Below are 115,343 nucleotides of genomic sequence, written 5' to 3'. Positions count from 1 at the left end.
GGGCATTTTTGCACAAAAATGAAATGCTGAAAATATCTAAAATATTGATAATCTTATAAATAAATCAAACATGAGTAACTTTTTAGCAGGGATAAAAAAGATAGAATATGCTTTTCCCGATCAGATACAGATAGGACATAGTGAAAGACTAACTCAGGGCGTTTTTATCTCTGTAGCCGGAACATTTTCTCCCATATGTATAGAAGGCCTGGCATCTGTAGAATATGAAACGAAAAAGGTGAGTGATCAGAATATATATACAACCAAGCTTATTTTCAGAGCCGGCAATCAAGAGGTATATCCTTACAGTCTTGAAAGTATTATTCTAAATAAAAATATTGTTTACCTGTTGACGGATATAATGAATTATCAATACCTGCTAGGTATTAATAAGGCTCCCTTTCCGGCAGCTACCGTGAAACATACGAATCCAGGAAACGCTACCGAGGCTCATATATCCGAATATGAAATCACATATATAAATATATTTAGTATACTCGATATAATATGTTTACAGAAAACGAACTGAAATTATTAAGAGACTTCTATTATTTAACTTACTACAAAGACTTTAGAGTATATTTTGAACAATTATCACTTTCTGATATTGAGTTTTTATACAATCTAAGGCAATATAATCCTATAAACTACAAGTAGCGACAAATGAATTTATAGAAGCAACAAGAAGTACAGGTATCGAAACTCTGATAAAACTATCAGCCGGATTTAAAGAACTCGCATACGCAGCTAAAAACATAGCTGTCAGCAGAAAAGATATATATAAAATGTATGAATTTATGAAAAATAAACGCAAATAACAGTCTTTTTTCCTGCTATATATTATCCGTAAAGTTGCATTGTGAAATAATCTCAATGTAACTTTTTTTATATGGCATACGCAATAGACATCGACGGATACATAGGTGACTGGACGGGTTCGAAAAAAGCCATCAAAAACATATTGGCTAATTACAAAGGTAAACCTGTAACGGCTCGTGTAAATTCATTAGGTGGTGATGTAAACCATGCCCTTGACATTTCGGCTCAGTTTGAAGAACATGGAAACATCACTGTCGACCTGTTTTCATTCAACGCCTCGGCTGCTACCGTACTGACTCTCGGAGCAAACAAAGTAAGAGCACATGTGGACTCGCTGTATCTGATTCATAAAGCTATGAGTTGGGTCGACGAATGGGGATATATGAATGAGGACGATATCCAGGCAGTGATCGACCAGCTGACCAAGGAGAAAAAGGAAAATGAAAAAGTAACCTTAGTTATAGCTCGTAAGTATGCTAACAAATCGGGTAAGAGTATTACAGAAATACTAAACCTGATGAAAGAGCAAACATGGCTAACTTCTCAGGAGGCTAAAGAATGGGGATTTGTTGATGAAGTATTTGGAAAGCATGAATCCACCAAACTCAATTCGGTTGAAATGAAAGCCCGTTTCAACACAATAGGCTTACCTATTCCTGAAAGATTTAACGAGAAAGATGATTCCATCTTTCAGCTTATAAAAGATGGTTTTGCCGATCTGAAAAACGCTATCCTGCCAAAAGATAATCAAACAGATAATAACCCTCAAAACCCTATTATTAATATGAGAAAGGAATTTACTCATATCAATACTATTCTGAATAAAGAAGGTGTTGAAGAAATCGACAAAAAGGTAAACCTTTCTGTTGATGATGTGGAAAAGATCAATTCTGCCATCGAAACAGCTAATAAGGCTAAAAACGATGCAGAAGCTTTGGTAACAACCAAAGAAAATAAAATAGCAGAACTCGAAACCGAGGTGAAAAACCTAAAAGGTTCTGCCGGAGACACAACCAATCCGGTAAATTCTAAAACCGACAATGACAGTGAAGGCACTGGTGATGAACACACCGAGTTTCTGAATGCAGCAATATCAGCTCGCAAAATGTATGATAATCTTCCTGATTAATTCTAATTCTTTTTATATATGGCAACTAAAATTACAGTAAGCCCCGAAGACCTGGCTAAATCGGCTCAGAAGTTCCGTAAAGAACTCCTGATGATGCCTATTATAGCACTCGAAAGATCGACTCAGCACATGACTGTTCGGTACGGTATTCAGGGTAAAGAAACCGTTGGTGAATTATCCGGTGGTGCGGAACTAGGACCTTACAATGCAGACAGGGAAGATGCCGACGATGTAAAGATCGTAGGTCGTACTCTCGAAACATTCTTTGGTAATGTTGTGAAGAAATTTGACCCAAACCAAGTTATTGGCTCTATATACGGCAGCATGGTAAATAGTGGTGAAGCTTTGAAAGGGGTTCCCATCGCATATCAGGTTGTTGCGTATGTGATAAAGCAGATTTCTAAAAACATGAATAAATCTTTATTCACCGCATCTAGAGTTGACACCGGAACCACAACATTAGAGTTGTTCAATGGTTTTGATACCATAGCAACGACAGAAATTGCAGCCGGTACTATATCTGCTGCAAAAAATAACCTGTTTGCTTTCGGTACGCCTCTTGATGTCACCAATTCAGTAGATGGGCTGAAAACACTTTACAATAGTTCTACTGATGAATTGCAGGATGAAGAAAAGGTAAAAATGTTTATCCCACGTAACATTTATAACTTCTATCTGGAAGATTATAAAGCCACCACAAATGCCACTCCTTATAATACCGAGTATAAAAAGACTTTTCTCGAAGGGTCAGACAATAGATGTGAATTAGTTCCTCTTGCTTCGAAGAAAGGTTCTCAATATATCCAATTAACCACACAGTCTAATATGTTGGTTGGTTGTGACCAATGGGGGAATAAGGAATTAATTAATGTAGACCGCTTTTCGGCTTTCTACCTTACTCTGTCTGCAGCTATGTTTTTCGGAACACAATATGAAAGTATTTCGCCCGAAAGATTGATGATTGGTAAACTTGCTTAAATATTAAACCATGGCAACAAAATGCGATACAGCTACAAGCCCGACATCATTAGAATGGTGTGACGGGCAAATAAATACTCCTGGTATCAGGAGTGAAGTATTTTTCACACCCCGGCGTAATATTTTAGCATGGCCCACGCTTCCCAGTACACTTGCTGCCGGCGAAACAATGGGTAAAATGGCTACCTATCAGGGTAACTTTGCCCTGGCAGCTGAGACCGTTTGGAATCGTATGGATATTATTATCAGCCGGTCACCTGTAACCAGTGAATCACAGGGTACAAAACCCTCTAAAACATACCTTAATCAGGCTACTATTGTTGTTCCGAATACTGATCAGGATGCCGCCGGATTCGCACGCCTGGCTAATAACGACGATTATGTATATATCGTGCAGGAAACAGGCGGTAAATACAGGGTATTGGGTAATGAGATGTATCAAACCGAAACAAATGTAGCAACGGCATTAGGTGCAGCTGCTACAGACGAAAAAGGTACAACTCTGACAATACAGGTTCCCGATATATGTCCGGCTCCCTTCTATGAAGGGGAAATTAGAACGGAAGACGGAATTATAAACGAAACTCCCGATGAAGCGCCCGAGAGTGGTGCGTGATATTTTCATAAGTGATATTAGTTTTAGTTATTAGGTGTGAGAGGTTTTGCCATAGGCAAAGCCTCTCTTGTCTTTTAGCAGCTTTCCGGTAATTACTAGGTTTGGTCTACAAATAATAAATAATCATTTTTATGAATTACCTTGAGTATTTGGAAAAAGTAAAGGCATGGCTCAATGCTGATCAGCCCGATATCGAAGCCGGCGCAAAACTCCTGCTTAGTTTGAACAGAAACCGGATATTATACCTGAATATAACCCGGAATCCTGAAAAATACCGTAAAAAACTGATTTACGAATTGCAAAAACAGGCTGAATTACTGGAAGCGAAATCGAATTATACTGAACTGAAATCATTGACGGATGAAGAAGTTAAAGAATTGGATGATAAGGTAGAAAAGTTCGACAAAGAAGTTGCGCCTGTTTATCTCGAAAAAACAAAAGGTAAAAGGGAAGATCACGACCAGCTGCCGGATGTTGCAATAGCAGCTTTCAACGAAAATGAAGACTTATACCCCAAAGTAAGGTCAACGCATGAGAAATTGAAACTGATGGCTAACGAAAGACCATGTGACAGGTATCCGTTTTTAAAACAGTTAGCGGCTTATGATGATACAATTCGCCGGAACTGGGATATTTACGACACAGCTGTCGCTGCTCCTATACCTGATGGTAATACGGCCAAGGTAGAAGAACTTGAACCAGAAAAAACAGCGGTCACACCACTGTCAGCAAAAGAAGTTACCAGCCACCGGGCATACCTCAGTAGAAACAAGGCTAAACTACTTGAGTTGAAAACAACCGGTAATATACCCGGATACGAGAATCTGAAAAACAATATGCAAACCAGGTATGACTTAATGAAAGCTGCCGGTGAATCATTCGACCCTGATCAGGAAAAAGAATTACAGGACTTAGGACTGACTATTACGCTAAATGAGAAGTGAAAAGAAAAACAAACAGATACTCAAAAATATAGGCTTGCAACGGATGCAAGCCTATTTAACTGATAGGCATGCGTAAGGAGAAAACAATAGATATATGTCACCGGCATTTATTCGATGATGTGGATACTTTAAAAAAAATAGGTATTCCACCTCAAATAATCGAACGTATCAAAAGAATACGCTCGATCTATACTATCTGGAATGATTATCCTACAAAGAAAGACAAGGAAATGAGGGACAAGCTTACCAGCATGTTCAATATTTCCATGTCGGAAGCGTATGAGGACATTAGAATCATAAAACAACTTCTGGGTGATTTTAACAACGCTACTAAAGCTTTCCACCGGTTCAGGGCTAATGCCATGTTTCTTGAAGCTTTCGAACTTGCCAGGATAAAAAAGAATCCCATAGCTGAAGTAATGGCAGGTGACAAGTACGCTAAATATAACCAACTCGATAAAGAAGATTCTTTAGAGTTTCCATGGGAGGATATTATGCCGCAAAATTATGAGCCTACATCTGATCCGACTGTAATAGGAATTAAACCGATAGCCAATATTCAGGAGAAGATAGCAGCCATGAAACAAAAGTATATGACAGATATTGAAGATGTAGACTATGAAGACATCGGCATTAATCCCAGTTTATTAGAGAATACGAAAGATTATGAGTAACCGTAAGAAAATATACTTTAACCCACCCCAACAGTTGGTTATGTACACCGGTGCTCATACTACTGTTTTTGTAGCCGGGCGGCGTATTGGGAAAACGCACGGCGTTGCAGGCCCTTATGTGCAACGTAACGCACAAAAGATGCCCCGTTCATCGGGTGCTTTCGTTTTTCCTTCTTATAAACGGGGATTAACCAACACATTACCAGGTACACTCAATGCGCTTAACTCTTTTGGTTTTAAACGCGATCTGCATTATGTGATAGGACGCAAACCGCCTAAAAGCCTGGGATTCGCCAAACCTATTATTGAGCCGGCTAATTACGAACATGTAATATATTGGTATAATGGCTCTATCCAGTATTTCATCTCTCAGGACATTACAGGTTCCTCTAATTCATTAACCCTTGATTGGCTGCTTTGCGATGAAGCTAAGTTCTTAGATTTCGAAAAATTGAAAGATGAAACCTTTCCTGCTAATGGTGGCATTAAATCCCATTTCGGACACATTCCATATCATCACGGAATGTTAATCATATCCGATATGCCCACATCCAAAAAGGGTTCATGGTTTTTAAACTATAAAGAGAAAATGGATCTGGAACTGATTGATACCATACACGGCATTATTTACAAACTATGGGAGATCAGGAACAAGATACAGGAGTATAAGAAGAAAGAACAGCCGATACCTAAATACCTAACATCTTATTACAAATACTTATCAAAATCACTATCCAAATTCAGACGTGCAGCTGTATATTACGGGGAATGGTCTAGTATCGAAAACCTGTTAATCCTGGGTGAAAATTATATCAAGCAAATGAAGCGTGATTTGCCCCCTATCGTGTTTCAAACCTCCATCTTATGTAAGAGGTTAGGGACGTTAAGAGACGGGTTCTATGCGGCGCTAAACAGCAAAATACATTATTACACCAGAAATAACAATAGCTATCTCCAAGACCTGGAATACAACTTGAAAGCAATTCAGGACAACAGTTCACTACAGGACGGGGATATACAACCCTTAGAGCCTATATGCGTGGCAATGGACTACAATTCTAACATTAACTGGATAGTTGCAGGTCAACCTGAGGGAATATGGATAAACGTCCTTAAAAGCTTTTATGTCAAGTATGAAAGAAAACTACCCGAGGTTATAGATGATTTCTGTTATTATTACAGGCATCACATGAAAAAGACAGTAGTATTCTATTACGATTCGACAGCATTAGGATCTAACTATGCTGTGAATGACGAAGACTTTAAATCGGTTGCCGAAATGCGTTTCAATCAGAACGGTTGGACGGTTGAGTTAATTTACATCGGTCAACCTATGAAACATATAGAGAAACACCTATTAATAAATCGTCTACTGAAAGGACAGGTTGAAGGAGGATTAACACCCCGTATCAATGAAGAGAATAACGAGGAATTGATTGTAGCACTTGAGAACACAGGGACACGTAACGGTTCAGAAGGTTTCAAGAAGGATAAATCGGGCGAAAAGCTGGCTGAATCGGAAGAAGATAAGTTAGAGTATCGCACTGATGGAACAGACGCTTATGATACTCTTGTTATCGGTATGAATAAGTTTCCTTACAATTCATCCGGAATATTCACAGGCTCACATATGGGAGGCAGATAGCCCTATCTCCTACTCTATACCATCCGGCGGTAATGACAGCTCATTACCGTCCTTTTTTTACCCGTATTAGGAGGTATAAATACACATCTAATATCCTATCATAGTGGTATATATAAGCATGCCATACAACCGTTCAAATGTTAAAATTCACACAAATTTTAACATTTACAAATATTTACATATTTTAACACTTTGCCATATAAGGTCGATTACCGCCCTGGTAATTACAAAGACGCGACAGGGCGAGGTCGGGGTCAACTTCGTTTAACTTCTGATTTTTTCAAAAATAGAAGCACAAAAAGTGTTAATAACTAGCTAAATAACTGATTATTAATCGGAAAAACGAAATAAAGTTAAACATTATTTAAGCTTTTGTTATGGTAATGGCTTAATATAAAGCGATTTAAAAAGGATATTCCTTTTTATATGTATTTTAAATAGAACATTTACTTTTATAACAAAAATGTTATAAAAAAACTTGCGTATTTATAACAAAAACGTTATATTTGTATTGTAAACAAATGTTCTTTGAATTATGAAAGTATCTGAACTAAGACGTAGAATCGAGCGTATCGGTTGTTACGTAACTAGGAACGGAGCCAATCATGATATCTATTACAGTCCGATAACTGATAAAAAGTTTCCTGTAAGCAGACACATGAGCGAGGAAGTCCCTATCGGTACTCAAAGAAGCATCGAAAAGAGCGCAGGTCTGAAATAGACCTGCCATTTGTTTGCAAAATATACATTATAATAATTTTAGTTATGAAACTGATAGCTATCATCGAAAAAGGAAAAGACGGTTACGGTATATATGTAACTAACCTGATAGATCACGGACTTACAGGAATGGGTAAAACCGTTGAAGCTGCAAAATCCGATATGTACGAAGCGTTGCAGCTATTGGTTAGTATTTATACGGATGAAGGGAACGCCGTACCTGATGAACTGGATAATCCGGAATTTGTTTTTAAATACGATATTCCTTCATTCTTTGAAGATTTTGACTGTATCAAGATATCCAAGATAGCAGCCAAAGCAGGTATCAACGAATCGTTAGTACGCCAATATAAAAATAAACTGGCTTTTGCATCTGAGGAACAAACTAATAAAATAAAAGATGCCGTACATGAGTTAGGTAAAGAATTACTGGCTGTCGAATTTAAGTGATTTTTATTTTACTTTGAGTGATCAAAGATATTTGTTTACACCATCGGCGAGGAAGTTTTTCCTCGCCTTTTTTTGTTTTATTATATATCTTATCTGGAATATGTATAGTTTTTTTGACTTTTCTATATATTTGCAGGAGCAAATTATTTACAAACAACATAATACCGATGAAAAGAATATTCTTATTATTTATAGCTTATATATTCTTTGTTTCTGGACATGCCCAGTTTATGGTTACTCCGGATGGACTACGGTCTGAATTTGATGAAAACATTGAATCTGTCGCTATAACTATACCTAACAGTACAAAGGATTTGTTATATGATGTTACATACCGATATTTGATAAATGAAAGACAGGATATTGTTCAATACACTAAAAATAAGACGCTTGCTTTCAGAATTGATGATACAAACTTTATTACTATACAGAAACCGGGTAATGATAAACCGGCATATGCAATTTATGAAGTGGTATTAAAATTTGATGATAATAAGATTGAATATAAAATTGCAGCATTACAGATGCCTGTCGAGAATTCGAAATATACCATCTTATTTAAAGGAAATTTGAAGGATGGATATCCCATATATAATAATAAACTTAAGCTTGTTAGGCAAAGGGAAAAGCTATTGATTGAATGGTATTTTAATGATAATTTTAAACATTTCAAGAATGAAATAACCAAGAATGTTAATATAGTTATGCCTAAACAAAATAGCAAACAGGTTCTTAAATTTGAAGACGGTTTATATATTATAGAGAATATGCCTGATTAATAAATAAGTCTCTTTCACTTTTTATATTTAAATACCTAGAATTCTCGGTTTCTAAATATTTTTTTAACCATCTAAATTTATTCAGTTGCCTTTATGACAAAGGCAACTGTTTTTTTTTATAAAAAACGGGAATTTCCGTTTTTACAGATACTTTTTTATTTAAATTTATAGTCTAATTTATAGACTATATAATACACTATAATGTTGCACAAACAATACTTTTTATAATGGAAAAAGATTTTATTGCATTAGATGTAAAGACAGCAAATCCCAGCCTTGATAGTATTTGTCAGATTGGGATTGTAAAATTTGTAGATGGACAAATAGTAGATTCTTGGAACTTAATTATTGATCCGGAAGACTGGTTTGATCCTTTTAATGTCAGTTTACATGGAATAACTGAAGAAATGGTATCGGGCAAACCAAAATATCCCGAAATATACAATCGGCTTAAAGAAATAGTTAATGGCATGGTTGTTGTCCATCACACAGCATTCGATAAGATTGCTCTTTCAAAAATAAATGAAAAGTATAGTCTTGATCCGTTACCTGTAAATGCTTGGCTAAATACTGCCAGAATAGTTAGAAGGACATGGGAACAATTCAAGGACAGTGGATATGGACTCGTTCCTGTTTCTGAATTCCTAAATATAAAGTTAAAGCATCATGATGCATTGAACGATGCAATAGCCACCGGGCAAATATTACTACATGCTATAGAAAAGACACAAATAGATGTATTGAATTGGCTGATTAGAGTAAATCAACCTATAACGGTGAGAGAACGAGATTATGCCGGATATAAGAATGATATAAAAAAAGAAGGAAATCCTGATGGTGATCTATATGGTGAAGTGGCTGTATTTACAGGAAGTTTTTCTTTGCCTAAAAAAGATTTAAGTATTATTGCATCACAAGCCGGTTGTGCCGTTGATACATCCTTTACATCCAAAACAACAATACTAGTTGTAGGGATCCAAAATGAAGCGGCTCTTAAAGGTGCTAAAAAAAGCAGTAAACATATAGCTGCTGAAAAAAGGATAGCTAACGGTGAATCGGTACGTATATTATCTGAAAAGGATTTCCGGGAGATGTGCCAATCTAATAGAGATATATAGAAATATTTACCTCTTTTTTTACCAGTAGCAACCGTGGTTATAATAACCACGGTTGCTATTTTTTTATATCGTCTAATAGCTTTTCAATATCGGAGATAGAATTTATTTTATAGACTTCTCCATTATGTTCTATGTATCCTGTCGTTCCTTCTATTTGAGGCTTTTCAAAAAATTCAGAAATTTTACAACCGATCGCTTCCGCCCATTTTATGAGCATTTGTGCGCCAGGATTACCATTATTTATGGTATTTGATATACTAGCTCTTGATACACCAATTCTTCTACCTAGCTCAGCTGCTGAGATATTGTATTGATCTAATACCTCTTGAATTCTTAATTTCATATGTGTATATATTTATTTATACACAAAAGTAAGATTAATTATATTTTAGATAAATATAAATATACTAAAATTAGTTAAAGTATAAATATATTTATCCAAAATTATTGTTTTGTATATTTTTATATGTACATTTGTATAAGAATAATGAAACAATAAAAATGTATAATCATGAGAATTGAGAAAACAGAAATAAAAGGATTACCGACTATTCATAGGGTAATTATTGAAGATATAGTTATCACAGACGAAAGGGATATAGCTAAATGCAAGCAGTACGAAGAGGATAATTACCATACTAGTGTGAAGTGCGTAGCTTGTAGATATGCTTACAGTAGTCTCTTTATTGATTGTGTTGATGAATTAGTAAGACTTGAAGTTTCTAATAAACCCAGCAACGAAGAAAAACATCAAAGCCTAATTAGATTCTTAGGTGAACATTTTAGAATTAGTTATAAATCAGAAAAATAAATAATATCATGATAAAGTTAAAAGGTGAGTTAGACTATGAATTAACCCGTTTGGGATTAAAGTCCGGTGATGAGATTGCAAGCCATACAAAACCGGGAAAAGTTAACGGTGTTGTTAATTTTGATGTAAATTTTGAAGGTTGGAAATATGCCTGTTCTGTATGGCCGGAAAATTACGATATAATAAATTTAAAAAATACAGCTTTATGAAAACAAAAATTCCAAATGCCCAGGTACGGCGTAAAACAATTGAGGTCCGTGACATGTTAGAAGACCTACATGTATTTGTTGAGAAAATCAATCTTTGTATTGCCCAGAACCCGAAATTATCGCATGATTCGAAAGTGAAGTATACTCGTGTTATACTGGATAATGGGGTTTCGCACATGTTTGAACTTGGAAATCACAGGTTACAGGTTGACCTGCAGACGGATATCGATACTGAATAATCAGCACTCAAAATATTTATACGGTCTATTAGTAATGGATTAATATATGAGTGAGATATTTAAGTAATAAAAAAATAAAAAGACGGGTTATGAAGAATCATGTAAATATAGGTGGTGCGATTATAAATAATAATGATACCATATCTGCGATAAAGGATATTCAAGAGGGTGAAGGTACTCATGTGAAGATTATAGAGAGTACGATAGAATTGATTTTGAGCGAAAAGGACCATATCCAGAAGTCGGCGGATACTTTGATGGATTATCTGAGTGATTTAAATTTGATAAAACAATTGTTGCAACAAATAAGTAATACCGGACACAATGAGTAAGAATAAGGATAAGGATTTCAGAGATATTATTTTTGCGCGCTACATCGGGCAATTCCTACAGGCAAATGATTCGGATACTACCATCAGGAAAAGCAGTGAAGAAATAGCTTTCGATCTGTCGGGGATGGCTTCTTTCAGCGCGGACGGAATTTCGGAGCGAATGATTCAGTTCGGTTACCGGATCGGTTTTGATGATCAGAAACCGGTATGGCTGTTGAAGGAAGATAATAAAAACCAAATTAAAGATTAAAAAAACCTAGTCCAGAACAATAGAGAGAAGGCCTGTCGTAACTGACAGGTCTTTTTTGTCTTTTCGGCTGTAGGTAATGCTTTGTTTATTTGCTTAAAACTTATAGACTATGAAATATTTGAGTTACGGCATTTGCTTTTTGATCGGTGTGGCTACAGCTGCTTTGTTCTGGAAATTGTCGGATATCCGATCTGAAAAATCAGATAGTTACGAAATTGTGCGTATTGACACTATCCGGAAAAGTGATTCTGTTTATGTGCCTATTCCCTATCCTATCGAGATAATCCCGGCTATTATTCCTTCCGAAATAGATACTCAGGCTGTTATAGCTGATTATTATTCGAAAAAGGTGTACAGGAATGACACGGTTATTAATACCGATAAACTGATAGTTTCTATTACAGATACAGTCACCGAAAACAGCCTGTCAGGCAGATCGGTGTATTACACGTTCGAATATCCGGAAGTAACCCGGTATAAGATACCTAAAGACCGGTTGAGTATAAATGCTGATACACGAGGGATTGTTAACCTGGCATGGCAGCGTAACAGGTTTGTATTTTCCGCCGGTTATGATATTGCTAATAAAAAACCGGTTGTCGGTTTTGGTATAAATATTTTCGAGAAATGATTTTAGAGACTTTTATCCCCGATCTGGCATTTTCGAGCCAGGTATCAAATATCGTTCTTTCGTCCGATAGTGACGTAAAGTTTGTGCTATACAGGGTAACGGAATCGGGCGAAAATGAAGCAATCTTATCGGAGCTGTACACTCCTGATAATGATTCGAAAATTTATATTCTGAACCTGCAAAAGATTTTGAGCGGTTACCTCGAACCGGTAATAACAGGCGACTTTGTTTTTTCGTTCGTGGTGGATGATGAAACATTGGAATATACATCGAGACTGATATTATCCAGATCTGAAATAAATGTAAGCGCCCCGAAATTTGTTGCTAATAAGTTTCTCTCTCTGTTGATGGGGGATAAGGTTACCCGTCCTAATAACAAGGAATATGTATCGGTTTATTCTCTTACGGAAGACACGGTTAATGTGAAAGCTTATTACCGGGATAATGAGACACAAACGTATTCTGAAAAGGATATAGCCGGTAATCAGGTTACTAAGGACACGGTTACTTTACTGGACGTGTCGCCCGGTAATTATGAGGCTGAAAATCTCGTCTTGGTGCGTTATATAGTTTCGTGCGGTGACAGGTCTATGACATTCTGGATTGATAACTTATCGGAAAGCAGTGCATTATCGGTTCTATTTTCAAATAATTTCGGAGTACTGGAAACTTTTTCTATCTCGGGTGTACTGCAATGGGAACCTAAATACACGAACGATATCGGAACGATCAGAGGTGAGTATAACAAATATAATATTGATTTCTACAGAGAATATACAGCGAACACAGGTGTACTGGAACGGCTCACAGCTGACTGGCTTGAACTGGAATTATTCTCGTCGCTATATGTTTTTGAAATGCGTGACACGCTTATCGGTAAACGAATAATGATCAGTGATCAGACTGTAAAACGCAGTAGCAGCAAAACGGAAACTCCTTCGTTCGAATTCAAATATAGAATTTCGCAGCGTATTCAGGACGTAATAGACTTTGCAGGTTTTATTCATCGGATTTTTGATATGACATTCGACTTAACTTTTGACTGATGAAAGAATATATACACATAAGCAAGGTACGCAGGCTGATGAATTCTCATACTGAAATTGCATCTATGAAGTGCTGGAAGAAAGACGGCTCAATAATGATCTGCCGGAACATTATCTGCACATCGAGCAATTTCAAAGGGAATACTTTTAATATCCGGTTCCTGGATTCGGGGGAAATACGGAAGATAAAAGCATTTTTTATTTTCGAAATTAATAATCAGGAAGTTATATTATGAGCAGAAATATTACAGATTTAGGATATCATTCGGCAGTTATTGACCTAGGTAATGGTCATGCAGCCTATATTAATACGATTGATTTCGGGGAATTGGACTCTATGTTATCCGATATTACGGATGATTCGAAAACAACTCCTACCAAAATATCAGGTTATGAAAGCTTACGGGGTTATGTGCCGTGGGGTGCATCGAACCAACGCCCGTACAATACCATAGATTTAATTAAGGCAGATGAAGTACTGGCACAAAATAAGCATTTTAATGCTTTGACCTGTTACGCTTCCGGGCTTACATTCAAGAAAGAAAATAACGAGAAAATAGCAGATAAGGAAATTACTGATTTCTTTAAATACAACAGGCCGGTTAAATACCTGCTCGATCAGTGTGTGGACATGAAGTATTTTCTGTTCACTGTTTCTGTTATTATTCTCAACAAAGAAGGCAGTAAGATTGTACGGATTGTACATAAGGAAGCGTGTCACTGCCGGTTTGAATCGTGCAATCCTAAAACGGGGCAAATCGAACACCTGTACTATGCCAACTTCCGTGATAATACACCTAAAAAAGAAGATACGGAAATAATAGAAGTACTGGACTATTACAATCCCATCGGCGACCTGGAGGTAAGATTAGGAAAGATACCTGATGATGATGGAAAAATGCGGAAACCGACTAATACTCGAAAGTTTGCCATAATCAACAAATTTCCGACGGTAGAAGATAAATACTATCCAATACCGCCTTATTACTCTATATTTCACAGCGGTTGGTATAGCTACAAACGATACATTCCTATCGTAAAACTTGCCAAATTAAAGAATGGTACTAAAGTTCGATATCATGTGGAAATACATACTGAGTACTGGAAAAACCTGTTTAAAAACGAAGGTATTACAACCGATGAAGCCAAGAAAGACCGGGTTAAAAAGCAATGGAAGGATATAGAGGAGTTTCTTACAGGCCTCGAAAAATCAGATAAAGTTTGGATCAGTGATTATTACACCGACCCATCCGGCAAAGAAATCAAGTATATACGAATCAATTTAGTAGATACAACTAAAGAAGGTGGTGATTTTATTGATGATTCGGCAGAAGCTTCTAACATGATGTGTTATGCAGATGCTGTACACCCGGCTATGATCGGTGCAACACCAGGTAAATCACAGGGAAGTTATCAGGGTTCGGTACAACGGGAATTATTTACGATCAAACAATCGCTCGAAAAGCCATATCACGACATTCTGTTAGAGCCTTATTTAGTTATAAAGGAGTTTAACGGATGGGATGATATTATTTTCGATGTTCCGGTAATTACCCTCACAACGCTTGACAAAGGAAAGGATACGGAAGAAAATACAATGCGTACAACCAATAATAACTAAAGAATATGATTATAAATTCGATTGACGAATTCGTTTCGTTTATTCCTACAGCTTACGGATATAATCCGGATGATAAGATGTCAGATTATGATATTATTAAACCGTTTCTGCAAGAGTCAGAAATATGGGTAAAGGATGAATTATTAGGTGCTGACCTGTTTTCGTTTGCCGAAATGGGAACTGATCAGGAACTGCATGATAGTATTGCCCGGGTTATTGCCTGTAGCGCTTATTATTCCTGTATTCCTTTCGTTGACCTGATACAAACACCTAACGGTTTTGCAGTAGTGTCAAATTCGAATCAAGCGCCGGCGTCGAAAGAGCGCGTTGAAAGGTTATTGAATTGGGTTAAGACCAGATACAGTGAGGCTGTGGATATGCTTATTCTTATGGTATTTAAAAACCAGGATTACAACCTGCTTTGGAAGAAATCGGATAATTACAACCGGTACACTGAATGTCTGATAATGACTGCAGCTTCACTTCGTAAATACGGAAGAAAAGACGCTCAGAGAGATACTTTGGACGAATTACACCCTATGTTAATGTCTTATCAAATGCAAATTGCCAAGATGATAAGTCCTGAATATATGGATGAACTGATACAAAAGAGGCGTAATCAAGACCTGACCGATTCAGACATGGTAGTATTGCTGTTTTTGTATTCCGTGATCGGTTTGATGCTGAAAAAGGAACATGTATATCCCATGTTAGAAACTATAGTTAATACTATGGTGAAAGATTTAGACCAATATCCGGCATATAAAAACTCGGAAACCTACAGGCTCAAGATCAGTGACAAGTTTCAGAATTCGAAGGATAGTTCAATTTTTGTTTGGTAAGCCATGAAAATATTACTTATTATCATTATCGCTATTATAGCCTGGATAATTATGTTTGCCTGTTACGCTACGTATATGCGAATGAAATTGTCTGTTGTTGAACATATTGATTTTACATTACCGAAATCATGGAAGGAACTCACTGAGAAACAATTCCTGTTTATTTGCCAGCTATTCCTGATGGATAACTCCCAGGATGAAATACTGGCTAAATGCTTTTTGTTTTTCACTAAAATAAAGGTTATTCGTAAAACGTCGTCCGGTTTATGGTTTTGCAAATCCGGTGGAAATAATTTTACAATACTGGATTACGAAGTACAGGACTTTTCTCAGAGACTGCTATTTATCGTTGAAAATATCAGCGATGTAAAACCCTTGAGTTCAATAGCAGGATTCAGTCCTGTTAATCACACATTCGAGGGTATACCTTTTAAACAATGGTTAGCAGCCGAAAACTATTATCAGGCTTTTCTCTACACTAAAGACGAAAGATTTCTGAATATGCTTTGTGCTGTGATCTATTCGGAAGGCATAGAGTTTGACGACAGCCAAACTGAAAAAAGAGCCCGAAGGTTCAGGAAGATACCGGCAGTATCCCGTTTCTCCGTTTTTATTGTCTATATGGGATTTAAAGAAATGCTATCCCGGCAGTTCCCGTATTTCTTTAAAAAGGCTATTGGGGAACCAACAGACAGAAAAGAGCCGCCAAGAATGAGAGAGCATATTAATAATATGCTTCATGTTCTGGATGGTGGCGACGCTACCAAGACAGAGCAGATATTCTATATAGATTCGTGGCTGGCTTTTGATAAGTTAAACCGGAAAGCCAAAGAAATACAAGAAATGGAAGAACGTTTAAGTAAAATGAAACAGAAATGAGAATCCAGTTTAATGCATACACCTATTTCACCGGCATAGCTGAAAAGCTTAAAATTTCGAAAGACAATGAGTTTTACCCCTGCAAAGTCAGCGGACTGGCAAACATGGAAGAAGTACTCAGTTCTTTCAGGGGAAAGAAAGCATATTTTGCCATCGACGATACAAACGACGGAATCATATATCAGGGACGGGGCGGCGGATATTTTGAGAGAAAGATGTACACTATATTTATCCTCAAAAAAATTACTGCCGGAAATATGGATATGCAACACCAGGCCTTGAATATATGCCGGCAAATTTATCATTCTGTTTGCACACGGCTGATCAAAGACCGGCGCGAACTTGAGAATGAAATGATTTATTTAGACACAGAGCGTATCCCATTCTATGAACTCGAAGGTTATGCGATAGCCGGATGTACAGGGCTTTACTTTATGATTACTGTTGACCAACCCCGTAACTTATGCTATGACACAAACGAATGGTACGAATGACAGGGAGGAATATCTGAACGCCTGGGCTAAGACAATGACAAATATCTGGATTGAAAAACTAGTAGTGTATAATGTTCGGGATACAGGTAGCCTGCTAAATTCTGTAGCTGAAAATCTGGCTCATAATCTTGTGAAAAATGCTAATGGTGATATAGAGATCATAGAGCATTTCTTCAACTATTACGGAATATATGTTGAACGTGGAACCGGTAAAGAAATACCTAAGGGTAATGATGGTGATTTAGGTTTCACTCCTAAAAGAAAACGGAAGCTTTGGTTTAATCGCAAATTCTACTATTACTGCATGAAATTAGCGGAGAAAATGGCTGAAATATCGGGTAAAGAGTTTACGCATGTAATGCAAAATATCATTGAGAAGGAAATTCCCCGATTTTAAAATAAACAGACTGGCTTTTGTCTTTTACCACACAAAATAAATATCCTTATTTCACTCAAAATTATAAACCATGGCCAGCCATTGTGAATATGTATTATGTCCGGTGTGTAAACAGAAGTTCTGTGTCCGGTGCAATATTTACGTTTGTCCCAATTGTAAGAATAAATATGTGTGTGTATGAATATTTTAGATCAGATTTTGCAATATGCAAATCAAATTAAAAATCAAACGGGTAAATTTCTTAACACCTCGCAGATAGTTGGTTCTGTATTGGTAGGAATTACCGAATACATTAAAAATATCGTTTCCGGTCAAATACGGCAGCCGGCTGTTGATACTTACGCTTTATTGTTATCAACATATCCGACTCCTGCTAATGGATGGACGGTTTTAGTTCGTGCTGATAAAACTATTTATCAGTGGAACGGCTCTCAATGGGTAAACCTTGAATCTGCCGTATATCCCGAGAATGTTGCAACACAGGACGATTTAGATGATTATGCTAAAACTACAACTACAGACGGAACATTAGTACGTACAGCTGATGGTACAATACCAAATGTTGATTTATCAGCCAAAGCCGACAAAGTTTCGACTTTGGCTCAACCGGTTACTTATTACAAAGCAGCATCAGGGGATACCACCGGCGAAACTGACTTAACAACCGAATTCAAAGCCTCTTTTGTCCCTACAACAGTTGCGTACATGGGTATTCACCGTTGGTTTTTCAACGGTCTGAACTCCAATCCTCCATCTAATGGAAATGCACCTGTTGCCAGTGGTGACGGTTCAGCCAATATAGCCGGTTATATGGCTATATATAAACTCGAACCAAACACCACATATGAAATTGACGGTAACGCTAATTACATTCCTAATTTCGGCGAACCTCCTTATTACAATATCGATGCAAATAGCAATCTTGTTGCTTGGAATAATGGCAGCCCTGTAAAGAGAGAAATGCCTTCGTGGGTACTTGTTGCTGCTAATTCTTCCGGAGCAATGCAGTATGCAACAACACCGGCATACTATTGCTATCCGGACTATAAGAAGAAATATAGGTTCACAACACCTAACCAAGAGCTATATCTATGTGGATATGTGGCTATATCGTCCGCTCCTACATTCGTTGTTGCTGCTGCTAGTATGCCTATGCCTTCAATGGTATTCGATAGCCGTGAAACTATCTCCCTGAAAAAGGTGTCAGGGGCAACGGGCACAGCTGATGCGTTGGTAGATGTCAACGGGGTTAGTTTGAAAAGCCTTGATTTCGGAACCGATATCAAGGCAGAAATAACTAAAATAGAGGGAATAGTATCACACCCTAGCGGTGGAGACCCTAATCCTAATTTATTCGAAGGAATACCCACGCCTTTGACAGTACTAGATCGTAATATTGATGTTAACGGAGTAGTTGTTCCGGCAGGTAATACGGCGGGTGCAAGCTACTGCTATATCGATTATTATTTTCCCGTAAAACCGGGTCTGTATAAATTGAATTTATCTCCATATCGAAGGAATTCATGGACTGTCAGTGGAACAACTTATAGTTGTGTCGAATTTAGTCTTTGCGGCGAGAATCAGGTATTTATACCATGGCCGGCGAATATGCCGGAACAGCCTTTAAATAGACCGGGAATCGCTGCTGCAGGTGTAAATCCCCGTACATACGCATATATTAATGTTCCTTATGGACTTGGTGTAAAGTATATCCGGATTAACGCCGTAAAAAACACTTACGACACAGTTGCCGCTTCTGAGGAAGGTCTTATTTTACAGAAAGTCTATTCCGAAGATGCAGTAGAAACAGACAATTTAAAAGTTGAAATTGCGGCTAATCAACTATCCGATGCTCAGGCATATGGAACTGACGGTAAGATTCAGATACCTACTTTAATGGTACCTGAATCGAATATTATTAAAGATGGTAGCAGTGGTGGAGATGATACCTATAAAATCTCTATGCGGAACACGAATACGTTTGTAGGGTCTTTGAACACAGCCATAGATCAGATTTTTGCATTAAAATCACATGCACGACATGTTCTTTGCGGACACTTCACGACAGACGGTAGTGCCGGTAATGGAGCGCTAAAAGCTTTGGTTGCAACTCAAAAAGCCGTCGCCCAAAATAGGAATATTCCTTTTATCGATTTGGCTTCGATAATGGGTTATACTCTCAACGATACTAATATCGTTAATGGGATAGACTATAATAACTTAAAATCGTGGTGCGATGATGGATTACATCCGGGTCTATCGTCTAGTTCAGCGATGGCTGACGCTCTATTTTCCGCTGTATATGAATTGCTCAAACCGATATTCGGAAATAGTTGGATGGGAAAGAATGTCACTGTTATCGGCGATTCTATTGCTGCCGGATATTCGTATAACGGAACTACCGTCAGCTGGGCGCAATTTATTTCACGGGCATTAACTGCACTGGGCGCTAACGTTACACTTTACGCTTCATCCGGAGGCGTACTTCGGGCGACAGACACGGACAATGTAACGTTATCTAACAGCTTTATGGGTAATAACGTATCTAATTGGGGCTTTCAGGCGCAAATCCTTGATAGGATTGTCGCCGGTACTGACATTGCTGATTTATACCTGTGGGAGATCGGTCACAATGATTTCATGGCTGATATTAGAGATTTTAAAATTAACTGGAATTAAAATGAAATTAGAACGTAATAAATCATATAAAGGAGATTGCATTAAACTAATGAAACTCCTGCCCGATGAGTCAGTCGATGTTATTTGTACGGACCCTCCGTATTTATATCTTAAAAATCAAAAGCTTGATCGACCGTTTGACGAAAAAGCTTACTTCGATCAGGTCAAGAGAGTCTTAAAAAAGGATGGCTTTATTGTCCTATTCGGTCGTGGTACTTCTTTTTACCGATGGAATACTATTCTGGCTGATTTAGGTTTCACTTTTAAGGAAGAGATTGTTTGGGATAAGCAATATACTTCATCACCTGTATTGAAAGTGAGCAGGATACATGAGACTATATCTATCCACACAAAAGGAAATGGGATTCTAAATAAGGTAAGAAATCCTTATTTGGAAATGAAAGGTTACGATATTGAATCTATCTGTAGTGATATAAAAAGGCTATCTTCTATACTGGGTAACCAAAAAGATCTACTGGCAGTTCAGCGATATCTTGAAGATGGTAATCTATATCGAGATGGGGTAGTTCGTAAAAAGGAATCTGTTTCTATTTCAGCCAATTCCACGAAAAAAGCAAATATCAGCGGCTCGATTATGAAGATGTTACAAGATGGACAAGTTGAGAAAACAATTATAAGACATCCATATGACAGATATGCTAGATGCCACCCTACGCAAAAACCGACTCGTCTAATCGAAAGATTATTAGCCTTAGTCTGCAAGGTTGAACCTAACAATCCTAAACCGTTAGTTTTAGATACTTTCAGAGGTTCCGCTTCTACTGATATTGCTTGTATGAACTCCGGATGTGATTGCATCAGCTTCGAGATCGATGCCGAATATTTCGAAGCCGGCGAGAAACGAAAGGCTGAACATAGAATGAGTTTACAACCTGATTTATTTGAGGAGGTATTGAAATGAAAACACCAGAAACTATATTTTATAATCTTAACAGCTGGGTATGGGTCGCCGTTAATTGCTCTGATGATTTCTTGACTGATATTAGAGATTTTAAGATTAATTGGAATTGAAAAAATACAAATATGAAAGAAATAGTACACGAACTGATATCCCCTTATCTATCTGCCATCTATAAGGTTCTGTTTGCATATGTAATAGTCTTACTGGCTGTTATTGCTGACCTCTGGTCTGGCATAAGTAAATCAAAGGCAAAAGGTATATATACTCATACATATGGATTAGATCGAACCTTAGATAAACTAAGGAAAAGGTATAACCTATTGCTGGCTTTTAGCCTGGTAGATTCACTGATTATTATTTCCGATATTAATCCAAGTAACATTCCTTATGCAACTATAGGAGCTGCAATAATCATGTGCTTAGTCGAGATCAAATCGATCTTCGAGAAAGACGAAGATAAGGGACGTTACAAAGAAGCCGCAAAAACCGCAGCTGAATTGTGGAAAGGCATAAATAAAGAAGAACTGGCCGATATAATTATCAATAAAATGGAGGAAAAGAAAAATGAAAACAAATAAAGGCTGCTTTCTCGCAGGCTCGTATCAAAATAACACGAATCTGCCGGCTGATCTTATTACCGAAGATCAGCTCAAAAAAATATACCCATATTCGTCCAAAACAAATAGAGACCTATATCTACCCTACCTGAATAAATATTTCCATAAATACGGTGTAGATACTTTCGAGCGTATATGTGCTTTCCTGGCACAAGTAGGCCACGAATCGGGGCAATTAAAATATGTAGAAGAAATTGCATCCGGAAAAGCTTATGATACTGGAAGTTTAGCGGTCAAATTAGGTAATACACCGGAACCTGATGGTGATGGTCAAAAGTATAAAGGAAAGGGGCTTATTCAAGTTACAGGTAAAACTAATTATCAGAAATTCACTAACTGGTGCATAGGTAATAATATTTCGGACATTGACTTTGTTAAACATCCGGAAATGTTGAAAGAGCCGGAATATGCTGTTCTATCAGCCTTTTGGTATTGGTCGGTAAATATCCTTAACCGATACGCTACCTTAAAAGAAGATGATTTCCGAAAGTTAACCAAAGTTATAAACGGCGGACTTAACGGATATGCTGACAGAAAAGAAATATGGGATAAAGCGAAGGATGTATTGAAATGAGAACACCAGGACAAATTTATGTAAAATATAGCGGATTTCTGCATACACCGACAAAAGGTGAAGCTCTGAACGCTATTAGGCTGATACAAGAAGATGCCTATAACCAAGCAATTGATGATGTAGACAATCTGATTGAGAATCATGATGAAGAAGTTTACATCGGAGTAGTTAACGACATTTTAAAATTAAAGAAATGACAAAGTATAGAATAATTTAAATAACAATATTCTTATTAAAAAAAACAGGTGAAAATTTAATTAACAACCAAATTAATTAACAAAATGGAAAGAAATCAAGAATTTTTTGCTAACAAAGAATCAATCGATGGCATTAAAAATATAATCAAAAGAATTAAACGATTAGGTCCAAATAGAGAACGTAGTCTTGCAATAACTAAATTACAAGAAGGGCTTTTATGGTTAGTACTGGATTCATCACGGTCAAATGATGAACCCGATCCCGATTGGTTATAAAAAAATATTCTTAGACTGTTTTACTCGATTTTATCTATAATTTGGAATTGCCTGGGCTGTGAAGTCCGGGCTTTTTTGTGTCTTTTTGCTTATAAAACATAGCCTATACATTCGCTCAAAATGAGTGAATAATGGCAAATATAGTTAATCAGGCACAGACAAGAGTCACCGTCGACGGACAACAGGCAGCAAATCAATTATCCGTTCTAGAAAAACGCGCTCAAGCTTATCGTGATGCATTGGTAGCAGCGAATAAAGCCGGTGACGATAAAGCCGTTGACAAAGCATCGAAAGGGCTGAGACAGGTAGAGAAGGAAATGAGAACAATTATACGTTCGAGTTTCGATGTCAATAAAGTAATGAGTAACTTATCGGATGCCGGTCCTAAAGAATTAAAGAAGGCTCTAAGTGAATTAAATAAACAACTAAACTCAGGTGCAGTAGCCCGTAATTCTAAGGAGTGGGATGAATTACAACGAAAAATAAGGCTTGTAAGGGGTGAACTTGAGAAAATTAATGCCGAAAATAGCCTATCCGGATCTGATGCAGGAGATGGTGCTAAAAACTTTGCCGGTATGGTCACTGCTTTCATCGCATCTATCACCGGATTATCTTTCGCTTTTCAGAAATTGATTGAAGACCTTGCGAAAATGGATGATGTGTATGCTGATGTCATGAAGACAACCGGTATGACACGTGATCAGGTTCTTGATCTGAATGAGAGCTTCAAGAAAATGGATACCCGTACATCGCGTGAAGAGCTTAACAGTCTGGCCAGTGATGCCGGCAAATTAGGGTTGACAGGGAAAAAGGATATACTTGATTTTGTTGATGCCGGTAATCAGATTAATGTTGCACTCGGTGAAGACCTCGGAGAAGGGGCAATCAAGAACATAGGAAAGTTGACGGATGTATTCGCACTGTCAACTAAAGAACTGGATAACCTTGATATCAAAGGTAAAATGCTGGCTATAGGTTCGGCTATTAACGAACTCGGAGCCAGTTCTACAGCTTCCGAAGGTTATATGGTAAACTTTGCACAACGTTTAGGGGGTGTGGCTGCTCAGGCAGGCATATCTATACAAAATATATTAGGCTACGCATCTGCACTCGATCAGTCCGGACAAGCTGTAGAGATGTCCGCTACAGCGTTCCAAAACTTCATAATGAAATTAATGTCCGAGCCTTCTAAATTTGCCAAGATCGCAGGTTTGGAGGTCAAAGCATTTAATGACCTCCTGAGTAAGGATACAAATGCAGCGATCAAACAGGTATTGATGGCATTGTCAGAAAAAGGAGGTTTTCAAGCTCTCATACCTATGTTTCAGGAAATGGGACTGGATGGTGCGCGCGCCGTCGGTGTTCTTTCTGCCATGGCCACCAATATCGGGAAAATAAGCGAAGCACAAGAGATTTCGAACAAAGCTTTTGCCGATGGCACATCACTCACCAACGAATATAATGTTAAGAATAACAACCTACAGGCTACCTTGGACAAAGCGCGTAAAGCTTTATCAGACGTATCTTTAGAATTAGGGGAAAGGTTAGCTCCCTCGCTGATGTCGTCTACCAATTATATGATAGACCTGATTAAGATATTGCCGGCTGTTATTGACTTTTTCTCTGAATATGGTAAATATATAGTTTATTTGGCAGCTGCTTATATATCGTATATAGCTGGTGTTAAACTAGCGCTATATTGGGAGCAGGCTAAAAATGCCGTGTTGATACTGAGCCGTATAATCACTTTATCTCATGCAATGGCTACAGCTGTAGCTACAGGTAATACAACCAGGGCTATAGTTGCACAACGGCTATATTATACTGAACTGAGTAAAGGTAATTTGGTAACAAAGGCCTATATCCTTACGACCTCTCTTTTGTCTGCAGCAAAATACGCATTAACAGGAAACTTAGCTAGGGCACGTGTTGCACTCCAAGCCTTCAATGTCACAATGAAAGCAAATCCTGTAGGTGCGTTCCTTTCTGTTATCGTTCTTTTAGGAGGTGCAATCTATACCCTTTATCAACACTTACAGAGCAATAACAAAGAACTTGATAAAAATAAGGAATTACAAAAAAGCATAGCAGAAGAAACAAAAAAATATACTGAGGAGATAGCCCGTGAACAAAGTGCGTTCAACTCTCTGATGTTAGCTATAATCAATGCTAACGAGAAATCAACTATCCGAAAAACCCTGATAAAGGAGATTAAAGAGCAATATCCCCAATATCTGAAATACATCGACATGGAGGTATTGAGTAACAGGGAACTCGAAGCCGTTCTGCGAAACGTAAATAAGCAATATGAAAAGAGATACGATATTGCCGCTTTGAAAGGGCGTACCGATGCAGAAGATAAAATCATAACAGGACTTAAAGACAAGCAAATTTCCATCCGTGAGGAATTAGATAAATTGTATTCCAATCCTAGAACCAATGCCTATGATGAAGAACGGATAAAGGAACTCGAAAAAGAATATGATTCCCTGGATAAACAAATCGAAGATTCACTCAAGAAGGTAAGCAATTACAATAAACAAATAGCTGATGTTCAGGAAGGCATAGCTAAAGAGAATTCTATTGACGGGTTAATGGAATTGATCGAAACCAAAACCAAACAGATAGAATCAAAGAAAGAATTTATAAGTGTACCCGGTTTAAGCCCGAAACAAAAAGCTAAACTGGAAAAGGAAATTAATGACTTATCCGATGAAGTGACAGTTCACTGGATGAAGATCAATAAAATGGGTGAAGAAATGGCTGAAACCGAAAAAAAGACACCTACTACTCCTACAGCACCCACTACTCCTACAGGTGACAGTAAAGCTTCTGATCAGCGGTCAAAGGTTCAGGCAGCCATGCGTAAACTGGAGATAGAAGATACCAAAGCCAGGACTAAAATTCTTCAAGATTTCAGGGATGGAGAAATAAAGTCCGAGTTTGAGAAAGATCAGAAGCTACTCGAACAGCAAAACAAATATGCCGGTGACAGAAAGGCTGCACTGAAAGATTTACTAAAATCAGTTTCAGTTTCCACCGTTAAGAATGATATTAATAAACAAATATCTGAGATAGATAATCAGGTTCTGCAATCGGAGATCAAACGCCAAGCCGAAATTAAAAAGATTCTGCTTGATGCTGATCCGGCAGCTGCTGAACAGGAAGCATACGAAAGAAGATTGCAGGAGTTAGGTTTATTTGGGGTTGACAGGGAAAAACTGACAAAGGATCAGTTATCCGCTCTTGAATTACTCGAAGAACAACACCATGCTAAAATGAGTAAGATAGAGCGTCCGAAAGTTACCCGGGAAATAAAAACACAGGATGATAACCAGGCGCGAGAATCGCAACTCCTTTCGCAGGAATATGCTAAAGGGCTAATGAGCGAACGGCAATATCAACACCAATTGGTGCTGATACAGATAGCCTATGCGCAAAAAAAGCTACAAATTGACGGTCTTACAGAAGAACAGAAACTGCAAATTCAGAAAGAAACAGAGGATAAATTACGCAAGCTGAATGAAGAAAATAGTGAGATACAGGCACGGCTGGATAAAAAGAAGAAACTAGAAAACCTGACAGATGCCCGGGACGCTGAACTGTCATTCCTGGATCAGATGTTTGACGAAAATTTGAGAAACACAGATGCGTATGAGCAGGCTCGTTTATCTATCGTCCAGAAATATGCTTTACTGGAAGAAGAAGCAAATAAGGCGAAACAGCAAAGAATGATCGAAACGGCTCAGTTTGGTCTTGATTCGATGCAACAATTGCTCAGTTCTTATTCTTCGTATATCCAGGCTGCAAACGAAGCCGAAACAGCAGCAATAAACAAGAAATACGAGGCTCAGATAAAAGCAGCCGGAAACAATTCGAAACGGGTTAAAAAACTCGAAGAGCAAAGGGATAAGGAACTAAAAGAGGCAAACAGGGCGAACGAAGAACGCTCTTTCAAAATACAGATTGCCCAGGCCCTGGCATCAACGGCACAATCTGCAATCAATGCATATTCATCGACCGCCGCAATACCGATAGTAGGTCCGGCATTGGCTCCCATCGCAGCCGGTGTGGCTACAGCTGCCGGATTGATCAACGTTGCTGCCATCAAAAAACAGCACGAGGCGGCAATGGCTAATTATTGGGATGGTGGATATACTCCAAAAGGAAATAAATACGATGTAGCCGGATATGTTCACCGGGGCGAATTTGTAGCTACTCAGGAAACATTGGCAAACCCTAATGCCCGGGCTGTTGTAGATGTTATAGACATGGCTCAACGCCGTAATACTGTGTCAAGTTTGAAATCGTCTGACTTTGCCACAGCCATGGAGTATAACGAACGGGTTTCAATGCAACCGCTATCTGGTAGATTACAAAACATCGTACAACCTGATAACGACAACTCAGATTATCTGTTATCAGTATTGAGCGACGTTGTTCAGGTTCAGATGTTATTGCGTGAACGGTTAAATCAGCCATTTGTCACAGTCAACACAGCAACCGGCGACAAAGGAATTAAGAAAGCATTATCAGATCTCGATAAGATGGATAAAAATATCAGACGAAAATGACTAGATTATTAATTAACGGACAAGAGGTAGTTCTGCCTGATGGCTTTTCATTTTCATTATATTCTGAAAATCCTGTATTCAATAAAAGTAGTGATTATACATATGACATAACACTTTCATTGAAAAATACTACAAATGCCCGAATATACCAGAATATTAACAGGACTAATGTCGTAAATAACCAAATTGAAAATAGGCAGGCTATTTTAATTGTGGATAACAAGGTACACTTAAAAGGTACTGAGATTATTCTTGACATTACAGATGAAGATGTAAAGATACAGCTGGCCAGTGGAAACTCAGAACTCAGTTTTTTGATAGGCAGCAACCGCAAATTAAGATCATTGGATTTAGGTATGGCTGCTACTTTGGATGGAGCCGGTTACCCGAATGACTCTAAAGCATTTGCAATAGCCCGGCAGGTAAAATATCTTTTACAGTTTTCATATCCTAATGTTGGTCACCAGCTATTACCTTATGCCGTAAGTAGTAGTAGTGAGGCTCTTGACCGATATGAACCGTTAGGTAATAATTTCGTATTCTACCAACTCGAATATAATGCGCCTGGAGGTACAACAGGCGACAGAGATTTTTATCCATTTTATGACCCCTATTATTCAGGACAAGTTCCACAACCTTACTTATGCTTTATCATAGACAGGATGTTCAGCGCACTGGGTTATAAACTTACCTATAGCGCACTGGCTGAACACCCGATATTTAAAAATGCATATATTGTACATGGTATTCAAACAATGGAATATGCAAAAATGCTTCCGGACTGGACGGTAGAAGATTTTTTATCTAAACTCGAATTTCAGTTTGATTGTGTATTCGCTGTTGATTCTGAAACAAAGAATGTCGAGATGCTGTACAATTATAAACTGGATGCAACCAACCCCAAAACATCTACTCTTTCCGTTCTGGATAAATATACCCGAACCACCGATGAAGAAAACAGGCTGAACCCTCAGGTTGCAAATATCGGGTATGCTTTAGATTCAGATGAGTATTACAGTTTTATGAACATAGACCCGGAAGTGTATGCACAAGCCAGAAAACAGACATTTAATACTTTACCTGAATTGGTAGAATTGATACAGGGTTCAGTTCAAGACGATATTAAAGATATAATATTTACAAACGGATATGACGAATATATTGCTTATGATACCGGCGAAAAATTAGTACCAAGGCGCGTTAATTCTTTCCGTCCTTTATATAACAATCCTGATTCTACTGAAATCGATCAGGAACTGGATATTATTCCGGCAGCGATGATTCCCCAATATGAAAGGGAAGGACAAGATTTAAACAGAGAAATTTGGTTCCAAATTCCAATAGCCGGAAATTATACACCTTTGTGGAACCCGACTGATACGAGTCTGGAATCAGAAGAAAAAATTAATTTACAGTCAATTATAGAAGGGAGCGAATCATTAGAATCCGATACCGGTTATACCAAAATGCGCCTGGCTATTTACTCAGGTTTGTCGGAGCTGTATAATCCTGAGCCATCCGACCCGATCAAATTTATATACCCGGTTGCTTATGTTGAATCACTTTGTGAATACTTCGAGAAAACAGGACTTATAGAATATTATGCACCGGAAGGTAGTGACCCGTTCAGATTATCCAATTTAAACCGGGATATATATTCGTTGTCCGATATTACAGATACTACTATTACATATAAATTTATGTTTAAATACAAACCTGATTTTAATATCAGAGACATATTTATTATAAATAATAAAAAATACGTATGTAATAAGATTGAGAAAGAAGTTACGATCAACGGCTTTTCGGAATATATAGCCGGTTACTTTTTCCCAAAAGAATAAAGGAGGCTGATCAGGCCTCCTTTTCTTTTATAACTCAGGGAATTTATGTTTTACATAATCGTTTTGCTTTCCTATTTTCTTGGTTATATATATATCAGTATATGCCGTTGATTTATGCCGAAAATGATCTCGTACGGCCGGCAATGGTGCACCACTCATAGAAAAAAGAATTCCACCCGTACACTTCCAACTATAGAGCTTGTATTCTTTAGGAAACCCGACGGCATCCCGGTATTTATTAAATTCTAATCTGAAATGATTTTTACCCCAACATTCAGTACCTGGTTTGCCTTCTTTTCCGAAAACATAGAATTCCCTTTCATTCAGAGATATTTTTATCTCACTTAATATTTCAATCAACTTTTTAGGCATGTTTACTATACCTTGCGTTGTTTTAGCATTCTCAGGCCTAATAGTAATCGTTTTAGTGAATAAATTAATATCTTTTACTTTAAGTAGTCGCAATTCTGTACCTGGACGAATGGCACAATAAAAAATCATTGAGCAGAATAAATACAGCTGTTCGTTTCGTTCTTTTATGTAACTTAATAAAAACGAGGCTTCATCTTGTGTCATTGGTTGTGCCGAATGGTCATAGTGTTGCTTTCCGTCCGGAACATCATACACTGGATTGCTCTTGATTACTCTTTTCTTTACAAGCCAGTTCAGTACTTGACTGATTCTTTGTTTTGTATCCTTTATTGTGTGCCGTTCCCTCCCCTTTTCAATCAAAGTATATATATAATCTGATACATGATCATTTGATATTTCGCCGGCATAGATATTATCTAACCCTTTAGTTTGTAGCCAATGGTAGAACATCCGTAATTTAGAAGTATAGTCCTGCATCGTTTTTATTGCTAATAACGGCTTTTTCTCACCAAGAAAAGCATTGATATAATAGAAAAAATTCTTCTCAGATTCCTCTCTATTCCCATAAACACGAGCCTGGATGTTGTATGCAATGTGATTATTGAACACCACTTTTTCCAATTCAAAAGGATTCCACCCCGATAAAATTTTATCGGATATTTCCTTTATGATAGCATTTGCATGATTGTAGCGTTCATCTGTAGTTTGTAACGCTTTGAAGCCTTCGTAAATACGAAAGCGATCTAGTTTATCATTCCTCTCATCCCGGTATGAATATTCTACATACCATAACGCTGACAATTTTCCGCCTCCATCGTTCAATTTTGGAAGCACGAACTTTACTTTTCTTCGTCCCATAATATTAAGTTTTTAATTAAGTGAATCGCGACAAACCACCAAATATCAACTATAACATTATAAGATTTATTTGTCTAGATAGACATTTAAAACTCAGTAGACATTTATTTTTATTTGAAATTCAATGCTTTATGAGTTTTGTGGAGCATATCGGACTCGAACCGATCACCTCAACACTGCCAGCGTTGCGCTCTAGCCAGATGAGCTAATGCCCCATTCTTTTCGGATACAAAAATAGAATAAAATTAGAATCATAAGCTAAAATAAGAGTAAAATATTTATATTTTGTATAAATAGGGAATCTCGGAAATATTCGATGTTCCGGAAGCACGGTGAATTATCAAAATTATCTGTTTATCTTTGCTGTATCAATTCAATTTTATCAGATGTTAATATTCAATACAACATTACACCTCGATGATTCCATTCACGACGAGTGTCTTTTGTTTTTAAAAGATGTATATATCCCCAGTGCTTTAGAAAGTGGCTTGCTCCAATCACCATCTCTGGCCAGAATAGATGCCCAGCATGAAGAGCACGGTGTTAGTTACGCCATGCAATTTAAAACTACCGATTTGGATACACTTGATAATTGGGCTGGAAGCACTGGAGAGAAGCTTCAAAAAGAATTACAGAAAAGATTCGGAACTAAAGTTGCCGGATTCGTCACCTTACTCGAAGAGATTCCATTATAAACAAACATGTCTACAATAAATAAAGAACGTATTATATTAGGAATAGACCCCGGAACTCAGGTGATGGGATATGGAGTATTACGCGTGCTCAATAATAAACCGTCTCTTATAACGATGGGAGTATTACAATTGAGTAAATACGATGATCATTATTTGAAACTGAGACGCATCTTCGAAAGGGTAATCGGACTGGTTGAAGAATATTTACCTGACGAATTGGCTATCGAAGCTCCTTTTTTCGGTAAGAATGTACAAAGTATGCTCAAACTCGGCAGAGCGCAAGGCGTGGCTATGGCTGCTGCTTTATCAAGAGACATACCTATTTTTGAATATGCTCCCCTGAAGATAAAAATGTCTATCACCGGAAACGGAAAAGCGGCCAAAGAGCAAGTAGCATATATGTGCCAGCAATATCTGAAAATACCCGACGAGAACATGCTCCCTCAGCTTGATGCTACAGACGGATTAGCGGCTGCCTTATGCCATTATTTTCAGACGAATAACCCGACTCAGGATAAAAAATTCAATAGTTGGAAGGACTTTATCAGTAAAAATCCCGGAAAAGTCAGTGGATTGAAATAAGAAATATCATCCTAAACGGGGATCACTGCCCCATTTCAATTTTTTCTTTAAAGTATTATAGAAAGTATGTCCCTTACGTTTTACGATACGAACTGGAACAGCTGATTTTTCGACCTGCAATATAGTACCGTCAGCCGACATCATTTTGGATCTTCCATCTAATGAGATAAGGAAACAACAACTGCGGCTTTTTACTTTCATCGTTATCACATTATCATCTTCGATAACTAACGGGCGGGCATTTAAACTATGCGGAGCAATGGCTGTGATAGCCAATGTGGAAGTATTAGGTGTCATTATCGGTCCGCCTACACTCAACGAATAAGCGGTCGAACCTGTCGGTGTTGCTATAATCAAACCATCAGCCTCATATGAGGTCAGATGTTCGTCATTTATAAAAACATCGACATTTATCATCGAAGCCAGGTCTTGTTTCAGAACGGCTATTTCATTCAATGCATAATGTTGCGGATCTCCGTCTTCGCCGTTTACCAGCAGTCGCAATTGCGAACGCTCCTCTACCGTATATTGCCCTGCGAGAATCTCTGATAATGTCTGTTCCATATCGTCTTCCGACACATCCGCCAGAAATCCTAAACGGCCTGTATTAATACCGAGAATCGGTATATTCTTCAATTGTACCGACGATACGGTCTTCAAGAAAGTTCCGTCACCGCCTACGCTTAAAGCCATATCAAGATCGAGGTCTTTACAATCCAGAATACCATTTACCTTATTGTTCCAATCGATCTGCGGGGATAAATATTCGTGAAACTCTTTCTGAATAAATATCTCGGCATTTCCTTTAGTCAGGATATCCAGAATTCTCTCTATCTGATCGCTTTTCTGATATTCGTTGCCAAATATTCCTATTTTCATATCCGAAACAATTTGTATTCAATATTTGTTTGTTAAGCTAGCCAGACCATCTGCTTTTGGCTTGAGATATTTTTACAGCCCCAATACTTAATATAGTGATATTGATAGTGTCCTTAAAAATCTCAAAATAGCATAAAGTCTCGGTATTTCGTATTAAATTTGCATACCAGACTATATTAATGCAAAGGTGGTAAAAAAGTTTTATAAATATGCCCCGGCATCACTTTAATCACGACAAGAATCTATCATGACTAAGTTGAGTGTAAATATCAATAAAGTAGCGACTATACGCAATGCCCGCGGAGGGAGTGTTCCTAATGTAGCCCAAGTAGCAATTGATTGCGAAAAATTCGGTGCAGAAGGTATAACGGTACATCCCCGTCCCGATCAGCGTCACATTACAATTAATGATGTATTTGACATAAAGTCAAAAATAAAAACCGAATTTAACATCGAAGGATATCCCTCACCCGACTTCATCAAATTGGTAAAAGAGGTAAAGCCTACGCAGGTAACTCTTGTGCCGGATGCTCCGGATGCTATAACCTCTAATGCAGGCTGGGATACAAAAATAAATTTTCAGTTTTTAAGTGATCTTGTTGACGAGTTCAGATCGGTAGGAATACGTACCTCTATATTTACAGGAACTGATACCGAGATAATAGAATATGCAGCTAAGACAGGTACAGACCGTATTGAGTTATATACCGAACCTTACGCTACGCTATATCCTAAAGACGCGGAGGCTGCGGTACAACCTTTTGTTGAAGCTGCCAAAGTAGCTAAACGCCTCGGCCTGGGTATCAATGCGGGCCACGACCTAAGCTTGGAAAACTTAAACTTTTTGTATAAGAATATCCCATTCATCGAAGAAGTCTCGATCGGGCACGCACTTATCAGCGATGCTTTGTATCTAGGCTTGGAACGGACTATAGCAGCATACAAAAACTGTTTAAAATAATAACATCTATATTATGGCTTTGATTAAACAAGAAAAAACAATAGGGTTGGCTGGGACAATAGGGTTTCATGTCCTATTGATTATATTTCTCTTGCTTTATTATATCAAGCCGAGTAATAAAGACCGGTTAAATGACGAACTTGGCGGAGTGCCGGTTATGTTCGGCAATGTACAAGATGCATTGGGCGATGACGAACCATTTGGCAGAGGAAACGGGCTTACCGAAGATGTGCTGGAGCCAATAGAATCTGACCCGACGATGCCTAACAATCTGGAACAAACTGAAGCCGTTACGAAAACAGAACCGATACCGGCTCCTACAACTCCGGCTGCTAAACCTGTTGTAAAAGACAACAAAGCCCCGACAGCAACCCAGGATGTAGAAAAAACGATAGCTATATCCGAAGCAAAGAAACAAGAAGCTGCAAAAAAACAACAAGAGGCAGTTATTGCCGAAGCAAAAAAGAAAGCTCAAGTCGAAGCCGACCGGAAAGCACAGGAAGAAGCTGACCGGAAGAAAAATATTAATAGCCAAATGGCCGGGTTATTCGGAAACGGATCCGGCAATGGAAGTCGTGGAAACACGCACGGTACAGGAACTCAAGGTTCGCCTGCCGGCAATGGAAACGTAGGTAAAGTATCAGGCGTAGGTGGTACCGGAACTTACGATTTAGGGGGACGGGGTGTAGGCTCCGGAGGACTTAAGCTGCCTGCATATACAGTTGACGACTACGGAACTGTAGTGGTTGACATTATTGTCGACCCAAAGGGGAACGTAATTGAGGCAAGTATCGGACGAGGTACTAATACAACCAACTCAACGCTACGAAACGAATCTATTCGTGCAGCCCAACGAACTAAATTTGCCCTTGTTAATACAACTAACAATCAAAAGGGGACTATTACATATAAGTTTAACTTAAACTGATAACCGAGTATGAAAAAAGCATTGATATTCTTAGTTACAGGATTTGAAGAAATAGAAGCTCTCGCTACAGTAGATGTTTTGAGACGCGGAGGTGTAGATATCAAAACAGTATCACTGATAGATTCAAAGACAGTGGAAGGCAGCCACGGCATTCCTGTAATAGCCGATCAGCTTTTCGATGATGCGGACTTTTCCGCTGCCGATATCCTGATTTTACCGGGTGGTACTGTCAGAATTAATGAACATGAAGGACTAAAAAAGAAGGTGGTAGAATTCAATAATGCCGGTAAAAATGTAGCGGCAATATGTGCAGCTCCAATGGTACTAGGTGGATTAGGTATACTGAAAGGGAAAAAAGCAACATGCTATCCCGGTTTTGAAAAATACCTTGATGGTGCCGAATTAGCAACCGACGAGGCGGTTGTTGTTCAAGGAAATGTTATTACCGGAAGAGGCCCCGGATTGACACTCGATTTTGCCCTTCAACTATTAGAGATATTAGCAGGCAAAGCTAAGCGTGATGAAGTTGCAAAAGGCCTGCTGCTTGCTTGAAAATATAATATACAGAATAAGATTATAAAATCCGGCAAACAATCGTTTACCGGATTTTTCTTATTTTTGCTTTTACAGAACAACTCTTATTCCCTAATTATCTAACAAGTACATATGCTTATACATTGTGGCACCCAGACTATAGAGTCTGAAAGACTTATACTTAGACCTTTTCAATATACAGATGATAACGATATGCTTGCTTATTGGGTTAGTGATCCTAAAATTCAATCGATGTACTCCGAACCCATATATACGACAAAAGAAGAGGTAAAAGGCTTACTTGATAAATATATAGGATCATACGAAAGGCCTGATTACTACCGATGGGCAATTATCGAAAAAGAATCTCAAATATGCATTGGGCAGATTGCCATATTTCTGGTAAATGACACAAATCACTTCTGTGAAATAGAATATTGTTTAGGCAGTAAATTTCACCGTAAAGGCTATGCGACTGAAGCCGTAAGATTAGTACTGGATTATAGTTTCAACAAAATAAACTTTCACAAAGTACAGGTTTGCCATAAGGATGGCAATATCGCGTCGCAGGGGGTGATAAAGAAAAGCGGCTTTATATATGAAGGTACTTTACGTGACTTCTTCTTTATGGATGGCAGATATGTCAGCCGATTGTATTATTCGATGTTAAAAGATGAGTATAAGAAGTAAAGCTGAATTTAAAACCAACGCTTCCGTTTCAAATAAAAGACAGCCAGAATAACTATCAATAGCATAATTCCCCAAGCAAACAGGTAGCCATGTGCCCATCTTAATTCGGGCATATAATCGAAATTCATACCCCAAACTCCTACCATAAATGTGAGGGGAATAAAGATGGTGGAAACAATGGTAAGTTTCTTGATTACGTTATTCAGCCTTAGATTATTGTTATTGAAATATAGATCGGACAGCGAACTCACCGATTCACGAAAAGCCAGAAGATCGTCTAATGACGTACGTAAGCGGTCGTCGAAATCCTCGAAATACATGATATTTTCAGGCTTTATCAGCTTGTTGGTATTATGGAGCAGATTTATATATTCTTCACGTAATGGAGCTATAATACGCCTTAGTGAAGAGGCGTCTTTCTTCCGGCGGCTGATAAATCTCATTACATTGATATTCTCGGTATCATCATCGATCAGACGGTCTTCCATCTCATTAAGACGGTTGTTCAGTTTGATAATCGCGTCATTAAATGACGAGTGCAGACAGTTGAGCAATATATAAAGTAGGTAATCTTCGTCTTTTTCCCTTATCATCACACGCCCTTCTTTAATCGCATCTTTCGCATCATTGAAAATAGTAGAAGGCCTTTCCTGAAAACTTACAACATAATTATCCCCTAAGATAAATGCATTCTGATAGATTATCAGCTCCTTATCCTCGCTTATATATGCCCCCGACATTAAGATAAATGTGTTGGTATCGTGCGTTATAACCTTTGTCACCCGATAACCTGATAACAGGTCCTTCACATCAAAGCGAGGTATCCCAAACGCTTTACAGATATTGTAAGTAGTTCCGGCATCCGAAATACCGGTTATTCTGAACCAGTTGACACAATCAGGCTTTATCAGTTCCTTCAATTTCTCATCGGGGCGTACGGCTCGTTCCGAGATTTGTGTCTTGTCATACTGAATGAGCTCTATGGATGTAGAAACATTTTCTTCTCCCATATAGACCAGATTCTCTAACAGATGCGCATTATCCAAATGTTTACGCACTCTCGGGCTTGTAGAAGTTCGTTTAGACATAGTTCTTTTTACATATATAACAAAAGTAGGAAAAAATGCTATATTTGCGATTACTTATGCAAGTAAGTTTATCTTGCACACGAAAACTCAACACACATTGCCTGATGGTTAATTCTGTACTCAAAATATTGGTTAAAAAGAAACTACAATTTTTCTTTTTGTTTTATCTTGTTTTGCTTCTTCCGGTTCTGAGCCCATTAGCTGAGAATCTGACCAAGCAGGATGTACTTTGGCTGATCAGCGCCAACTGCATCCTCTTTATAGCTATTCTGATCTTATTATTATTTGCCAGCCCAAGATGGGAAAAGAGAATCTATACCGGAATATTCGTTATAGCCTATCTTCCCGGAAGTATATATATCAGCTACCTGCTTTTTGCACATGTTCTTCTGCAAGGCAATAGTATCATTAGCCTTTTTGAAACCAATCCGACAGAAAGTAAAGAGTTTCTGGCACATTACTTCAACCCTTGGATCATTGTAGGATTTGTCGTATATATTTTCCTCTGTTTCTTTATTATATGGAAGATGCGGGCAGTTCCCCGTATAAAAATAAAGGAGCACAAAGCACTCTTTGTCTCCGCTTTGGTCGGAGTGATTCTCTTTTTAGTAGTTCCTCCACTATCGAAGCCGGTATATTTCATTCAATTCTACAAGTTGTTTGTACACTATAAAATCCGATTAGATAAGGAGGAAAAAGCCATAATAGCAAGACAGAGTCAGGCTTATGTTGTTAATGATATTGATTCGGCATATCAAAAAACGATAGTGTTAGTCATTGGCGAATCGCTCACACGTACACACATGTCGCTTTACGGATATCCACGCGAAACTAATCCCAGATTAGCTTCGTTGGGAGATAGCTTACTTGTTTATAAAGATGTCTTATCCCCTCAAGTACATACCATACCGGTTTTACGTTCGGTTATGACTATGGCTGACAGGAATAATCCTAATAATATTACACAAAAACCTTCTTTGATAGAGTTGTTCAACAGGGCCGGATATAAGACTTATTTCATCAGTACCCAGCCTTTTGGCGGTAATTTCAAAACCAGCTATGATGCCTTGCTCAACTTATCTCAATACTCCTGTGACCTCTCAATTGAGAACCAACCCGACGAAATTGTATTGCCTAAGTTCGAAGAAGTATTGAAACAACAAACAAGTGCAAAACAGAATAAGCTTATTATTATCCATCTCATTGGTAATCACATGGCTTACGAATTCAGGTACACTCCGTCATTCAATGTATTCAACAATAACAAAGATCATATGATCAAGGAGACCGAATACAGAGATAAACAGGCAATTCATACTATAGACAAGTACGATAATTCGGTTCTATACAACGACGATCTGGTATATAAACTGATTAAGACCTTGCAAAATAAGCAAAAAGGAGAGAGCGCCCTCATATACTTTTCGGATCATGGTGAGGAGATATACGATATGCGAAACTTTTCGGGACATGCCTACGAAAAGATATCGACTTATATGTGTGAAGTTCCGTTCGTGGTGTGGTTATCGTCAAACTATAGAAACATGAGATCGGATCTTAGTATTGTACCCGAAAGACCGTATTCGACAGGTGATGTGATTTTCAGTATTTCGGATTTAGCCAATCTGAAATATGAGGACTATGACGATACCAAAAGTATCTTCTCTAAGAACTTTGTCCCCACCGAAAGATATATCGGAAACAAAACCTATGATGAAGTTAAAGCCTTACAAAAAAACTATAAGAAGTAACAAGAGAATTATTCATTAATAATATTGGGCAACAGGGGTAAACTATCATTTGTGTTACAAATTTCTCTATATTTCTCAATAAAAAAGTGAGGACCATTTTCTATACATTCTCTCAATAAGTCTGGGCCTCCATATTTATCAATATGGTATGCCATAAACATACCGGAGATACAGATATACTTACTCCAGTATTTTCCATAAAGTCCGTCTTCCAAGACAGTCTTCCGTATCTCCATATCGTTATTCCTGTCGAAAATAATAGCTGCTTTTTCAGAGAAAGAGGAAAAGCTCAATACCTCTTTTTCTTTCAAGGTATCATAATTATTTGCAATATATTTCTGGTCTGCAATATAATGGGCCACCCCCTCATTCATTAGTAAAAATATTACTTCGGACTCTATCTGATCGCGGTTATAATAATCCTTATCCACGATATACTCTTCAAGTATAGCATGAAATAGTTCATGACTAAGCACCTTTCTATAGGTAATAATTTGTTCTTCTACAGTTTTCCCATAATTAGAGTTCATTATGGTTAGATTAAAGATAATAGCAGAAGCTCCCTTTTCCGAAAGAAGGTACTTACCTCCCTCTTTTACATAATTGAATGTCATTGCGTCTCCCCATTTCCATCCGGTTGTAGTCAGGTAAATATTAAACCGGGCAGAAGAGGTAAAACCTGCAGGAAAGAACGCTTTCACATAGTCGAAAGTTTGTTTATAGATTTCAACATCTTTCAATTCGGTTAAGACTGCTGATATTTCCTGTCGGTTCTTAAAAGCATCTTCCAAAAGATAATCATTGCCAGCTAAAGAACATTTAATTGAAAAACGGGATAATATATCAGAGAAAGAACTTGCCTCTTTTTCTTGTTTTAAAAGAAGCTGCTCCATTATCTGGTTAGAAGGAATAGCCAACAGTGACCGGATACGATTTTCCGGACATTTACTATCGAACCAAGAAAACAGAGAATCTATAGACTCTGAATGGATTTCAATATTATTCTGTCCTTTTATCAGAAAAGAAAATGCAGTGAATGTTATAATAAAAAAATATATTCTCATCCTATTTGTATTATGAGTTATCTCTACCAACCCTTTACAGCACCTCCTTTAAACTCGCGGTCGGCCGTTGCGGCAACTTCTTCCGACTGAAAGGCTTTGACAAAGCGTTTTACTTTATCGTCGTTCTTATTGTCCTCGCGGGCTACAATAACATTCACATAAGGCGAATCTTTATCCTCTATAAATATCCCGTCCTGTAAAGTCAGTCCGGCTCCTGCGGCATATGTGTTATTTATTATAGCAACAGCTACCTTCCGGTCATCGAGAACACGGGGTAACTGGGGAGCCTCAAGCTCAACTATATCGAATTTACGGGGATTTTCTACGATGTCCGATACACGGGGCACAAGCCCTACATTGTCCTTTAGCCTTATCAAACCATACTTTTGCATCAGTAGCAGGGCACGCCCGCCGTTCGTCAAATCATTTGGTATAACGATAGTACTGCCATCTTGCAGGTCATCCAAAGACCTGATCTTTTTCGAATAGCCCGCTAAAGGATATACAAAAGAATTACCGACAACAGCCAGTTTATATCCCCGTTCCTCCATCTGATTCTCCAGATACGGTACATGCTGAAATGCATTAAGATCGACATCGCCCTGATCTAAAAGGGTGTTGGGCACCACATAATCGGTCAGTGTTACCAATTCCACATCTAAGCCATAACGGTCTTTGGCCACTTTCTGAGCAGCCTTTGCTACAATGTATTCCGGACCCAGAACCACTGCTACTCGTATGTAATCAGGATCGTTCTTCCTTTTCCGTCCATTGGCGAAAACAATAAACAGAGCGATAAAGCACAGTACCGATATGAGTATAAATAGCTTAGACTTCATTTAACGATGATCGACTTTTTTAGAAATATAATTACCTGTAACCTGAATAATAAAGACCAGAATAACCAATAGTACCAAAACAATATTCATCACAGTGGTATCATAGCCTACATAACCATACTGATAACCGACCTGCCCTAAACCTCCTGCTCCTACTGCACCACCCATAGCCGAATAACCGACAAGAGTAATAAGGGTTATAGTAGCACTGTTTATCAGGGAAGGTAAAGCTTCGGGCAGCAGCACTTTTGTTATGATCTGAAAAGGGGTAGCCCCCATAGCACGTGATGCTTCAATAAGTCCACCCGGAACTTCGAGCAAACTATTCTCTACCATACGGGCAACAAAAGGCGCAGCACCGATACTCAGAGGAACCAACGCAGCTTCTACTCCAATGGAGGTTCCTACGATAATCCTCGTAAAAGGAATCATCCACACAATAAGTATAATAAAAGGTATGGCACGAAATACGTTTACGAAGAATGCAATAAAACGGTTCACCTTTTTATTATCCTTTATCTGTCCTTTACGGGTAATGAACAACGCCACGCCGATAGGTAACCCCAGCATAAAACTGAAATAACCCGAAACGAAGGTCATCACTACCGTTTCCCATGTTCCTTTCAGCAAAATATCTATCATCGAATCAGACATAACCTAATACCTCCACTTTTATATTCTTATTCTTCAGGAATTCTATTGCCCGGTTTTCGTTCTCTACCGATCCTATAAATTCGACCAGCATAATACCGAATTTAAGCCCTCCGATATAATCCATACGGGCACTGATAATATTACTGTTGATCTCGAAACGGCGGGCTACTTCCGACAATACGGGCGCATCCACCGAGTTGCCCGTAAACTCTACCCATAGCAGGGCATGTTTCCCTTCTTTCTGATTTTCCTGAAGCCTTTCCTGATAGTCGGCAGGTATCTCCATATGCAAAGAGGAAGCTATAAACTGCTTGGTCAAAGGTTCTTTCGGATGGGAGAATATATCGGCGACACTACCCTGCTCTATCAACTGTCCGCCACTGATAACAGCTACCTCATCGCAAATCTCCTTCACTACATTCATTTCGTGAGTGATCAACAGGATCGTAATATTCAGCTGGCTGTTAATATCTTTCAACAGAGCCAGAATGGAGCGTGTAGTTGCCGGATCGAGGGCACTGGTCGCCTCATCACAGAGTAATACTTTCGGGTTGGTAGCCAGTGTACGTGCTATTGCCACCCTCTGTTTCTGTCCTCCGGACAATTTAGACGGGTAATCATCCGACTTTCCTTCGAGACCAACTAACAGCAAAAGCTCTTCTACCCGCCGGCGTATTTCATCTTTCGGCGTTTTATCCAATTCAAGCGGAAGGGCTATATTTTCAAAAACCGTGCGTGACGATAGTAAATTGAAATGCTGAAAGATCATTCCGATATCCCGCCGGGCTTTCGCTAGTTGGCTATCCGACATGCTTATCAGATTTTGCCCATCAACGAAAACTTCTCCCAGTGTCGGTCGCTCCAGCAGATTTACTGTCCTGATCAGGGTACTCTTACCTGCACCCGATTCGCCTATCACCCCTACAATCTTACCTTTTGGTACTAAGATAGAAACATCGTCAAGGGCTTTGGTCTCCCTGCCCTCTTGCCGGAAAATCTTAGTTATATGCTTTAATTCAATCATCCTGCCTACTCTTTCCAATCATAAAACAAAGTAACAAAAAAATAATCCTTTCAGGGCAAAAGTATACATTCTTATACATTGAGTGTTACTTTGATGTCACTTTTTTGTTTACTGTGTCACCTTAGTATTTTACTGTATACTATACAGATAAGGCTCGTAAAGTGACAAAAGTGACATTTTTTACAGTAAATTTTATTTTGTGTTTTTATTTATGTTCACCCTCTCTATCACATAGATAAAAAACGGACAGAATATACAGATAATCCTATTGTATCGAATGATATACTTTTTATACATTTGTAAACCTATAATCAAATAAAAAAACCATGAAGAAGTTTTGCTTACTTTTTATTTTCTCTTTGCTTATTTCAGCACCGACTTTTGCACAAGATGTTATTAGAGTAGCATGTGTCGGTAACAGTATTACTTTTGGAGCCGGAATAAAAGACAGGGACAAACATAGTTACCCCTCGGTATTAGGGCAGATGCTGGGAGACGGCTACGATGTCCGTAATTTCGGAGTCAGTGCGCGTACTATGCTCAATAACGGAGACCATCCTTACATGAAAGAACAACAATATCAGGATGCTTTGGCTTTTAATCCGGACATTGTTGTCATCAAACTTGGAACAAATGACTCTAAGCCTCAGAATTGGGTACACAAAAATGAATATAAACATGATACGGAAATACTGGTGAATAGTTTCAAAAATTTACCATCCCATCCACAGATATATCTTTGTTATCCAGCTAAATCTTATTCCTTGAAATGGGGTATCAACGACAGTATTATTGTAAATGATATAATCCCTTACCTGACAGAAGTAGCCGAAGAATGTGGTGCTAAAATCATTAATCTCCATACTCCGACAAGCAACATGAAAGAGAATTTCCCTGACGAAATACATCCGAATGAGGCAGGAGCGAAAATACTGGCTAAAGAAGTATATTACGCTATAATCCGGAAAGATTAATGTCCCGGATCTTTTCACTATCCTTTAATCTATAAGGATAACAACCTCTGTTACTTAAATCTGATAATACATATCTATGAAAAAAATAATGACTTTACTTCTTGCATCATTTATTGCAATCAGCAGTTCGGTTGCTCAACAACCGGTACCGCAAAAGCCACGTATCCTGATCAGTTCTGATATCGGAGGTACCGACCCCGACGACAATCAATCTATGGCTCATTTCTTAATGTATAGTAACGAGTTTGATACGGAAGGTCTTATATCTTCTCCCTCTTTTGGTGAGGGCAGGAAAGAAGAGATTCTCCGGATGATAGACCTTTACGAGATAGATTTACCGAAGCTAGAAAAGCATGTTCAAGGACTCGCCTCTCCTGCTTATCTTCGTTCCATCACTAAACAAGGACGAAAAGGAGCTGCACCTTACTGCGGTTTTACATCCGCAACCGAAGGTTCGGACTGGATTGTACAGTGTGCCCGTCGCGCAGACGAACGCCCATTGTATGTGCTTGTTTGGGGCGGACTGGAAGATCTAGCTCAGGCGCTTCATGACGCTCCCGATATTCAAAACAAGATCCGTGTTTACTGGATCGGGGGGCCGAACAAAAAATGGAGTGTGAATAGCTATGCTTATATAGTGCAGAATTTTCCGGACCTATGGTTTATCGAGAACAATGTCTCTTATCGTGGCTTCACATATCAAAGCAAAATCAATGATAAATACAATTCACTTTATTATAATACATACATAAAAGGCGCAGGAAATTTGGGTAGAGATTTTATTAACTATTATGAAGGTAATCCTAAATTGGGCGATACTCCCTCATTACTTTATATGATGGACGGCGATCCGTCGAACCCGTCGAAAGAATCATGGGGCGGAAGTTTTGAGCCTTGTACGCACAGTGCACGTTCTGTTTTTTATCGTCCTGCAACCGAAAGGGATACGATACCTGTATTTTCGACAATAGAGTTTCATGTGAAAGGTCCTGTACTCAACAATATTCCTATCGATTCGGCATGTATGACCTTGACCATCGGAAAACAAAAATGGGACGGCTACCACTTAGGGAACGGCGATTATGTTGTTCGTCATTCGACCTATTTCCTAGGCACATTACCCTATACAATTGTCTCTGATATTCCGGGATTTCCAAATCAGGAAGGAGCGGTCACTGTTGAAAATATCTGGCCGGGAAGAACTAGTGATACCGATTATAAAGTAGGCAGGCAATGGTTTACCGATAAGAGTGCTCCTGAATATTTCTGGAACAATTATCAAGGGGCACAAACTGTCTATAAATGGAGGAATGACATAATGGCTGATTGGGGTAAACGCTGGGGATGGCTGAAAGAATAGTAAATAATTTGTATATACTATTCTGTTACCTGTATTCTAAATAACGACAGAGCCGGATTAAATATTGATCCGGCTCTGTCGTTCTATTACAAAATACGATATAGTGTCTATCACCTTACATCATATTAGCGGCTAAAAACTTACGGGTTAGATCAGGTTTCTCGCCCCTATTCTTAATATAAAATTCAGCTTGTTCTTCCGAAATCTGTCCTACTGTAAAGTATCTTGATTGAGGATGTGCAAAAATCAGCCCGCTTACCGATGCATTGGGCAGCATTACTCCATTCTCGGTAAGTTCTACTCCTGCCTGCCTCGAATCGAGCAGTTTTTCGTTCAACAAGAAATTTATCGACTGGTCGGGTATCGAAGGATAGCCTACTGCCGGACGTATTCCCTGATACTTCAGGGCAAACATTTGTTCTACGGTAATATTCTCACCGAAACCGAATCCCCAGTATTCTGTCCTGATCTTAGCATGCAGAAATTCAGTTGCAGCTTCCGCCAGACGGTCTAATACCGATTTCAGTAAGAGCACGCTGTATTCGTCGCCTTTATGTTCGAATTCGCTCAGAAGCTCATTAGCGCCTCCGGCTCCAGCTGTTACAGTAAATGCCCCCACATAGTCTTTTATTCCTGAATTTTTAGGAGGTACAAAATCGCAAAGTGACAGATATACATCCTTCTCATTCTTTTTCTGTTGACGCAACATCGGGAAACATATATCATTGATATAGATACATTCATTGTCGCTGTATGCTTCGAAAATGCCATAGGTTGCCTTGATGTAATCTGCTTTCGAGTCGATCAAACGATCCAGCATTTTCCGGGCGTCTTTGTATAGTTTGTATCCCTCTTCTGCCTTTTCGCGTTCTGCTTCGGGGAACGAGTTAATCCATGTGATCTTACAACTGGGACAATCGTCCAGAAACTGTGCTGTATGATACCGTGCCGATAAATTCCATGAATGAAAAAAGAATTTCCAGTCAATGAATGGTACTATTTTACCAACAGGAATATGAGGTATGACTTTAGCTCCCTCAATATTGGGTTTCGGGGCAGTATAATCGGTCCAGTCAATTTTAAAAGATTTACTTATAGCTTCTTTCAACGGTAATAACTGTACTTTCTTACTCTCCTGAGAATCTCTTAGCCCTTGGTATTCATCTTTAACTTCTTTGATAAAATCGTCTTTCGTATTCGGATTTATCAACTTCGCTACCGCTGCCGGTGCCTGCGAAGCATCTTTAGTATACACGACCGAACCTCTCTGGTATTTAGGATCAATCTTGATAGCTGTATGCAGTTTAGAGGTGGTTGCGCCTCCGATCATCAATGGAATTGAGAATCCGGCCTTTTCCATCTCATGTGCCACGATACTCATTTCTTCCAACGACGGAGTAATAAGGCCGCTCAAGCACAGAATATCGGGCTGCTCTTCTTTTACCTTTTGTATAATAACTTCCGGTGGCACCATCACTCCCAGATCGATCACTTCGTAATTGTTACAAGCCAGAATAATAGCTACAATATTTTTACCTATATCGTGTACATCTCCTTTAACAGTAGCTATAAGAAGCTTACCTGCACTTTTTGATGTTGAAGAAGAATCCTTCTGGGCTTCGATTGTCGGTTGAAGTATCGCCACCGCACGCTTCATTGTGCGGGCAGTTTTTACAACTTGCGGAAGGAACATTTTTCCCGACCCGAACAAATCCCCCACTTTATTCATCCCTGCCATTAACGGCTTATCTATAATATCAATGGCCTTCGGATATGCCTGTAACGCCTCAGCCATATCTTCTTCCATATGGTCTCCTATACCTTTTATCAGGGCATATTCCAGACGCTGATCTAACGGATAGGTACGCCACTCTTCAACTTTGTCAGCCGGTTGGCTAGATTTTTCCGATTTTACACGCTCAGCATATTCAATCAGTTCGTCTGTAGCTTCTTCCCTCCGGTTAAAAATCACATCTTCGACCAGATTCTTCAAATCCTCAGGGATATCTTCATAAATAACCGACTGCCCAGGATTTACAATACCCATATCCATTCCCTTCTGAATAGCATAATAAAGGAATATGGAATGCATCACTTCCCGTATATAATCATTGCCCCGGAACGAGAATGACAGGTTGCTTACCCCTCCGCTTATTTTAGCATGAGGCAGGTTAGCTTTGATCCAGTCTATTGTATTCAGAAAATCAACTGCATATCCTCTATGCTCTTCTATTCCTGTAGCGATTGCCAATATATTGGGGTCGAAAATAATATCCATCGGGTTGAAACCGTCATTCACCAATAGCTTATACGCCCTCTCACAGATTTCGATACGTCTTTCGAAGCGGTCGGCCTGACCTGTTTCGTCAAATGCCATAATAATAACGGCAGCCCCGTATTTTTTTACCAGACGTGCCTGACGAAGAAATTCTTCTTCACCACCTTTCAAGGAAATAGAGTTAACAACCGACTTACCCTGAACACATTTCAGTCCGGCTTCGAGTACTTCCCATTTCGATGAATCTATCATTACCGGAATACGTGACACGTCCGGATCGGAAGCTACAAGATTCAGGAAGTTTGTCATTTCTACCTCTCCATCCAGTAAGCCTTCATCCATATTCACGTCCAATATCTGGGCACCGTCTTCTACCTGTTTATGGGCAATAGTAAGAGCTTCTTCGTAGTTCTTTTCTTTAATTAAGCGAAGAAACTTACGGGAACCGGCGACATTGCAACGTTCTCCGATATTTATAAAGTTTATTTCGGGCTTTGCCTCTAACAATTCCAAACCGGACAACCACATGTATTTTGGCTTTTCTGCCGGAATATGAGGTGTTGCTCCTTGTACCAGATCAACATATTTAGCTATGTGATCAGGGGTAGTACCACAGCATCCGCCAAGAATGTTAACCAGACCTTCGTCGATATATTCTTTGATCTGACGAGCCATGATCTCAGGCGTCTCATCATATTCTCCAAATTGATTAGGTAACCCGGCATTGGGATATGCCGATACGAAAGATGGAGCCAGTTTACCTAATTCTTTCAGGAACGGTTTCATATCCGATGCACCAAACGAACAGTTCAACCCTACCGATAGAAAATCGATATGGCTTATTGATGCCAGAAAAGCACCGATAGTCTGTCCCGAAAGGGTACGTCCACCCTTATCTGACAGAGTGACAGATATCATTATGGGGACATCTACTCCTTTTTCTTTGCGCACTTCTTCGGCGGCGAATAAAGCGGCTTTTGCATTGAGTGTATCAAATATGGTTTCGATCAGAAGCAAGTCTACTCCTCCGTCGACCAACCCTTCTATCTGCTCTTTGTAGACACGATGCATATCGTCAAAAGTGACAGCACGGTACATAGGGTCTTCTACCCGGGGACTCATAGAGGCTGTCTTATTTGTAGGTCCGATCGAACCGGCTACAAAACGGGGCTTGTCAGGATTCAGTGCTGTATATTTATCGGCAGCCTTCTTTGCTAATTGGGCCGCAGCTACATTCACTTCATAAACCAGATCCTGCATACCATAATCTTCCATCGATATAGCAGTTGCATTAAAAGAGTTGGTTTCTATTATATCCGCTCCTGCTTCGAGATATTTATTATGGATAGCTTCAATAACATCAGGACGGGTAAGGCATAAAAGGTCGTTATTCCCTTTCTGTAAAATTACAGTATCCTTGAACCTTTCTCCCCGAAAGTCTTCCTCCTGCAGTTTATATTGTTGGATAAGAGAGCCCATAGCTCCATCCAATATCAATATCCGTTGTTTTAGTATATCTTTTATATTGTACATCAAAAAAGAAATATAATAAGTGTTTAGTATTACTCCCTCTCTATAGTGAAGGATTTTATATTATGGTAACGTACATAGAACATATTTATCCAATGGGAGGAATCCGACGGAATTTCATAGATCATCGGAAATCCCGTTTGAGGATTAATTGTTTCATGTGTTACAAAATCAAAATTCGCTTTATCCGGTTGTTCTGCAATAATTCTTTCCCGTTCTTCAAATACCTTGTTTATTTTGTATAAATCTTTATATCCCCTCTGCAAGGAGAGCATAAAATATATTCCGGCAAATACACAAACCAATGCCTTGATTGTAAACAGAGATGTATTATCAATACGGATATTTGCATAAAGAATACATATTGCCACAATAAAGAAAGTAATGATACCAAACCATGCACGGGGTGGGAACTCCGGCGAAGCTATCATTACAAGGTCTGCTGTTATTCCTCCAATAAAAAATAACGCCGAGAGGCAGATAACCCTCACATCCTTTTTTGGTTCGAAATACAGGTATGTAGACAAAGCTACAAAATATATGAATACTAAAGATAGTGCAAATTTATAGAAGTCCCCCACAACCGGGAGTAAACGGCTTAGATAAAACTTAAGTTTAGATACTTCCGTCATAGAATTTACGGCAATTGATTCTTCGTAACGAACAAAGTTTCCCGGAGCAGCAACCATAAGAATATAACCAACGATTGCCCCTGCTAAACCTGTAAGCATCCATAACGGGATTTTTTCCCGTCTTACTTTCATAAAGGCTATTATCAGAACGATAATAATAATCATTCCGAATGCAGTATTCTCATTTGTCCAACCAGCTATAATTCCTCCCGGAAATAAAACAATAGCCTTCAATGTAGAGTTTCTACCTCCCGGGGTAAGAAATCCTTTTACATAAATATATAAAAAGGATAGAATAATAAGTCCACCCCAGAGATAGTTGGCACTACCGGTTATCCAGAGTATTGTTTGTGCAAATGCGGGCTGGAAGAACCAGATCAGTATATTAATTATAAAAAATAAAGACGCACTGGTTTTATTCTGTAAGTTTGCTATTTTATATATAACCAACACAAACAGAATATATCCCATACTATTCAGCAAATCGGAGCCTATGCCCCCGATCAATAAAAGAAACTCGGCAATGCCATGCACCACAACCCGCCCTCCATGGTCGAAATAATGACTGTACTGTGATTGATAAATATCCCCCAACCCCGTAATCCTTTTTGTCAGTTCAGACCCGGAGACAAAGGTATATCCCCAATCATCGGCATATAGCGGATAAGTTTTATTCAGAATGAATATAATGGCACTGAATACCATGAATAAAAGTCCAAAAGAGAACCTTTGGCTTTTATCCTCTGATAAGAATAAGCGTATCCTATTACTGTATGAATAAAATTTTTCTAAATATTTATCCACTATTTATATTATTACTTCGATATCCGTTTTATCGAATTTAATTTATAATAATCGGCACAAATAGTATTACGCCACGATGTATCGTCGGCTGTTATATCCTCAAAGTCGAACTGTCCGGGTAAGATAATTTCGGGTTCTGTTAAAACAACATCATTAACTCCTTTTCTTTTTTGCTCCTCAATATATTCTTCTCTTACTTTATAACGTTGATTTAGATAATGTGTCGGTGTATAGATAGACTCGTATACTTTTACAAACCAGATACAGAGTATAGCTAACATTGCAATATTAACCATCTTCTTCCAACGGCTATCCAATACAAAATCGCCATACAGAATCGCTATTGAAACAATCATGAACGCATGCATACAAAATGATGCTCTTACCGGAAATATCGGAGAAGCGATCATAGCTATTGCCGAAACGTGAGCCGCCATAAAAAATAATACTGAACCTGACACCACTTTCGGATTCCGGGTATGTTTATTACCAAACCAATATATTAAAACAGAGATCACATAAGCTCCGATCAGCCCTATCACTGTAGGAATATACTTATATATGAGGTAAATATTCCTGGCTTTAAACCATAATACATCGACAAAGGGCTTTTCATCCAAATTAAATGCAGCATTAGTACCTTCTGCCCTGATAAAATTACCGGGAGCAGCAAGCATTATAGCACATCCCGATAATGCCCCGATAAAACCCCAGACTGCCCATTGTGGTAAACGAATATGTCTTATTTTAAAGTATAACAGAAAGACGAATAAAATAAATAACAGTGCCACTGACAAATTCTCATTTGTCCAACCGGAAAATATTCCAGCAATGAAAAATAATATATTTCTCGCCACACTATTCTTTAGACTTTCAGTCTGATAATAGTTATAATACGGATATATAAAAGCCAAGGCAATAAGTGTTCCCCAAAGATAATTGGCACTCCCTGTTATCCATACCACTGTCTGAGGGAAAGTAGGTAACCCTATCCAAAGTACAATTGCTATAAAAAGGAATAAATATGGAGAAACTTCTTTTCTCGCATTTGCTATCTTATATATGATATATATAAAACCCAAGAATGCCAGACTATTAATAATCTCGCGCACCAAAGGCGAGAATAATAATAGTAACTGATCTATAAAATGAACCACATTGCGCCCTCCCCAATACAAATAATGATTGTATTGCGAAACAAATATATCCCCTATACTGCTTACAAAACGAACAGGCTTTTCATAAAATACAAAAGAATACATCCAGTCATCGGAATGAACCGGATACATTCTGTTCAATATAAAAATCAAGACGAAAAAGGTCAGAAAGAAGATTCCCAATATCCATTTTCGAATATCCCTCTTATTGTCAGTCATTACCTTAATTATCTTTTCATCACTCTGTCTAACATACGTTTATCATCCTTCTCCTTCAACGATTGCCGTTTGTCATACTGCTTTTTACCCCTGGCAACTGCAATATTCAACTTAGCCAGTCCTTTGTCATTTATAAACAAACGGGTAGGTACAATAGTATAACCTGTCTCTTTTACCATGCGCTCTATTTTTTTCAGCTCCTTACTGTTCAGCAGCAACTTCCGGTCGCGCCGGGCAACATGGTTGTTGTATGAGCCATAGAAGTACTCCGATATATTCATATTCCGTACCCATAACCCACTTTTTTCGAAAATACAGAAAGTATCTACAAGGCTCGCTTTCCCTAATCTTATAGATTTAATTTCGGTTCCGGTCAAAACAAGCCCGGCTGTATATGTATCAAGCAACTCGTAGTCAAAAGTCGCCCGTTTATTCTTAATATTTATATTTGATAATTGTTTCATTTCACTTCCAATTCACAAAAAAGATCCCGTATCTTCTTTATTCGTTCAATAACTTATTCAGAAAGTCATCGAATTCTTTATCGATACGTTCCATAAAATCATTCTCGATTCTTATTATTGAATCGTCTTCTATAACCAAAAGCTCCTCTTGAACGATAAAGTTCTCATCAGTAAAACTTACCGAAAATGGTTTGTATGTATCGAGTGAGTCGAAACGTCCATCCTCATTAAACTGCCGGACAACCTCACCCAACGCTTTTACAATACGGCTATCGTCTTCCTGTTCTATCCATGACTCAATTATTATCTGTGACAACAGATTCTGTTCGTCGTCATAAACCGATAACTCACCGCTGTCTTTATCGACAACCATATATATGTCAGTCAACGAACTTCCGGCATAGTCTTCTTTTAAACTATTGATTGCTTCTGTCAGAGCACTTGCGATTTCATTGTACACTCTAGTTGCCATTTTTGTCGGTTTTATTTTTCGATTATTTTATTCTACTTATTATTCCTGTTTTAACAACCGGAAATATTGCTTGTCGTCACGGATTATTTCCAAACCTTTACGGAATATCTCACTTTCGTCATTAGCCAACTGAAAATAATCGGATATGCTATACAGGTCACGAGCCATTGACATCTTTATCCGCCGGCGCAAGAGCTCTTTAGATCGCTCATATTGATCTTCTTTAAACTCGATCTTGGCTTCTGTTGCCTGTTTGATCAATTCTTCCAATTGTTCTTCAGATACCTGATATTCTTTTTTATATTTTTCCACGGTCGGATATTTCTTCAATAGCACTTTCCGATGTGTGTCAACCTCATTCAAGGCAAAACGGTAAATAATGCCCATAGCATTAACCCGTCCGCTGTAATCTGTATATTCGGCAGTATCCAATGGTACAAAATAATCGGGCATAATACCTCCACCTCCATAAACAATACGATCATTTACCAACGTTTTGTATTTCAACGAATCAGGAAAATGGATACTATCGGCATTCATCATTTCACCTCTGTTATAACGATCAATCAAATCCTTATTGTAAGAATCCTGATCTCCGTTTACATATGGTTTCTGAATACAACGTCCTGTCGGGGTATAATAACGGGCTACTGTAAGCCTGATCATAGACCCGTCTGACAAAGGGAACTGCCTTTGTACAAGTCCTTTCCCGAAAGTCCTACGCCCGATGATTACTCCCCTGTCCCAGTCCTGAACTGCTCCCGACACGATTTCACTTGCCGAAGCCGAACCTTCATCCACAAGGATGACAAGTTTACCAGACTCGAACATGCCTTTCTCGGTAGCAACGTCACTCGATCTCTTTTGATGCGCACCTTCCATATAAACCACCAGCTTGTCTTTTCCTAAAAACTCGTCGGCTAACTCGGTTGCTGCCGTAAGATAGCCACCTCCGTTGCTCTCCAAATCCAAAATCAGGTTCTGTAAACCATTCTCTTTCAGCTTGATCAAAGCTTCTCTGAATTCGTCTACTGTAGTAGCACCGAAACGGCTTAAACGGATATATCCCGTAGTCTTATCTATCATATACGAGGCGTCGAGGCTATAGATCGGAATTTTATCTCTCACGATTCTGAAATCAATAACATCGTTGACACTCCGTCTCAGTATTTTTACATGTACCGTAGTTCCTTTCGGCCCTCTCAGACGCTTCATTATATCTTTAGTGCTCATATTGACTCCGGCAATCGCTGTGTCATTTACAGCTATAATCCTGTCTCCGGGCAATACTCCCACCCGTTCCGATGGTCCGTCAGCAATTGTCTCTATCACATATAAAGTATCATTCATCATGTTAAAGGAGATACCTATTCCGTCAAAATTACCTTCCAGAGGCTCATTCATTTCCGCAACAGCATCGGCACTCAGATAAGAAGAGTGCGGATCGAGTTCCTTCAGTATAGATACAATAGCATCGTCTGCCAGTTTTTCGTCATCGACCTTATCTACATACATCCGCTCTATCAATGTCATTGTAGTAGCCAACTTACGGGTACCTTCACTCATGCTGAACTGAGCAGATACTCCACTGACAACAAGCGACATACATCCTATAACGATAAACAATGTCTTTTTCATGTGATCTTCTAATATTTTTATGCAAAGAAGCCAAGTAGAAGGCTTTTCTTACTTGACTCCGTGATATATTGTTTTATATAGACCCTATCCAATTGGAACTGCATTTACGATAATAGTCAAATCTTAAGTCCTTCGGGCACAAAATCCGATATATCATGGTTATAGCGCATTAATTCACGTACAATCGTCGAACTTATATGAGTATATTCAGGTTCGGTAAATAATACGAAAGTCTCAATCCCTGAAATCTTCCGGTTCATATCGGCAATAGTTTTCTCGTATTCGAAATCGTTTACCGAACGTATGCCCCTTATTATAAAATCGGCTCCGACTTCTTTAGCAAAATCGACAGTCAGGCAGTCATAAGACTGTACCGAGACCCGGGATTCTCCGGCGTAAAGCTCGCGCACCATATCAATACGCTTTTCGAGGGTAAAATAATTCTTTTTCGTATCGTTCACTCCGATAGAAATAACTATTTCGTCGACAATAGCCAACCCACGGCGCACTAATGACGCATGCCCGATCGTAAACGGATCGAATGTTCCGGGGAAAATGGCTTTCTTCATCATAAATAAGACCTCTCTATATTATTACCAATCTTTATTATCTGATCGGACTAAAATTAATTAGCCATATCCGATATAAACTTAATTCTTACCAGACGTATTTCTTCTTCAGTATACATTCCCAGTTCATTAATAGCTGCTTCGAGATCATCGGACTCTGCTTCCTGAAAATAGTCGAATATATCGGCCATGTGATCTTCGTCTATTACTTCTTCAAGGAAATAATCTACATTGATTTTTGTTCCTGAGTAAACGATGGCTTCCAATTCGCTCAACAGTTCCGAAAATTCGATACCCTTCGATTCAGCCAGGTCGTCTAATGCAACCTTCCGGTCGATACTTTGAACGATAGCTACTTTTAGTTTCGATTTATTAGCGACTGTTCTGACACGCAAGTCCTCGGGACGCTCGATCTCGTTTTCTTCAACGTGCCTCTTTATAATCTCCACAAATTCAGCCCCATACCTTTTGGCTTTACCAGCTCCGACACCGGGAATATTTTGCAATTCGTCGATACTTGTCGGGTAGATTGTTGCCATCGCCTCCAATGATGGGTCTTGAAATATAACGTAAGGAGGGACATTTAGTTTTTTAGACATCTTCTTTCGAAGGTCTTTCATGATCGAAAACAGCACCGGGTCTACCGCCGAGCTACCGCCTCCTCCTTTAATAATTACATCATCGTCTTCCTCATCTTCTTCATCGGCATCTTGTGCGATCTTGAATGATACAGGTTTTTTCAGAAAATCCTTTCCTTTTTTCGTGACTTTCAGAAGTCCGTAATTCTCAATGTCTTTATCCAGATAACCTGCGATCAGGGCTTGTTTGATAACAGCATTCCATGTATCTTCATCTGTTCCTTCACCCGATCCGAATGCATCCAGTTCCTGATGCCCGTATGTTTCTATCTCGGAGGTTTCTTTTCCTCTCAGTATATTGATAACATACTCTGTTTTGAATTTTTCCTTTAATGCCATTACAGCCTCTATGGCCGTTAATAATAAATCTTGAGCTTCCACTAGTTTTTTTGGATTTATACAATTGTCACAATTTCCACAGTTCTGTTGGTTATACTTTTCGCCGAAATAATGTAAAAGCACTACCCTCCGGCACAATGCCGTTTCGGCATAAGCTGCTGTTTCGAGTAAAAGCTGTTTTCCTATTTCCTGTTCGGCGACAGGCTTACCCTGCATGAATTTTTCCAACTTCTGCAGGTCTTTGTATGAATAGAATGCAACACATTTGCCTTCGCCACCATCACGTCCGGCACGTCCGGTTTCCTGATAATAACCTTCCAGGCTCTTAGGCATATCATAATGTATCACATATCTGACATCCGGTTTATCTATACCCATACCAAAAGCTATAGTAGCCACTATGACATCTACTTTCTCCATCAGGAACGAGTCCTGATTTTCAGCGCGTGTGCTGGCATCCAGCCCGGCATGGTATGCTAACGCATTGATATTGTTAGCCCGTAATATTTCAGCGAATTCCTCTACTTTCTTTCTACTAAGACAGTATACAATACCCGATTTTCCTTGTTGCGATTTTATATATTTGATAATGTCTTTATCTACATTATCAGTCTTTGATCTTACTTCGTAATACAGGTTCTCTCGGTTGAATGACGACTTGAATACCATGGCACCCAACATTCCCAGACTCTTCTGGATATCGTGTTGTACTTTAGGTGTTGCTGTAGCAGTTAACGCGATGATCGGCCTCTGCCCTATTTCGTTTATAATAGGTCTGATACGCCGGTACTCGGGTCTGAAATCGTGCCCCCATTCCGAAATACAGTGTGCTTCATCTATTGCATAGAATGACACTTTGATATGATGAAGGAAGTCTATATTATCATCTTTCGTCAATGACTCGGGTGCAACATACAACAGTTTCGTCTTTCCGCTTACAACATCAGCCTTCACCTGCTCTATGGCTGCCTTATTTAACGAGGAATTCAGAAAATGGGCTACACCGTCTTCTTCGCTAAAATTCCGCATTGCATCTACCTGATTTTTCATCAGGGCTATCAACGGGGATATTACAATAGCAGTACCTTCCATCAATATAGCGGGCAACTGGTAACAGAGCGATTTCCCTCCGCCTGTCGGCATAAGGACAAAAGTGTCATTTTCCGCCAAAATATTCTGAATGATAGCCTCCTGGGTACCCTTGAACTTATCAAATCCAAAATGCTTTTTCAGATTCTCTATCAATAAATCTTCTTTTTTTGGCATAGTTAATTAAGTCGAGCTGAAATAACGTCAAAGTAAAAGTTCAAAATATACATCGGATAACCTTTACTAGGTACGAAGATAGCGTCTTAACTGAAAAATCCAATAAAAAAAAGGTTTATTTTCATAGAAAAATTGATTTATTCGTGAGAATTTTTGAGGCGGTCGAGATGCGAACTTTCAAGTCGCTCTACTGCATATGCTTTTGTTACATGCAAGTTTTTTTCGCCTGTCGAAGGTATCTCAAACATAGCGTCTATCATAATTGTCTCTACTATCGACCGTAATCCTCTCGCTCCTAATTTATATTCGACTGCCTTATCAACAATATAATCGTATACATCTTCGTCGAAGGTCAGCGTTACATCATCCATCTCGAATAACTTGACATATTGCTTTATAATCGAGTTCTTCGGTTCGGTAAGGATTCTTCTCAGCGCATCCCTGTCAAGAGAGTTCAGATATGTAAGGATAGGCAGACGTCCGATTATCTCAGGAATCAACCCGAACGATTTCAAGTCTTGCGGAATAATGTATTTCAACATTTCATTCCTGTCTACATCAGCATTTTTCTGCGCAGCAGCGTATCCAACTACACGTGTATTAAGGCGCTGTGCAATTTTACGCTCGATGCCGTCAAAGGCTCCGCCGCATACAAACAAGATATTCTTGGTATTAACAGCTATCATTTTCTGGTCGGGATGTTTACGTCCTCCCTGAGGCGGAACATTTACAACAGATCCCTCCAGTAGTTTCAACAATCCTTGCTGAACACCTTCGCCGCTTACGTCACGGGTTATAGACGGATTATCCCCTTTACGGGCAATCTTATCTATTTCGTCAATAAAAACAATTCCGCGTTCGGCAGCAGCCACGTCATAATCGGCAGCCTGCAATAGCCGGGTAAGAATACTTTCAATGTCTTCGCCTACATATCCGGCTTCGGTCAATACCGTAGCATCTACTATAGCAAAAGGCACATGCAACAACTTAGCTATCGTTCTAGCCAAAAGCGTCTTACCGGTGCCGGTAGGCCCAACCATAATTATATTGGACTTTTCTATTTCTATTTCATCTTTCCCTGTATCTTGCAGTAACCGTTTATAGTGATTGTATACGGATACGGACAGGTAACGTTTTGCATCGTCCTGACCGATTATGTACTGATCCAAAAAGGTCTTGATCTGCTGGGGATTGGGGAGATTCTTACGATCCAATACATCCGCAGCATCCTTTCCTGTGTTTACCGAATCTTTTACTATCTGGTAAGCCTGCTCAACACATCTATCGCAGATATGAGCCGAGATCCCCGATATTAACAAGTTTACTTCGCTACCGGATCTTCCACAAAAACTGCAAAAATCGTTCGCTCCTTTTTTTGCCATATATTATATTTCTTCATTGCCTGCATTCAATAAAAGACTACCCATGAAAACACAGGTAGTCTTTTTATCAAATAGGCGATATTTCTTCATTATTTATTTCTAAGCAAAACTTCGTCTATCATACCATATTCTTTGGCTTCGCCTGAGCTCATCCAATAGTCACGATCCGAATCTTTTTCAATTCTTTCGACAGGTTGGCCCGAGTGATCCGAGATAATTTTATACAATTCTTGTTTTACCTTTCCTATCTCACGTGCTGTGATTTCGATATCCGAAGCCTGCCCCTGTGCACCTCCCAGTGGCTGGTGAATCATCACCCTTGAGTGCTTCAAACCGAAACGTTTGCCTTTTTGTCCGGCCACTAACAGTACTGCTGCCATAGATGCTGCCATCCCTGTACAGATAGTAGATACATCACTTGCTATAAATTGCATAGTATCGTAGATACCATAGCCGGCATAAACCGAACCTCCGGGAGAATTGATATAGATTGAAATATCCTTACCCGAATCGGCAGAATCGAGATACAGTAACTGAGCCTGAATTACGTTTGCGGTATAATCGTCGATTTGTGTACCGAGGAAAATAATACGGTCCATCATCAATCGTGAGAATACGTCCATCTGGGCAACATTCAGCTGACGCTCTTCAATAATAGTAGGCGAGATATAACTGCTTGTGATATTCATGTTATTCACGCTGTTCATATATTGGTCTAGAGCCAACCCGTTCATTCCTATATGCTGGGTTGCATATTTTCTAAAATCTTTCATAATCGTAATATTACTTTTATTGGTTTTCGGAAGAAGGTTCTACAAATTTTGTGCCTAAAATTTATCCGTAACACTAAAACATGAAATAAGGAAACCTTTGCCCCTCATTCGAGCCCGAACAAAGTTATAAATATTTAGTTCAATTAAAACAAATACAACTTTAAACTTCAGACAAAAATCAGGCAAAGGTTTCCCTTATTTAAAACCTTCTCTACAAAAGAAGATTAAGCTTCTTGTTCTGTTTCTTCAGTTTCGAAGAATTTCTTGAATTCATCCAAGCTTAATTCTTTCTCATTCAGAGTGATTGCAGATTTCAGGCATGCAGCAATTTTCTCTTCCATCGCCTTGTCTACCAGGCTGCGTGAAGTCTCCTGATTTTTCAGCATTTCGTTAGCGTAATTCATCAATACATCATCAGGCATACCTACCATTCCGTATTGAGCAAACTGAACACGTGCTGCCTGAAGTGCCACAGCGCGTACATCTGCTTCTTCGATCTTTATGTCATTATCTTTTGCCAGTTGTTCCTTTATCAAGTGGAATTTAAGGTCTTCGATAATTCTTGGATATTCGGCCTCTAACGTTTCCGCTGTTTTATCTTTACCTGTTGTCAGCAACCATCTTTTCAGGAATGCATCCGGGAATGTCAATTCACCAACTTTGCTTTCCAATAAAGTACGGGCATCTAACAAAAATTTGTAATCGCTGTCGGGAGCCAATTGAGAAGCTAAAGATTCTTTGATTTTTTCTCTGAATTCTGCTTCTGTTTTTACTGTCCCCTCACCGAATACTTTGTCGAACAATGCCTGATCGAGGTCTGCTTCTTTGTAGCGGGTTATATCTTTTACTGTAAACATAAATTCGGGAGCAATAGCTTCTACTTTATCTTTATCGATATGAAGGAACGATGCTATTTCAGTTTCGTTTCCATCATAAGCTTTACCCGGATTGAATACTATCTGAGCTTCTTTCTTGATATTTGTAAATTTCGCTTTCTCTTCTTCATCTTTCATATAAGATGGCATAAGTACTGCGTTTTCTACTGCAATACCATCTGCTTTAGGCGCTCCGTTCTCTAATTCCACGACTTCGCCTTTCAGCAAGTCTGTTTCTTTAACATCCTCTTCGATAGACTCATATTTGCCATAGTTAGCTTTGTATGAAGAAATTTGTTTTTCGACTAATTCTTCATCTATAGCAATTTTGAAATAATCCATCTTGTCTTTTTTGCTCAGGTCAAGTTTGATCTCCGGGGCAAGAGCTATGTCAAAAAAGAATTCAAAATCTTCTTCTTTCGCAAAATCAATAGGCTGCTGTTTTTCCTGATTTGGTAGCGGCTCACCTAATATATTCAGTTTGTTTTCTTGTATATAATTGTAAATACCTTCTCCAACCAATTTGTTTACTTCCTCGGCTAAAATAGATTTACCATACATTTTCTTTACCATTCCTGCAGGTACTGTTCCCGGACGAAATCCCGGTACATTTGCTTTTTTACGGAAAGATTTGATTGCCTCATCCACTTTTCCCTGGTAATCCGCTTTCTTTACTTCAACTTTCAGGATAGCGTTTACACTATCAACATTTATAAGAGATGTATCCATCTTTGGTCTTTTATTTATATAACTTCTATCTTGTTTATTCTAAGGCAGAAAAACCAAGGTTTATAGCTACTTACCATAAAATCTGATTTTTCAGTGGTGCAAAAATAGTTTATATTATTCCAATATTCAAATTTATTTCCCTTTTTCACCATAAAGAATAACCTCCTTATATACATACTAAATAATACATTAATCAGGGAATAAGCCAGAGCCTTCATCATGCATAACCTATTATTAAGAGGAGATAACATACCGGTATTGGGACGTAAAACATGCGTTTTTTGCTAAAAAACATAAAAATACTCAAAAAATACCTATATTTGTTGCAGCATTATCATTATGCACTTAGGTCATAGTTAAATTCTGCACTTATATGGTAAAAGATAAGGGAGAGGAAATTGGCTTAGAAACCAGTATCCCCGGAATATGGACACTTCTGAACGAAAAAGAGAAGGAAATAGTTAAGGAGACCGCAAAAATTGTTAATTTCAAAAAAAACGAAATCATCTATTGCGAGGAAGAAATTCCTAAAGACTTAATGTGCCTGCTCAAAGGCAAAGTGAAGATATTCAAGAATGGTGTGGGTGGACGTAGCCAGATTATCAGGATGGTAAGGCCTGTACAGAACTTCGGATACAGAGCATACTTTGCAAACGAACCTTATGTTACGAATGCATCTGCTTTCGAGGCTTCTACCATTTGCCTAATCCCGATGGATATCATCGAGAAATTGGTACTTCAGAACTCAAAATTAGCCATGTTCTTTATTATAGAGTTGTCTACAGACCTTGGTATTGCCGACGAGCGGGTGGTTAGCCTTACCCAAAAGCACATCAGGGGCAGGTTGGCCGAATCACTTGTATTTTTACTCGAAAATTATGGACTGGAAGAAGATGGCGCCACCATAAGCATATACCTGTCACGCGAAGACTTGGCAAACCTGTCGAACATGACTACTTCTAATGCCATCCGTACATTATCTACTTTCGTTGACGAGCGTATCATCTCTCTGGATGGACGCAAAATAAAAGTCATTGACGAAGAAAGACTTCGAAAAATCAGTAAAATAGGATGATTGCATCTATATTTCGTAAATTTCTTGACTATAAATTCAAGGAAATAGATCTTTTCATACAGAAGCCGTATCTCACTCAAGAAAAAATACTCCGTTATTTACTGGAATCGGGAAGAAATACTCTGATCGGACAACAATTCGATTTTTCTTCTATCAAAAGTAAAGATGATTTCAGGAAAAACGTTCCGATATTTCATTACGAAGACCTCAGGCCTTACCTCGACAAAATAATTGTCGACAAGCAACAAAATATACTTTGGAACAAACCTGTTCAATGGTTTGCCATGTCATCGGGTACTACCGAAGATAAGAGTAAATATATACCTGTTACAAAAGAATCGCTCACGCAAGGTCACTACCGTTGCGGAGAACAAATGCTTTCGATTTACGCCCGCAGCAACCCCGATACCAAGTTCTTTTTAGGTAAAACTTTAGTTTTAGGGGGTAGCAAACAGATCAATAATATTGGCGATGGTATTTTCACTGGCGATATATCGGCGATTCTGATCAAAAACCTTTATTTCTGGGCAAAACTAAGCCGCACACCCGAGAGCATTTCACTTATGCCCGATTGGGAGACTAAACTGCAGGCTCTTACCGATTATGCTGTAAAGAAAGATGTGCGGGCTTTTATGGGAGTACCTTCGTGGCTGCTGGTTCTTCTTAAAAAAATCAAAGCCGAGACAGGAAAAGAACTTACAGACTTATGGCCCAATCTCGAAGTCTTTTTTCACGGAGGTGTAAGTTTTACTCCTTTCGAAGAACAATATAGGAAGATTATTGCTAAACAATCGATGAATTATTGGGAAACATACAATGCTTCCGAAGGCTTCTTCGGGGTGCAGTTGTCCAAAGAATCGAAAGATATGCTGCTGATGCTCGACAGTAATATATATTATGAGTTTATACCTATTACAGAAGTGGATTCTGCCAATCCCCAGACACTGACACTGGAAGAAGTGGAAACAGGTGAAAATTATGCCATTGTTATTTCTACAAACGGAGGTTTGTGGAGATATATGATCGGCGACACTATTGAATTTACATCCACTTACCCATTCCTTTTTAAAATAACAGGGCGTACTAAAAACTTTATAAATGCTTTCGGCGAAGAAATTATTATCGACAATGCAGAAAGAGCCTTAGCCGAAGCTTGTGCCCTAACAGGTGCTGTTATTTCGGAATACACGGCAGCCCCAGTATATTTCGGTGACAATTCTGCAGGGGCACACGAATGGTTGATCGAATTTGAGGTTGAACCCGATAGCATGGATAGTTTCGCCCGGGCTCTGGATGATGGTTTGAAAAAAGTAAATTCCGACTACGAGGCAAAACGGTCTTATAATCTGTCGTTAATGGCTCCTCAGGTGTATTCGCTTCCAAAGGGTAGTTTTTACGAATGGTTAAAGTCAATAAACAAAGCCGGAGGGCAAAACAAAATACCCCGTCTGTCTAATAACCGGGACTATGTAGAAAGGCTTATTACCTTCTTAAAAGACAATAAGTAGTAAACTTTCGTTCAGAAACAGACCTATATATGCAAAATAACTTAAAAAAAAGACTTTTTTTTCAAAATATAAAAGCTTTACTTAAATTTGTGCCCTAAACCTCATTTTAGAATAATGAAAATAAAAATCCTTTTAGCTTTTTTTCTCACTTTACTTATCACTACATCGTGTGGCGAGTATAATAAAATACTAAAGAGTACCGACTATGAGTTGAAATACACTTACGCAAAAAAGTATTTTGATGAGAAAAAGTATGGCAGGGCAGTTACTTTACTCGAAGAGTTAGTTCCGATATTTAAAGGTACTGCACATGCCGAAGAGTCATTATTCTTATTAGCCCAGAGTTATTTTTACAACAAAGATTATACAACTGCAACCCAGTATTATAAAGCCTATTGCTCAACTTACCCCAAAGGTGAATATACCGAATTATCGAGGTACAATGCTGCGTATGGCTTATATCTGGATTCGCCAGATGTGAGATTAGACCAAACCAATACATATAAATCGATGCAGGAGTTCCAGACATTTCTCGAACTATATCCTCAAAGTGACAAGGTACAACTTGCCCAAGAGTATCTGTTCGAAATGCAGGAGAAACTGGCTCTTAAAGAATTGATGGCATGCAGGCTCTACTTCAACTTAGGTAATTATATGGGTAACAATTACGAATCGTGTGTAATAACTGCCCGCGAAGCGATAAAATCATATCCTTACTCTCAGTATCTCGAAGAATACCAGATACTAATACTCAGATCGCGTTATGAATTGGCAACTCAGAGTATTGATGAGCGCAAGCCCGAACGTTTTAGAGATGTTATCGACGAGCAGTATAACTATCTGAATATGTTCCCTGAAGGAAAATATAAAAAAGAAGCTGACAGATACCGCAGACAAGCAATGAAAGAAATCGGACAAGATCCGGATGCTACGGAAGCAGCTCCTGCTCTTTAAACTAAAAACATCTGATGCCTGTTTAATAAACAGGATAAATAATAGAAATAACAAATACATTATATAGCGATTTAAACAATTATGGACTACAAAAAGACGAATGCACCCAGCAACACGGTAACCAGAGATATGATGAGCCTTTCGGCTGACACTGAAAATATTTATGAAACTGTCAGAATCATCGGAAAAAGAGCTAATCAGATAGCTGTAGAAATGAAACAAGACTTGGATCGTAAGCTACAGGAGTTTGCTTCATACAATGATAATCTGGAAGAAGTTTTCGAAAACCGTGAGCAGATCGAGATCTCTCGCTATTATGAAAAACTGCCTAAGGCTTCACTTATTGCAGCTCAGGAATATACAGAGGGAAAAATCTATTACAGAAATCCAAATAAGGATAAAGATAACTTCTAATGATACAGAGAATACAATCTATATTTTTGTTAGTTGCAGCCATTTTGATGGCTGTAACCGTTTTTAGCCCTCTGGCTTTTCTGGCAGACAATGCTGATGGATATTTTATCGCCAGATGTTTAGGCTTTTACAAAAATGGAGTAGGCCTCGAGTATCCGACTTGTGGTGTAATAGTTATTGCTGCGCTTGTAACTGTGCTCTTGTTTATTACCATTTTCTTATATAAGAAGAGGAAGTTACAGTTGAAGTTATGTTATACCTCGATAGTTATTATCCTTGCTTTTTACGGTACATTCTATGCTTATCTACAAGCAGGGCTTACTGCAACTGCTACTACATTTGTAAATGTGAAGTATGGCTTGCTATTACCGGTTATTGCTTTAATATTCATCATTTTGGCAATCACCAAGATAAAAGCGGACGAAAAACTTATCCAGTCTCTCAACAGAATAAGGTAAGATTTCATTACAACATAAAAAACGGGGCTGATATCGGATATCAGCCCCGTTCTTATTTAGATTTTACTTTAAAACAACACCATACTTTTTCTTTCCATTTATCTTTATTACAATAGGGTGCGTAAACCTTACATGCCTCAGATACTGAGATTCGAAAACTGCGGGCTGACTGTTCAGGTATTCCTCATCGAAGATGCCATCATTTTTCAGATAAGGATTTACAGTAAAATACCCTACTCCGAAAGAAGTCAGGTTCTGGAAGAAATGGGTTCCCTGGCTCGGCTCTATCCGGTAGTTTTCCAAACCGGACTCAACCAACAAACGGGCATTACTTACATGAGGCCATTTGACCGGTATACCCAACCAGTAGTCGCTACTCCCCCATCGTCCGGGTCCGACTAGCACATATCCTTTGTCTTCCTGCGCAAATTGCTTATTCAGCTTCTCTATCTCGTATGCTACAAATTGGTTATTCGCTGCATTGAAACCTTCCGATTTTACATATATAATATCAAAAACATCGTCAATAATACCATTTCCCAAGGCATTCTGAGAAACAAGGATGGTATCCTCTTCGGGAATCAAGGACAGATCTTCGGTCATTGCTTCTTTATTCTGTACAATCGGCCGTATCTGAAGTAGGTAGAATGCAGCTTCGTCCTTATTCTTGATATTCACGGCAAACTCTATTTCGATTGCCCTTCCCATTTCCTCCTGTCCTATCTGCAGTACTTTTTGCAAAGCTTTGGCGAACGGGAATAAATCGTGCTGAAGAATATTAGCAAACGAGATTATCTTCCGCCCTCCTTCATAAAAGCCTTCGTATATTACCTGATCGATGGGATCAAAAGTTGATACTATATAACGAAGCGAATCATCGGACAGTGCATCCGAAACATTCACCTTTAGTAAGTTGAATCCATCATTAATAGAAAATTCCCTATCTATGTCTTCCAGATCGAGTGCATAAAATTGCCGTTGGGTATCGCGTAATGCGAAATCCATTGTACTCAACTGCAATATATTATTGGGGTGATGCGGAGAGAAACGCAAAGTGGTTCCCCCGTCCACAATATATTTACCTAATCCGAGAGCAATGTTTGCGACTCCTTCTTCGGCTTTTTCATGTCCTATCGGATAAAAATTCAGGGAACGGGCTACACCGGACATCGTCGGATAAAAACGGTTGCCATACCGGCTGCCAACAACCTCCTGCAATACGATACCCATTTTTTCCTGATCTATCAGGTTCTGCGTTGCTGTCATATATGCCTTGCTATCGCCATAAAAAACCGATGCATATACTGATTTTACAGCATCCTTGATCATTTTCAGGCGCTTCTCCTTATCTTCCAGATCAGGAATCATGTAAGTCGAATATATTCCGGCAAACGGCTGATAATATGAGTCCTCCAATAAACTCGATGAGCGTATGGCTATAGGAGCATGCACAGCTTCGAACAGTGCGAGAAAATCTTCATCTAATCGTCCGGGAAGTTCCGCATGTAAGAAAGCTTTCAGAATATCTTCGTCCGACGCTTCCGACAGTGCCATCGGATAGAGATTATTGCTTTCCATAAACTCATCGAATATGTCGGTACACAGTACTACCGTTTTGGGTAGGATCACTGGAAAGGCTGCATTGTCATTAAGTTCCATATGGGTTTTTACGACATTACCAAGAAATGCGAGTCCTCGCCCTTTCCCTCCTAACGAGCCTTTTCCTATACGTGCAAAATTAGAGAATTCATCAAAACGGTCTTTTTCGAAAACCGCAATTACCCCCGAATTCTTTATCCGCCGGTACTCTACTATCGCATCATAAATAAACTCGCGGGCTATATCTGTATTGATATCTTTCACGTCTATCTTTTTCAGTGCTTCTGCTATCGGGAACATAGCCCTCGAATACAGAAATCGCGAAAAATGATTGTGAGACATATGATACAGTAATGATTTATCAGGTATCGTCTTGATCGAACGCTGTAAATCTTTCAGGTTCTTGATACGGAGTATTTCTTCCTTTGTATCGGGATCAATAATAACAAAGTCTCCGAACCCGAACTGTTCTACGATCTGCGTCCTTAAATCCAAAGGATAACGCTTCGAGTTTTTATCTATAAAAGTACAGTTCAACTCTTCGGCATACTGGCGGTTGACCTCTTCTGACGAATTGAATATAACGGGAAGAAAACGATCCTGAGCTTTTATCCATTTTGCAAGGTTATAACCTGCCAGACGTTCTTTTGTCCCGCTTTGCATATAGCTCATATCGGTAACTATACCCAACATATTTTCCTTATACCGGGTATATATAGCCGCTGCTTCTTCGTAGCTGCGTGCCAGAAGGATTTTAGGACGTCCACGCATCCGCAAAGTCTGCTGGTGTTCGTTCAGTGCTTCTTTCGAAAATTCCTGAGATTCTTCGAGCACGATCTTAAACAAGGCAGGCAAAGCCGATGAATAAAAACGGATGGAGTCTTCGACCAGCAGAATAATCTGTACGCCTACCATTTCGGTATCGTGTTCGGCATTCATCGCGTCTTCTATCAGCTTTATAATAGCCAGCAGAAGATTGGAATTGCCCATCCAACTGAATACATAATCGGCAAAAGAGAGGTCTTCGGTCGATAATCGTTTCGATACTTCCTTTGAGAAAGCTGTTAATACAATCATTGGCGTATCTTCATATTCTGCCTTGATATTCCGGGCCAGTGAAAACATTTCACTATCGTCCATATTAGGCATGAAGATGATAAGTTCGTAATGATTGTCCCGTAAACATTCGTATGCTTCTTCCTCGGTCGAAACCTGCGTAAACCGCGGTGGATAACGAAGGCTCAAAGATGTATATTCATCAAATATTTGTTCATCGACACGTCCGTCTTCTTCCAGTATGAAGATATCGTACTTTGTTGCTATCAGCAATACGTTGTAAATCCGCTTATTCATCAAGCTGGCAAACGAAGTATCTTTAAAACGGTATTGCTTTATGTCCGGTATATTCTGCATCTATAATCTGATTTGAATCAGGATTAAAGATATTACATAATCCGAAAATAAAAGAAGCCCCGAAGAAAAAACCGGAAATAATCCGGTCTTTTTTCTTCTGCTCTTATTTTATCCTATCGGCAATGCCCATAAAGTGCCGCTAGCCAGATAAGAAGCTGTACCTGCGCGGGTAGTACCCCAAATATAGTATGTTTTGGGTGTTTTCGAAGTATTATAGACAAAATAAACGCCTGTAACCGAAATCGGACTTCTACCCGAACTAACAGCTCTTCTGTTTGCAACATCGGTCAAAGAATACGTCGTGGAAGATTCGCACAAATCCCAAAACATATTGTTGGAGGTAGAAGTACAAGTAACCTGAAACATAACCTGCCAGGTTCCTTCGGGGATAGTTATAGATACTCCCGAATAAGAAGCTGTAGTCGTAAATGTTTTTCCCGACAAAATCCCGTTTACATTATCTACTTCTATCACTTCGATACGTGGACGGTCTCCCCATTGGGCATTACCCGAAACATCTGAAACCAGCATCTTACCTTCCGCCTGATTTCCATCTCTCAGACGGAAAGTTCCCCGTATATCGAGTTTTGCTGTGGGAGTAACAGTTCCGATACCCACCTGACCACTGCTGGTTACGACTACATCATCCGCAGTACCACTTGTTCCTGCTGCATTTGTGTCCCTTTTGGGGTCGACATGGAAAATCCCTAACGGATTATCGGTTTGTATACCTATCTGAGCCTCTATAACTCCGGTAAATAATAGTGCTGTAATAATTAAGTATATCTTATTTTTCATTTTTTCTTATTTGTTTTATTTTAGAAAATAGGTATTGCCCAGATTCTTGCTCCACTATTATAAGTAGCTATTACTGTACCTATGGCAACAGATGGTGTGACGTTGGCCGCAACTCCCTGCACATAATATGTTGTAGTTGCAGTAGGAGCAACAGCATATGACGCATATGTAGTGGATAATCCATTTGACGGAGCGAAGTAACTTAGCACACGGCCTATTATGGGTGTGGACCATGTACTTGTAGTACATAAATCCCACCAAACCGTATAATTGTAAGACGAAGCATTATTGTAAATACAATAAAAGTAAATTTGCCATTGCCCGGCAGGCAACGTTATATTGGCTCCGGTATATATATAATCGGCTGCAACGCTAGAGGTTCCTCTTTTTAAGGATGTCAAAGAAGCAGATACAACTCCATTGATACGGGTAGTATATGTTAATCTTTTCCACTCGCCTGTTCCTGTTGCATCGCTTGTCATTACTTTATAGTTCCCTTCTGTACCATCAACAACACTCATATTTCCTACAATATCGAGACTTGCGCTAGGCGTTGCTGTATTGATACCTACCCTACCATTACTATCGATAATAAAATCGTCAGATGTACCTGTTGTGGCGGAAGTATCTCCTTTCGGGTCGACATGAAATATCCCTGATGGTGAGAGTATATTAACCCCCACTTGTGCGTTTGAGATGAAAGTAGCGACAAAAAAACATATAGCTGTATAATAAAATAATTTCATAATTCATTCACTTAAGATAAAGGGATTGCATATAGTTTAAATTCTCCGGTGTAAACAAGGGCCGATCCTGTTGAAGCTCCTGCACTTACCCAAAAATAATATGTTTGTGCGGCAGTGTTTGTAACAAGAAAGTAAGCTGATACCGAGGTGTGAAAGGCTGCTAATGCTGCTCCTGTGTAAGCTGTACTCTTTGCATTATTAATATATGGAACCAGAGAAGTTGAACTGGTCGATAACCGCCAGACCATATGATTGGCTACACCGGGATCTCTATATGTACAAGTAAATGCGATCATCCATGTTCCACTATCCAGAGTTATATAAGAACCGGTATATACAGGTGTTGAAGAAGTTATGTTAGGAACACTTCTGACTCCATCTATAAAACTTTTGGTTGTAATATTTGGCTTCCAAGATCCGTATCCGCCATTGTCACTGGTCAAGAAATAGCCATCAGCTTGAGTTCCATCTACCAATTTAAAGTTACCCTGCAAATCTAAAGTTCGTGTTGGCGAGATAGTGCCTATACCTACTTTTCCATCAGTTGTGATAACAATATCGTCATCAGTTCCCGAAGTACCTGCTGCATTCGTGTCCCCCTTTGGGTCGATATGGAATACACCAGACAAGTTCTGTGTGTTTATCCCGACTTGTGCATAGCTTAATCCCAAAGAGAATATTCCCATCAGTAAAAGAATTTTCTTTTTCATTGTTGTTTTTGTTTGAGTTATTGGGGTCGCAGACCCTTCTGTTGTTATAAAAAGTTGTTGATTTTGAACGCAGAGTTGGAAAAGATATATACCGCATTTGTAGGGGCAGGGCTCTGCTCTGCCCGCAAGTGTAATTATTTTCACAGTACACTTGTAGGTAAAGTCGGGTCTTACCCCTACAGGATATCGTGTAAAACCTTTGCGTCTTTGCGTCTTTGCGTTTAAAATGTTATCTATTAAATAATTAATACTAAAACAATAAAGCAGCAAAGTGCACACACTGCACCTTACTGCCTGTAATAGTTGACTTACTGCCAGTCTGTTATCCGAAATAGTATTCGAACGACAACAAAACAACAATGATCCTACCGGACACAGCCTGCCCTGCCAACTTATCTGGAAATGGATATATACGACAAAGTAAACGAAGACATAAAAAAATGTCCCGTTATTTTGACACAATAGAAAATTTTGTTTAGTTAACGCCCTGTGATGCGTCTCTCTCTCTCTCTCTCTCTCTCTCTCTCTCTCTCTAATATTTCAGGACATAAAAACAAATCCAAATTGTTAAAATTCAGATTTTTATCATGCTTATTATGTGTGAAATTATTTACTGCCACTGATTTATAAAGAGCTGTTTATACGGCAAATATAAAGATTATTTTTTAATATGTATCATTTAATATCAAACTGGTGAATATTCTCTGATTCCGTTGCGAATTTTATAATCCTTATCTTTTATCTATATACAAAGTACAATTACATATCAGGGATGGAAATATAAAATACGTATAACAAGTGTCACCTTTGTCACTTTCAGAAGAGTAGAAAGCTGAGAATCAACATCTAGCATAGGTGACAAAAGTGACACTCAGGTAACAGCCGGATGTCACCTTTGTATAACTTCTGTCAATTTTCTATAAAAAATACAACAGCAAAATGTTTATCTTCGTTATAAGTATATTAAAGCAATAAGAAATGGGACAAAAAATAAAGTTAAGCGTATTAGACCAATCTCCTATAAATAAGAATAAGACAGCATCGGAAGCTCTATCCGAAACAACCCGATTGGCTGAACTTACCGACCGGTTGGGGTATACCCGCTTCTGGGTATCGGAACACCACAATTCGCCAACATTAGCAGGTAGTACTCCCGAAATATTAATAGCTCATCTGGCAAACCATACTCAAAGGATGCGCATCGGGTCGGGCGGTATTATGTTGCCCAATCACAGCACGTTAAAAGCAGCCGAAAGTTTCAGGTTACTCGAAGCCCTTTACCCTAACCGCATAGATATGGGTATTGGCCGAGCTCCGGGTACGGACAGGTTCACTGCTTCGATTCTTAATCCTTCGAATAGGTTCAGCGAGGAAGATTTTATCCAACAACTGTACGATCTTGATGACTTTCTGCATGACTCGGATAGCAGTAATTCTATCTCTAAAAAAGTAAAGGCAATTCCACTTACTGAGACTATTCCGCACAAGTGGCTACTGACATCCAGTGGCGAGAGTGCACTTATTGCCGCCCATTTCGGGTTGGGGCTTTCGTATGCTCAATTTATCAATCCTTATGTAGCCGCAAATATTATAGAAGGGTATAGGCGTAGTTTCAAACCATCACACGATCTGGCAGAACCACAAGCCAATGTAGCCATTTTTGCTTTTTGTAACGAAGACGAAGAAATAGTAAAACGACAGCAGGCCTTGATGGATTACCGGTTTATCCAACTCGAACGTGGAGGAAACCTAGCCGCAGTTACTTACGAGGATATTGTGGCTATGCCTTATTCCGATTTCGAGAGACAACGGATACAGTATAACAGGGGGCGTACTCTGATGGGAACTCCTGATGTAATGAAAGAAAAGCTGACAGCACTTGCCGAGAGCTATAATATAGATGAGATTATGCTGGTAACCTATGCCGAAAGGCTGGAAGACCGCCTGCATTCTTATGAGATACTGGCTGACTTATTTGAACTTGATAGAAAATAACGATGCCTGATAAGGGAGAAGATCATTTAGTGTCGTCCTCTCTCTGTTCTCTCTCATATTCGCGGGGAAGAATTATAGCAGTATAAAGGGTAAGTACAGCACCGATCAGCATCGCGACTACCCATTCGTTCATCTGTTCGAACATCAGGTAAGTGGCTACTGCCATTGCCACTACTCCGAAAACACGGATCGAGGCTAAGCGTTTACCTCTCATACTCTTTCCGGGATAAGGGGACGTAAATACGCCAAAGCCGAAGCCAATAACCCCTACAGCCATCGTACAGGCGGCTACAAACGGGTTAAATAAATAAACGACAGCGGCAAGGAGGATCAATAGTGCAGAGATCTTGAAAACAGTATCTTTGGTCTTGGGCTCTTTGAATTTATCCATATTCTTATTCCGAAGTTATTCTATAACGAATACCTCTTCGTTTTCTTTTTTCATTTTATAATTCTCACGTGCAAACTTTTCGATGTTCTCTTTATTCGACTGTAGTTCATTCAGTTTGCTCTTATCGGTAGTAATTTTTTCCTGATAGTAGTTGATCTGGCTTTTCAGGTCACTTATCTCCAGATCATAACCGAAGCGTGCGAAGATATTGCTGTCGCTTATGACAAAACAACAGACTATAAGCACCAATATAATGGCTAATTGTATTTTAGTGAACTTGCGAAGTATATAACGTCCTATTCTTTTCAACTGTTCCATAAATACTTTATTGTGAGATAAAACTGACTTAATGCAAATATAGAGATATTTGATCAGATTGAAGATGATATTTCGCTGCTTTTTACTCAAAAGAATATTTAAAGTGTAAATTTGCAATCATTGCGACCAAAAACCAGATGGCTATAGACAATAAAATAGTATCGAAGTACAAATCATATTTGCTTTTGGAAAAGGGGTTATCTAAAAACTCCATAGAGGCATATACCAATGACTTAGCGAAGCTGTTATCGTATCTCGAAAACGAGAATCTGAAACTACAGGATGTTAAGCTGGATCATCTGCAACAGTTCATTGCCCAGTTATACGATCTGGGTATTAATGCGCGTTCTGTTGCCCGTATCCTGTCGGGAATCAGGTCTTTCTTCAACTACCTTATACTGGACGGCTATATACAGGAAGATCCGGCTGAACTGCTCGAAACTCCTAAAATAGGATTAAAGCTCCCTACCGTATTATCCCTCGAAGAGATTGAGGATATTAAAGGTTGCATCGATTTATCGACCAAAGAAGGGCATCGAAACAGGGCTATCATAGAGGTGCTATACAGTTGCGGCTTACGTATATCGGAGCTTATCAACCTTAAATTTTCGGATATGTTTCTCAATGACGGATTCATCCGTGTCGAAGGGAAGGGCAGCAAGCAACGGCTTGTACCTATTTCCGAAATCGCAATTAAGGAAATCAATAATTACCTGATCGACAGAGATCATCTGGATATAAAAAAAGGCTCGGAAAGCACTGTATTTCTCAGCAAGCGGGGTACACCGATATCCCGTATTATGGTGTTCCATTTTATCAAACAATATGCGGAACAAGCCGGTATACAGAAAAACATAAGCCCACATACTTTCCGGCATTCGTTCGCCACTCATTTGCTCGAGGGCGGAGCCAATATAAGGGCGATACAACAAATGCTGGGACACGAAAAGATCACAACTACTGAAATATATACACATATGGACAGGGAGTATCTGCGGCAAGAGATTATCGAGCATCATCCCCGGAATATAAATAAACGGTAAAAAATTTTGCCTGTATATAATTTAAGACCCTTTACAACGTTACTTTTTATAAACACTCTGAAAAATGGCAGTAATAAAATATAAAGCACATCCTTGGCATGGTATAAGTTTGGGAAATGAAGCTCCCGAAGTAGTCCGTACTTTTATCGAGATAGTACCTACGGATACAGTTAAATACGAGATAGATAAAAATACAGGTTATCTTTGCATAGACCGTCCCCAAAAGTACTCGAATATAATTCCTGCTTTATACGGTTTCTTACCTCAAACCATCAGCGGACCGCGGGTTGCTGAGATGAGCAATAACCGACTGAGCCGTACCGACATTGTGGGTGACAGTGATCCTATAGACATTTGTGTTTTGACCGAAAAGGATATTACACACGGGGATATTATAGTAAAAGCCCGTCCTATAGGAGGATTCAGGCTTATAGATCACGGACAGGCTGATGATAAATTGATTGCAGTGCTTGACAACGATGCTATTTATAGCAACTACAAAGACATCAGCGATGTTCCATTACCGATTATAGAGCGCCTCAAGCATTACTTTACTACCTACAAAGATATTCCCGGCGATACGGAGCGAAAATGCGTCCTTACCCACGTGTACGATGTGGAAGTTGCATACGAAGTTATCCGCCGGTCAATAGAGGATTATAACGAGATTTATAATATCTGCAATATCTGATCTCAATAGTAGTGGACTATCCGGAGTACATCCGATTGAGACATTGCTCCGGGACTGATACCTAATTCCCCTTCCGGAATCGGTAAATTGTGCTTATTGAAGTATTCGATCCATCCTTTAGTGGTTGTGGTGGTACCTTTAGACCGGAAGGTCATTGGAGCCAGAGAAAATACTTCGACACCATTGTTCGCCTCTTTGAGTATTTCGTAAATCAGCTCGGAACAATAATACTTATCGTTGTCAACTACAAACCCGTAATCATATCCGGTACCAATATGAGGAAATCCTAATGCCAATGCTTTAGGAATAATAGATTGATATTCGTCATTCAATCGTCCAACCACCGATCTGGGATAATTACCCTTGTTATCTTTAGGGTATAGATACTCATTTATAGGAGTAAGAACCAGCTTCGGTGTTGTAGCTTCGAGAACAAAGACACTGTCGTTATCATCGATATACACGATGCCGACATGCGTAAACTGATAATCTCCAATGCTTGTGGTTACTTCCCTGATTGACTTTTCGAGGTTACTAATTCCTGATTCCTGAAAAATCAGATCGCCGTTTTGCAACTTAAAGTCCTGAGCTTGTATGTGGACAGCTCCAAAGAGAAAGAAAAATAATACGGTTATATTGAACTTCATAATAATTTAAATTAAGTAACAGTAAGTATTTAATAATATATTTTTCCGGGCATAAATACTTATTGTCCCTTTACTTACAAAATCTATAAAAAGGTCTGAGACCTTAAGACTCTGATATAACTGTAATAATATACTTTTTGTTCATTGTATTAGTATACAGATTCTTCTGTTTCCTTTGCAATATAGATAGGGCGTTTTTTTGTTTCGAGGTATGTTTTAGACAGATATTGTCCTAAAATACCTAAACATAGCAACTGGATTCCACCGATAAAGAAGATACCGCAAATCATGGATGGATAACCTGCTACAGGTTCTCCCCAAAGTATAGTTTTAGTAATGATGTAGAAAGTCCAGAAAATAGCGATCACAAAAAGTACCACTCCCAATATAGAGGCAATAGCCAAAGGGCGGGTAGAGAAAGCAATAATACCCTCGAGCGAGTAAAAGAACAGTCCCCAGAAAGACCATTTGGTTTCTCCGGCAACACGCTCAACATTCTCATAAGCAATCCATTTTGTTTTATACCCAACCCAGCCGAATATACCTTTCGAGAAACGGTTATATTCTTTCAGCTCCAGTATCGAGTTTACCATCTGGCGGGTCATTAACCTAAAGTCGCGGGCTCCATCTACGATTTCCGTATCCGATATTTTATTGATCAGCTGATAGAACTTACGGGCAAAGAATGAACGGATTACAGGTTCGCCTTTTCTATCTACACGACGGGTCGCTACACAATCGTACTCCCGTGTTTGTAGTGTATCATACATTTCTTCCAATAAGTAAGGAGGGTCTTGCAGGTCGGCATCAAGCATAGCTACATAGTCGCCTTTTGCCGCTTCGAGCCCTGCATATATGGCCGCCTCTTTTCCGAAGTTACGGGAAAAAGACACATAGCGAACTCTCGGGTCTTTCTTTCTCAATTCCCGTATAACATCCAGAGTCCGGTCTCTCGATCCATCATTGATAAATATAAATTCGAACTCTTGCCCGCTCATTTTTTGAGCTACCTTCACCAACTCCTCATATAGATATGGTAAAGCTTGTTCTTCGTTATAACAAGGCACAATTGTAGATATCTTATCCATTGCTGTTGAGCTTATTTTTTAGTAAAATAATGGTATTAAATACATTTAGCAGAAATGCCAAACGATATTTAATCATCCCTATAATTAGTCGTCCTTTTAAGCCTAACTGTCCGGTTCTCATTCCGTAAGCAGCTTTTTTTACTTCAGGGTTGCAAATTATCTTCTTTATATTCTTATATCTTCTCCAAAAAGAATTGTTGTTGTTCGTAAAATATTCCTGATTAACAGAAGTTATTACCCTCAGAATATAGTCGTTCGCAATTCTCTTATCCGCTTCTTCTATAAATGCACTGTCTTTCTTCTGATGATACAATTGCTTTAAATCTGACAGGAACAAACTCTCCTGCTCCCAACGGGCAGGATCGTACCTATTCGACAGCGATTCGTCATTCACTTCGTAATGATACAAATTATCTCTGACAAAGAGCATATTAGAGGCATTAATCATCGCCGAAATTGTAAAAAGCCGGTCTTCGCATCTCCTTAGTTTCGGATTGAACCTTATATCATTTTGTTCTATCAGATCACGTTTGAACAAATGCAACCACAAGACTCCCAAGATAAACATTCCTCCAAACTTATCAGAACCGATCATCGGCAGTACAACTTCCTTTTCAAAGCCCGAACCTTCATACAGACCTTCAAAGGGTAACCAGTCCAGCTCTTCACCTTTACGATAAGCACCAAAACGCAAAATATCGGGTTTGGCATCCGAAATATATTCTGCCAATAGCGAATAAGCACCTGATGCTATCCTGTCATCAGGGTCGACAAAGCTGAGATAATCTCCTGTTGCGATATTTAACCCGGTATTCCGGGCTGAAGAGACTCCTCCATTCTGCTGATGAACAAGTTTAATCCGGGCATCTTCTTGTGCATATCTATCGCAAATCTCCGCCGACGAGTCTGTAGACCCATCATTAACGAGTATAAATTCCAGATTCCCGTATGCTTGACTAGTCAATGAGCCAAGACAACGATCCAGAAATTGCTCCATATTGTAAATCGGGACTATTACCGAGATACGCACACCCATATATCAGTTTTTCTTCAATTGATTATAAATAGCCTCAGCGATAAAGAAATCTTCTTCCCAATCGATATCAAAAGCTGCAATATCATTATTCTCAAAAAGGAGAGGTTTCTTACCCACTCTATCCTGCAGGTTATTATAAATATCTATATCCGCCAGAAAGATGCCACTATCGATCTCAAACAGAGGTTCGATGGTCTGGGTACGAGGCCATTTTTCTTTATCCCGATCATAGTTCACAGCACCTGTTTTATTCCAGATAAACGTACGCAAAGCCATTACTGACATAAGTGAGTCATAATCTCCCTCACTCAGTATTTGCTTGTATTGATCTATAGCCTTCGAATATAATTCTTCATCGATAAATGGAGAAGTTACATGTGTCCACAGCACAGCACCTTCTTTTATTACCTGAGGTACATATTTTATCAGGTCATCGGTCGAAGTCGATGATGTCGCCAAATGCTCAGGACGACGGTCTATTCGGATTTTCGGTTCGGATAACGATTCGGCTATACGAATAACCTCATCGTCATTTGTAGACAATACGATCTCATCGATAGAATCGCATGCAATCAATTGTCTGAGTTTCATCTTCAACAGACCTCCTTCGATACCGGCAAAAGACCGTGTATTTTTATGAGGAACCCGTTCACTCCCTGCTCTGCAAGGTAAAAAAGCTGATATTTTCATTTCTGATTTTACTCTGTTAAAAGTCCGTATACCGATAGATTCTTCACCCCTTTGTATTTTGTGGCGGTAATCGTCGCTACTTCCATTTGCCTATTGTTATCTACAATCCGCGATAACAGGTATTCGTTCTCCTGCGTAAGCATCCGTTCATTTTCGCCGATCAGCCCGTCATATCCGTCATATCCGGCAATGTACAACGTACTTACTGAAAGCTCCAATGCTATTTGTAATGCCAATGCCGTATGAGAATCCTGATATAAATCGGAAAAGGTTACATCTGTTAATTCATAACTTTTCCCCAATAGCTTTTCCGGAACATATGTTCCCATTTTTCTTGGATAAGGAGGCAACACGCAAGAAATCCTATCCGGATCGAAATCGGCAAATACTTTTTCCAGCCGGTGACCTTCATTCCCAACTAAGCAGAAAAACTGAGGGATGTCCAGATCCTTATAATATCCTGCATTCTTACTACTGGCATGGATCAGGCACATCGATTTATTTTTCCGCTTAGTTATCAGTTGCTTGATAGCCTTAGCGGCATTTGCTCCGCTTGGTCCTCCACCAATAATTATCGCTTGTTCGAAATGCTGCTTATCTGAATTAAATTCCGGTAATTTCAGGTTATCGCCTTTCTTATCCTTCATATTATTCAAAGCTTGCAAAATACTGTTTATCGAATAAAAACGACGGGTTACCCAATCCATTACATCTTTCTGCGGAAGTGAGTTAAATCCGGAAACCATGTAAGGCAGATTCGTTCCCCATCCATATTGCTCTTTCATTCGTTCAAAATCTGCAACTGTCGTGCTCAAACGGTTGAAATCGACATTCCATCCTTCTTTAGAAGAAAGGTAGGATAAGAATAACTCTGTACGCAAATTTCCGGCTCCGCGCCCCATCCCTGTTACAGTTGCATCTACAATATCGCATCCTGCCTCGATGGCTGCTAAAGTATTAGCAAAAGCAAGTTCCGTATTATTATGCCCGTGAAATCCTATTTTGCATTTCAAAACAGATTTTACCCTACAGGTAATCTCCACAACTTCATGGGGATACATGCTACCGAACGAATCGACCATGGCAAAACTATCTACAACACCATTCAGCGCTGCTATATCATCGATAAAAGAAGGATATTCGGCTGTCCATTTAGACATGTACATTACATTGAATCCAACTTCAAATCCCATCTTTTTAATCTCTTCAGCTGAAGATTTAGCCCTTTTCCAGTTAGCCGGATCAATAGCCATCCGCACAAAATCAAGTTTTCCTACGCACGAGCCAAGTAATTGACGGAGGTCTCCCGGTTTAATTTCCTTTTCGTTCAGTATAACCCCTATCTTTTTCGAAGGCATATACCGGCGGGCATTTGCTATTACATAGTCCGGGCAGAAATTATATTCGCCCTTATAATCATTCTGCAACAGAGAGCGGTAACCTATCTCAATATACGAAACAGGCAATGCTTCCATTGCTTCGAAGTAATTACGGGTCAGATTTTCTTCGAAATCCCAATTGGTATAATACCCGCCATCACGCAGTGTACAATCTAATACTTCTATCATTTTAAATCGGGATTAAATACATATTTTATTACGTCTTTCATCTCCTGCCTGATTTCAGGCTCGGGTTTCGACTTAAAAACTTCTATTTTTTCTTCCAGCCCTTTCAGGTCGTAAAATTTATCATCCATTCCTACAAAGTCCTCATTCTCTGATTCCGACCACCTTAAGGATATTTTACCCAGAGCGAGTGATTCATAATAAGCCGTAGTATTTACAGCAATAGTAAAATCTACCAGATCAGACCTCAATACTTCTTGCACCGAATGCTCGCGCCCTACAAAGAACATATTATCAGCCAGACTGGCAAATGCCTTGTGCTCGGAATCGACTACAAAAGGATGTTTCTTTAAATAGAACAATATCCGGTTGTTATGTTTACGGTTGAACTCTTGCAAAAGAGCCAATAGCTTATCATTCGATGGTATATATACCGATCGGCCGAGGAGTACAAGACACTTTGTGAATGATTGGTCTACATGGGTAATTACAGCATCTTTGTATTTAGGATTACCCATCAACATAAGGCGCGAATCGTCAAACCCTTTTGTTTTCAGATAGTCGACTGTCGATTGTCCCCAGCACATAACCTTATTGGCTATAAGGTTATCGAGATTGATAATATCGAAAGGTATTATTTGCTTGAAGTCGCAAAAAATTCCGTGTTGTAATGTTATTGTTTCTATTCCCCGTTTCTTGAAATAGAGGGTAAGCAGGCTTTCTTCCTTATAAGCCGAATTGAAACAGATATAACGTTTAATATTCGCAGGACATTTTATTCTTTCGAGATATTTTACCTGATTCAGCAGATTGGTCAACAGTGCAACCAAAAACAGCTTGGTAGTAAAAGACTCCTTTATGGAACGAGTAAAAACTATCCGGAAGGCTTTTAACAAATGTCCGATATACGAAATACTGAAGACTGAATATCTGGCATGTCCGAGAGTTTCTATACATGTAATACCTGAGTCGGGATATAGTTTTTTGACAGACTCTGCCAAGTCGCCATAATCTTTACGGTCAATCAAATAAGATATCACAGTAGACTTGTCTGTTTGCAGCACTTTTGAAACATCGACAAACTGTACTCCCTGATAAAATCCTTTGAATACATCGCGTCCTGTCAACGGGTCGTCGGTAAACATACAAGTCAGATATCCGGGTACGAGATTTTTCAGATTATACCCTTTATAGGAATAATCCAGCTTGCTCAATAAGTTATTATAACGGTCATAAAACCTTGTATCCATGTGAATATCCTAATTTTTAGATCACAGACTTTTTTTGATTACCCTTTCTTCTTAAATACTACAAAGTTAGAAATTTAGTATGATAAATAAGCCCTTCCGGCCCCGAAAGTGTTAAAACTCAATTTCGACATTGTTGTCAGCCGGAAAGAAATCCAATTCGATACTTTCGGGAGACAAGGGCATCGGCACACCTATATCTTTTACCAGCCGGGCTATGGCCTCACGCATTTGATCGTCCATTTTTTCATCACCATACATGTGCTGTACAAATAGTTTTCCGGCAAAATCGGCTAACAATTGGGTCGTTTCAGGCGGAAAACTCATTCCTTTAGATCTAAGCATTTCGAGAGCCAGATGTCTGGCACGTTGCTCCATCAATATTTTATTATCTTCTGCCAGATCCGGCTTCCCTTCTATTGAAATAACATTTTTAGTAGATATTTTCATCCCCTTATCCGATAATTCGACAAAACGGTAAGGATAAGCATATGCGGCCAGTGATCCCGTTTCTATATCGTATATTTTATTACCTGCCAGAGATTTATATTCGGTTATATCGTTCGAATGGAAATGCCCGGTGAATACAGCCTTCATCCCTAAGTCGGCAAACATAGGAGCCAGCCTGTTCCAGTCGTCAACCAAATAATCTTTGAACAGATAAGACTGCATCATGATATGCTCTACTAATCCATGATGCATCATTCCTATAACGCGGATATTCTTTTTCTGTGCTTCGGTTAAGATTTCCGCAGCCCACTTCTCAGTTTCGGGCAGTAATCGTCCGGATGATATTGTCTGGTCTTTATACTCCTGATACTTGCATACATCAATAGCCAACAGCCATGTTTTATCATTCAACTTAGCAACGTAGCTTAAGGATGCCGTATCCCGTTTTATTGCATCTGCATATCCGCAATCTGCATAAATACGGGAAAAGTCTTCCGATGAAATATTATCTGTCGGATAAGTTTTATCAGCTTCGAATCTTACCGGTCGAGGTATATTGATATCGTGATTCCCGGGGATTACATAAATTTTTACTCCTTTATCTATCAACGGCTGGAGTTTTTTTCGAAAATCCAGATGGCTTTGCTTTTCCCCGTCTTTTGTTATGTCTCCCGGAATCAAAAGGATGTCAATATCACTATTCAGATAATCATCCAGTACTTGTTGTAAAACAGGTGGTACATCACGGATATCCTTTCCGCTCATCCGGACGTAATCTTCGACAGCCTTACCGTCATCCATCAGTTGTTCAGAAAGATAATGGGGGTCACCTATTACTCCTATTTTTAGAGAATCGGAGTCAGGTGTACACGATTGCGCTTGTGTACTGATACATATTATCAGTAGCAATATCTGTATTTTTTTGATCATTTATTAATTTCGATGTAGGTATTGTTCAGATAATCAACGGCGCGCTTCTTGGTCGTCTCCATAATAAGGTATCCGCAAACGGTCAATACTGCGGCCAACAGTATCATATACCCTCCCTTTACCATCAGATGCTTTTGTTTCCGGAACAAACCGAACAGGAAAACTATAATTCCGGCTACACCCAATATTATAAACAAAACTTGAACAATCTCTATAAAATCTGCAATTTGCTGTAACATATTCCTAATATAAATACATTTCCAAAGTACGAAAATAAGAAAAAAAGCAGATATAATAGAATTGATTTATATATTCTTATCATTAATAGCCTAATAGGTTATATGATACAGTAATTATTTATACTTTTGTAATCTCTAAAAGTTTCGAAACTATATAATGAAAAAAATATCAATCATCCGGACATCTATCCTGTTCATTCTCTCTGCAATCCTTCTATCTTCATGCGGCAGTAAAAAACCTCAACCCGACTATAGCAGCCTCAAATATCCCAAAAGGGAATTCAGGGGTGCATGGATACAAACTGCATGGCAAGGACAATACCAATCGATGAACAGCCAGCAGATGAGACAATACTTTGTTTCGGTATTAAATAATCTACAGGCTGCCGGTATCAATGCTGTTATTTTTCAGGTACGTCCGCAAGCTGATGCCTTTTATTACTCGGAGATCGAGCCCTGGAGCAATTTTATGACGGGAACTCAAGGAAAAGGTCTTCCTGACGGCTTTGATCCGTTAGCATTTTTAGTGGAAGAGTGCCACAAACGCAATATGGAACTACATGCATGGCTAAACCCGTACCGTGTATCCGTATCGGAAAGTCAGGTACTGGTTAGAAACCACATTTATTACAGGGAGCCCGAACGTTTTGTCAAATACGGAACCCAGATATTTTTCGATCCGGGAATTCCTTCGAACAGAGAATACATATGTAAAGTTGTAAAAGACATTGTAAAACGCTACGATGTAGATGCTATCCATATGGATGACTATTTCTATCCATATCCGATTGCTGGAAAACCCTTTCCCGATGATCGCAGCTTTGCTCAATATGGAGTCACACAAGGTTTCGACGCAGCACATAAAGAAGACTGGCGCCGTAATAACGTAAATTCGCTGATCAAAGAATTAAAGGAGACCATTGTATTAACCAAGCCATGGGTACGGTTCGGGATCAGCCCGTTCGGCATATACCGTAACAAGCGCAGTACACCTAACGGAACGGGTAGTAATACCAACGGTTTGCAAAATTATGACGACCTGTATGCCGATGTTAAGCTTTGGGTTAAAAACGGATGGATCGACTATAATATGCCTCAGGTATACTGGGAAATAGGACATAAAGCGGCAGACTATGCGACACTGATTCAATGGTGGTCAGAGAATAATTTCGAACAACCTCTTTATATCGGACAAGATATCAAACGGACAATGGACGCTTCAATGCCTTCGGGCGATAATCAGCTCAGCGAAAAGATGCGCTTGTCAAGAAGTTATAAAAATGTACACGGAAATTCGTTCTGGTATGCTCTCAATCTGGTAGAAAATTACCGTGGAGTTACCGATGCTCTGAAAAATAACTATCACAAATATCCGGCACTGATTCCTGCATATACTCATATGCATAAAAAATCGCCTAAGAAGGTTAAAAGCATCAAAGAAATTTTCACCAACACCGAACATCGTCTTGCATGGGAAAGTGATAGTCAGAAAGGAAATCCTGAAACCGCCTCCTATTATGTCATATACAGATTTCGGAACGGGCAGGCTGAAGACTTGAACAATCCGGAAAATATAGTTGGTATTACCCGGGAGAACAGCTATGTATTGCCCTACGAAAAAGGAAAAAACAAATATAAATATGTTATAACGGCTGTAGATTCTTTTCATAACGAATCGAAAGGTAACGCGAAAAAAGTAACACTATAACAATTACCCAGCCCCCAACCATATATAAAAGCAACAATGGCAAGAGAAGCATTTGAGATGATAGCCAAAACAATGGCCGGACTAGAAGACGTATTAGCAGAAGAACTAACTGCTCTCGGAGCAGATGAGATTCAGATAGGCAGGCGAATGGTTTCTTTTACCGGAGACAAAGCCGTGTTATATAAGGCCAATATGCACTGCCGGACGGCATTGCGTATACTAAAGCCTATTTTTCAGTTCAAGGCAAAAAATGCAGATGAAGTATATGCCGAGATCAAGAAATTTACGTGGTTCGATATTTTAAATGAAAAAAATACTTTTGCAATAGATGCAGTTGTATTCTCTTCTATCTTTACCCACTCCAAATTTGTGGCATACAGGGTAAAAGATGCTATTGCCGATTATTTTACCCAACGTACAGGAAAACGCCCTTCGGTAAGTGTCAGTAACCCTGATGTATTAATCAATATTCACATTGCTGAAAATCTGTGTACCGTGTCTCTTGATAGTTCGGGCGAATCCCTGCATAAAAGAGGATACCGGGTTGCGCAGACCGATGCACCGCTGAACGAAGTACTGGCTGCCGGAATGATTTTAAAAACAGGCTGGAAAGGCGAATCTGATTTTATAGACCCGATGTGTGGCTCGGGAACACTTCTGATAGAGGCTGCTATGATAGCTATGAATATACCTCCGGGTATATATCGTAAGGGTTTTGCTTTCGAAAAGTGGAATGATTTTAATCAGGATCTGTTCGACACAATCTACAATGATGACAGTGGCGAACGCGAATTCAACCATAAAATATACGGCTCTGATATTTTACCTAAAGCCATAGCCATAGCTACGGAAAATGCCAAAAGTGCCGGGGTTGCCAAGTATATCGAATTAAGAGCGATGCCTATGCAACAATACACAAAAGCTCCGTCTGAAAATGGTATTATAGTGACCAATCCTCCATACGGAGAAAGGATTAAGCCTGACGACCTCTTCGGATTGTACGACATGATAGGCGAACGCCTGAAACATGTATTTATGGGTTATACCGCATGGATACTCAGTTACAGAAAAGATTGCTTTAATAAATTAGGTTTAAAAACATCAGAAAGAATTCCTTTGGTCAATGGTTCTCTCGAATGTGAGTTCCGTAGATATGACTTGTTTGCCGGAAAACGCGATGATTTGAAGAAAACACCGAAAACAAACGAGTAAATGGAATTTCTTAAAATCAAAGATTACTGGACATATCAACTTCCCGAATGGGATAATTATGAGAAAGAGGTGTTTGAAAAAATCCTTTCCAAACTCGATTACATATCAATCGAAGGCTACATAATGGCTCCCGAAGCCGATATATGGAAAATTGAATATAAAGGACACATTCTTAGAATATCAAACGATTTAGTGCATGGTTGCGAAATAAAAACCAACGATATAGATTCTCTACCTTTAATGGAGGAATTGATAAGAAAGCTTCCTTTGGAATAATAAAAAAAGCAGTAAGAAAAATCTCACTGCTTTTTTATTGTATAAATAATCTTGGTTACAAAGCATTTTCTTTGATCAGATATTCAGCTATTTGCACCGCATTTAGTGCTGCTCCCTTTTTAATCTGATCACTTACTGTCCAGAAAGAAAGCCCATTGGCATTAGTAATATCTTTACGGACACGGCCAACATAAACTTCATCCTTACCTGTAACAAACAACGGCATCGGATAATCTTTATTTGCCGGATCATCTTGCAGAACAACTCCATTCCCCTTAGCAAAAGCTTCTTTAGCCGCTTCTACAGAAACAGGAGTTTCTGTTTCGACCCAAGTCGATTCAGAGTGAGCACGCACAACCGGAACACGTACGCAAGTTGCACTGACTTCTATGTCGGAATGCATAATCTTACGGGTCTCGTTATACATCTTCATCTCTTCTTTAGTGTACCCATTATCAGTAAACACATCTACCTGAGGTATTACATTGTATGCCAATTGATAAGCAAACTTTTCGACAGTAACATCCTCTTTGTTCAGTATTTGTTTAAACTGGTTCACCAGTTCTTCCATTGCGGTTGCTCCCGCACCTGATGCTGCCTGATAAGTAGAAACATGCGCACGCTTGATATGCGACAGCTTTTCTATCGGATTCAGAGCTACAACCAGTTGTATAGTAGTACAGTTGGGATTTGCGATAATATTTCGGGGGCGCACTTTGGCATCTTCGCCATTTACCTCAGGCACAACCAAAGGCACATCGTTATCCATACGGAACGCACTCGAATTATCGATCATTACTGTTCCGTGTTTTGTTATCGTTTCGGCAAATTCTACCGAAATACTTCCTCCGGCTGAAACAAACGCAATATCTATACCCTTAAAATCATCATTGTGCTTAAGTTCCTTCACCGTGTACTTCTTACCCTTGAAAGTATATTCTTTACCTGCACTACGGGCAGAACCAAACAAGACTAATTCATCGAACGGGAAATTGCGTTCGTCAAGAACCCTCAGGAATTCTTGTCCTACCGCACCACTTACGCCAACAATTGCAATTTTCATTTTAGAGTTGATAGTTAAATATATAAATACTATTATTATTTTGTCCCCACGGATATCAGGGGACAGCTACAAAGATAAAACTTTTATCAATCCCGAAAGGTATATCTTACGTTTTATTCTCTATCTGCAATAATATTAGGCTGAAAGAGTTATCCGGTTTTGGCAGAGTATATATTAAATAATAGCTTATAATGGTAGACTAAGTTTATACCGAAATCTCCCGTTCACTCGGATATTATTTGGTATATTTGCGTATAATTTTAGTTTGATTGTTTATGAAATATGTATCACGTATATTGTTGTTTGGCACGCTTGCTATTCTGGTTTTTGCCTGCAAAAAGCAAGTTTCAGTAACCTCAGACAATGAGGTCCGGTTCGACACGATACGTTCTGTTAAAAATTACCACATCAATAACGATTCCACACAACCATCGTGTAATCTGAAGCTTACCTTTATATACCCCAAATCTTATCCTGATGCTGCGATACTCGACTCTTTGCAGCAGATATTTATATCTTCGTTTCTCGATGAGCATTATTCGAACCTGAAACCTCAGGATGCAATCTCGGGTTACGAAAATGCATATGTAGAAAACTACAAGCAGGATGTCAGCGTATTTCTGAAAGACCGGACAAATACGGGCGAACATGACGAAAATAATGAAGATTATTTTTCGTATTACGAAACGATAAGCAACAGCATTATCTTCAATAAGGGTGAGGTATTATCGTTTCAGGTAAAACAGGTGAACTATAAAGGTGGGGCAACTTCGTTCGAATATCTGAAAAATCATACGATCAACCTGAAAACAGGCAGATTAATTATGGAAGATGATATCTTTAATTCTGGATTTGAAAAGTTACTGACTCCCATATTCAAAAACGACCTGCTCAAAACAAATAAAGTTCAGACAATAACAGAACTCGAAAATCTCGGATATTTCGGTATTGAAGAAATGCTACCTAATGGCAATTTCTACATTGACAATAAAGGTATCACCTATATATTCAATAAAGGAGAGTACTCTGCTTATCAGTTGGATGCTATTAAGATATTTGTTCCATACAACGAGTTGAGTCTGATTTTGAAAGAAAATTCACCTATCAGTCAATTTATCGGTAAATAAACAGGCCTGAAATATTAAGACTTCGTATGAATATAATTTCAAAATATTTTCCGGACTTATCCGAGAAGCAAAAGGCGCAATTCGCGGCTCTGTATGATTTATACCTTGACTGGAACTCCAAAATCAATGTTATTTCAAGGAAAGATATTGAGAACCTGTATACTCATCACGTTCTGCACTCTTTGGGTATAGCCAAAGTGATGAGCTTCACACCGGGCAGTAGAATTCTGGATGTAGGTACAGGCGGAGGATTTCCCGGAATACCTTTAGCTATATTATTCCCCGAGTGTCATTTTCTACTGGTGGATAGCATTGGCAAGAAAATCAAAGTTGCCACCGAAGTTGCTACTGCTATAGGTCTGGAGAATATAAGCTTCAGGCATTGCAGGGCAGAAGAAGAGAAAGGCAAATTCGACTTTGTTGTCAGCCGTGCAGTTATGCCTTTAGGGGAGTTGGTTAAAATCATAAAGAAGAATGTATCGCATGAGCAACGTAATCCATTACCCAATGGGCTTATATGCCTGAAAGGTGGAGAACTGGAAGGTGAAGTTGCTCCTTTTAGAAAATATGCAGAAATAGATGACCTTAAAAGTTTCTTTTCGGAAGAATTCTTCGAGACAAAGAAAGTCGTCTATCTGCCATTATAAAAAGATAAATAAGAGGATATTAGTATAATGAATATAAAAACATTTGAGTTCAACCCCATTGCTGAAAATACATATGTGGTGTATGACGAAACAAAAGAGTGCGTTATTATAGATGCAGGATGTTTCTTCCCTGATGAAAAACGACAACTACTGGATTTTATCGTCGATAATGATCTTATTGTAAAACACCTGCTGAATACCCACCTGCATTTTGACCATGTTTTTGGTAATAAATTCATACTCGACCAGTTTGGCTTGAAAACCAAAGCCAATGAGAAAGATCTTTTTTTATTGGAAGGGATGCCTGCGCAAATGCGAATGTTCGGCTTTAAAGATGTAGAAGAAGCACCTGAAGCCGGAGAATTGATTGAAGAAAATGATACTATCGAATTCGGGAATCAGAAATTTATAGTACTCGCTGTTCCCGGACATTCACCCGGAAGTGTTGCATTTTACAGCATCGACGGTAACTGTGTTTTTGTAGGTGATGCCTTATTCAGAAACAGTATTGGACGAACCGATTTAGCCGGAGGCAACCAGAACCAACTGATGGAGGCCATCCGTTCCCGCCTATTTACATTACCCCCTGAAACTATCGTATATCCCGGACATGGCCCTCAGACGACGATAAGAAATGAGGTAAATAATAATCCTTTCTTTCGATAAAAAGAATAAAATAAGAGCGGCGAATCAAATTGATTCGCCGCTCTTATTATTTCTATAGATAATCTGAGCTTATTTCAATAATTCAGCCAGTTTTTTCAACAATTGGTCACCTCTCAGATTCTTCTCGATAATCTTTCCGTCTTTATCCAAAAGCACTGTGTGAGGTATGCTATTCACGGCATAGGCAGCACCCAGATCGGTCTTCCACCCTTTCAGGTCTGACATTTGAGGCCAGGTAATCTTAAGGTCTTTGATTCCCTTTTCCCAAGCTGCTTTATCATTATCCAATGATACTCCTACAATTTCAAATCCTTTCGATTTATATTTATTGTAAGCCTCAACCACTATCGGCATTTCTTTCCGGCAGGGAGGACACCATGATGCCCAAAAATCAATCAATACATATTTACCTTTTCCTGCATAATCAGACAGTGCTATTGTTTCGCCTGTTGGAGTAGTTCCTTTTATATCTACAAACTGTTTTCCTACTTCTGTTGCTTCCAGTGCTTCCAATCTCTTTTCTATCTTCTGTATCTTTGCATTGGTTTTCAATTTAGCATCAAGGGCAGGAAGCAATTCTTTTAATTGTTCTGCCGAGAATGATACTCCCCGATCCATCAATACATATTGCCCTACTACATTAGAGAGATTAGATTTAGTGAAATCAAAAGTAGCTTTATTTGCTTCACTGTAAATAGAATCATAACGGCTTTCGAGAATAGCCTCTAATTCGGGAGTCAACTTTTTAGCTTCTTTTGCAGCCTTTTCTTCCTTATCCAGAGCCACCATTCCCTGATATATTGAATTTCGCTTATCAGCAAATGCCTGGTATTTGTCATTTAATTCCGAACCTTTTATTGTAGCTGCATAAACCGTATCAAATGACATTTCTATACTATCTGATTCCAATACAAAAACAGCAGGGTAACGTAACGCATCCATTGAGATAAAACGGATTGCCGGAGTATCTAAAGCTAAACCTCCAAACGCAAATGTACTATTAGCTATTGTGGCTGTATCAACAGAGACAAAGTCGCCCGTATTCTCATCAATTATTTGCAGGTAAACCTGCTTTCCATCATACTCGGACGAAGGTAATTTTCCGGTTAAAGCAAATTCCTTCTTCTCTGTTTTACTCGTACATGCAGCCATTATAACCGCTAATGCCAAAAATAAAAAGGATACTTTTTTCATCGTTTTCTCTATTTATATAATACCTAAATATGGATCTTTATTTCAATATTTCTTTCAGTTTATTCTCTAACTGGTCGCCACGGAGATTTTCAGCGATAATATTTCCTTCCTGATCAATCAACAAAGTATATGGAATACCCTGTACATGGTATGGAGCGCTTAATTTGCTCTGCCATCCTTTCAGGTCTGACATTTGAGGCCAGGTCATATTCATTTTTTTCAGAGCAGCTACCCATGCGGCTTTGTCTTCATCCAATGATATACCTACTATCTCGAAACCTTTCGATTTGTATGCAGCGTAAGCATTCACAACATTAGGCATTTCCTTAACACAAGGTCCACACCAAGATGCCCAGAAATCTATAAGTACCAACTTATTTTTCCCTACATAATCAGATAGAGCTATTTTTTTACCATCAGGATTATTGCCCGAAACATCGATATATTTTTTGCCTACAAATCCGTTTCCTTCTCCAGTCTGAGCGCCTCTCATCATCAAGATCTCTTCTATCAGCTGCTTATGTTCGGGATTAGATAATGTCTCTAGCTCTTTTACCTGATCATCTGAAAATAACCCTAAGAATGAAACGAAGTAGAATTCTCCTACCTTATTCTTAATATTCTCTTTCACAAAATTGAAACCTATATTACCCATATCCTTATTCAAAGAATCCATTTGGCTGATGTAATTTGCCCGGGTAGTTTCGTCAGTAGTCTGAGAAATTGTCATATCCAGAGCATCCAGCTTTTTGACAGTTTCCGATAAGTTATCGAAAAATGCCTGAGTCTTATCATTCATGGGTGTGCCTTTTACTTTGGCTACACTATCTACGGTCACTTTAATACTTCCGTTTTCATACACGAACGGGATTCCCGCAGGCGTACCTGGAGATGCTTCTTTTACAACAAGATAAGCGACAGAAGGTTCACTTGTTTCATTCAAATCAAAATGGAATTTTCCGTTTTGTATAACAGCGGAGTCTACCGGTACAAAATTATCTTTGAGCGATTTCATTGTCAACAGATACACCATCCTGCCATCATTCGACTTATTAAAGAATGTCCCATCCAACTCATTTTTCTTCGAACATGATGCCAATAACAATGCTATGGCAGGTACGAGATATAATAATCTTTTCATTATCAATAATTATTTTGTGTGTAATGCGTAATTTAATTATTTATACTTAATCCAGTAAGGTTTTCAGCTTGTTTACCAGTTGCTCTCCTCTCAGGTTAGTTGCTATTATGGTACCATCTTTATCCAGTAGCATTGTGAACGGAATGCTCTTGATTCCATATATTTGTCCTGCTCCATTTTTCCACCCTTTCAGGTCTGACATTTGGGGCCAAGCCATATTCAATCGTGAGACCGCTCCTTTCCATGCGTTTTCTTCCGAATCGAATGAAACTCCTACTATCTCGAAGCCTTTGTCCTTGTATTCGTTATATGCCCTCACTACATTAGGCATCTCTTTGATACAAGGGCCGCACCACGATGCCCAGAAATCGACCAATACAACTTTACCCTTTCCTACATAATCAGACAAGGCGGTTAATTTACCATTCATATCCGGTTGAGAAAAGTCGGTATATTTTGCTCCTTCGCTAAATTTGGATTTCTCTTCGAAAAAAGTAATCATGCTCTTACCCATTTGACTCTCCTTAAATGAAGGGCGGGTTTCTCTAGCTAACTCTAGTACTTGGTTAGGTTTAAATATTTCTAAAAAAGAAAATAAGAAAAACTCTCCTATTCCATTCTGAATATTTGCTTTTGTATACTCAAAGCCTTTAGTTCTTACTTGATCCAATAGTTTATCGTATTCTGCAGACCCCTCAGGGGTTTCCATATAAGCATAATTGTCTTTTTCGACCAGAGCCTGTAACTTATTTTTCAACTCTTCCTGTGCTTGTATAAAAGAGTTACACTCATCATTATGGATAGTTCCTCCAATAACAGAAGGCATCCCCATCTTTACATTTATATTTCCGCTTTCAAGTACAACTAATGATTGTGGAGTATTCTGCATTTCAGAAAAAGATAAAATAGCCAACTCCGGCTCATCTGACTTTGATGTATTTTTTAAAACGAAACTATTATTCTGCACGAGTGCACTATCGATTTTAACCAGCGAGCTTCTATCTTCGGATACCGTTTGCAGATAGATCATTTTGCCCTCGTATCCTTCTCCGGCTATAGTTCCGTTTATTACGTAATCTTTATTCTGTCCGTATATTGCCAGAGAAAGCAATAACAAACAGGCACTAAATATTTTTCTCATATTTTATTTTAGAATTTCCTGAATTAGCAAAAATAGATAAACTATTTGAGACATAACCTATCAATATGGTATTTTATGTCTCATATCCGGATATTAGCATTGGCATTATCAAATATTTATTTATATTTATCATCCTTATAAATACAAAAGAACAATACTTACTATGGGAGCTTTTTTCACCAATATCCAGATCAAAAATAATCCGGACGACGGTTCTTTCGAACAAAAAATCATTGACTACTTCACCAAACGATATCTGGATTCAGGATACATCATTACCACAGACGAAAAATCCGCAGATTGTAGTATTATCATAGCGAATGATAAATCGTCATCATGGTATTCGGTATACGAAGAAACATCGATCGACCTTGATTTAAAGAAACTAAAACAAGAAGCCTCCGTAATATCTTCGTCTCTTGGAATAACAACTATTACGACCCTTGTGAGTGATAGCGACTACTTATATATAGGAATAAATACTGATGGAAAAGAAGAACACTCCATACATAATCTTAATGACACATTAACTTTTTCTATATCTGAATCTGGCGCATGGAACAATCTCCTTGCGGAAGGTAAAACCTACAACGATATACGCTCTGTTTTTAATCAGAAACAAGTATTGGTTGAACGGTATTTAGAAGAAATAGCCCCTCTAATAAATATAAATCCAATACATTGGGGTCTTAGTTACGAATACTTTACCGAGATCATGCACGATGAAGGAACTAAGCTTCATTTTGTAAAAGAGAATAAGGAGATACAAGAGCCACCTGCAACAACAAACTTATCGTTTACGGCATATGGTAGTGATTATGTTATAAAAGAAGGTGAATCTTTGACGATGAATCTCCATCTAGCCAGTGTTGGAGCTGCATCGACCGGTCTCCAGATCATTCTAGCCGGAAATGCTTTTGAAGAAGACTATTTAAATCCAACTATAGCAACCGTTTGCATTTTCGGTTCTGAGAATAAAGAGCAGGTAGAATTTATAAAAACGAGATCGACAGACAACCAAATAATACATTATGCTCAACTTATTGGCTTTCCAATTCCTCAAGGGTACACTTTATCTCCATCGGCTTCGATGAAAGAATATAAAAGGTACCTGGAAGATTCGTATAAGTCTACTATTCTTATTGATATTGAAATAGCCGGATTGAAGGCCGGAAAAACATCTTTTGCGGTATATGCTGATACTTTACCTACGAATCAGGGCAAGTTCGGATATATCAATTCAATAAATGTAGAAGTTGCCCGGATCTAAATTATTTACTCACAAACCGGCAGCTATTTTTCATTTATTTTTTACCTCCTATTGTTAAATACAGAACAAATTGAGATAAATACGTGTTGTATTAAGGAATAACATTATCCACATCTATGATAGACTTATTTGATCTGAGGGAGGAGTTTTTACAAAAAACGCTGAATGAGAGTGACGTTTTACTTAATCCCATGGATCAGTTTGAGTTATGGATGAACGAAGCTATCGAAGCAATGGTAAAAGAGCCGAATGCTATGAACTTGGCTACCGTAGGCACTGACTTGAGACCTACATCACGCATAGTTCTGCTTAAACAAATCAGAAGAGACGGATTTGTGTTCTTTACTAATTACGAGAGCAAGAAGGCTGAACAACTAACCGAAAATCCTAATTGTGCTTTGAATTTTGTCTGGCTCGAATTAGAAAGGCAGATAAGAATAGAAGGGCGAGCCGAAAAGATTCCGGGAGTTGAGTCCGATCTGTATTTCGAATCCCGTCCATCAAATAGCCGCTTAGGAGCATGGGCATCACCTCAAAGTAAGATTATACCGGATCGGAAATATCTGGAACATCTGCTGAATGATTTCAACCGGGAATTTGATGGCAAGGAAATACCCCGTCCCGATAACTGGGGTGGATATATTGTAAAGCCTATTTTGTTCGAATTTTGGCAGGGAAGAGCCAGCCGTTTACATGACCGGATTCAATACAAAAAAATAAACTCTGAATGGATTATTAACAGAATTGCACCATAAAATGTTATACAATGTGTGATTTTATATAACAAAGAGATGGTTTTACGTAATAAATAATATCTAATATGTTTTTTTACTTAAATTCTGTGAAAATTTGGAAAAGTGCAATAATTACCTTTTATTTGTGCAATAATAAACTTAAAAACTGCCTCGCCTATTGAACAACATTACTCTATAACAATAAGATATATAAGTAATGAATGCATTAAAAGTCATGACTGATGAACAGTTAGTCTTTGCTTATTCAGTTGGCAACAATCAAGCCTTTGACGAATTATTGAATCGCCACCGGAAAAACGTATATAATTATATATACTTTATCATTAAAAACCGGGAAATGGCAGAAGATGTCTTTCAGGACACCTTCGTCAAAGCGATCATCCACATCAAGCAAGGTAGCTATACCGAAAACGGGAAGTTCCGTGCCTGGATAATGCGTATAGCCCATAATTTAATTATAGACTATTTCCGTCTTGAAAGAAATGAAAACACCATTTCGAATGATGAGATGGAAGTCGATTTATTGAATAATGCCACCTTATGTGATAGCACTATCGAAGACAAAATAGTGCATACTCAAATATTGCAGGATGTAAAAAAACTGATCAAATATCTACCCGACTCTCAACGGGAAGTTCTGGAGATGAGATATTATCAGGATTTGAGCTTCAAAGAAATTGCCGACCAGGTAGGAATAAGCATTAATACTGCATTGGGCCGAATGAGGTATGCTATACTCAATATACGAAAGCTCGCCGAAGAAAACGGAATTGTATTGTATGTAAATTAAAAAAAGTCAATCTTTAAAATCGAATGATAGTTGGATAGCCTCGGGATGACCGGAGCTATCATTTTTTTTGATACTCAAGCCTAATAACCGAACTTTCTCCGTCATATCTATATTCTTGATTAACTCAATACCTGTATCTAAAAGGATTTGATAGTCTGTGACATTTCTCAATAAGGTCTTACTCCTTGTAATAGTTCTGAAACTTGCATATTTGACCTTTAATGTAATAGTTTTACCTTCAAATCCACTCTCGCTGATCCGTTCTATAACTTCGGCAGCAATATCCTCCAGCTCCGGGATAAATTCTTCCAAAGATCCAAGATCGGTTAAGAAAGTATTCTCGGCACCGACCGACTTACGGATTCTGTTAGGTTCCACAGGCCTTTCGTCTATTGCCCTTGCATTGAGGTAATAAACATGTCCGGCCTTACCGAATAGCCGTGTTAGTTCTTCTTCAGGCCGTTGTTTCAGATCCATTCCGTTCTTAATTCCAGCCTGATGCATTCTTTGTGCTGTAATCTTCCCGACGCCAAAAAACTGTTCAATAGGAAGGCTTTCCACAAAATTCTCAGCATCTTTCGGCTTAATGACAAATAATCCATTCGGCTTTTTATAATCCGAAGCGATCTTTGCCAGAAATTTATTATGGGCAACTCCGGCAGATGCTGTGAGTGAGGTTTCTTCCAAAATCCGTTGCTTTATCTCCTTTGCGATCTGAGTAGCATAAGGTATATTCTTATAATTATGAGTTACATCCAGAAAAGCTTCATCGAGAGACAAAGGCTCCACAAGATCAGTATATTCATGGAAGACCGACATTATCTGATCCGACACCGATTCATATACATCAAACCGGCTGTTAACAAAAATAAGGTGTGGGCATTTACTTAATGCAGTGGTCGATGGCATTGCAGACCTGACCCCATACTGACGGGCTTCGTAACTGGCGGAAGCTACAACCCCTCTGGCTCCTGCATAGCCGACAGCTACAGGCTTACCACGGAGGCTTTCGTCGTCTCTTTGCTCAATAGAAGCATAGAAAGCATCCATATCTACATGTATGATCTTCCGCATACTACAAAATTACAAAATATATATGACGATATATTTAAGGTCTCAGACCTTTTTATTGCTTTTGTAAGTAAGACAACAATAAGTAGTTATATCCCAAAATATATCATTAAATACTTTATTTCACTTATGTAGTATGTCCTTAACTATAATGTTTCATATCTGATGGTAAATATTTAATATCCAGGTGAGAATGATTATCAGAAATAAAAGTATCAGATATTTTTTACTGACGGGCCGTCTGATAAACCTGAAAAAAGATTCATAGCCGGTAAGCAAGTCTTTTATTAACCATATAAATGCAGCTATGACAGATAAGGTAAATGGTATACAGAGTATATTGTAGTATAAAGAATGTGTTATATTTCCGTGTATCAGGGCTATAGATGCACGCCCCATGCCACATCCGGGACAGGGAATACCGGTTATAAGTTTGAAAGGGCATACGGTCTTGTATTCGTGATTAAAAGAATAATCCATAAATAGCAAGATAGTATAACCGGCAATAATCGATACAATAGCTATTAAAGTATTATAAGGATATTGCCGGCTTTTTTTTATTAAGAAGTCAAAAGGATTATTAGTATTGCACGCCATTTATTATGTTTAAGAGCAAATTATAATTGTACTCTTTTGTTCTATCCTGAATAAGAAACCAATCGATTATCATCCAGACATAAAGACCACCGCATGACAAAAGCTTAATTACACCTAAAGCTGTGTCGCCCAACATAAAGCGATCGATACCAAGTACACCTACCACCAAAGAGATAATAAGCATCATCATCGGGTCTTTAAAATCAGCAGCCAATAACATACGATATTGCTCTTCGGTTAGTTTAGGCAGCTCATCCTTGATTTGCATAAGCTGGAAAGTTGCAAACTTTTTGCCATGTGTAGCCAAGAACATATCTATCTGAGCCTGACTAATCGTATTTTTCTGTGCTTCTGAGTATTCCATAAATGTGCTATTTTTAGTTTTTTTCCAAAAATATAACTTTTTCGGCAATCTACATATATAGTCAGCCTAAACATTTAGCTTTTCTTTTTACTTTATGAGATTTATATACAGAAGTAACCGCATCGAAATTGGCTAACAATGACAATTGGTAGTTGAAAAAGGTTCTTTTAAATAATACATCTTTTTTTTTCTGCGCGCAATCAGAGATTGCTTGCCCATTCTTTTGGCCTAAGCCCCAAAAGAAGGCAAAAACTCATTGGCGCTTCGAGCCTTCGCCTATCTGACAACGTTTGTAGCCGAAACTAAACAAAACTCGCCTTTTAGGGCTCAAACAAAGTTTAGTTTTAACGGCTACTTCACTGGTCAGATTACGGCTACACCTCTATATGCGCCTTTGCTGACGCCCGTCAGGTTTTGACATCGACGTAAAGCTCGGGGCACCCGTTGTGAGAAGAAAGCGTGAAAAGATAAAAGGACATCTACGATAAACGTTTTCTTTTATCTTAGCTTTCGAACACGTAACGGGTCGGGCTTGAAGGCACAGTCTTGATTTTTTGTTTCGTTTTGCATCAAGGCAAAATGAAAAACAAGCCCAATAGGCGCGTTAGTAAATAGTAGAAAAATTAAGAACCTTTATCAACTACTGATTCGTATTATTTATCTATACAGGAGAACGAAAAATTAAAAACGAAAAAAGTCATGAAAAAATATTTAAAAACAGTGTCACTTTTGTCACTTTATCAGGGTTAACCAACTGTTATATAGTCAATAGAGAAGGTGACAGATGCTACACAAGTGTCACCTATTTTGTAACCTTTGTTTAGTTATTGTCACCTTTCCATAAAAAGAATAACAGAAGAATGAATAACATAATTTTGAGGCATTTGCCCTATTTAGATACAAGAGGTAAGAGCTATATGCAAACATTTTTGTAATTTCGCAAACTGAATTTTAAATACGATTATGGAAATAGCAAGTAAGTACAACCCTATAGAAGTAGAAGACAAGTGGTATAAGTATTGGCTGGAAAATCGTTTTTTCCACTCCGAACCCGATAGCAGAGAGCCATTCACCATAGTTATACCTCCACCTAACGTCACCGGAGTGCTACATATGGGGCATATGCTGAACAATACTATTCAAGATATATTAGTTCGCAGAGCACGTATGATGGGCAAAAATGCCTGTTGGGTACCGGGTACCGACCATGCGTCGATTGCCACAGAAGCCAAAGTTGTAGCGAAGCTGGCAGCCGAAGGTATTGATAAAAAAGACTTATCAAGAGATGAGTTCCTTAAGCATGCATGGGAATGGACAGATAAGCATGGCGGCATTATTCTGGAACAGCTGAAAAAGCTGGGAGCATCGTGCGACTGGGATCGTACCAGTTTTACACTAGATGAAAAACGGTCGGAAAGTGTATTTAAAGTCTTTGTTGATCTTTACAGCAAAGGTTTAATATACAGAGGTGTGCGTATGGTAAACTGGGACCCGAAGGCTAAAACGGCGTTATCGGACGAAGAAGTTATCCATAAAGAAGAACACGGAAAACTATATTACCTGAAATATAAGGTAGTAGGCGAAGACGATTATGCTGTGATTGCGACTACACGTCCCGAAACTATCTTCGGAGATATTGCAGTTTGCATCAATCCGAATGACGATAAAACAGCCCGACTGAAAGGTAAACGTGTTATCGTTCCTATCGTTGGCCGCGAAGTTCCAATTATCGAAGACGATTATGTAGATATGGAGTTCGGGACAGGTTTTCTGAAAGTTACGCCTGCGCACGACGTTAATGACTACATGTTGGGAGAAAAATACAATCTCGAAACTATCGATATCTTTAACGATAACGGCACACTGAACCAGCACGGTTTGATGTATGAAGGCATGGATAGGTTCGATGTCCGCAAGAAAATTGAAAAAGACCTGGCAGACCAAGGTTTACTGGAAAAAGCCGAGCCTTATACCAATAAGGTTGGATACTCGGAACGTACTCATGTACCTATTGAGCCAAAACTGTCGATGCAATGGTTCCTGAAGATGGAGAAGCTGGCAGAACCTGCTCTTACTGCTGTTATGGATGATACTATCAGATTCTTTCCGGCTAAGTTTAAGAATACTTATAAGCACTGGATGGAAAATATCAAGGACTGGTGTATCAGCCGTCAGCTTTGGTGGGGACACCGTATTCCGGCGTATTATCTGCCTGAAGGAGGATACGTGGTTGCCGAAACTCCGGAACAAGCTCTTGAAGAGGCTAAACAGAAAACAGGAAATAACAACCTACAAATGTCGGATCTGAAACAAGATGAAGACTGTCTGGATACATGGTTCTCATCATGGTTATGGCCTATTTCGGTATTTGACGGAATTAATAATCCTGATAATGAAGAGATCAATTACTACTATCCGACAAATGATCTGGTAACGGCTCCTGAGATTATATTCTTCTGGGTTGCACGGATGATCATGGCGGGATATGAATACCGTAATCAACCTTGTTTCCGTAATGTATACTTTACAGGTATCGTTCGTGATAAGTTGGGTAGAAAAATGTCTAAATCTTTAGGTAACTCTCCCGATCCGATCGAGTTAATGGATAAATACGGAGCAGACGGTGTGCGTATGGGGATGTTATTAACCTCTCCTGCCGGAAATGATTTGCCTTTCGACGAATCGCTTTGCGAACAGGGACGTAACTTTAACAATAAGATATGGAATGCTTTCCGCCTGATAAAAGGATGGGAAGTGAGTGATTCTATAGAACAGCCCCAAGCAGCTAAAATAGCGTCGGAATGGTTCGGAAACGTTTTATCTAAAACGATTGAAGAGATTGATGATCTATTCGGTAAATACCGCCTATCTGAGGCTTTAATGCAGTTGTACAAACTCTTCTGGGACGAATTCTCTTCGTGGTACCTTGAGATGATCAAACCTGCATACCAGCAACCGATAGACAAAAAGACTTACGAGGCGGCTCTTGGATTCTTCGACTCATTATTGAGATTATTGCATCCATTTATGCCGTTTATTACGGAAGAATTGTGGCAGGCTTCGACTGAGCGAAAAGCAGGAGAAAGTATTATGGTTTCGGATATGCCGAAAGTAAAAGCATATGACACCGATTTTCTGTCTCAATTTGCAGAAGTAAAAGAGATTGTATCCGGAATAAGAACCATACGTTTACAAAAGAATATTCCTAATAAGGAGACTCTCGAACTCGAAGTATTGGGAGATTATGCTAAAGCATTCGATTCTGTAATCGTAAAAATGGGTAATCTGGCAGCAATCAGTCCTGTATCGGAGAAATCGGCTGGAGCAGTTACTTTTATGGTTGGTACATCCGAATTTGCTGTACCTCTCGGTAATAATATCGATGTAGAAGCTGAGTTAGCAAAGCTAGAAGCCGAACTGACATATCAACAAGGTTTCCTGAAGTCTGTTTCAAATAAGTTGAGCAACGAGAAATTTGTGGCTAATGCCAAGCCCGAAATCGTAGAAAACGAAAGAAAGAAGTTAGCCGATGCCGAAAGTAAAATCAAAACAATTGAAGAAACAATTCTGGCGTTGAAAAAATAAAGATATCCGGGAATAGAAAAAGGGCTGTAAAATCTTTACAGCCCTTTTTGATTATTTAAATTCAGAATAATCAGCTCAATAACTTTTTCACTGTTTCCGAGATGGCACGTCCGGCAGCAAGTCCGGCCAATTCTTTAGTTGCCACACCCATTACTTTTCCCATATCGGAAGGGCCTGCTGCTCCAACTTGAGCGATTATAGCTTTTAACTTGGCTTCCAGTTCCTCCGGGGTTAATTGTTTAGGTAAATATTGCTCTAAAACGGCAACCTCTGACAATTCTTTCTCAGCCAGATCAGGACGATCCTGAGAGACATATATATCAGCACTGTCTTTACGCTGCTTTACCATTTTTTGGATAATCTTGATAGCCACATCGTCATTGAGTTCTCCATGACCATCTTTTGATGTCTTAGCTTCTATAAACTCTTTCTTGGCACCACGCAATGCTTCAAGTCTTATTTTATCCTTAGCACGCATTGCGTCTTTTATATCTTCACTTACTTGGTCGAATAAGTTCATTGTCCTTTATTTTAAAGTTGGTTAATTAAATAAGTCTGTCGACTTTTTATTATCAGGCTTATAGTCGTTCGGATTAAAATCTTCCCCACGTTTAAATACAGGAGTATTCTCCAATGCCTCTACTATTTTATCGTCATCTAACTCTTCGGTAGAAAGGATTATTGGTTTCGGCGTAAAGAATGATCTTACATCCATCGTCTTGACTCCGTCTTTTCCATAGTGTTGTTCAATCATTACATTGATACGACGCTTTTCTTCCTCTTCTTTATAAAGACGTTCTTCTTCTTCACGTAGTTCTTCATCGGTTAATTCACGCAGATGGTCTTCGATACCCGGTATACTGGACATTCCAAAACCGGTTGCCAATAAAGTAATCTTCACTTTGTCTCCCAGGTCTTTCTCCGTAGCGGTACCCCAGATCACCTCTATTTCCGGACCGAAACGCTTCATAAAATCAGATACTGATTCCATTTCTTCGACAATCAGAGGATGATCTTCTCCCGAATAAATATTGAATAGTATCTTTTTAGCATCAAATACATCATTATTATTTAATAATGGTGAGTGCAGGGCATTCTTAATAGCTTCGTCAACACGGTATTCTCCTTCACCGCTACCGCTACTCATTATGGCTACACCTCCGTCTTTCAATATTGTTTTGACGTCGGCAAAGTCCAGATTGATATGTCCGTGAACGGTAATAATCTCGGCAATACCTTTTGCTGCAATAGCCAAAGTATCATCTGCTTTTGCAAATGCATTAGGAATCGTCAGATCCGAATATATATCGATCAATCGCTCGTTATTGATAACAAGTAATGCATCTACATTTTTAGCTATTTCTTCAACACCTTTCAGCGCTTGTATAATCTTCTTCCGTCCTTCGAAAACAAAGGGTATAGTGACTATTCCGACGGTAAGTATCCCCATATCCTTGGCAATACGCGCCACAACGGGTGCTGCTCCTGTACCGGTTCCACCTCCCATACCTGCGGTGATAAATACCATCTTGGTTCCATCGCCCAGTAATTCCTGTATATCAGGTAAACTTTCTTCGGCAGCCTGCTTGGCAACTTCCGGACGGTTACCTGCACCAAGACCTTCGGTAGTACGCCGCCCAAGCTGAACTTTTACTTCAACCGGAGCCTCATTTAAAGCTTGATTATCGGTATTGCAGAGAGCGAAAGACACATCGTGTATACCTTCGTTATACATATGATTTACAGCATTACCGCCACCACCGCCAACACCTATTACTTTGATGATTGTCTGCGTTTTACGCGGAAATTGAAAATCTAATATTTCGTCATTCATAAAATTATAGTATCTTCTGTTTATACAATCCGGAAAGACCTAAAGTATTAATCTTCATCCTTAAACATAGTTCCACCGAAGTTTTGGATTTTTCCGAAAAAGTCAAATAAGCCGGGTCCTTTCTTCTCTTTCTTCTTCTTATTCTTTTTCGGTCTTTCTTCGTATTCTTCATCCTCGTCGTCATCGTCATCCATCTCGGGTGCTTCCACTTTTTCCGGATGTTTTGAGACTGTAGGATCGGGAGCCGTCTCAACCGGTTGATTTATAATATCAACTTTAGGGGTTTCTTTTTTCTCACAGTTTTCGTTAGCAAACAACAGCAGTCCCAATGCTTGGGCATATGCCGGATTTTGCATCAAATCGGCGGCATTATTGATATACAAGCGCTTTGCCGCACCTTTCTTTACCGGCATCTGTAGTTTCTCTTCCAGAAACTCGGGTAATCCGGTCAGTTGCGAAGCTCCTCCGATTATCACGACACCTGCTTCGAGTTGTCCGAAATAACCTGATTCCTTTATTTGATTGATAAGGTTCAGTACGATTTCTTCTTCCCGTAGCTGAATCACCTTATTCAATTCTTTTACATCCACATCCGAGTTTGCAGAGGGTTGCTTGTTTTTGTCCTTACCTACTCTGCCATATTTTATTTTATACGATTCTGCGGCTGTATCTATAAATCCCAACTCCTTTACATCTTTAGATATAGTACGTCCTCCGAAAGGAATAACGACCATATAACGCAGTAACCCGCCTTTGTATATCGAAAGAGTAGTAGTTCCTGCTCCAAAATCGATCAAAGCACAACCGGCTTGTTTATCGGATTCGTCAAGCACCACTGCACCTGCAGCTACTGGGCCTACAATGTATCCGGCGATATCCAACTGATTTTTCTCTGTCAGACAACGGTTTAAATTGCTCTTAATATTAGGACGCCCTACAATCAACCGGTAACGGCCTTCGATAACCGAAGCCGTTTTATTGATTGGATCGGGATCGTATTGTCCATCTAAAAATATTTCGGGGGCAACTACACTATAATTGGTCAGAAACTCGGGTTTATTTTGTCTGGCTTGTTGCTCCATCTGATCAATTATTGCAAATGTAACATCCGATTCGCCTCCCAAGTCCCGTGTCATTGTATATTCTATCGCACGTAATGATTTTCCGGCAATCGAAACATACACTTTACCGATTTTTCGTCCCGATTTATTTTCAAGCAGATTGATCAGTTTTTTTATCTTTCCGGTAGCTTCATCAATATTATATACAACTCCGTGTTTCACACAATTATCGGACGGGATAGACTCCGACGCAAGAATAGATATAACCCCTTGCTCGTTTTTCCGCCCCATAAGACCAACAATCTTTGATGTTCCGAGGTCGATACCCACTATAAAACCCGTCTGTTCCATATTAATATCCTTTGTTTGTACAAAATCCTATTTCGAGATTCTCTCAAAAAAACGGAATATATTTGTACTGATTCTCTAATTCAACGTTTAGTACCGACAACTTGTTTGTCGTATTTTAAATTTAGTTTCGAATATCTGTTCCAACCTGTACTCGGTAGAGCCTCTGTATAGAAGGTTTTTAGTTTAGCTAGTTTCTCTTCATAGTTTTCGAGGCTTCCCATCAGGACTTCCTGATCTCCAATACGGGTTACGAGAGATATGTCGTTATCTGACCGTACAACAATTTGCTCGATCTGCGCATTCCAAAATGCGTTATCATACAAATATAATGCAAATTTATATAAATCAGTAGCAGCAAACTCTTCTTTTATATTTCCGGTAGCTAAGGGTAAATAGGCTGTATTACGGTTAGATAGGGGCATTACTTCTCCCTTTTTGTCCACATAATAACTATCGCCATTATTCGTAATGATACGAAGCACAGGTATACGCTCCTGTATTACTGCACGGATACCTCCATCGCTTGTAATAAATACACTGGCTGAACTGATAAGCTTGTTTGACAGGATTTCTTGTTGAATTGCATATGTATCCACTTCTTTCAGCTGCTTTCCATAAGGGTTAAGCCCCTTTTCATTGACATCCTTCTCTATATCAGAAGCATCTATAAACTTATCGTCACTGCCGTTATCAATTACCACTTCGAAATGGCTGCACACTTTTTCCTGCGGCTTTTTTTCAAAAAAGAATGCTGCAAAAATCAGGTATCCACCCAACAAACAAAGTCCTGTAATTATTAGAATCTTTTTTACCATCCGGTATTACTTTAACTTCTCTTCTAATATTTTCTTTATCGGTATCAACAATTGGTCTATATCTCCTGCACCAACAGTAAGAAGTACCTCGATATCTTTTTTATCACGAATTATATCTAATAACTGATCTTTCCTGCAAAGAGTTTTAGGACAAGTCACTTTATTGAATATAATGTCAGATGTAACTCCGTCGATAGGTTTTTCGCGTGCCGGATAAATATCCAAAAGGATCAGTTCATCCAGCAACGATAAACTACGCGCAAACTGATCGGCAAAATCACGTGTACGTGTATATAAATGCGGTTGGAAAACGCCCAGTACTTTTTTATCGGGATACAATTCTTTGACTGATGAAATACTTGCTGAAAGTTCATCCGGATGATGTGCATAATCATCTATCATCACCAAAGAACCGGTTTTCAGAAGAAAATCGAAACGGCGTTTTGCACCTTCAAACGTTCTCATTCCCAACCGGAGTTCTTCTTCAGTTGCTCCATTCAACCAGGCTAATGCCATAGAACCGATACCATTCTCTACATTGATTCTTACAGGTACCCCTAATTCGATATTCTTAATAACCGAATCGGGAGTAACAAAATCGAACCAGATAGTACCGTCACCGACTTTTATATTTTCTGCCCTGAAGTCTCCTTTGTCCTGTGAATATGTATATAACCGTACATTCTTTTGTAACTCTGGTAATAATTTGATATTATGTTTCACGACCAAAGCTCCCCCAGGTTGAATCAACGAAGTAAATTTCGCGAAACTTTTCAAGTATTCTTCTTCCGTTCCATATATATCAAGATGATCGGGATCTACCGATGTTATCAAAGCCATATAAGGATGCAGCCAGTGAAATGAACGATCATATTCATCAGCCTCTACTACTGTAAATTCACTTTTATCCGATAGCATCAAATTACTGTCATAATTTTTCAGTATTCCGCCTAAAAATGCATTACAGTCGAGATGCGAACCTTTCAGTATATGAGCCAACATACTAGATGTTGTAGTTTTGCCATGAGTTCCGGCACAACACAAAGCTTTGCTTGATTGTGTAATCAGCCCCAAAACCTGCGAACGTTTGTGTATATCGAATTTATTTTGACGGAAGTAGTTCAACTCGGTACTGTCATCGGGCATTGCAGGAGTGTAAACTATCAGTGTAGAAGTTTTGTCCTGAAACAGTTCGGGAATATTTGCCACTGCATCTGTATAATGTATCACTGCGCCTTCTTTTTCCAATTCTTTGGTTAAAGGGGTTTCAGTCCGGTCATATCCTGCCACAGATTTCCCTTTCGACATGAAGTAACGGGCCAAGTTACTCATGCCTATTCCTCCTATTCCCAAAAAATATACCGACTTGATATTTTCCATCTCAATCTTAGATGTTATGCTTTTTTACTTACTATTTTTTCTATTTCGTCAACTATACGGTTAGCTGAATCGGGCAATGCCATAGCCTTTATATTAGAAGACAACATCTTTAATACTGAATCGTCTTTTATAACCCTTACGGCTGTAGGTATAAGATTTTCAATTGCGTCAGCATCTTTTACCATAACCGCAGCATCGTGATCGACCAGCGCTTGTGCATTTTTTGTTTGATGATCTTCGGCTACATTAGGTGAAGGCACTAATATAGTAGCTTTACCCAACAAACTTAATTCAGATATCGAACTTGCTCCAGCTCTCGAAATAACCAGATCTGCCGCTTTGTATGCCAGATCCATTCGGTCTATAAAGTCATGTAAATGAATGTCACTGGTTGCTCCTTTTGTGTCCAAACCCAGAGCTATTTCGTGCTGATAGCGTTCTCCCGCTTGCCAGATAATCTGTATACCCGAATCTGCTAGTAATTTAAGATTCATAAGAATACTCTGGTTTATCGTTCTCGCCCCTAGACTACCTCCGATAACAAGTATAGTCTTTTTCATTGGGTTTAGCTCAAAGAACCTCATTGCCTCTTCGAGAGATGTATCGCTCTGCAAATCCTGACGGCAGGGATTACCTGTCAATACAATTTTATCTTTCGGAAAAAACTTCTCCATCCCTTCATAGGCAACACATATGCGAGCAGCTTTTACCGCAAGCAACTTATTAGTTACCCCTGCATATGAGTTCTGTTCTTGTATAAGTGTCGGAATTCCGTTTCGGGAAGCTATTTTTAATAATGGACCACTGGCATATCCTCCTACCCCGATAGCTATATCGGGACGAAACGTCTTCACTACCTTACGGGCTTTCAACAGACTTGTCGCCAGCTTTTTTAGTACCGGTATATTTTTGAGCAGGTTTTTACGGTTAAATCCTGCTACGGGAAGACCTACAATCTTGTATCCGGCTGCGGGTACACGGGTCATCTCCATCCTGTCTTCAGCTCCAACAAATAAGATTTCGGCATCGGCATGACGCAATTTTATAGCATTTGCAATGGCTATCGCAGGAAATATGTGTCCGCCTGTTCCTCCTCCACTTATTATTACTCTCATAGTTCTGATTATATTATATTGTCGCCTTTCTTATTCGTATTCTACATTAGCAATACTCTCATCCACATCTTCATGTTCGTCTTCTTTCGCATTGGAACATGCTAATATTATACCAAAATAAACACAGGTTATAATAGTAGATGTCCCCCCCCTGCTTATAAGAGGCAAAGGTTGTCCGGTTACAGGTATCAGATTTACTGCTACCGCCATATTAGCCAAAGCCTGTATAGTAATCAGCATTGCCGACCCAAGTAGTAAATACCGGGGGAACAACTTCTCGCACTTGGAGGCCAGCATTCCCGCCCTGATCATCAGGGCAACATACAGCAGAAGGGTGAATAAGCCTCCCAGAAGCCCCATCTCCTCCAATATAATGGCGAAAATGAAATCGGAATATGCCTGAGGTAAGAAATCACGTTCGGTACCACTGCCCGGCAAGCCTACCACTTTTCCGTTGGCAATCGCAATCTTCGCGTGTGATACCTGATAATTTTCGTCCGTTATTTTATATTCACCGTTTTCCGAAACCTCTTCATCTGCTGCCGAATGCCTGTCAAGACGAGCCTGCCAAGTAGCGAAACGATCAGGCAAATAAGCTTTTGCTGTAGAATGAGGAACCAATGTCAGAGTTCCTACCAATAAAGCCAGAGATGCCACACCTACGAGAGCTATCAGAGCCAGTTTTTTCAAGTCGACCTGCCCGACAAACATCATCAAATAACAGACCATCAGTATCAAACAGGCCGTCGACAAGTTCTCGGTAATAATCAGCGCACAGGTAATACCGATACCTCCTAACAACCATTTGAAAACCATCGATTGGTTATTGTCTTTCAACTTGCTAAGGAAGAACGCAACATACCCTATCAATGCCAGTTTGGCTATTTCGGATGGCTGAATGGTAAATACACCTCCTACTCCAAGCCAGCGTTGGGCGCCATTGACATCGGTTCCCATAAACATCGTCAGGATGAGTAACAGCCACGACAACGGCAAAAGCAAAAGCAATGCCGACAGGTAACGGGTAGGCACCCTTTGTAAAAACACAACCGAGCCAAAGCCAATCATTAGAAAAACAGCATGGCGGAAAATAGGCCCCCAGTGGTTGTGCTGGCGATAAACAATTGTACTCGAAGCACTAAAAACCTCGAGTAATGAAATGATACATAATGCTATGAATATGCACCAGATCGTTTTATCTCCTTTAAAGATACGGTCAAAAACGTTCATCGCTTCTTATTAATATTATTATCAAAGTTTCCGTACCCAGAATTTGAATTGATCACCCCGGTCTTCGTAACTTTTGAAAAGGTCAAAGCTGGCACAGCAGGGAGATAATAAAACCGCATCTCCGTCATTAGCCAATTTATAAGCTTTGTTCACAGCTTCTTCCATAGATCCTGCATCTTCTATTTCGGTAACTTTTCCATCGAAAAATTTATGCAGCTTAGAGTTATCTACACCCAAAAAGACCAGTGCATGCACCTTCGACATTACCAGCTCTTCTATTTCGGTATAGTCATTCCCTTTGTCTTTGCCGCCTAAGATTAAAACCACTTTCGATTTCATGCTCTTTAGGGCATACCAGCAAGAATTGACATTTGTCGCTTTCGAGTCGTTTACAAACTGAATACCTTTAACAGAGGCGACCTTTTCCAAACGGTGTTCTACACCTTTAAAATCGCTCAACGATAGCCTTAGTTTCTCGTCTGTTATATCTAACAACTTGGCAGTTATTCCTGCTGCCAATGAATTATACAAATTGTGTGTACCTGTAAGTGCTAATAAATCTTGTTCCATTTCAAATACAGATTTTGGTGTACGTATATATAGTTTGTGGTTGTCCGAATAACCTGCAACTCCTTCTTTTTTGAATTCGGTAAAAGAATAAAGAGTTGCTTTGGGTTGGAGTTTTACTACCTCTTTTGTAACGATGGGATCTTCGCCCCAATATATAAATGCATCAGCCAGTGTCTGATTCCGGACAATCCGCATCTTGGCATCTATATATTTTTGCATATCATGATCGTAACGATCTAAATGATCGGGTGTTATATTCAGCAGGATTGCAATATCCGCTTTAAAGTCATACATATTATCTAATTGGAAACTACTTAGCTCCAATACATAATAATCATAATTATTCGCAGCAACCTGACGGGCAAAACTCTGTCCGATATTGCCTCCCAATCCGACATTCAACCCGGCCGATTTGAGAATATGATAAATCAGGCTCGTTGTAGTTGTTTTACCGTTACTGCCTGTAATACATATCTTTTTCGCATCGGTGTATCTTCCTGCAAATTCTATTTCCGAGATAATCGGGATATTCTTTGATTTTGCTGCAACAATAAGAGGTGCTTCTTCCGGTATCCCGGGACTTTTGATTATCTCGTCAGCCGAAAGAATAAGGCTTTCGGTATGCCCCTTCTCTTCAAACAGTATATTCTTTCCGGATAATTCCTGCTTATATTTATCCTGTAAAACTCCGCTATCCGAGAGAAAAACATCGAAACCTTTAGCTTGTGCCAGAATCGCTGATCCTGCACCGCTTTCGCCTCCTCCAAGTATTACTATTCTTTTCATCAGTTATTCTTATAAAGAATATTATCTCATCTTCAATGTTATTAACGTTATTGCCGCCAGAATAATACCGATAATCCAGAAACGTACAACGATCTTGGATTCGGGAACCGGATTAAACGGCTTCTGAATCAATGCCTGTATACCTGCATTTCCTGTTTTTTGAAAATGGTGGTGCAAAGGTGTCATTTTGAAAATACGGCGGCCTTCGCCATATTTTTTCTTTGTAAACTTGAAATAAAATACCTGTAGCATTACCGAAATACTTTCTACGAAGAATACTCCGCAAAGTATAGGTAACAAAAGTTCTTTATGGATAATCACAGCAAACACCCCGATTATTCCTCCAAGAGTCAAACTTCCGGTATCTCCCATAAATACTTGTGCCGGAAAAGCATTATACCATAAAAAACCGACTGTAGCTCCTATAAAGGCTGCTGCAAATACTACGAGCTCCTCACTTCCCGGAATAAACATAATATTCAGATACGAGGCAAACTCCACGTGCCCAGACACATAAGCCAATATACCCAGAGTAACCCCGATTATGGCAGAACTTCCTGCTGCCAAACCGTCCAGTCCGTCCGTTAGGTTTGCTCCATTAGATACTGCTGTTACGATGAAAATCACAACTATAACAAAAAGAACCCATGCCGCGGGGGTTGAATACTCTCCCAGAAAAGACACAAAAGATTCGTAATCGAGATTATTATTTTTGAAAAACGGAATGGTCGTTTGCGTAGATTTTACTCCATCGACAGTATATGTCACTTGCTCAATAACATCATCTGCATTACGGATCTCTGTATTCTCACGCACTATTACCGAAGGGCTCAGATATAATGTTAACCCGACAATCAATCCTAAACCAACCTGTGCTACTATCTTAAACCGTCCATGCAAGCCTTCTTTATCTTTTTTAAATACCTTTATATAATCATCTAAGAAACCCAATGCTCCCAGCCAAATTGTTGTTACCAGCATCAGTATTATATATATATTCTCGAGACGTGCTAATAACAGAACCGGACATATTATAGCCACAATAATGATAACACCCCCCATAGTAGGTGTACCCTTTTTGCTTAACTGCCCTTCGAGCCCCAGGTTCCGTACAGTCTCACCTATTTGCATCAATTGAAGTTTATCGATAATCCTTCTACCTATAACAGTAGATATAATTAGTGATAACAGAATGGACATAGCTGCCCTGAAAGACACATACCTGAACACTCCCGCCCCAGGTAAATCTAATGAATCCAGATAATTAAATAAATAATATAGCATTATATAATATATAAATTAATCAGTTTACAACCCTAATATAGACCTCACAATTTCCCTGTCATCAAAATGATGCTTTATTCCTTTTACATCCTGATAATCCTCATGTCCTTTTCCGGCAATCAGTATTACATCTCCGCTTTTTGCCAAGGTATATGCAGTTTTTATTGCCTGTTCCCGCTCTACAATACAGAGAGTCTTTTTCATCTGCACAGGATCCAGCCCTGCAACCATATCGTCGATAATTGCCTGTGGCTCTTCGAAACGGGGATTATCTGAGGTCAAAATTACCTGATCACTCAAACGTACTGCTTCCTGAGCCATGATCGGGCGCTTTGTTTTATCCCGGTTTCCTCCGCATCCGACAACACTTATAACCCGTCCTCCACCATCGAGCACATCATGGATTGCATCCAGCACATTAGTCAAGGCATCAGGCGTGTGTGCATAATCAACAATAGCTGTAAATCCATCATTCGACCTTATTGTCTCGAAACGTCCTGAAACCGAACGCAAAGTACTGAGTACAACCAAAACCTTGTCAATATCCTGTCCCAGCAAAACAGCAGCACCATATACTGCCAATAAATTATATACATTGAAAACCCCGACAAATTGAACTTCGAGTTCGCGTCCATTTATCTCAATGGCTGTTCCATCAAAATGTTTTTCTAATATACGGGCTTTAAAATCGGCCAAAGATTTAACTGAATAGGTATGTTTTTCGGCTTTCGTATTTTGTAACATTACGAGCCCGTTTTTATCATCCACATTTGTCAAGGCAAATGCCGTGGCAGGTAAATTATCGAAGAACATTTTTTTAGCTTTCAAATATTCCTGCATTGTCTTGTGATAGTCGAGATGGTCCTGTGTTAGATTCGTAAATATTCCTCCTTTGAATTGAAGCCCGCTTATCCTCTTTTGGTGGACAGCATGCGAACTCACTTCCATAAAAGCATATTCGCAACCCGATTCTACCATCTTTGCCAAAAATTCGTTCAATGAGATTGGGTCCGGCGTAGTATGTGTCGCCGGATATTCTGTTTCGTTTACATAGTTACAAACGGTTGACAAGAGACCTGCTCCAAAACCTAGCTGAAGAAACATTTTATAAAGTAGTGTGGCAGTTGTCGTCTTACCATTTGTTCCGGTAACTCCTACCAGATTTAATTGTTGAGAAGGATGCCCAAACCATGCCGAAGCAATTTTACCAACAGCATCTGCGCTGTCTTTTACCTTTATATATGTTATGCCGGGGGTTAAATCAGCCGGTTCTGTTTCATACACAATAACCTTTGCTCCCAGCTCTATTGCCTTACCTATAAAGTCATGCCCATCGGACTGAACTCCGCGAGTTGCAATAAAAATAAAGCCTTCCGAAACTTTACGCGAGTCTGAAGCAATTCCTTTTACAATTACATTTTTTTCGCCTTGTGTATCAATTATATCATTCTGGATATCCGATACTAATTCTTGCAACTTCATAACTAATCTTTTTCTATTTTAATTCTAAAGATATAAGTGAACCTTTTACTATACGGCTTCCTGCAGGGATAGATTGCGACATAACTTTACCGTATCCGGTAATCCTTACCCGTAAACCTACTTTTTCCATCAGAAACAAAGCATCTCTGGCTCCCATGCCTTTAACATCCGGAACCAGTCCGTTTTCAATCACATTTTTGCGTATATCTATATTGTTTATCGTCGGACTTGCTGTTACCCATTCAGCATCACTCTGAGGCTGAACATATGGCAATTTAAGTTCGTTTAAAACAAGTTCGAGATTTTTCTTCAACCCGTTTTTGACATAAGGCGTCATCAGTAAAGTTGTATCAGGTTTACAAACTGCCGGAGCCATGTATACATTCCTCGAATATACCTGCTCTGCTATTTCTTTAAAAACACCACCGGGCATTAATCCTCCAGACGGTACTCCTTTAGGACGCCTGATACCTACAAAGCAAGTATACAAGGGTTTTTCAGCAGGAAAATATCCGCAGAATGACACATAGTAACCACTACCGTACCGTCCCTCGGATGCGATCATGGCAGTACCGGTCTTCCCTGCAATCTGGAATGATTTTGAACCTACAAATTTACCTGTTCCTTCATTAATAACGCCTACCAACATCTGCTGTATCTCGGCTAATGTTTTTGGAGAACATAACGAGGGATTGATCACCTCGGTGGTAAATTCCTGCTCAATCTTTCCATCGTGCATAAATGCTTTTGTGATGAATGGTTTTATCATCTTCCCTCCGTTAGCAATTCCATTATAGAACATCAACATATAGATGGGAGGAACCTGAGTTTCGTAACCAAACGACATCCACGGCAATGTAGTTCTCGACCAATAGTTCGATTTATCGCTGGGGTGCCGTATTATCGCCGTACCTTCTTTTCCCTGCAGCGGAACATCCCAATCGATCTTCTTTGTTATTCCTGTTTCATAAAGGCGCTGCACATACCTTTCGGGATTTTTTTCATATCCTTTCAGTATTGTTTTTGCGACAACAATATTAGATGAAATCTGTATACCCTGAGCCACCGTTAAATCACCTTTATCTACCCCATGCCTCCAATAATGATCCCTGATAGTACGTCCTCCATATTGATACAACCCTGTACCGACATGGAATTTTTCATCGGGTGTAACAACCCCGTCTTCCAGGGCAATCATTATCGAAAGGGTTTTAAATGTAGATCCGGGCTCGCTCATATACGAGAAGGCATTAGGATTACCTTCGGCATATACACCTTCTGAAATTCTGTCCAAGTTGGATATAGCTTTAATTTCGCCTGTAGCTACCTCCATTATAATAGCTGTACCCGATTCGGCGCCTGTTTCGGCAAGTTTGGAATATAGTGCTTTTTCTGTTATATCCTGAATATCAACATCAATGGTGGTCTTTACATCCCAACCATCTTCGGCAGGCACTTCTACGACATCCAACCATCTACCTTGTATTTTTTGACGGCTCTTTACTCCGGGCTTACCTCTCAATATCGAGTCGTATTTCAGTTCGATGCCACTGGCTCCCCCTTTTTCCATATCTTTATAGATGGATCCTATTGTACGCCCGGCAAGACGTCCGAATGGTTTTGCCCTCATAGACCGCTCCTCTACAATCATCCCTGTACGATTCGACCGCTGATTAAGGAAAGGATAAGTACGAAGTTCTTTTAGTTCCACGTAATTGACATCCCTTTTTATCAAACGGATATAACGGCTCTTTGGTCTGAACTTTTTATCCGAACCGCTTGCCTTAATCCTTTCTATTTCGGCCAATTCCCTACGACTGAGATCCCAGCCGTTAAGAATCAGGTTTTTGTATTGTGTAGCATTTCTGTCCGGATATTTTTTTGCCAGAGCTACCGACAGATCACCGACATACTTCATCAATGTATCTTTACGGATACCTTCGGCCATAAAATCCATATAAACTCCGTATAACGGTTCACTTGTTGCCAACAACCGTCCATCTACAGCATATATATTACCCCTGTTAGGCTTTATTTCGCGGTCTTTCTTTATAGTTTCCTTAACCCCCAGCGCACGCCATTGTTCGCCTTCGACAAACATAATACGCACAATATATACCAAGATGGTTATAAACACAGCTAAAAACAGAAAAACAATAAAACCATAACGGTTTATTATTGTTTGCTTCTTACTTTTTATATTATTATTGTCTTTAGCCATTACTATATATATTCCTAAATATCTTTATTCTTTAGTTTTTACTTTGAATGCGGGTTCTGTTGGCGACTGCAATCCCAGTCCATTATTATCGACCATAGATTGCACTCGGGTCTGCCGGCTTACACTGGTCAGTTCGGATGAGATAGTTAACGATTCGTATTTTACATCTTTCATCTCCAGTTTTAGAGATTCAATTTCTGCCCGTTTCGCTATACAGCTATATCTATTACTGATGTACAACACAATAATAACGAATACGACCAGCATAAAACGGGTAT

General features: G+C 39.1%; 110 protein-coding genes, 1 tRNA gene and 1 pseudogene (1 of these 112 running past the window's edge). 59 read left to right on the top strand and 53 right to left on the bottom strand.

The window, feature by feature from the left end:
• The first annotated feature begins 70 nt into the window (after positions 1–70).
• The 11 genes from BUC12_RS03105 to BUC12_RS03055 all read left to right on the top strand — a co-directional run bounded on the left by BUC12_RS03105 (position 71) and on the right by BUC12_RS03055 (position 9,872).
• Positions 71–529: a hypothetical protein gene (locus BUC12_RS03105; RefSeq protein ID WP_062175723.1), complete on the top strand. Its 459-nt coding sequence runs from the start codon at positions 71–73 to the stop codon at positions 527–529.
• A gap of 360 nt (positions 530–889) precedes the next feature.
• Entirely contained in the window at positions 890–1,948 is a 1,059-nt protein-coding gene (locus BUC12_RS03100; RefSeq protein ID WP_062175721.1) for a Clp protease ClpP, read from the top strand.
• Positions 1,949–1,966: 18 nt separating this feature from the next.
• Positions 1,967–2,926, top strand: a complete 960-nt coding sequence (locus BUC12_RS03095) for a hypothetical protein (RefSeq protein ID WP_062175719.1) — start codon at positions 1,967–1,969, stop codon at positions 2,924–2,926.
• 10 nt (positions 2,927–2,936) lie between these two features.
• Complete coding sequence (locus BUC12_RS03090; protein WP_062175717.1) at positions 2,937–3,542, top strand: hypothetical protein; 606 nt, start codon at positions 2,937–2,939, stop codon at positions 3,540–3,542.
• Between the two features lie 131 nt (positions 3,543–3,673).
• Positions 3,674–4,486 carry a hypothetical protein gene (locus tag BUC12_RS03085; RefSeq protein ID WP_062175715.1) on the top strand — a complete coding sequence of 271 codons (813 nt, stop codon included), beginning with the start codon at positions 3,674–3,676 and terminating at the stop codon, positions 4,484–4,486.
• 68 nt (positions 4,487–4,554) lie between these two features.
• Entirely contained in the window at positions 4,555–5,160 is a 606-nt protein-coding gene (locus tag BUC12_RS03080) for a hypothetical protein (RefSeq protein WP_062175713.1), read from the top strand.
• A complete protein-coding gene (locus BUC12_RS03075) occupies positions 5,153–6,805 on the top strand; it encodes a hypothetical protein (RefSeq protein WP_062175711.1) in 1,653 nt (550 codons plus the stop codon). Before BUC12_RS03080 ends, BUC12_RS03075 begins: the two co-directional genes overlap by 8 nt.
• 535 nt (positions 6,806–7,340) lie before the next feature.
• The gene (locus BUC12_RS03070; RefSeq protein WP_062175709.1) at positions 7,341–7,526 is read left to right on the top strand and encodes a type II toxin-antitoxin system HicA family toxin; all 186 of its coding nucleotides are present in this window, start codon (positions 7,341–7,343) and stop codon (positions 7,524–7,526) included.
• Positions 7,527–7,570: 44 nt separating this feature from the next.
• Positions 7,571–7,975 (top strand): type II toxin-antitoxin system HicB family antitoxin, encoded by a 405-nt coding sequence (locus BUC12_RS03065; RefSeq protein WP_062175707.1) that lies wholly within the window; start codon positions 7,571–7,573, stop codon positions 7,973–7,975.
• A gap of 167 nt (positions 7,976–8,142) precedes the next feature.
• On the top strand, positions 8,143–8,754 hold the full coding sequence (locus BUC12_RS03060) for a hypothetical protein (protein ID WP_062175705.1): 612 nt from the start codon (positions 8,143–8,145) through the stop codon (positions 8,752–8,754).
• Positions 8,755–8,981: 227 nt separating this feature from the next.
• Positions 8,982–9,872: an exonuclease domain-containing protein gene (locus tag BUC12_RS03055; RefSeq protein WP_062175702.1), complete on the top strand. Its 891-nt coding sequence runs from the start codon at positions 8,982–8,984 to the stop codon at positions 9,870–9,872.
• Positions 9,873–9,927: 55 nt separating this feature from the next.
• Here BUC12_RS03055 and BUC12_RS03050 read toward each other — a convergent pair whose 3' ends face one another.
• On the bottom strand, positions 9,928–10,215 hold the full coding sequence (locus tag BUC12_RS03050) for a helix-turn-helix domain-containing protein (RefSeq protein ID WP_062175700.1): 288 nt from the start codon (positions 10,213–10,215) through the stop codon (positions 9,928–9,930).
• Positions 10,216–10,383: 168 nt separating this feature from the next.
• Between BUC12_RS03050 and BUC12_RS03045 the strand changes: the two genes are divergently transcribed.
• The 21 genes from BUC12_RS03045 (at position 10,384) to BUC12_RS02945 (ending at position 29,306) form a co-directional block, all read left to right on the top strand.
• On the top strand, positions 10,384–10,683 hold the full coding sequence (locus BUC12_RS03045; protein WP_062175699.1) for a hypothetical protein: 300 nt from the start codon (positions 10,384–10,386) through the stop codon (positions 10,681–10,683).
• Between the two features lie 8 nt (positions 10,684–10,691).
• Complete coding sequence (locus BUC12_RS03040) at positions 10,692–10,892, top strand: hypothetical protein (protein ID WP_062175697.1); 201 nt, start codon at positions 10,692–10,694, stop codon at positions 10,890–10,892.
• Positions 10,889–11,131 carry a hypothetical protein gene (locus BUC12_RS03035; protein ID WP_062175695.1) on the top strand — a complete coding sequence of 81 codons (243 nt, stop codon included), beginning with the start codon at positions 10,889–10,891 and terminating at the stop codon, positions 11,129–11,131. Before BUC12_RS03040 ends, BUC12_RS03035 begins: the two co-directional genes overlap by 4 nt.
• An 89-nt stretch (positions 11,132–11,220) precedes the next feature.
• Positions 11,221–11,463: a hypothetical protein gene (locus BUC12_RS03030; RefSeq protein WP_062175693.1), complete on the top strand. Its 243-nt coding sequence runs from the start codon at positions 11,221–11,223 to the stop codon at positions 11,461–11,463.
• Positions 11,456–11,713 carry a hypothetical protein gene (locus tag BUC12_RS03025; RefSeq protein ID WP_062175691.1) on the top strand — a complete coding sequence of 86 codons (258 nt, stop codon included), beginning with the start codon at positions 11,456–11,458 and terminating at the stop codon, positions 11,711–11,713. The genes BUC12_RS03030 and BUC12_RS03025 overlap by 8 nt, the downstream gene beginning before the upstream one ends.
• Before the next feature lie 109 nt (positions 11,714–11,822).
• Positions 11,823–12,344 carry a hypothetical protein gene (locus BUC12_RS03020; protein ID WP_062175689.1) on the top strand — a complete coding sequence of 174 codons (522 nt, stop codon included), beginning with the start codon at positions 11,823–11,825 and terminating at the stop codon, positions 12,342–12,344.
• Entirely contained in the window at positions 12,341–13,390 is a 1,050-nt protein-coding gene (locus BUC12_RS03015) for a hypothetical protein (protein ID WP_062175687.1), read from the top strand. The genes BUC12_RS03020 and BUC12_RS03015 overlap by 4 nt, the downstream gene beginning before the upstream one ends.
• Positions 13,390–13,626 carry a hypothetical protein gene (locus tag BUC12_RS03010; protein WP_062175685.1) on the top strand — a complete coding sequence of 79 codons (237 nt, stop codon included), beginning with the start codon at positions 13,390–13,392 and terminating at the stop codon, positions 13,624–13,626. Before BUC12_RS03015 ends, BUC12_RS03010 begins: the two co-directional genes overlap by 1 nt.
• Positions 13,623–15,011 carry a hypothetical protein gene (locus BUC12_RS03005; protein ID WP_062175683.1) on the top strand — a complete coding sequence of 463 codons (1,389 nt, stop codon included), beginning with the start codon at positions 13,623–13,625 and terminating at the stop codon, positions 15,009–15,011. The genes BUC12_RS03010 and BUC12_RS03005 overlap by 4 nt, the downstream gene beginning before the upstream one ends.
• A 5-nt stretch (positions 15,012–15,016) precedes the next feature.
• On the top strand, positions 15,017–15,853 hold the full coding sequence (locus BUC12_RS03000) for a DUF6712 family protein (RefSeq protein ID WP_062175681.1): 837 nt from the start codon (positions 15,017–15,019) through the stop codon (positions 15,851–15,853).
• Positions 15,854–15,856: 3 nt separating this feature from the next.
• Entirely contained in the window at positions 15,857–16,732 is an 876-nt protein-coding gene (locus BUC12_RS02995; protein ID WP_073357278.1) for a hypothetical protein, read from the top strand.
• Positions 16,729–17,226 (top strand): hypothetical protein, encoded by a 498-nt coding sequence (locus BUC12_RS02990; RefSeq protein ID WP_062175677.1) that lies wholly within the window; start codon positions 16,729–16,731, stop codon positions 17,224–17,226. Before BUC12_RS02995 ends, BUC12_RS02990 begins: the two co-directional genes overlap by 4 nt.
• Positions 17,201–17,623, top strand: a complete 423-nt coding sequence (locus tag BUC12_RS02985; RefSeq protein ID WP_062175676.1) for a hypothetical protein — start codon at positions 17,201–17,203, stop codon at positions 17,621–17,623. The genes BUC12_RS02990 and BUC12_RS02985 overlap by 26 nt, the downstream gene beginning before the upstream one ends.
• Before the next feature lie 177 nt (positions 17,624–17,800).
• On the top strand, positions 17,801–20,302 hold the full coding sequence (locus tag BUC12_RS02980; RefSeq protein WP_062175675.1) for an SGNH/GDSL hydrolase family protein: 2,502 nt from the start codon (positions 17,801–17,803) through the stop codon (positions 20,300–20,302).
• A 1-nt stretch (position 20,303) separates the two neighbouring features.
• On the top strand, positions 20,304–21,224 hold the full coding sequence (locus BUC12_RS02975; RefSeq protein ID WP_070808532.1) for a DNA-methyltransferase: 921 nt from the start codon (positions 20,304–20,306) through the stop codon (positions 21,222–21,224).
• Between the two features lie 122 nt (positions 21,225–21,346).
• A complete protein-coding gene (locus BUC12_RS02970) occupies positions 21,347–21,802 on the top strand; it encodes a hypothetical protein (RefSeq protein ID WP_062175673.1) in 456 nt (151 codons plus the stop codon).
• A complete protein-coding gene (locus BUC12_RS02965) occupies positions 21,789–22,415 on the top strand; it encodes a glycoside hydrolase family 19 protein (RefSeq protein WP_062175672.1) in 627 nt (208 codons plus the stop codon). The genes BUC12_RS02970 and BUC12_RS02965 overlap by 14 nt, the downstream gene beginning before the upstream one ends.
• A complete protein-coding gene (locus BUC12_RS02960) occupies positions 22,412–22,612 on the top strand; it encodes a hypothetical protein (protein ID WP_062175671.1) in 201 nt (66 codons plus the stop codon). The genes BUC12_RS02965 and BUC12_RS02960 overlap by 4 nt, the downstream gene beginning before the upstream one ends.
• 84 nt (positions 22,613–22,696) lie before the next feature.
• Positions 22,697–22,888 carry an Acb2/Tad1 domain-containing protein gene (locus BUC12_RS02955; RefSeq protein WP_062175670.1) on the top strand — a complete coding sequence of 64 codons (192 nt, stop codon included), beginning with the start codon at positions 22,697–22,699 and terminating at the stop codon, positions 22,886–22,888.
• A gap of 131 nt (positions 22,889–23,019) precedes the next feature.
• Positions 23,020–27,462 (top strand): phage tail tape measure protein, encoded by a 4,443-nt coding sequence (locus BUC12_RS02950; RefSeq protein ID WP_062175669.1) that lies wholly within the window; start codon positions 23,020–23,022, stop codon positions 27,460–27,462.
• Entirely contained in the window at positions 27,459–29,306 is a 1,848-nt protein-coding gene (locus tag BUC12_RS02945; RefSeq protein ID WP_062175668.1) for a hypothetical protein, read from the top strand. Before BUC12_RS02950 ends, BUC12_RS02945 begins: the two co-directional genes overlap by 4 nt.
• 27 nt (positions 29,307–29,333) lie before the next feature.
• Here the strand turns inward: BUC12_RS02945 and BUC12_RS02940 are convergent, their stop codons facing one another.
• Together BUC12_RS02940 and BUC12_RS02935 are read right to left on the bottom strand one after the other, a co-directional pair.
• Positions 29,334–30,536: a tyrosine-type recombinase/integrase gene (locus tag BUC12_RS02940; RefSeq protein ID WP_062175667.1), complete on the bottom strand. Its 1,203-nt coding sequence runs from the start codon at positions 30,534–30,536 to the stop codon at positions 29,334–29,336.
• A gap of 141 nt (positions 30,537–30,677) precedes the next feature.
• Positions 30,678–30,751: transfer RNA gene (locus BUC12_RS02935), tRNA-Ala, on the bottom strand.
• Between the two features lie 171 nt (positions 30,752–30,922).
• On the opposite strand from BUC12_RS02935, the gene BUC12_RS02930 reads away from it, so the two are divergent.
• Both BUC12_RS02930 and ruvC read left to right on the top strand, forming a co-directional pair.
• The gene (locus tag BUC12_RS02930; protein ID WP_062175666.1) at positions 30,923–31,231 is read left to right on the top strand and encodes a DUF4286 family protein; all 309 of its coding nucleotides are present in this window, start codon (positions 30,923–30,925) and stop codon (positions 31,229–31,231) included.
• A 15-nt stretch (positions 31,232–31,246) separates the two neighbouring features.
• Positions 31,247–31,813: a crossover junction endodeoxyribonuclease RuvC gene (ruvC, locus tag BUC12_RS02925; protein ID WP_062175873.1), complete on the top strand. Its 567-nt coding sequence runs from the start codon at positions 31,247–31,249 to the stop codon at positions 31,811–31,813.
• A gap of 6 nt (positions 31,814–31,819) precedes the next feature.
• On the opposite strand, the gene BUC12_RS02920 is transcribed toward ruvC, so the two are convergent.
• On the bottom strand, positions 31,820–32,692 hold the full coding sequence (locus BUC12_RS02920; RefSeq protein WP_062175665.1) for an NAD kinase: 873 nt from the start codon (positions 32,690–32,692) through the stop codon (positions 31,820–31,822).
• 247 nt (positions 32,693–32,939) lie between these two features.
• On the opposite strand from BUC12_RS02920, the gene BUC12_RS02915 reads away from it, so the two are divergent.
• From BUC12_RS02915 to BUC12_RS02900, 4 genes are all read left to right on the top strand, one after another.
• Complete coding sequence (locus BUC12_RS02915) at positions 32,940–33,653, top strand: pyridoxine 5'-phosphate synthase (RefSeq protein WP_062175664.1); 714 nt, start codon at positions 32,940–32,942, stop codon at positions 33,651–33,653.
• Between the two features lie 13 nt (positions 33,654–33,666).
• On the top strand, positions 33,667–34,581 hold the full coding sequence (locus BUC12_RS02910; protein WP_062175663.1) for an energy transducer TonB: 915 nt from the start codon (positions 33,667–33,669) through the stop codon (positions 34,579–34,581).
• Positions 34,582–34,590: 9 nt separating this feature from the next.
• On the top strand, positions 34,591–35,133 hold the full coding sequence (locus BUC12_RS02905; protein WP_062175662.1) for a DJ-1 family glyoxalase III: 543 nt from the start codon (positions 34,591–34,593) through the stop codon (positions 35,131–35,133).
• Between the two features lie 114 nt (positions 35,134–35,247).
• Complete coding sequence (locus tag BUC12_RS02900; RefSeq protein ID WP_062175661.1) at positions 35,248–35,805, top strand: GNAT family N-acetyltransferase; 558 nt, start codon at positions 35,248–35,250, stop codon at positions 35,803–35,805.
• Positions 35,806–35,813: 8 nt separating this feature from the next.
• On the opposite strand, the gene corA is transcribed toward BUC12_RS02900, so the two are convergent.
• The gene (gene corA, locus BUC12_RS02895; RefSeq protein ID WP_062175660.1) at positions 35,814–36,893 is read right to left on the bottom strand and encodes a magnesium/cobalt transporter CorA; all 1,080 of its coding nucleotides are present in this window, start codon (positions 36,891–36,893) and stop codon (positions 35,814–35,816) included.
• Positions 36,894–36,997: 104 nt separating this feature from the next.
• Between corA and BUC12_RS02890 the strand changes: the two genes are divergently transcribed.
• On the top strand, positions 36,998–38,644 hold the full coding sequence (locus BUC12_RS02890; protein ID WP_062175659.1) for a sulfatase-like hydrolase/transferase: 1,647 nt from the start codon (positions 36,998–37,000) through the stop codon (positions 38,642–38,644).
• 8 nt (positions 38,645–38,652) lie between these two features.
• Here the strand turns inward: BUC12_RS02890 and BUC12_RS02885 are convergent, their stop codons facing one another.
• The 4 genes from BUC12_RS02885 to metN are packed head-to-tail and all read right to left on the bottom strand — an operon-like array spanning position 38,653 to position 42,225.
• Positions 38,653–39,708, bottom strand: coding sequence for a DUF5700 domain-containing putative Zn-dependent protease (locus tag BUC12_RS02885; RefSeq protein ID WP_062175658.1), 1,056 nt, complete (start codon positions 39,706–39,708; stop codon positions 38,653–38,655).
• 23 nt (positions 39,709–39,731) lie between these two features.
• Entirely contained in the window at positions 39,732–40,547 is an 816-nt protein-coding gene (gene metQ / locus BUC12_RS02880) for a methionine ABC transporter substrate-binding lipoprotein MetQ (protein WP_062175657.1), read from the bottom strand.
• The gene (gene metI / locus BUC12_RS02875) at positions 40,548–41,201 is read right to left on the bottom strand and encodes a methionine ABC transporter permease MetI (protein ID WP_062175656.1); all 654 of its coding nucleotides are present in this window, start codon (positions 41,199–41,201) and stop codon (positions 40,548–40,550) included.
• Positions 41,194–42,225 carry a methionine ABC transporter ATP-binding protein MetN gene (metN, locus tag BUC12_RS02870; protein WP_062175655.1) on the bottom strand — a complete coding sequence of 344 codons (1,032 nt, stop codon included), beginning with the start codon at positions 42,223–42,225 and terminating at the stop codon, positions 41,194–41,196. Before metN ends, metI begins: the two co-directional genes overlap by 8 nt.
• A gap of 326 nt (positions 42,226–42,551) precedes the next feature.
• Between metN and BUC12_RS02865 the strand changes: the two genes are divergently transcribed.
• Together BUC12_RS02865 and BUC12_RS02860 are read left to right on the top strand one after the other, a co-directional pair.
• Positions 42,552–43,199 carry a GDSL-type esterase/lipase family protein gene (locus tag BUC12_RS02865; RefSeq protein ID WP_062175654.1) on the top strand — a complete coding sequence of 216 codons (648 nt, stop codon included), beginning with the start codon at positions 42,552–42,554 and terminating at the stop codon, positions 43,197–43,199.
• A gap of 76 nt (positions 43,200–43,275) precedes the next feature.
• Positions 43,276–44,559 (top strand): nucleoside hydrolase-like domain-containing protein, encoded by a 1,284-nt coding sequence (locus tag BUC12_RS02860; RefSeq protein WP_062175653.1) that lies wholly within the window; start codon positions 43,276–43,278, stop codon positions 44,557–44,559.
• Positions 44,560–44,674: 115 nt separating this feature from the next.
• Here the strand turns inward: BUC12_RS02860 and metH are convergent, their stop codons facing one another.
• The 11 genes from metH to tig all read right to left on the bottom strand — a co-directional run bounded on the left by metH (position 44,675) and on the right by tig (position 60,324).
• Positions 44,675–48,370: a methionine synthase gene (gene metH, locus BUC12_RS02855; protein ID WP_062175652.1), complete on the bottom strand. Its 3,696-nt coding sequence runs from the start codon at positions 48,368–48,370 to the stop codon at positions 44,675–44,677.
• A 29-nt stretch (positions 48,371–48,399) separates the two neighbouring features.
• The gene (locus BUC12_RS02850) at positions 48,400–49,803 is read right to left on the bottom strand and encodes a DUF3329 domain-containing protein (RefSeq protein WP_139261989.1); all 1,404 of its coding nucleotides are present in this window, start codon (positions 49,801–49,803) and stop codon (positions 48,400–48,402) included.
• An 11-nt stretch (positions 49,804–49,814) separates the two neighbouring features.
• Positions 49,815–51,179: a DUF3329 domain-containing protein gene (locus tag BUC12_RS02845; RefSeq protein WP_139261988.1), complete on the bottom strand. Its 1,365-nt coding sequence runs from the start codon at positions 51,177–51,179 to the stop codon at positions 49,815–49,817.
• An 8-nt stretch (positions 51,180–51,187) separates the two neighbouring features.
• The gene (smpB, locus tag BUC12_RS02840) at positions 51,188–51,643 is read right to left on the bottom strand and encodes an SsrA-binding protein (RefSeq protein WP_062175649.1); all 456 of its coding nucleotides are present in this window, start codon (positions 51,641–51,643) and stop codon (positions 51,188–51,190) included.
• 37 nt (positions 51,644–51,680) lie between these two features.
• Positions 51,681–52,115: a hypothetical protein gene (locus BUC12_RS02835; protein WP_062175648.1), complete on the bottom strand. Its 435-nt coding sequence runs from the start codon at positions 52,113–52,115 to the stop codon at positions 51,681–51,683.
• Positions 52,116–52,154: 39 nt separating this feature from the next.
• Positions 52,155–53,753, bottom strand: a complete 1,599-nt coding sequence (locus BUC12_RS02830) for a S41 family peptidase (protein ID WP_062175647.1) — start codon at positions 53,751–53,753, stop codon at positions 52,155–52,157.
• Between the two features lie 116 nt (positions 53,754–53,869).
• A complete protein-coding gene (coaD, locus tag BUC12_RS02825) occupies positions 53,870–54,322 on the bottom strand; it encodes a pantetheine-phosphate adenylyltransferase (protein WP_062175871.1) in 453 nt (150 codons plus the stop codon).
• 56 nt (positions 54,323–54,378) lie between these two features.
• The gene (gene recQ / locus BUC12_RS02820) at positions 54,379–56,565 is read right to left on the bottom strand and encodes a DNA helicase RecQ (RefSeq protein WP_062175646.1); all 2,187 of its coding nucleotides are present in this window, start codon (positions 56,563–56,565) and stop codon (positions 54,379–54,381) included.
• Between the two features lie 137 nt (positions 56,566–56,702).
• Positions 56,703–57,947, bottom strand: coding sequence for an ATP-dependent Clp protease ATP-binding subunit ClpX (gene clpX, locus BUC12_RS02815; RefSeq protein WP_062175645.1), 1,245 nt, complete (start codon positions 57,945–57,947; stop codon positions 56,703–56,705).
• 89 nt (positions 57,948–58,036) lie between these two features.
• A complete protein-coding gene (gene clpP / locus BUC12_RS02810) occupies positions 58,037–58,720 on the bottom strand; it encodes an ATP-dependent Clp endopeptidase proteolytic subunit ClpP (protein ID WP_062175644.1) in 684 nt (227 codons plus the stop codon).
• 224 nt (positions 58,721–58,944) lie between these two features.
• The gene (tig, locus tag BUC12_RS02805; protein ID WP_062175643.1) at positions 58,945–60,324 is read right to left on the bottom strand and encodes a trigger factor; all 1,380 of its coding nucleotides are present in this window, start codon (positions 60,322–60,324) and stop codon (positions 58,945–58,947) included.
• Positions 60,325–60,697: 373 nt separating this feature from the next.
• Here tig and BUC12_RS02795 point away from each other — a divergent pair, with 373 nt between their 5' ends.
• The 5 genes from BUC12_RS02795 to BUC12_RS02775 all read left to right on the top strand — a co-directional run bounded on the left by BUC12_RS02795 (position 60,698) and on the right by BUC12_RS02775 (position 64,733).
• Entirely contained in the window at positions 60,698–61,399 is a 702-nt protein-coding gene (locus BUC12_RS02795; protein WP_062175641.1) for a Crp/Fnr family transcriptional regulator, read from the top strand.
• A complete protein-coding gene (locus BUC12_RS02790; RefSeq protein WP_062175640.1) occupies positions 61,396–62,907 on the top strand; it encodes a GH3 auxin-responsive promoter family protein in 1,512 nt (503 codons plus the stop codon). Before BUC12_RS02795 ends, BUC12_RS02790 begins: the two co-directional genes overlap by 4 nt.
• Positions 62,908–63,021: 114 nt before the next feature.
• Positions 63,022–63,861 carry an outer membrane protein assembly factor BamD gene (locus tag BUC12_RS02785; RefSeq protein WP_062175639.1) on the top strand — a complete coding sequence of 280 codons (840 nt, stop codon included), beginning with the start codon at positions 63,022–63,024 and terminating at the stop codon, positions 63,859–63,861.
• An 81-nt stretch (positions 63,862–63,942) separates the two neighbouring features.
• A complete protein-coding gene (locus BUC12_RS02780; protein WP_062175638.1) occupies positions 63,943–64,275 on the top strand; it encodes a DNA-directed RNA polymerase subunit omega in 333 nt (110 codons plus the stop codon).
• Entirely contained in the window at positions 64,275–64,733 is a 459-nt protein-coding gene (locus BUC12_RS02775) for a DUF4293 domain-containing protein (protein WP_062175637.1), read from the top strand. The genes BUC12_RS02780 and BUC12_RS02775 overlap by 1 nt, the downstream gene beginning before the upstream one ends.
• A 63-nt stretch (positions 64,734–64,796) precedes the next feature.
• Here the strand turns inward: BUC12_RS02775 and BUC12_RS02770 are convergent, their stop codons facing one another.
• The 4 genes from BUC12_RS02770 to BUC12_RS02755 form a co-directional block, all read right to left on the bottom strand.
• Positions 64,797–67,745 (bottom strand): PEP/pyruvate-binding domain-containing protein, encoded by a 2,949-nt coding sequence (locus BUC12_RS02770; protein ID WP_062175636.1) that lies wholly within the window; start codon positions 67,743–67,745, stop codon positions 64,797–64,799.
• Positions 67,746–67,853: 108 nt separating this feature from the next.
• A complete protein-coding gene (locus tag BUC12_RS02765; protein ID WP_062175635.1) occupies positions 67,854–68,543 on the bottom strand; it encodes a hypothetical protein in 690 nt (229 codons plus the stop codon).
• A gap of 20 nt (positions 68,544–68,563) precedes the next feature.
• Entirely contained in the window at positions 68,564–69,289 is a 726-nt protein-coding gene (locus tag BUC12_RS02760) for a hypothetical protein (RefSeq protein WP_062175634.1), read from the bottom strand.
• Positions 69,290–69,300: 11 nt separating this feature from the next.
• Positions 69,301–69,999 carry a hypothetical protein gene (locus BUC12_RS02755; protein WP_062175633.1) on the bottom strand — a complete coding sequence of 233 codons (699 nt, stop codon included), beginning with the start codon at positions 69,997–69,999 and terminating at the stop codon, positions 69,301–69,303.
• A 978-nt stretch (positions 70,000–70,977) separates the two neighbouring features.
• Between BUC12_RS02755 and BUC12_RS02750 the strand changes: the two genes are divergently transcribed.
• On the top strand, positions 70,978–71,994 hold the full coding sequence (locus BUC12_RS02750; protein ID WP_062175632.1) for an LLM class flavin-dependent oxidoreductase: 1,017 nt from the start codon (positions 70,978–70,980) through the stop codon (positions 71,992–71,994).
• A gap of 22 nt (positions 71,995–72,016) precedes the next feature.
• Here BUC12_RS02750 and BUC12_RS02745 read toward each other — a convergent pair whose 3' ends face one another.
• Both BUC12_RS02745 and BUC12_RS02740 read right to left on the bottom strand, forming a co-directional pair.
• Positions 72,017–72,385, bottom strand: a complete 369-nt coding sequence (locus BUC12_RS02745) for a hypothetical protein (RefSeq protein WP_062175631.1) — start codon at positions 72,383–72,385, stop codon at positions 72,017–72,019.
• A gap of 15 nt (positions 72,386–72,400) precedes the next feature.
• Positions 72,401–72,703 carry an FtsB family cell division protein gene (locus BUC12_RS02740; RefSeq protein ID WP_062175630.1) on the bottom strand — a complete coding sequence of 101 codons (303 nt, stop codon included), beginning with the start codon at positions 72,701–72,703 and terminating at the stop codon, positions 72,401–72,403.
• Between the two features lie 137 nt (positions 72,704–72,840).
• On the opposite strand from BUC12_RS02740, the gene xerD reads away from it, so the two are divergent.
• Complete coding sequence (xerD, locus tag BUC12_RS02735) at positions 72,841–73,746, top strand: site-specific tyrosine recombinase XerD (protein ID WP_062175629.1); 906 nt, start codon at positions 72,841–72,843, stop codon at positions 73,744–73,746.
• A 64-nt stretch (positions 73,747–73,810) separates the two neighbouring features.
• The gene (locus BUC12_RS02730; protein ID WP_062175628.1) at positions 73,811–74,437 is read left to right on the top strand and encodes an inorganic pyrophosphatase; all 627 of its coding nucleotides are present in this window, start codon (positions 73,811–73,813) and stop codon (positions 74,435–74,437) included.
• A gap of 2 nt (positions 74,438–74,439) precedes the next feature.
• Here the strand turns inward: BUC12_RS02730 and BUC12_RS02725 are convergent, their stop codons facing one another.
• The 8 genes from BUC12_RS02725 to BUC12_RS02690 form a co-directional block, all read right to left on the bottom strand.
• On the bottom strand, positions 74,440–75,084 hold the full coding sequence (locus BUC12_RS02725; protein WP_062175627.1) for a YiiX/YebB-like N1pC/P60 family cysteine hydrolase: 645 nt from the start codon (positions 75,082–75,084) through the stop codon (positions 74,440–74,442).
• Positions 75,085–75,233: 149 nt separating this feature from the next.
• The gene (locus BUC12_RS02720; RefSeq protein ID WP_062175626.1) at positions 75,234–76,172 is read right to left on the bottom strand and encodes a glycosyltransferase family 2 protein; all 939 of its coding nucleotides are present in this window, start codon (positions 76,170–76,172) and stop codon (positions 75,234–75,236) included.
• Positions 76,165–77,208, bottom strand: coding sequence for a glycosyltransferase (locus BUC12_RS02715; protein WP_062175625.1), 1,044 nt, complete (start codon positions 77,206–77,208; stop codon positions 76,165–76,167). The genes BUC12_RS02720 and BUC12_RS02715 overlap by 8 nt, the downstream gene beginning before the upstream one ends.
• Positions 77,209–77,211: 3 nt before the next feature.
• Complete coding sequence (locus BUC12_RS02710; RefSeq protein ID WP_062175624.1) at positions 77,212–77,898, bottom strand: acylneuraminate cytidylyltransferase family protein; 687 nt, start codon at positions 77,896–77,898, stop codon at positions 77,212–77,214.
• Between the two features lie 8 nt (positions 77,899–77,906).
• Positions 77,907–79,466: an aldolase catalytic domain-containing protein gene (locus BUC12_RS02705; RefSeq protein ID WP_062175623.1), complete on the bottom strand. Its 1,560-nt coding sequence runs from the start codon at positions 79,464–79,466 to the stop codon at positions 77,907–77,909.
• The gene (locus BUC12_RS02700) at positions 79,463–80,713 is read right to left on the bottom strand and encodes a hypothetical protein (protein ID WP_062175622.1); all 1,251 of its coding nucleotides are present in this window, start codon (positions 80,711–80,713) and stop codon (positions 79,463–79,465) included. The genes BUC12_RS02705 and BUC12_RS02700 overlap by 4 nt, the downstream gene beginning before the upstream one ends.
• Positions 80,714–80,824: 111 nt before the next feature.
• Positions 80,825–82,090 carry a metallophosphoesterase family protein gene (locus BUC12_RS02695; protein WP_062175621.1) on the bottom strand — a complete coding sequence of 422 codons (1,266 nt, stop codon included), beginning with the start codon at positions 82,088–82,090 and terminating at the stop codon, positions 80,825–80,827.
• Positions 82,087–82,329: a hypothetical protein gene (locus BUC12_RS02690; RefSeq protein ID WP_062175620.1), complete on the bottom strand. Its 243-nt coding sequence runs from the start codon at positions 82,327–82,329 to the stop codon at positions 82,087–82,089. Before BUC12_RS02690 ends, BUC12_RS02695 begins: the two co-directional genes overlap by 4 nt.
• Positions 82,330–82,486: 157 nt before the next feature.
• On the opposite strand from BUC12_RS02690, the gene BUC12_RS02685 reads away from it, so the two are divergent.
• The 3 genes and pseudogenes from BUC12_RS02685 to BUC12_RS02675 all read left to right on the top strand — a co-directional run bounded on the left by BUC12_RS02685 (position 82,487) and on the right by BUC12_RS02675 (position 85,525).
• Complete coding sequence (locus BUC12_RS02685; protein WP_062175619.1) at positions 82,487–84,037, top strand: glycoside hydrolase family 10 protein; 1,551 nt, start codon at positions 82,487–82,489, stop codon at positions 84,035–84,037.
• 57 nt (positions 84,038–84,094) lie between these two features.
• Positions 84,095–85,228 (top strand): annotated as a pseudogene (locus BUC12_RS02680) (THUMP domain-containing class I SAM-dependent RNA methyltransferase); the annotation flags it as partial.
• Positions 85,229–85,249: 21 nt separating this feature from the next.
• Entirely contained in the window at positions 85,250–85,525 is a 276-nt protein-coding gene (locus BUC12_RS02675) for a hypothetical protein (RefSeq protein WP_062175618.1), read from the top strand.
• 55 nt (positions 85,526–85,580) lie between these two features.
• On the opposite strand, the gene BUC12_RS02670 is transcribed toward BUC12_RS02675, so the two are convergent.
• Entirely contained in the window at positions 85,581–86,588 is a 1,008-nt protein-coding gene (locus BUC12_RS02670; protein WP_062175617.1) for an aspartate-semialdehyde dehydrogenase, read from the bottom strand.
• Positions 86,589–86,863: 275 nt separating this feature from the next.
• Between BUC12_RS02670 and BUC12_RS02665 the strand changes: the two genes are divergently transcribed.
• From BUC12_RS02665 to BUC12_RS02655, 3 genes are read left to right on the top strand one after another with little or no spacing between them, the layout of a single operon-like run.
• On the top strand, positions 86,864–87,715 hold the full coding sequence (locus BUC12_RS02665) for an RsiV family protein (RefSeq protein ID WP_062175616.1): 852 nt from the start codon (positions 86,864–86,866) through the stop codon (positions 87,713–87,715).
• A 26-nt stretch (positions 87,716–87,741) separates the two neighbouring features.
• The gene (rsmG, locus tag BUC12_RS02660; protein WP_062175615.1) at positions 87,742–88,362 is read left to right on the top strand and encodes a 16S rRNA (guanine(527)-N(7))-methyltransferase RsmG; all 621 of its coding nucleotides are present in this window, start codon (positions 87,742–87,744) and stop codon (positions 88,360–88,362) included.
• 27 nt (positions 88,363–88,389) lie between these two features.
• On the top strand, positions 88,390–89,028 hold the full coding sequence (locus tag BUC12_RS02655; protein WP_062175614.1) for an MBL fold metallo-hydrolase: 639 nt from the start codon (positions 88,390–88,392) through the stop codon (positions 89,026–89,028).
• A gap of 69 nt (positions 89,029–89,097) precedes the next feature.
• Here the strand turns inward: BUC12_RS02655 and BUC12_RS02650 are convergent, their stop codons facing one another.
• From BUC12_RS02650 to BUC12_RS02640, 3 genes are read right to left on the bottom strand one after another with little or no spacing between them, the layout of a single operon-like run.
• Positions 89,098–90,222 (bottom strand): TlpA disulfide reductase family protein, encoded by a 1,125-nt coding sequence (locus tag BUC12_RS02650; RefSeq protein WP_062175613.1) that lies wholly within the window; start codon positions 90,220–90,222, stop codon positions 89,098–89,100.
• 37 nt (positions 90,223–90,259) lie between these two features.
• A complete protein-coding gene (locus BUC12_RS02645) occupies positions 90,260–91,363 on the bottom strand; it encodes a TlpA disulfide reductase family protein (protein ID WP_062175612.1) in 1,104 nt (367 codons plus the stop codon).
• A 46-nt stretch (positions 91,364–91,409) separates the two neighbouring features.
• Positions 91,410–92,504, bottom strand: coding sequence for a TlpA disulfide reductase family protein (locus BUC12_RS02640; RefSeq protein ID WP_062175611.1), 1,095 nt, complete (start codon positions 92,502–92,504; stop codon positions 91,410–91,412).
• A gap of 163 nt (positions 92,505–92,667) precedes the next feature.
• Between BUC12_RS02640 and BUC12_RS02635 the strand changes: the two genes are divergently transcribed.
• The 3 genes from BUC12_RS02635 to BUC12_RS02625 all read left to right on the top strand — a co-directional run bounded on the left by BUC12_RS02635 (position 92,668) and on the right by BUC12_RS02625 (position 95,319).
• The gene (locus BUC12_RS02635; RefSeq protein ID WP_062175610.1) at positions 92,668–93,774 is read left to right on the top strand and encodes a hypothetical protein; all 1,107 of its coding nucleotides are present in this window, start codon (positions 92,668–92,670) and stop codon (positions 93,772–93,774) included.
• Positions 93,775–93,890: 116 nt separating this feature from the next.
• A complete protein-coding gene (gene pdxH, locus BUC12_RS02630) occupies positions 93,891–94,529 on the top strand; it encodes a pyridoxamine 5'-phosphate oxidase (RefSeq protein WP_062175609.1) in 639 nt (212 codons plus the stop codon).
• A 196-nt stretch (positions 94,530–94,725) separates the two neighbouring features.
• Positions 94,726–95,319 carry an RNA polymerase sigma factor gene (locus tag BUC12_RS02625; RefSeq protein ID WP_062175608.1) on the top strand — a complete coding sequence of 198 codons (594 nt, stop codon included), beginning with the start codon at positions 94,726–94,728 and terminating at the stop codon, positions 95,317–95,319.
• Between the two features lie 6 nt (positions 95,320–95,325).
• Here BUC12_RS02625 and dinB read toward each other — a convergent pair whose 3' ends face one another.
• From dinB to BUC12_RS02610, 3 genes are all read right to left on the bottom strand, one after another.
• Complete coding sequence (gene dinB / locus BUC12_RS02620) at positions 95,326–96,393, bottom strand: DNA polymerase IV (RefSeq protein ID WP_070808522.1); 1,068 nt, start codon at positions 96,391–96,393, stop codon at positions 95,326–95,328.
• 153 nt (positions 96,394–96,546) lie between these two features.
• On the bottom strand, positions 96,547–96,987 hold the full coding sequence (locus BUC12_RS02615; RefSeq protein ID WP_062175607.1) for a DUF2752 domain-containing protein: 441 nt from the start codon (positions 96,985–96,987) through the stop codon (positions 96,547–96,549).
• Positions 96,971–97,351, bottom strand: coding sequence for a TM2 domain-containing protein (locus BUC12_RS02610; protein WP_062175606.1), 381 nt, complete (start codon positions 97,349–97,351; stop codon positions 96,971–96,973). Before BUC12_RS02610 ends, BUC12_RS02615 begins: the two co-directional genes overlap by 17 nt.
• A gap of 963 nt (positions 97,352–98,314) precedes the next feature.
• On the opposite strand from BUC12_RS02610, the gene BUC12_RS02605 reads away from it, so the two are divergent.
• A complete protein-coding gene (locus tag BUC12_RS02605; protein ID WP_062175605.1) occupies positions 98,315–100,936 on the top strand; it encodes a valine--tRNA ligase in 2,622 nt (873 codons plus the stop codon).
• Positions 100,937–101,006: 70 nt separating this feature from the next.
• On the opposite strand, the gene BUC12_RS02600 is transcribed toward BUC12_RS02605, so the two are convergent.
• The 12 genes from BUC12_RS02600 to BUC12_RS02545 form a co-directional block, all read right to left on the bottom strand.
• Positions 101,007–101,456, bottom strand: coding sequence for a GatB/YqeY domain-containing protein (locus tag BUC12_RS02600; protein ID WP_062175604.1), 450 nt, complete (start codon positions 101,454–101,456; stop codon positions 101,007–101,009).
• 21 nt (positions 101,457–101,477) lie between these two features.
• Entirely contained in the window at positions 101,478–102,770 is a 1,293-nt protein-coding gene (ftsZ, locus tag BUC12_RS02595) for a cell division protein FtsZ (protein ID WP_062175603.1), read from the bottom strand.
• Between the two features lie 47 nt (positions 102,771–102,817).
• Positions 102,818–104,182, bottom strand: a complete 1,365-nt coding sequence (gene ftsA / locus BUC12_RS02590) for a cell division protein FtsA (RefSeq protein ID WP_062175602.1) — start codon at positions 104,180–104,182, stop codon at positions 102,818–102,820.
• 80 nt (positions 104,183–104,262) lie between these two features.
• Positions 104,263–104,997 carry a cell division protein FtsQ/DivIB gene (locus BUC12_RS02585; protein ID WP_062175601.1) on the bottom strand — a complete coding sequence of 245 codons (735 nt, stop codon included), beginning with the start codon at positions 104,995–104,997 and terminating at the stop codon, positions 104,263–104,265.
• A gap of 6 nt (positions 104,998–105,003) precedes the next feature.
• Positions 105,004–106,383: a UDP-N-acetylmuramate--L-alanine ligase gene (gene murC, locus BUC12_RS02580; protein WP_175552598.1), complete on the bottom strand. Its 1,380-nt coding sequence runs from the start codon at positions 106,381–106,383 to the stop codon at positions 105,004–105,006.
• 8 nt (positions 106,384–106,391) lie between these two features.
• A complete protein-coding gene (murG, locus tag BUC12_RS02575) occupies positions 106,392–107,501 on the bottom strand; it encodes an undecaprenyldiphospho-muramoylpentapeptide beta-N-acetylglucosaminyltransferase (RefSeq protein WP_062175599.1) in 1,110 nt (369 codons plus the stop codon).
• 21 nt (positions 107,502–107,522) lie between these two features.
• Positions 107,523–108,722, bottom strand: a complete 1,200-nt coding sequence (locus BUC12_RS02570) for an FtsW/RodA/SpoVE family cell cycle protein (RefSeq protein WP_062175598.1) — start codon at positions 108,720–108,722, stop codon at positions 107,523–107,525.
• 21 nt (positions 108,723–108,743) lie between these two features.
• Positions 108,744–110,078, bottom strand: a complete 1,335-nt coding sequence (gene murD / locus BUC12_RS02565; protein ID WP_062175597.1) for a UDP-N-acetylmuramoyl-L-alanine--D-glutamate ligase — start codon at positions 110,076–110,078, stop codon at positions 108,744–108,746.
• A gap of 21 nt (positions 110,079–110,099) precedes the next feature.
• A complete protein-coding gene (gene mraY / locus BUC12_RS02560; protein WP_062175596.1) occupies positions 110,100–111,362 on the bottom strand; it encodes a phospho-N-acetylmuramoyl-pentapeptide-transferase in 1,263 nt (420 codons plus the stop codon).
• A 24-nt stretch (positions 111,363–111,386) separates the two neighbouring features.
• Positions 111,387–112,844 carry a UDP-N-acetylmuramoyl-L-alanyl-D-glutamate--2,6-diaminopimelate ligase gene (locus BUC12_RS02555; protein WP_062175595.1) on the bottom strand — a complete coding sequence of 486 codons (1,458 nt, stop codon included), beginning with the start codon at positions 112,842–112,844 and terminating at the stop codon, positions 111,387–111,389.
• A gap of 13 nt (positions 112,845–112,857) precedes the next feature.
• The gene (locus tag BUC12_RS02550; RefSeq protein ID WP_062175594.1) at positions 112,858–115,065 is read right to left on the bottom strand and encodes a penicillin-binding protein; all 2,208 of its coding nucleotides are present in this window, start codon (positions 115,063–115,065) and stop codon (positions 112,858–112,860) included.
• A gap of 24 nt (positions 115,066–115,089) precedes the next feature.
• Positions 115,090–115,343, bottom strand: the 3' portion of a protein-coding gene (locus BUC12_RS02545) for an FtsL-like putative cell division protein (protein ID WP_062175593.1). Its footprint extends 85 nt past the window's final position; 254 of the gene's 339 nt are visible here — the last part of the coding sequence; the start codon falls outside the window, past its right edge — the gene reads right to left on this strand; it ends in the stop codon at positions 115,090–115,092.

The organism is Indolivaga macrotermitis, from assembly GCF_900128985.1.
Lineage (GTDB): Bacteria > Bacteroidota > Bacteroidia > Bacteroidales > Dysgonomonadaceae > Dysgonomonas_A > Dysgonomonas_A macrotermitis.
This window is presented reverse-complemented; position numbering and strand designations above follow the sequence as displayed.

What these genes read in the sequence shown, in the direction of transcription:
- BUC12_RS02625 (WP_062175608.1), top strand. Translation starts at nt 94,726, where the DNA reads ATGAATGCATTAAAAGTCATGACTGATGAACAGTTAGTCTTTGCTTAT.
- BUC12_RS03075 (WP_062175711.1), top strand. Translation starts at nt 5,153, where the DNA reads ATGAGTAACCGTAAGAAAATATACTTTAACCCACCCCAACAGTTGGTT.
- BUC12_RS02570 (WP_062175598.1), bottom strand. Translation starts at nt 108,722, where the DNA reads ATGAACGTTTTTGACCGTATCTTTAAAGGAGATAAAACGATCTGGTGC.
- BUC12_RS02715 (WP_062175625.1), bottom strand. Translation starts at nt 77,208, where the DNA reads ATGGGTGTGCGTATCTCGGTAATAGTCCCGATTTACAATATGGAGCAA.
- BUC12_RS02970 (WP_062175673.1), top strand. Translation starts at nt 21,347, where the DNA reads ATGAAAGAAATAGTACACGAACTGATATCCCCTTATCTATCTGCCATC.
- BUC12_RS02980 (WP_062175675.1), top strand. Translation starts at nt 17,801, where the DNA reads ATGAATATTTTAGATCAGATTTTGCAATATGCAAATCAAATTAAAAAT.
- BUC12_RS02600 (WP_062175604.1), bottom strand. Translation starts at nt 101,456, where the DNA reads ATGAACTTATTCGACCAAGTAAGTGAAGATATAAAAGACGCAATGCGT.
- BUC12_RS03000 (WP_062175681.1), top strand. Translation starts at nt 15,017, where the DNA reads ATGATTATAAATTCGATTGACGAATTCGTTTCGTTTATTCCTACAGCT.
- BUC12_RS02640 (WP_062175611.1), bottom strand. Translation starts at nt 92,504, where the DNA reads ATGAGAAAAATATTTAGTGCCTGTTTGTTATTGCTTTCTCTGGCAATA.
- BUC12_RS02755 (WP_062175633.1), bottom strand. Translation starts at nt 69,999, where the DNA reads ATGAAAAAGAAAATTCTTTTACTGATGGGAATATTCTCTTTGGGATTA.
- BUC12_RS02765 (WP_062175635.1), bottom strand. Translation starts at nt 68,543, where the DNA reads ATGAAAAATAAGATATACTTAATTATTACAGCACTATTATTTACCGGA.
- ftsA (WP_062175602.1), bottom strand. Translation starts at nt 104,182, where the DNA reads ATGGAACAGACGGGTTTTATAGTGGGTATCGACCTCGGAACATCAAAG.
- BUC12_RS02690 (WP_062175620.1), bottom strand. Translation starts at nt 82,329, where the DNA reads ATGTTACAGCAAATTGCAGATTTTATAGAGATTGTTCAAGTTTTGTTT.
- BUC12_RS02795 (WP_062175641.1), top strand. Translation starts at nt 60,698, where the DNA reads ATGGTAAAAGATAAGGGAGAGGAAATTGGCTTAGAAACCAGTATCCCC.
- xerD (WP_062175629.1), top strand. Translation starts at nt 72,841, where the DNA reads ATGGCTATAGACAATAAAATAGTATCGAAGTACAAATCATATTTGCTT.
- BUC12_RS02645 (WP_062175612.1), bottom strand. Translation starts at nt 91,363, where the DNA reads ATGAAAAGATTATTATATCTCGTACCTGCCATAGCATTGTTATTGGCA.
- BUC12_RS02775 (WP_062175637.1), top strand. Translation starts at nt 64,275, where the DNA reads ATGATACAGAGAATACAATCTATATTTTTGTTAGTTGCAGCCATTTTG.
- BUC12_RS02985 (WP_062175676.1), top strand. Translation starts at nt 17,201, where the DNA reads ATGACACAAACGAATGGTACGAATGACAGGGAGGAATATCTGAACGCC.
- rsmG (WP_062175615.1), top strand. Translation starts at nt 87,742, where the DNA reads ATGAATATAATTTCAAAATATTTTCCGGACTTATCCGAGAAGCAAAAG.
- BUC12_RS02940 (WP_062175667.1), bottom strand. Translation starts at nt 30,536, where the DNA reads ATGGGACGAAGAAAAGTAAAGTTCGTGCTTCCAAAATTGAACGATGGA.
- BUC12_RS03080 (WP_062175713.1), top strand. Translation starts at nt 4,555, where the DNA reads ATGCGTAAGGAGAAAACAATAGATATATGTCACCGGCATTTATTCGAT.
- BUC12_RS02655 (WP_062175614.1), top strand. Translation starts at nt 88,390, where the DNA reads ATGAATATAAAAACATTTGAGTTCAACCCCATTGCTGAAAATACATAT.
- BUC12_RS02705 (WP_062175623.1), bottom strand. Translation starts at nt 79,466, where the DNA reads ATGATAGAAGTATTAGATTGTACACTGCGTGATGGCGGGTATTATACC.
- BUC12_RS03105 (WP_062175723.1), top strand. Translation starts at nt 71, where the DNA reads ATGAGTAACTTTTTAGCAGGGATAAAAAAGATAGAATATGCTTTTCCC.
- BUC12_RS02995 (WP_073357278.1), top strand. Translation starts at nt 15,857, where the DNA reads ATGAAAATATTACTTATTATCATTATCGCTATTATAGCCTGGATAATT.
- BUC12_RS02730 (WP_062175628.1), top strand. Translation starts at nt 73,811, where the DNA reads ATGGCAGTAATAAAATATAAAGCACATCCTTGGCATGGTATAAGTTTG.
- BUC12_RS02740 (WP_062175630.1), bottom strand. Translation starts at nt 72,703, where the DNA reads ATGGAACAGTTGAAAAGAATAGGACGTTATATACTTCGCAAGTTCACT.
- BUC12_RS02785 (WP_062175639.1), top strand. Translation starts at nt 63,022, where the DNA reads ATGAAAATAAAAATCCTTTTAGCTTTTTTTCTCACTTTACTTATCACT.
- clpX (WP_062175645.1), bottom strand. Translation starts at nt 57,947, where the DNA reads ATGGCAAAAAAAGGAGCGAACGATTTTTGCAGTTTTTGTGGAAGATCC.
- clpP (WP_062175644.1), bottom strand. Translation starts at nt 58,720, where the DNA reads ATGAAAGATTTTAGAAAATATGCAACCCAGCATATAGGAATGAACGGG.
- BUC12_RS02910 (WP_062175663.1), top strand. Translation starts at nt 33,667, where the DNA reads ATGGCTTTGATTAAACAAGAAAAAACAATAGGGTTGGCTGGGACAATA.
- BUC12_RS02665 (WP_062175616.1), top strand. Translation starts at nt 86,864, where the DNA reads ATGAAATATGTATCACGTATATTGTTGTTTGGCACGCTTGCTATTCTG.
- BUC12_RS02845 (WP_139261988.1), bottom strand. Translation starts at nt 51,179, where the DNA reads ATGACTGACAATAAGAGGGATATTCGAAAATGGATATTGGGAATCTTC.
- BUC12_RS02990 (WP_062175677.1), top strand. Translation starts at nt 16,729, where the DNA reads ATGAGAATCCAGTTTAATGCATACACCTATTTCACCGGCATAGCTGAA.
- smpB (WP_062175649.1), bottom strand. Translation starts at nt 51,643, where the DNA reads ATGAAACAATTATCAAATATAAATATTAAGAATAAACGGGCGACTTTT.
- BUC12_RS03100 (WP_062175721.1), top strand. Translation starts at nt 890, where the DNA reads ATGGCATACGCAATAGACATCGACGGATACATAGGTGACTGGACGGGT.
- metI (WP_062175656.1), bottom strand. Translation starts at nt 41,201, where the DNA reads ATGTCTGATTCGATGATAGATATTTTGCTGAAAGGAACATGGGAAACG.
- BUC12_RS03035 (WP_062175695.1), top strand. Translation starts at nt 10,889, where the DNA reads ATGAAAACAAAAATTCCAAATGCCCAGGTACGGCGTAAAACAATTGAG.
- BUC12_RS02915 (WP_062175664.1), top strand. Translation starts at nt 32,940, where the DNA reads ATGACTAAGTTGAGTGTAAATATCAATAAAGTAGCGACTATACGCAAT.
- BUC12_RS02610 (WP_062175606.1), bottom strand. Translation starts at nt 97,351, where the DNA reads ATGGAATACTCAGAAGCACAGAAAAATACGATTAGTCAGGCTCAGATA.
- dinB (WP_070808522.1), bottom strand. Translation starts at nt 96,393, where the DNA reads ATGCGGAAGATCATACATGTAGATATGGATGCTTTCTATGCTTCTATT.
- BUC12_RS03015 (WP_062175687.1), top strand. Translation starts at nt 12,341, where the DNA reads ATGATTTTAGAGACTTTTATCCCCGATCTGGCATTTTCGAGCCAGGTA.
- BUC12_RS02865 (WP_062175654.1), top strand. Translation starts at nt 42,552, where the DNA reads ATGAAGAAGTTTTGCTTACTTTTTATTTTCTCTTTGCTTATTTCAGCA.
- BUC12_RS02885 (WP_062175658.1), bottom strand. Translation starts at nt 39,708, where the DNA reads ATGAGAATATATTTTTTTATTATAACATTCACTGCATTTTCTTTTCTG.
- BUC12_RS02700 (WP_062175622.1), bottom strand. Translation starts at nt 80,713, where the DNA reads ATGGATACAAGGTTTTATGACCGTTATAATAACTTATTGAGCAAGCTG.
- BUC12_RS02955 (WP_062175670.1), top strand. Translation starts at nt 22,697, where the DNA reads ATGGAAAGAAATCAAGAATTTTTTGCTAACAAAGAATCAATCGATGGC.
- BUC12_RS02920 (WP_062175665.1), bottom strand. Translation starts at nt 32,692, where the DNA reads ATGAAAATAGGAATATTTGGCAACGAATATCAGAAAAGCGATCAGATA.
- BUC12_RS02960 (WP_062175671.1), top strand. Translation starts at nt 22,412, where the DNA reads ATGAGAACACCAGGACAAATTTATGTAAAATATAGCGGATTTCTGCAT.
- BUC12_RS02945 (WP_062175668.1), top strand. Translation starts at nt 27,459, where the DNA reads ATGACTAGATTATTAATTAACGGACAAGAGGTAGTTCTGCCTGATGGC.
- BUC12_RS02675 (WP_062175618.1), top strand. Translation starts at nt 85,250, where the DNA reads ATGGAATTTCTTAAAATCAAAGATTACTGGACATATCAACTTCCCGAA.
- BUC12_RS03070 (WP_062175709.1), top strand. Translation starts at nt 7,341, where the DNA reads ATGAAAGTATCTGAACTAAGACGTAGAATCGAGCGTATCGGTTGTTAC.
- BUC12_RS03095 (WP_062175719.1), top strand. Translation starts at nt 1,967, where the DNA reads ATGGCAACTAAAATTACAGTAAGCCCCGAAGACCTGGCTAAATCGGCT.
- tig (WP_062175643.1), bottom strand. Translation starts at nt 60,324, where the DNA reads ATGGATACATCTCTTATAAATGTTGATAGTGTAAACGCTATCCTGAAA.
- BUC12_RS02760 (WP_062175634.1), bottom strand. Translation starts at nt 69,289, where the DNA reads ATGAAATTATTTTATTATACAGCTATATGTTTTTTTGTCGCTACTTTC.
- BUC12_RS02770 (WP_062175636.1), bottom strand. Translation starts at nt 67,745, where the DNA reads ATGCAGAATATACCGGACATAAAGCAATACCGTTTTAAAGATACTTCG.
- BUC12_RS03090 (WP_062175717.1), top strand. Translation starts at nt 2,937, where the DNA reads ATGGCAACAAAATGCGATACAGCTACAAGCCCGACATCATTAGAATGG.
- BUC12_RS02685 (WP_062175619.1), top strand. Translation starts at nt 82,487, where the DNA reads ATGAAAAAAATATCAATCATCCGGACATCTATCCTGTTCATTCTCTCT.
- BUC12_RS02745 (WP_062175631.1), bottom strand. Translation starts at nt 72,385, where the DNA reads ATGGATAAATTCAAAGAGCCCAAGACCAAAGATACTGTTTTCAAGATC.
- BUC12_RS02725 (WP_062175627.1), bottom strand. Translation starts at nt 75,084, where the DNA reads ATGAAGTTCAATATAACCGTATTATTTTTCTTTCTCTTTGGAGCTGTC.
- BUC12_RS03040 (WP_062175697.1), top strand. Translation starts at nt 10,692, where the DNA reads ATGATAAAGTTAAAAGGTGAGTTAGACTATGAATTAACCCGTTTGGGA.
- metN (WP_062175655.1), bottom strand. Translation starts at nt 42,225, where the DNA reads ATGATTGAATTAAAGCATATAACTAAGATTTTCCGGCAAGAGGGCAGG.
- BUC12_RS02930 (WP_062175666.1), top strand. Translation starts at nt 30,923, where the DNA reads ATGTTAATATTCAATACAACATTACACCTCGATGATTCCATTCACGAC.
- BUC12_RS02750 (WP_062175632.1), top strand. Translation starts at nt 70,978, where the DNA reads ATGGGACAAAAAATAAAGTTAAGCGTATTAGACCAATCTCCTATAAAT.
- BUC12_RS02790 (WP_062175640.1), top strand. Translation starts at nt 61,396, where the DNA reads ATGATTGCATCTATATTTCGTAAATTTCTTGACTATAAATTCAAGGAA.
- mraY (WP_062175596.1), bottom strand. Translation starts at nt 111,362, where the DNA reads ATGCTATATTATTTATTTAATTATCTGGATTCATTAGATTTACCTGGG.
- BUC12_RS02830 (WP_062175647.1), bottom strand. Translation starts at nt 53,753, where the DNA reads ATGAAAAAGACATTGTTTATCGTTATAGGATGTATGTCGCTTGTTGTC.
- BUC12_RS03085 (WP_062175715.1), top strand. Translation starts at nt 3,674, where the DNA reads ATGAATTACCTTGAGTATTTGGAAAAAGTAAAGGCATGGCTCAATGCT.
- BUC12_RS02555 (WP_062175595.1), bottom strand. Translation starts at nt 112,844, where the DNA reads ATGAAGTTGCAAGAATTAGTATCGGATATCCAGAATGATATAATTGAT.
- BUC12_RS02890 (WP_062175659.1), top strand. Translation starts at nt 36,998, where the DNA reads ATGGTTAATTCTGTACTCAAAATATTGGTTAAAAAGAAACTACAATTT.
- BUC12_RS03065 (WP_062175707.1), top strand. Translation starts at nt 7,571, where the DNA reads ATGAAACTGATAGCTATCATCGAAAAAGGAAAAGACGGTTACGGTATA.
- murD (WP_062175597.1), bottom strand. Translation starts at nt 110,078, where the DNA reads ATGAAAAGAATAGTAATACTTGGAGGAGGCGAAAGCGGTGCAGGATCA.
- BUC12_RS03060 (WP_062175705.1), top strand. Translation starts at nt 8,143, where the DNA reads ATGAAAAGAATATTCTTATTATTTATAGCTTATATATTCTTTGTTTCT.
- metH (WP_062175652.1), bottom strand. Translation starts at nt 48,370, where the DNA reads ATGTACAATATAAAAGATATACTAAAACAACGGATATTGATATTGGAT.
- BUC12_RS02720 (WP_062175626.1), bottom strand. Translation starts at nt 76,172, where the DNA reads ATGGATAAGATATCTACAATTGTGCCTTGTTATAACGAAGAACAAGCT.
- BUC12_RS02900 (WP_062175661.1), top strand. Translation starts at nt 35,248, where the DNA reads ATGCTTATACATTGTGGCACCCAGACTATAGAGTCTGAAAGACTTATA.
- pdxH (WP_062175609.1), top strand. Translation starts at nt 93,891, where the DNA reads ATGATAGACTTATTTGATCTGAGGGAGGAGTTTTTACAAAAAACGCTG.
- BUC12_RS02605 (WP_062175605.1), top strand. Translation starts at nt 98,315, where the DNA reads ATGGAAATAGCAAGTAAGTACAACCCTATAGAAGTAGAAGACAAGTGG.
- BUC12_RS02650 (WP_062175613.1), bottom strand. Translation starts at nt 90,222, where the DNA reads ATGAAAAAAGTATCCTTTTTATTTTTGGCATTAGCGGTTATAATGGCT.
- recQ (WP_062175646.1), bottom strand. Translation starts at nt 56,565, where the DNA reads ATGCCAAAAAAAGAAGATTTATTGATAGAGAATCTGAAAAAGCATTTT.
- BUC12_RS02835 (WP_062175648.1), bottom strand. Translation starts at nt 52,115, where the DNA reads ATGGCAACTAGAGTGTACAATGAAATCGCAAGTGCTCTGACAGAAGCA.
- BUC12_RS02635 (WP_062175610.1), top strand. Translation starts at nt 92,668, where the DNA reads ATGGGAGCTTTTTTCACCAATATCCAGATCAAAAATAATCCGGACGAC.
- BUC12_RS02905 (WP_062175662.1), top strand. Translation starts at nt 34,591, where the DNA reads ATGAAAAAAGCATTGATATTCTTAGTTACAGGATTTGAAGAAATAGAA.
- BUC12_RS03020 (WP_062175689.1), top strand. Translation starts at nt 11,823, where the DNA reads ATGAAATATTTGAGTTACGGCATTTGCTTTTTGATCGGTGTGGCTACA.
- BUC12_RS02550 (WP_062175594.1), bottom strand. Translation starts at nt 115,065, where the DNA reads ATGGCTAAAGACAATAATAATATAAAAAGTAAGAAGCAAACAATAATA.
- coaD (WP_062175871.1), bottom strand. Translation starts at nt 54,322, where the DNA reads ATGAAGAAAGCCATTTTCCCCGGAACATTCGATCCGTTTACGATCGGG.
- BUC12_RS02585 (WP_062175601.1), bottom strand. Translation starts at nt 104,997, where the DNA reads ATGGTAAAAAAGATTCTAATAATTACAGGACTTTGTTTGTTGGGTGGA.
- BUC12_RS02860 (WP_062175653.1), top strand. Translation starts at nt 43,276, where the DNA reads ATGAAAAAAATAATGACTTTACTTCTTGCATCATTTATTGCAATCAGC.
- BUC12_RS02780 (WP_062175638.1), top strand. Translation starts at nt 63,943, where the DNA reads ATGGACTACAAAAAGACGAATGCACCCAGCAACACGGTAACCAGAGAT.
- metQ (WP_062175657.1), bottom strand. Translation starts at nt 40,547, where the DNA reads ATGAAGTCTAAGCTATTTATACTCATATCGGTACTGTGCTTTATCGCT.
- corA (WP_062175660.1), bottom strand. Translation starts at nt 36,893, where the DNA reads ATGTCTAAACGAACTTCTACAAGCCCGAGAGTGCGTAAACATTTGGAT.
- BUC12_RS03025 (WP_062175691.1), top strand. Translation starts at nt 11,456, where the DNA reads ATGAGTAAGAATAAGGATAAGGATTTCAGAGATATTATTTTTGCGCGC.
- BUC12_RS02615 (WP_062175607.1), bottom strand. Translation starts at nt 96,987, where the DNA reads ATGGCGTGCAATACTAATAATCCTTTTGACTTCTTAATAAAAAAAAGC.
- BUC12_RS03010 (WP_062175685.1), top strand. Translation starts at nt 13,390, where the DNA reads ATGAAAGAATATATACACATAAGCAAGGTACGCAGGCTGATGAATTCT.
- ftsZ (WP_062175603.1), bottom strand. Translation starts at nt 102,770, where the DNA reads ATGAATGACGAAATATTAGATTTTCAATTTCCGCGTAAAACGCAGACA.
- BUC12_RS02710 (WP_062175624.1), bottom strand. Translation starts at nt 77,898, where the DNA reads ATGAAAATATCAGCTTTTTTACCTTGCAGAGCAGGGAGTGAACGGGTT.
- BUC12_RS03030 (WP_062175693.1), top strand. Translation starts at nt 11,221, where the DNA reads ATGAAGAATCATGTAAATATAGGTGGTGCGATTATAAATAATAATGAT.
- BUC12_RS02965 (WP_062175672.1), top strand. Translation starts at nt 21,789, where the DNA reads ATGAAAACAAATAAAGGCTGCTTTCTCGCAGGCTCGTATCAAAATAAC.
- BUC12_RS03055 (WP_062175702.1), top strand. Translation starts at nt 8,982, where the DNA reads ATGGAAAAAGATTTTATTGCATTAGATGTAAAGACAGCAAATCCCAGC.
- BUC12_RS02670 (WP_062175617.1), bottom strand. Translation starts at nt 86,588, where the DNA reads ATGAAAATTGCAATTGTTGGCGTAAGTGGTGCGGTAGGACAAGAATTC.
- BUC12_RS02950 (WP_062175669.1), top strand. Translation starts at nt 23,020, where the DNA reads ATGGCAAATATAGTTAATCAGGCACAGACAAGAGTCACCGTCGACGGA.
- BUC12_RS03050 (WP_062175700.1), bottom strand. Translation starts at nt 10,215, where the DNA reads ATGAAATTAAGAATTCAAGAGGTATTAGATCAATACAATATCTCAGCA.
- BUC12_RS03005 (WP_062175683.1), top strand. Translation starts at nt 13,623, where the DNA reads ATGAGCAGAAATATTACAGATTTAGGATATCATTCGGCAGTTATTGAC.
- BUC12_RS03045 (WP_062175699.1), top strand. Translation starts at nt 10,384, where the DNA reads ATGAGAATTGAGAAAACAGAAATAAAAGGATTACCGACTATTCATAGG.
- BUC12_RS02975 (WP_070808532.1), top strand. Translation starts at nt 20,304, where the DNA reads ATGAAATTAGAACGTAATAAATCATATAAAGGAGATTGCATTAAACTA.
- BUC12_RS02695 (WP_062175621.1), bottom strand. Translation starts at nt 82,090, where the DNA reads ATGATCAAAAAAATACAGATATTGCTACTGATAATATGTATCAGTACA.